At 65.0% G+C, this 114,702-nt stretch carries 102 protein-coding genes and 2 tRNA genes (2 of these 104 running past the window's edge); 67 read left to right on the forward strand and 37 right to left on the reverse strand.

The annotated features are described in order from the left end of the window. From E4634_RS10560 to E4634_RS10585, 6 genes are all read right to left on the reverse strand, one after another. Positions 1-441, reverse strand: partial view of a YciK family oxidoreductase gene (locus E4634_RS10560; RefSeq protein ID WP_135443649.1) — the 5' portion only. The gene continues 318 nt to the left of window position 1, outside the view; the window shows 441 of its 759 coding nt (coding positions 1-441); the start codon lies at positions 439-441; the stop codon falls past the left edge of the window. Between the two features lie 16 nt (positions 442-457). After that, complete coding sequence (locus tag E4634_RS10565; protein ID WP_167854851.1) at positions 458-1,135, reverse strand: HAD family hydrolase; 678 nt, start codon at positions 1,133-1,135, stop codon at positions 458-460. Continuing rightward, the gene (gene ubiG, locus E4634_RS10570; RefSeq protein WP_135443651.1) at positions 1,132-1,842 is read right to left on the reverse strand and encodes a bifunctional 2-polyprenyl-6-hydroxyphenol methylase/3-demethylubiquinol 3-O-methyltransferase UbiG; all 711 of its coding nucleotides are present in this window, start codon (positions 1,840-1,842) and stop codon (positions 1,132-1,134) included. Before ubiG ends, E4634_RS10565 begins: the two co-directional genes overlap by 4 nt. 4 nt (positions 1,843-1,846) lie before the next feature. Then, positions 1,847-3,166 carry a TRZ/ATZ family hydrolase gene (locus E4634_RS10575; RefSeq protein WP_135443653.1) on the reverse strand — a complete coding sequence of 440 codons (1,320 nt, stop codon included), beginning with the start codon at positions 3,164-3,166 and terminating at the stop codon, positions 1,847-1,849. A gap of 93 nt (positions 3,167-3,259) precedes the next feature. After that, a complete protein-coding gene (locus E4634_RS10580; RefSeq protein ID WP_135443655.1) occupies positions 3,260-4,426 on the reverse strand; it encodes a choice-of-anchor U domain-containing protein in 1,167 nt (388 codons plus the stop codon). A 3-nt stretch (positions 4,427-4,429) separates the two neighbouring features. Continuing rightward, positions 4,430-5,044 (reverse strand): hypothetical protein, encoded by a 615-nt coding sequence (locus E4634_RS10585; protein ID WP_135443657.1) that lies wholly within the window; start codon positions 5,042-5,044, stop codon positions 4,430-4,432. A 381-nt stretch (positions 5,045-5,425) separates the two neighbouring features. Between E4634_RS10585 and gyrA the strand changes: the two genes are divergently transcribed. The 14 genes from gyrA (at position 5,426) to E4634_RS10655 (ending at position 22,015) form a co-directional block, all read left to right on the forward strand. Then, on the forward strand, positions 5,426-8,023 hold the full coding sequence (gene gyrA / locus E4634_RS10590) for a DNA gyrase subunit A (protein WP_135443659.1): 2,598 nt from the start codon (positions 5,426-5,428) through the stop codon (positions 8,021-8,023). Then, complete coding sequence (gene serC / locus E4634_RS10595) at positions 8,020-9,099, forward strand: 3-phosphoserine/phosphohydroxythreonine transaminase (RefSeq protein WP_135443661.1); 1,080 nt, start codon at positions 8,020-8,022, stop codon at positions 9,097-9,099. The genes gyrA and serC overlap by 4 nt, the downstream gene beginning before the upstream one ends. A gap of 4 nt (positions 9,100-9,103) precedes the next feature. After that, the gene (pheA, locus tag E4634_RS10600; RefSeq protein ID WP_135443663.1) at positions 9,104-10,231 is read left to right on the forward strand and encodes a prephenate dehydratase; all 1,128 of its coding nucleotides are present in this window, start codon (positions 9,104-9,106) and stop codon (positions 10,229-10,231) included. Between the two features lie 3 nt (positions 10,232-10,234). Further along, positions 10,235-11,203 carry a prephenate dehydrogenase/arogenate dehydrogenase family protein gene (locus E4634_RS10605; protein WP_135443665.1) on the forward strand — a complete coding sequence of 323 codons (969 nt, stop codon included), beginning with the start codon at positions 10,235-10,237 and terminating at the stop codon, positions 11,201-11,203. A 4-nt stretch (positions 11,204-11,207) separates the two neighbouring features. Continuing rightward, a complete protein-coding gene (aroA, locus tag E4634_RS10610) occupies positions 11,208-12,518 on the forward strand; it encodes a 3-phosphoshikimate 1-carboxyvinyltransferase (RefSeq protein WP_135443666.1) in 1,311 nt (436 codons plus the stop codon). Beyond that, complete coding sequence (gene cmk / locus E4634_RS10615; RefSeq protein ID WP_135443668.1) at positions 12,515-13,195, forward strand: (d)CMP kinase; 681 nt, start codon at positions 12,515-12,517, stop codon at positions 13,193-13,195. Before aroA ends, cmk begins: the two co-directional genes overlap by 4 nt. 135 nt (positions 13,196-13,330) lie before the next feature. Beyond that, entirely contained in the window at positions 13,331-15,004 is a 1,674-nt protein-coding gene (rpsA, locus tag E4634_RS10620) for a 30S ribosomal protein S1 (RefSeq protein WP_135443670.1), read from the forward strand. Between the two features lie 967 nt (positions 15,005-15,971). After that, positions 15,972-16,268 carry an integration host factor subunit beta gene (gene ihfB / locus E4634_RS10625; protein ID WP_135443672.1) on the forward strand — a complete coding sequence of 99 codons (297 nt, stop codon included), beginning with the start codon at positions 15,972-15,974 and terminating at the stop codon, positions 16,266-16,268. Positions 16,269-16,344: 76 nt separating this feature from the next. Next, positions 16,345-16,650 (forward strand): lipopolysaccharide assembly protein LapA domain-containing protein, encoded by a 306-nt coding sequence (locus E4634_RS10630; protein ID WP_135443674.1) that lies wholly within the window; start codon positions 16,345-16,347, stop codon positions 16,648-16,650. Between the two features lie 111 nt (positions 16,651-16,761). Continuing rightward, positions 16,762-17,463 (forward strand): orotidine-5'-phosphate decarboxylase, encoded by a 702-nt coding sequence (pyrF, locus tag E4634_RS10635; protein WP_135443676.1) that lies wholly within the window; start codon positions 16,762-16,764, stop codon positions 17,461-17,463. Between the two features lie 105 nt (positions 17,464-17,568). Further along, positions 17,569-17,919 carry a ComEA family DNA-binding protein gene (locus E4634_RS22035; RefSeq protein ID WP_135443678.1) on the forward strand — a complete coding sequence of 117 codons (351 nt, stop codon included), beginning with the start codon at positions 17,569-17,571 and terminating at the stop codon, positions 17,917-17,919. Positions 17,920-17,975: 56 nt separating this feature from the next. Then, positions 17,976-18,914, forward strand: coding sequence for an NAD-dependent epimerase/dehydratase family protein (locus E4634_RS10645; protein WP_167854852.1), 939 nt, complete (start codon positions 17,976-17,978; stop codon positions 18,912-18,914). Beyond that, entirely contained in the window at positions 18,911-19,903 is a 993-nt protein-coding gene (locus E4634_RS10650; RefSeq protein WP_135443682.1) for an MraY family glycosyltransferase, read from the forward strand. Before E4634_RS10645 ends, E4634_RS10650 begins: the two co-directional genes overlap by 4 nt. A gap of 87 nt (positions 19,904-19,990) precedes the next feature. Beyond that, positions 19,991-22,015, forward strand: coding sequence for a polysaccharide biosynthesis protein (locus tag E4634_RS10655; protein WP_135443684.1), 2,025 nt, complete (start codon positions 19,991-19,993; stop codon positions 22,013-22,015). Positions 22,016-22,030: 15 nt separating this feature from the next. On the opposite strand, the gene E4634_RS10660 is transcribed toward E4634_RS10655, so the two are convergent. Further along, positions 22,031-22,447 carry a DUF6524 family protein gene (locus E4634_RS10660; RefSeq protein ID WP_135443686.1) on the reverse strand — a complete coding sequence of 139 codons (417 nt, stop codon included), beginning with the start codon at positions 22,445-22,447 and terminating at the stop codon, positions 22,031-22,033. Between the two features lie 46 nt (positions 22,448-22,493). Further along, complete coding sequence (locus tag E4634_RS10665) at positions 22,494-23,696, reverse strand: iron-containing alcohol dehydrogenase (RefSeq protein ID WP_135443688.1); 1,203 nt, start codon at positions 23,694-23,696, stop codon at positions 22,494-22,496. A gap of 107 nt (positions 23,697-23,803) precedes the next feature. Here E4634_RS10665 and E4634_RS10670 point away from each other — a divergent pair, with 107 nt between their 5' ends. The 3 genes from E4634_RS10670 (at position 23,804) to E4634_RS10680 (ending at position 27,909) form a co-directional block, all read left to right on the forward strand. Next, positions 23,804-25,384: an EAL domain-containing protein gene (locus E4634_RS10670; RefSeq protein ID WP_135443690.1), complete on the forward strand. Its 1,581-nt coding sequence runs from the start codon at positions 23,804-23,806 to the stop codon at positions 25,382-25,384. Positions 25,385-25,504: 120 nt separating this feature from the next. Next, positions 25,505-27,340 carry a C1 family peptidase gene (locus tag E4634_RS10675; protein WP_135443692.1) on the forward strand — a complete coding sequence of 612 codons (1,836 nt, stop codon included), beginning with the start codon at positions 25,505-25,507 and terminating at the stop codon, positions 27,338-27,340. After that, on the forward strand, positions 27,340-27,909 hold the full coding sequence (locus tag E4634_RS10680; protein ID WP_135443694.1) for a glycoside hydrolase family 108 protein: 570 nt from the start codon (positions 27,340-27,342) through the stop codon (positions 27,907-27,909). Before E4634_RS10675 ends, E4634_RS10680 begins: the two co-directional genes overlap by 1 nt. A 71-nt stretch (positions 27,910-27,980) precedes the next feature. On the opposite strand, the gene E4634_RS10685 is transcribed toward E4634_RS10680, so the two are convergent. After that, positions 27,981-28,493, reverse strand: coding sequence for a gamma-glutamylcyclotransferase (locus tag E4634_RS10685; RefSeq protein WP_240725152.1), 513 nt, complete (start codon positions 28,491-28,493; stop codon positions 27,981-27,983). Positions 28,494-28,821: 328 nt separating this feature from the next. On the opposite strand from E4634_RS10685, the gene E4634_RS10690 reads away from it, so the two are divergent. Further along, positions 28,822-29,127: an SET domain-containing protein-lysine N-methyltransferase gene (locus tag E4634_RS10690; protein ID WP_135443698.1), complete on the forward strand. Its 306-nt coding sequence runs from the start codon at positions 28,822-28,824 to the stop codon at positions 29,125-29,127. Here the strand turns inward: E4634_RS10690 and E4634_RS10695 are convergent. After that, the gene (locus E4634_RS10695; protein WP_167854853.1) at positions 29,124-29,855 is read right to left on the reverse strand and encodes a FadR/GntR family transcriptional regulator; all 732 of its coding nucleotides are present in this window, start codon (positions 29,853-29,855) and stop codon (positions 29,124-29,126) included. The two genes, E4634_RS10690 and E4634_RS10695, sit on opposite strands and share 4 nt — an antisense overlap. Positions 29,856-30,081: 226 nt before the next feature. On the opposite strand from E4634_RS10695, the gene E4634_RS10700 reads away from it, so the two are divergent. Genes E4634_RS10700 through E4634_RS10720 form a run of 5 tightly spaced genes read left to right on the forward strand, consistent with a single transcriptional unit; the run spans position 30,082 to position 34,830 of the window. After that, positions 30,082-31,563, forward strand: coding sequence for an aldehyde dehydrogenase family protein (locus E4634_RS10700; protein ID WP_135443702.1), 1,482 nt, complete (start codon positions 30,082-30,084; stop codon positions 31,561-31,563). 26 nt (positions 31,564-31,589) lie between these two features. Next, entirely contained in the window at positions 31,590-32,372 is a 783-nt protein-coding gene (locus E4634_RS10705; protein WP_135443704.1) for a carboxymuconolactone decarboxylase family protein, read from the forward strand. A gap of 54 nt (positions 32,373-32,426) precedes the next feature. Beyond that, positions 32,427-33,188: an SDR family NAD(P)-dependent oxidoreductase gene (locus tag E4634_RS10710; protein ID WP_135443706.1), complete on the forward strand. Its 762-nt coding sequence runs from the start codon at positions 32,427-32,429 to the stop codon at positions 33,186-33,188. Between the two features lie 12 nt (positions 33,189-33,200). Continuing rightward, on the forward strand, positions 33,201-33,998 hold the full coding sequence (locus E4634_RS10715) for an NAD(P)-dependent oxidoreductase (RefSeq protein WP_135443708.1): 798 nt from the start codon (positions 33,201-33,203) through the stop codon (positions 33,996-33,998). A 46-nt stretch (positions 33,999-34,044) separates the two neighbouring features. After that, positions 34,045-34,830, forward strand: coding sequence for an SDR family oxidoreductase (locus E4634_RS10720; RefSeq protein ID WP_135443710.1), 786 nt, complete (start codon positions 34,045-34,047; stop codon positions 34,828-34,830). Positions 34,831-34,925: 95 nt separating this feature from the next. Here the strand turns inward: E4634_RS10720 and E4634_RS10725 are convergent, their stop codons facing one another. Genes E4634_RS10725 through E4634_RS10735 form a run of 3 tightly spaced genes read right to left on the reverse strand, consistent with a single transcriptional unit; the run spans position 34,926 to position 39,001 of the window. After that, complete coding sequence (locus E4634_RS10725; protein WP_167854854.1) at positions 34,926-36,242, reverse strand: acyltransferase family protein; 1,317 nt, start codon at positions 36,240-36,242, stop codon at positions 34,926-34,928. Then, on the reverse strand, positions 36,239-36,835 hold the full coding sequence (gene rrtA, locus E4634_RS10730) for a rhombosortase (protein WP_135443714.1): 597 nt from the start codon (positions 36,833-36,835) through the stop codon (positions 36,239-36,241). Before rrtA ends, E4634_RS10725 begins: the two co-directional genes overlap by 4 nt. A 54-nt stretch (positions 36,836-36,889) precedes the next feature. Continuing rightward, the gene (locus E4634_RS10735; RefSeq protein WP_135443715.1) at positions 36,890-39,001 is read right to left on the reverse strand and encodes a VIT and vWA domain-containing protein; all 2,112 of its coding nucleotides are present in this window, start codon (positions 38,999-39,001) and stop codon (positions 36,890-36,892) included. Positions 39,002-39,155: 154 nt separating this feature from the next. On the opposite strand from E4634_RS10735, the gene E4634_RS10740 reads away from it, so the two are divergent. Continuing rightward, positions 39,156-39,908 (forward strand): helix-turn-helix domain-containing protein, encoded by a 753-nt coding sequence (locus tag E4634_RS10740; protein ID WP_167854855.1) that lies wholly within the window; start codon positions 39,156-39,158, stop codon positions 39,906-39,908. 55 nt (positions 39,909-39,963) lie between these two features. Here E4634_RS10740 and E4634_RS10745 read toward each other — a convergent pair whose 3' ends face one another. Beyond that, positions 39,964-40,875 carry an LLM class F420-dependent oxidoreductase gene (locus E4634_RS10745; RefSeq protein WP_135443719.1) on the reverse strand — a complete coding sequence of 304 codons (912 nt, stop codon included), beginning with the start codon at positions 40,873-40,875 and terminating at the stop codon, positions 39,964-39,966. Positions 40,876-41,231: 356 nt separating this feature from the next. Between E4634_RS10745 and E4634_RS10750 the strand changes: the two genes are divergently transcribed. The 10 genes from E4634_RS10750 (at position 41,232) to E4634_RS21465 (ending at position 53,420) form a co-directional block, all read left to right on the forward strand. Further along, positions 41,232-43,478 (forward strand): glycosyltransferase, encoded by a 2,247-nt coding sequence (locus E4634_RS10750; protein ID WP_135443721.1) that lies wholly within the window; start codon positions 41,232-41,234, stop codon positions 43,476-43,478. After that, entirely contained in the window at positions 43,471-44,562 is a 1,092-nt protein-coding gene (locus E4634_RS10755) for a hypothetical protein (protein ID WP_135443723.1), read from the forward strand. The genes E4634_RS10750 and E4634_RS10755 overlap by 8 nt, the downstream gene beginning before the upstream one ends. Then, positions 44,555-45,562 carry a sulfotransferase gene (locus E4634_RS10760; protein WP_135443725.1) on the forward strand — a complete coding sequence of 336 codons (1,008 nt, stop codon included), beginning with the start codon at positions 44,555-44,557 and terminating at the stop codon, positions 45,560-45,562. Before E4634_RS10755 ends, E4634_RS10760 begins: the two co-directional genes overlap by 8 nt. Further along, complete coding sequence (locus tag E4634_RS10765; RefSeq protein ID WP_135443727.1) at positions 45,559-46,524, forward strand: hypothetical protein; 966 nt, start codon at positions 45,559-45,561, stop codon at positions 46,522-46,524. The genes E4634_RS10760 and E4634_RS10765 overlap by 4 nt, the downstream gene beginning before the upstream one ends. A 30-nt stretch (positions 46,525-46,554) precedes the next feature. Next, entirely contained in the window at positions 46,555-47,715 is a 1,161-nt protein-coding gene (locus E4634_RS10770; RefSeq protein WP_135443729.1) for a glycosyltransferase family 4 protein, read from the forward strand. Positions 47,716-47,850: 135 nt separating this feature from the next. After that, positions 47,851-48,456 carry a hypothetical protein gene (locus E4634_RS10775; RefSeq protein ID WP_135443731.1) on the forward strand — a complete coding sequence of 202 codons (606 nt, stop codon included), beginning with the start codon at positions 47,851-47,853 and terminating at the stop codon, positions 48,454-48,456. Then, positions 48,453-49,622: a glycosyltransferase gene (locus E4634_RS10780; protein WP_135443732.1), complete on the forward strand. Its 1,170-nt coding sequence runs from the start codon at positions 48,453-48,455 to the stop codon at positions 49,620-49,622. The genes E4634_RS10775 and E4634_RS10780 overlap by 4 nt, the downstream gene beginning before the upstream one ends. Further along, positions 49,619-50,386 carry a glycosyltransferase family 2 protein gene (locus tag E4634_RS10785; RefSeq protein ID WP_206046857.1) on the forward strand — a complete coding sequence of 256 codons (768 nt, stop codon included), beginning with the start codon at positions 49,619-49,621 and terminating at the stop codon, positions 50,384-50,386. Before E4634_RS10780 ends, E4634_RS10785 begins: the two co-directional genes overlap by 4 nt. 1 nt (position 50,387) lies before the next feature. Continuing rightward, positions 50,388-50,768, forward strand: coding sequence for a DUF2304 domain-containing protein (locus E4634_RS10790; protein ID WP_135443734.1), 381 nt, complete (start codon positions 50,388-50,390; stop codon positions 50,766-50,768). Between the two features lie 21 nt (positions 50,769-50,789). Then, the gene (locus tag E4634_RS21465) at positions 50,790-53,420 is read left to right on the forward strand and encodes a hypothetical protein (protein ID WP_167854856.1); all 2,631 of its coding nucleotides are present in this window, start codon (positions 50,790-50,792) and stop codon (positions 53,418-53,420) included. A gap of 66 nt (positions 53,421-53,486) precedes the next feature. Here the strand turns inward: E4634_RS21465 and E4634_RS10795 are convergent, their stop codons facing one another. After that, entirely contained in the window at positions 53,487-54,596 is a 1,110-nt protein-coding gene (locus tag E4634_RS10795) for a trypsin-like serine peptidase (RefSeq protein WP_135443736.1), read from the reverse strand. A 346-nt stretch (positions 54,597-54,942) separates the two neighbouring features. Here E4634_RS10795 and arfB point away from each other — a divergent pair, with 346 nt between their 5' ends. The 3 genes from arfB (at position 54,943) to E4634_RS10810 (ending at position 57,782) form a co-directional block, all read left to right on the forward strand. Next, positions 54,943-55,362, forward strand: a complete 420-nt coding sequence (gene arfB / locus E4634_RS10800; RefSeq protein WP_135443738.1) for an alternative ribosome rescue aminoacyl-tRNA hydrolase ArfB — start codon at positions 54,943-54,945, stop codon at positions 55,360-55,362. Between the two features lie 171 nt (positions 55,363-55,533). Further along, a complete protein-coding gene (locus tag E4634_RS10805) occupies positions 55,534-55,929 on the forward strand; it encodes a PH domain-containing protein (RefSeq protein ID WP_240725161.1) in 396 nt (131 codons plus the stop codon). Between the two features lie 191 nt (positions 55,930-56,120). Then, the gene (locus E4634_RS10810; RefSeq protein WP_135443742.1) at positions 56,121-57,782 is read left to right on the forward strand and encodes a phospholipase D-like domain-containing protein; all 1,662 of its coding nucleotides are present in this window, start codon (positions 56,121-56,123) and stop codon (positions 57,780-57,782) included. 34 nt (positions 57,783-57,816) lie between these two features. Here E4634_RS10810 and E4634_RS10815 read toward each other — a convergent pair whose 3' ends face one another. From E4634_RS10815 to E4634_RS10825, 3 genes are all read right to left on the reverse strand, one after another. After that, positions 57,817-58,275: a hypothetical protein gene (locus tag E4634_RS10815; protein WP_135443744.1), complete on the reverse strand. Its 459-nt coding sequence runs from the start codon at positions 58,273-58,275 to the stop codon at positions 57,817-57,819. A gap of 83 nt (positions 58,276-58,358) precedes the next feature. Further along, positions 58,359-59,015, reverse strand: coding sequence for a hypothetical protein (locus tag E4634_RS10820; RefSeq protein WP_135443746.1), 657 nt, complete (start codon positions 59,013-59,015; stop codon positions 58,359-58,361). 138 nt (positions 59,016-59,153) lie between these two features. Then, positions 59,154-59,477 (reverse strand): DUF6156 family protein, encoded by a 324-nt coding sequence (locus tag E4634_RS10825; RefSeq protein ID WP_135443748.1) that lies wholly within the window; start codon positions 59,475-59,477, stop codon positions 59,154-59,156. Positions 59,478-59,717: 240 nt separating this feature from the next. Here E4634_RS10825 and E4634_RS10830 point away from each other — a divergent pair, with 240 nt between their 5' ends. The 3 genes from E4634_RS10830 to E4634_RS10840 all read left to right on the forward strand — a co-directional run bounded on the left by E4634_RS10830 (position 59,718) and on the right by E4634_RS10840 (position 61,052). Further along, the gene (locus E4634_RS10830; protein ID WP_135443750.1) at positions 59,718-60,050 is read left to right on the forward strand and encodes a DUF1508 domain-containing protein; all 333 of its coding nucleotides are present in this window, start codon (positions 59,718-59,720) and stop codon (positions 60,048-60,050) included. A gap of 109 nt (positions 60,051-60,159) precedes the next feature. Continuing rightward, on the forward strand, positions 60,160-60,378 hold the full coding sequence (locus E4634_RS10835; protein ID WP_135443752.1) for a Nif11-like leader peptide family natural product precursor: 219 nt from the start codon (positions 60,160-60,162) through the stop codon (positions 60,376-60,378). Positions 60,379-60,401: 23 nt separating this feature from the next. Then, positions 60,402-61,052: an alpha-ketoglutarate-dependent dioxygenase AlkB family protein gene (locus E4634_RS10840; RefSeq protein WP_206046858.1), complete on the forward strand. Its 651-nt coding sequence runs from the start codon at positions 60,402-60,404 to the stop codon at positions 61,050-61,052. A 39-nt stretch (positions 61,053-61,091) separates the two neighbouring features. Here E4634_RS10840 and E4634_RS10845 read toward each other — a convergent pair whose 3' ends face one another. The 7 genes from E4634_RS10845 to E4634_RS10875 all read right to left on the reverse strand — a co-directional run bounded on the left by E4634_RS10845 (position 61,092) and on the right by E4634_RS10875 (position 68,754). Then, the gene (locus E4634_RS10845) at positions 61,092-62,786 is read right to left on the reverse strand and encodes an AAA family ATPase (protein ID WP_135443753.1); all 1,695 of its coding nucleotides are present in this window, start codon (positions 62,784-62,786) and stop codon (positions 61,092-61,094) included. A 308-nt stretch (positions 62,787-63,094) separates the two neighbouring features. Next, positions 63,095-64,537: a coniferyl aldehyde dehydrogenase gene (locus tag E4634_RS10850; protein WP_135443755.1), complete on the reverse strand. Its 1,443-nt coding sequence runs from the start codon at positions 64,535-64,537 to the stop codon at positions 63,095-63,097. Between the two features lie 137 nt (positions 64,538-64,674). Further along, positions 64,675-65,829 carry a phage tail protein gene (locus E4634_RS10855; protein WP_135443757.1) on the reverse strand — a complete coding sequence of 385 codons (1,155 nt, stop codon included), beginning with the start codon at positions 65,827-65,829 and terminating at the stop codon, positions 64,675-64,677. Between the two features lie 15 nt (positions 65,830-65,844). Then, positions 65,845-66,438, reverse strand: coding sequence for a tail fiber protein (locus E4634_RS10860; RefSeq protein WP_135443759.1), 594 nt, complete (start codon positions 66,436-66,438; stop codon positions 65,845-65,847). A gap of 148 nt (positions 66,439-66,586) precedes the next feature. Then, positions 66,587-67,597: an MBL fold metallo-hydrolase gene (locus E4634_RS10865; RefSeq protein ID WP_167854857.1), complete on the reverse strand. Its 1,011-nt coding sequence runs from the start codon at positions 67,595-67,597 to the stop codon at positions 66,587-66,589. Positions 67,598-67,660: 63 nt separating this feature from the next. After that, positions 67,661-68,335: an SEL1-like repeat protein gene (locus E4634_RS10870; RefSeq protein ID WP_135443763.1), complete on the reverse strand. Its 675-nt coding sequence runs from the start codon at positions 68,333-68,335 to the stop codon at positions 67,661-67,663. A gap of 343 nt (positions 68,336-68,678) precedes the next feature. Next, positions 68,679-68,754, reverse strand: a tRNA-Asn gene (locus E4634_RS10875). A gap of 168 nt (positions 68,755-68,922) precedes the next feature. Between E4634_RS10875 and uvrB the strand changes: the two genes are divergently transcribed. The 3 genes from uvrB (at position 68,923) to E4634_RS10890 (ending at position 72,962) form a co-directional block, all read left to right on the forward strand. After that, entirely contained in the window at positions 68,923-70,941 is a 2,019-nt protein-coding gene (uvrB, locus tag E4634_RS10880; RefSeq protein WP_135443765.1) for an excinuclease ABC subunit UvrB, read from the forward strand. 72 nt (positions 70,942-71,013) lie between these two features. Then, positions 71,014-71,307 (forward strand): hypothetical protein, encoded by a 294-nt coding sequence (locus E4634_RS10885; RefSeq protein WP_135443767.1) that lies wholly within the window; start codon positions 71,014-71,016, stop codon positions 71,305-71,307. A gap of 104 nt (positions 71,308-71,411) precedes the next feature. After that, entirely contained in the window at positions 71,412-72,962 is a 1,551-nt protein-coding gene (locus E4634_RS10890) for an arylsulfatase (protein ID WP_135443769.1), read from the forward strand. Between the two features lie 82 nt (positions 72,963-73,044). Here E4634_RS10890 and E4634_RS10895 read toward each other — a convergent pair whose 3' ends face one another. After that, positions 73,045-75,111: an ATP-binding protein gene (locus tag E4634_RS10895; RefSeq protein WP_135443771.1), complete on the reverse strand. Its 2,067-nt coding sequence runs from the start codon at positions 75,109-75,111 to the stop codon at positions 73,045-73,047. A gap of 10 nt (positions 75,112-75,121) precedes the next feature. After that, entirely contained in the window at positions 75,122-75,832 is a 711-nt protein-coding gene (pdsR, locus tag E4634_RS10900) for a proteobacterial dedicated sortase system response regulator (RefSeq protein WP_135443773.1), read from the reverse strand. Positions 75,833-75,999: 167 nt separating this feature from the next. Here pdsR and E4634_RS10905 point away from each other — a divergent pair, with 167 nt between their 5' ends. Together E4634_RS10905 and E4634_RS10910 are read left to right on the forward strand one after the other, a co-directional pair. Continuing rightward, positions 76,000-78,159: a marine proteobacterial sortase target protein gene (locus tag E4634_RS10905; RefSeq protein WP_135443775.1), complete on the forward strand. Its 2,160-nt coding sequence runs from the start codon at positions 76,000-76,002 to the stop codon at positions 78,157-78,159. Beyond that, positions 78,146-78,748 carry a class GN sortase gene (locus E4634_RS10910; protein WP_135443777.1) on the forward strand — a complete coding sequence of 201 codons (603 nt, stop codon included), beginning with the start codon at positions 78,146-78,148 and terminating at the stop codon, positions 78,746-78,748. Before E4634_RS10905 ends, E4634_RS10910 begins: the two co-directional genes overlap by 14 nt. Positions 78,749-78,780: 32 nt before the next feature. On the opposite strand, the gene E4634_RS10915 is transcribed toward E4634_RS10910, so the two are convergent. Next, positions 78,781-79,683, reverse strand: coding sequence for an acyltransferase domain-containing protein (locus E4634_RS10915; RefSeq protein ID WP_135443779.1), 903 nt, complete (start codon positions 79,681-79,683; stop codon positions 78,781-78,783). 309 nt (positions 79,684-79,992) lie between these two features. Here E4634_RS10915 and thrS point away from each other — a divergent pair, with 309 nt between their 5' ends. The 10 genes from thrS (at position 79,993) to E4634_RS10965 (ending at position 88,947) form a co-directional block, all read left to right on the forward strand. Further along, the gene (gene thrS / locus E4634_RS10920) at positions 79,993-81,915 is read left to right on the forward strand and encodes a threonine--tRNA ligase (RefSeq protein WP_135443781.1); all 1,923 of its coding nucleotides are present in this window, start codon (positions 79,993-79,995) and stop codon (positions 81,913-81,915) included. Between the two features lie 48 nt (positions 81,916-81,963). After that, on the forward strand, positions 81,964-82,461 hold the full coding sequence (infC, locus tag E4634_RS10925) for a translation initiation factor IF-3 (RefSeq protein ID WP_434783503.1): 498 nt from the start codon (positions 81,964-81,966) through the stop codon (positions 82,459-82,461). Positions 82,462-82,521: 60 nt separating this feature from the next. Then, positions 82,522-82,716: a 50S ribosomal protein L35 gene (gene rpmI, locus E4634_RS10930; protein ID WP_135443785.1), complete on the forward strand. Its 195-nt coding sequence runs from the start codon at positions 82,522-82,524 to the stop codon at positions 82,714-82,716. Between the two features lie 25 nt (positions 82,717-82,741). Continuing rightward, positions 82,742-83,101, forward strand: a complete 360-nt coding sequence (rplT, locus tag E4634_RS10935; RefSeq protein WP_135443787.1) for a 50S ribosomal protein L20 — start codon at positions 82,742-82,744, stop codon at positions 83,099-83,101. Positions 83,102-83,338: 237 nt separating this feature from the next. Continuing rightward, positions 83,339-84,352 (forward strand): phenylalanine--tRNA ligase subunit alpha, encoded by a 1,014-nt coding sequence (pheS, locus tag E4634_RS10940; protein WP_135443789.1) that lies wholly within the window; start codon positions 83,339-83,341, stop codon positions 84,350-84,352. Between the two features lie 19 nt (positions 84,353-84,371). After that, positions 84,372-86,747: a phenylalanine--tRNA ligase subunit beta gene (gene pheT, locus E4634_RS10945; RefSeq protein WP_135443791.1), complete on the forward strand. Its 2,376-nt coding sequence runs from the start codon at positions 84,372-84,374 to the stop codon at positions 86,745-86,747. A gap of 10 nt (positions 86,748-86,757) precedes the next feature. Continuing rightward, complete coding sequence (gene ihfA, locus E4634_RS10950) at positions 86,758-87,063, forward strand: integration host factor subunit alpha (RefSeq protein ID WP_135443793.1); 306 nt, start codon at positions 86,758-86,760, stop codon at positions 87,061-87,063. Further along, positions 87,041-87,403 (forward strand): MerR family transcriptional regulator, encoded by a 363-nt coding sequence (locus E4634_RS10955; RefSeq protein WP_135443795.1) that lies wholly within the window; start codon positions 87,041-87,043, stop codon positions 87,401-87,403. The genes ihfA and E4634_RS10955 overlap by 23 nt, the downstream gene beginning before the upstream one ends. A 57-nt stretch (positions 87,404-87,460) precedes the next feature. Next, positions 87,461-87,537 (forward strand) — tRNA-Pro (locus E4634_RS10960). A gap of 336 nt (positions 87,538-87,873) precedes the next feature. Continuing rightward, entirely contained in the window at positions 87,874-88,947 is a 1,074-nt protein-coding gene (locus tag E4634_RS10965) for a hypothetical protein (RefSeq protein WP_135443797.1), read from the forward strand. A 103-nt stretch (positions 88,948-89,050) separates the two neighbouring features. On the opposite strand, the gene E4634_RS10970 is transcribed toward E4634_RS10965, so the two are convergent. Continuing rightward, complete coding sequence (locus tag E4634_RS10970; protein WP_167854858.1) at positions 89,051-90,025, reverse strand: diguanylate cyclase; 975 nt, start codon at positions 90,023-90,025, stop codon at positions 89,051-89,053. Positions 90,026-90,394: 369 nt separating this feature from the next. Here E4634_RS10970 and E4634_RS10975 point away from each other — a divergent pair, with 369 nt between their 5' ends. Together E4634_RS10975 and E4634_RS21470 are read left to right on the forward strand one after the other, a co-directional pair. Then, a complete protein-coding gene (locus E4634_RS10975; protein ID WP_135443801.1) occupies positions 90,395-93,943 on the forward strand; it encodes an ATP-binding protein in 3,549 nt (1,182 codons plus the stop codon). Positions 93,944-94,312: 369 nt separating this feature from the next. Next, the gene (locus tag E4634_RS21470) at positions 94,313-94,462 is read left to right on the forward strand and encodes a hypothetical protein (RefSeq protein WP_167854859.1); all 150 of its coding nucleotides are present in this window, start codon (positions 94,313-94,315) and stop codon (positions 94,460-94,462) included. 60 nt (positions 94,463-94,522) lie between these two features. On the opposite strand, the gene E4634_RS10980 is transcribed toward E4634_RS21470, so the two are convergent. Then, positions 94,523-94,963: an endoglucanase gene (locus E4634_RS10980; RefSeq protein ID WP_135443803.1), complete on the reverse strand. Its 441-nt coding sequence runs from the start codon at positions 94,961-94,963 to the stop codon at positions 94,523-94,525. 439 nt (positions 94,964-95,402) lie between these two features. On the opposite strand from E4634_RS10980, the gene E4634_RS10985 reads away from it, so the two are divergent. Together E4634_RS10985 and E4634_RS10990 are read left to right on the forward strand one after the other, a co-directional pair. Next, positions 95,403-95,687, forward strand: coding sequence for a 2Fe-2S iron-sulfur cluster-binding protein (locus E4634_RS10985; RefSeq protein ID WP_135443804.1), 285 nt, complete (start codon positions 95,403-95,405; stop codon positions 95,685-95,687). Positions 95,688-95,717: 30 nt separating this feature from the next. Further along, positions 95,718-96,074 (forward strand): 2Fe-2S iron-sulfur cluster-binding protein, encoded by a 357-nt coding sequence (locus E4634_RS10990; protein ID WP_135443806.1) that lies wholly within the window; start codon positions 95,718-95,720, stop codon positions 96,072-96,074. A gap of 24 nt (positions 96,075-96,098) precedes the next feature. Here E4634_RS10990 and E4634_RS10995 read toward each other — a convergent pair whose 3' ends face one another. After that, positions 96,099-96,497: a Rieske (2Fe-2S) protein gene (locus tag E4634_RS10995; RefSeq protein WP_135443808.1), complete on the reverse strand. Its 399-nt coding sequence runs from the start codon at positions 96,495-96,497 to the stop codon at positions 96,099-96,101. A gap of 111 nt (positions 96,498-96,608) precedes the next feature. After that, positions 96,609-97,649 carry an aldo/keto reductase gene (locus E4634_RS11000; RefSeq protein WP_135443810.1) on the reverse strand — a complete coding sequence of 347 codons (1,041 nt, stop codon included), beginning with the start codon at positions 97,647-97,649 and terminating at the stop codon, positions 96,609-96,611. A gap of 406 nt (positions 97,650-98,055) precedes the next feature. On the opposite strand from E4634_RS11000, the gene E4634_RS11005 reads away from it, so the two are divergent. Together E4634_RS11005 and E4634_RS11010 are read left to right on the forward strand one after the other, a co-directional pair. Further along, positions 98,056-100,461 (forward strand): TonB-dependent receptor, encoded by a 2,406-nt coding sequence (locus E4634_RS11005; RefSeq protein ID WP_135443812.1) that lies wholly within the window; start codon positions 98,056-98,058, stop codon positions 100,459-100,461. A gap of 460 nt (positions 100,462-100,921) precedes the next feature. Continuing rightward, positions 100,922-101,482: a VPLPA-CTERM sorting domain-containing protein gene (locus E4634_RS11010; RefSeq protein WP_135443814.1), complete on the forward strand. Its 561-nt coding sequence runs from the start codon at positions 100,922-100,924 to the stop codon at positions 101,480-101,482. Positions 101,483-101,584: 102 nt separating this feature from the next. On the opposite strand, the gene E4634_RS11015 is transcribed toward E4634_RS11010, so the two are convergent. From E4634_RS11015 to E4634_RS11035, 5 genes are all read right to left on the reverse strand, one after another. Then, positions 101,585-102,142 (reverse strand): aromatic-ring-hydroxylating dioxygenase subunit beta, encoded by a 558-nt coding sequence (locus E4634_RS11015; protein ID WP_135443816.1) that lies wholly within the window; start codon positions 102,140-102,142, stop codon positions 101,585-101,587. Then, entirely contained in the window at positions 102,139-103,446 is a 1,308-nt protein-coding gene (locus tag E4634_RS11020) for an aromatic ring-hydroxylating oxygenase subunit alpha (protein ID WP_135443818.1), read from the reverse strand. The genes E4634_RS11015 and E4634_RS11020 overlap by 4 nt, the downstream gene beginning before the upstream one ends. Positions 103,447-103,610: 164 nt before the next feature. Then, a complete protein-coding gene (locus tag E4634_RS11025) occupies positions 103,611-105,152 on the reverse strand; it encodes an AbgT family transporter (RefSeq protein WP_240725154.1) in 1,542 nt (513 codons plus the stop codon). Positions 105,153-105,285: 133 nt separating this feature from the next. Further along, positions 105,286-106,413, reverse strand: a complete 1,128-nt coding sequence (locus E4634_RS11030; protein ID WP_206046859.1) for a DUF7064 domain-containing protein — start codon at positions 106,411-106,413, stop codon at positions 105,286-105,288. Positions 106,414-106,468: 55 nt separating this feature from the next. Further along, the gene (locus E4634_RS11035) at positions 106,469-108,943 is read right to left on the reverse strand and encodes a TonB-dependent receptor (protein ID WP_167854860.1); all 2,475 of its coding nucleotides are present in this window, start codon (positions 108,941-108,943) and stop codon (positions 106,469-106,471) included. A gap of 454 nt (positions 108,944-109,397) precedes the next feature. Between E4634_RS11035 and E4634_RS11040 the strand changes: the two genes are divergently transcribed. From E4634_RS11040 to E4634_RS11060, 6 genes are all read left to right on the forward strand, one after another. Then, a complete protein-coding gene (locus tag E4634_RS11040) occupies positions 109,398-110,258 on the forward strand; it encodes an AraC family transcriptional regulator (protein WP_135443822.1) in 861 nt (286 codons plus the stop codon). A 323-nt stretch (positions 110,259-110,581) separates the two neighbouring features. Beyond that, positions 110,582-110,740 (forward strand): hypothetical protein, encoded by a 159-nt coding sequence (locus E4634_RS21475; protein ID WP_167854861.1) that lies wholly within the window; start codon positions 110,582-110,584, stop codon positions 110,738-110,740. A 4-nt stretch (positions 110,741-110,744) separates the two neighbouring features. Then, a complete protein-coding gene (locus tag E4634_RS11045) occupies positions 110,745-112,007 on the forward strand; it encodes an efflux RND transporter periplasmic adaptor subunit (protein WP_167854862.1) in 1,263 nt (420 codons plus the stop codon). A 42-nt stretch (positions 112,008-112,049) separates the two neighbouring features. Next, the gene (locus tag E4634_RS11050; RefSeq protein ID WP_135443826.1) at positions 112,050-112,763 is read left to right on the forward strand and encodes an ABC transporter ATP-binding protein; all 714 of its coding nucleotides are present in this window, start codon (positions 112,050-112,052) and stop codon (positions 112,761-112,763) included. A 13-nt stretch (positions 112,764-112,776) separates the two neighbouring features. Continuing rightward, positions 112,777-114,090 (forward strand): ABC transporter permease, encoded by a 1,314-nt coding sequence (locus E4634_RS11055; RefSeq protein ID WP_135443828.1) that lies wholly within the window; start codon positions 112,777-112,779, stop codon positions 114,088-114,090. 10 nt (positions 114,091-114,100) lie between these two features. Continuing rightward, positions 114,101-114,702: the beginning of an FtsX-like permease family protein gene (locus E4634_RS11060; protein WP_135443830.1), read on the forward strand. Its footprint extends 637 nt past the window's final position; the window shows 602 of its 1,239 coding nt (coding positions 1-602); its start codon is at positions 114,101-114,103; the stop codon falls past the right edge of the window.

Genomic DNA, 114,702 nt, shown 5'->3' on the forward strand with positions numbered 1-114,702 from the left:
CTCCAGCAGCGGCAGCAACTGGCGGGTGAGCAGGAAGCCGGCGTTGACGTTGACCTGCATCACCTGCTGCCAGGTGTCCCAGCTGGCCTGGGCCATGGGCTTGCGCTCGCCGAGCAGGCTGGCGTTATGCAGCACGCCGTCGAGGTGGCCGAACTCGCCGGCCAGGCTCTGCGCCAGCTGGGTCGCCTGTTCCTCGCCGAGGGTGGCCAGGTCCAGCGGGATCAGTGCGGGTTTCGCGCCGCCCGCGGCCTCGATGGCGTCGTAGACCGCCTCCAGTTTCGATTCGGTGCGTCCCAGCAACAGCACGGTGGCGCCGTGGGCGGCGTAGGCCAGGGCGGCGGCGCGGCCGATGCCGTCACCGGCGCCGGTGACCAGCACGGTCTTGCCGCGCAGCAGTTGCGGGTCGGGGCGGTAGCCTGCGGGGGCCTGGGCGATCTGCATGGGGAAACTCCGTGAATCAGCAATCGAGCAGGAGCGCGGCGAGGTCGGTACTGTGTTCGACCAGGGCGTCCGCACCCCAGCTGTGGGGGTCGTCGTGGGGTTCGATATAACCGTAAGCGGCGGCGATGGTAAACATACCGGCGCGCCGTCCCGCCTCGATGTCGCGCAGGTGGTCGCCGACGTAAATCGCCTCGTGGGGGGCGCAGCCCAGGTCGCGGCAATTGCGGTACAGGGATTCCGGGTGCGGCTTGCGCTCGCGCACGTCGTCGGGGCACACCAGGCTGGGGCAGGGCGGCAGGTCGATGCGCTGCAACAGCGGTTCGGCATAGGCGCGCGGCTTGTTGGTGGACACGCCCCAGGCGATGCCGCGTTCGGCGAGTGCCGCCAGCAGGTCCAGCAGCCCGGGATAGGGTCGGGCGGCGCTGCCCAGCACCTCGCCGTACAACTCGAGCAGGCGCAGGCGCTTGCCCTCGAATTCCGGGGCGCTCTCCTCGATACCCAGTCCCAGCGCCACCAGCGCGCGGGCGCCGTTGGAGACCGAGGCGCGAATGCGCTGCGGGTCCATGGCGTCCATGCCGTGCTCTGCGCGCAGGGCCTGTACCACGCCGACGAATTCCTCGGCGGTATCTACCAGGGTGCCGTCGAGGTCGAATAACACGGCTTTGAGCGGCGAGCGCCGCGCGGCGCTGTTCATGCCGGCTTCACCGCGTGCACCAGGTAGTTCACGCTGACGTCGCGCGGGTCCAGGCGATAGGTTTTGGTGAGTGGGTTGTAGGTCATGCCGGTCATGTCCTGCAGCTGCAGGCCGGCATCGCGCAGCCAGCCGGCCAGCTCCGAGGGCTTGATGAACTTGTCGTATTCATGGGTGCCCGCGGGCAGCAGGCGCAGCAGGTGCTCGGCGCCGACGATGGCGAACAGGAAGGCCTTGGGGTTGCGGTTGATGGTCGAGAAATACAGGTTGCCGCCGGGCCTGGCCATGGCGGCGCAGGCGGCCACCACGGCGCCCGGGTCGGGCACGTGCTCGAGCATCTCCAGGCAGCACACCACGTCGTACTCGCCGGCGCGCTCCGCGGCCAGCGCCTCGGCGGTGGACTGCAGGTACTCCACCTCGACGCCGGACTCCAGCTGGTGCAGCTTCGCCACCGACAGCGGCGCCTCACCCATGTCGATGCCGGTGACCTCGGCGCCGCGCTGGGCCATGGACTCGGCGAGAATGCCGCCGCCGCAGCCGACGTCTACCAGCCGCCTGCCGGCCACCGGCGAGTGGCGGTCGATGTAGTTCGCGCGCAGCGGGTTGATGTCGTGCAGCGGCTTGAACTCGCTGTTGCGATCCCACCAGCGCGAGGCCAGGGCTTCGAATTTGGCGATCTCCGCCGGGTCGACGTTGTGTTCGGTACTCATGGGGTTACTTGCCTTCGATGATGCGTCTGCGCCAGGCCTGTGCCCGCGCCAGGATGTCGTCCAGGTCCACCTGCAGCAGGCGGCGCTGTGCCAGCAGTGGTTTGCCGGCGACCCAGGCGTGGCTCACCTGGCTGCCGTTGCAGGCGTAAACCAGCTGCGAGGGGACGTTGTACAGCGGCTGGCATTCCGGGCCTGAGAGGTCGACGGCGATGACATCCGCGAGTTTGCCCGGCTCCAGGCTGCCGATGGCGTCTTCCATGCCCAGGGCGCGGGCGCCGCCCATGGTTGCCATATACAGCACGTCGCTGGCGGGCAGGGCGCTGGCGTCCTCGCTGCGCAGCTTGCCGAGCAGCGCCGCGCTGTGCATTTCGCCGAACAGGTTGAGGTCGTTGTTACTGGCGGCGCCGTCGGTACCCAGCGCCACGTTCACGCCCTTGCCGCGCAGGCGCCCGACCGGGCAGGCGCCGGAGGCCAGTTTCATGTTCGACTGCGGGCAGTGCACCACGTGGCTGCCGGTGGCGGCGAGCAGGGCGATGTCCTGTTCGCCGAGGTCGGTCATGTGCACGCACTGGGTGCGTGGGCCGAGCAACCCGACGGCGTTGAGGGTATCGATCGGCCGTTCGCCGTGCGCCTCCACGTGGCTGAGCACTTCGCCGCGGGTCTCGTGCAGGTGGATCTGTACCGCCACGTCCAGCTCCGCGGCGAGGGTGGCGACCTTCTCCAGGTTGGCGCGGGAGACGGTGTACGGCGCGTGCGGGCCGAAGGCGACACTCAGCAGTTCGCGGTGCTTGAGGTCGTCGCGCAGGCGCAGGCCCTTGTTGATGTAGTCGTCGGGTCCGCTGCCCCAGGCGGTGGGAAAATCAAATACGGGGAAGGCCAGTTGGCAGCGCAGTCCGGCCTGCTGCGCGGCCTGGGCCGCCGCCTCGGGGAAGAAGTACATGTCGCTGAAGGTGGTGTTGCCGGCGCGCAGCATCTCGGCGCAGGCCAGGGCGGTGCCGTCGCGCACGAAATCGGCGCTCACATGGCGCCCCTCGGCCGGCCAGATGTGGTCCTCCAGCCAGGGCATCAGCGGCAGGTCGTCAGCGTAGCCGCGTAGCAGCGACATGGCGGCGTGGCCGTGCAGGTTGACCAGGCCCGGCAGCAGGGCGTGGCCGGCGAGGTCCAGCTCCTGCCCGGCGCTGTACTCCAGCGCCTGCGCGCGCGGCAAGACCGCCTCGAGGCGCCCGCCGTTGACCACCAGGGAGTGGTCCTCCAGCACCACGCCACGCGGCACGACGGGCACGACCCAACTGGCGTGGATCACGGTATCGACTGTGGCGGACATCGGCTGGCGGCTCTCCGGTACAAATGCAACGAGCCCCCGTCGCAGTGCAGCGGCGGGGGCCCGCAGTATACCGTTAATCGCCGGCGAAGGCGCTCAGCGCGCGCCCCGGCGCCCCCTGCGGCGCAGTGCACCGCTGCCCAGCAGCGACAGGGCGAGGGACAGCAGGGCGTAGCCCACGGGTGTGCCGGCGGGAATCGCCAGCGCGGCTTCGCTCATGGCCACCGCCACCGGATCGTGGATTTCGCCGTCCGCCGGGTCGGTGTCCAGCGGGCCGTTGTCGACCAGCGTGTAGCGAACTTTCGAACCGCTGACCCGGGCGCCCGGGATCGGTGTCCAGTTGCCCTCCACGACCTTGTAGGCGACCGCCAGGCCGGGGAATGCCTCGCCGAAATCGAGTTCCACCTCGACGCTTTCGCCGGGGGCGCAGCCGGTCAGGGTGAAGTCGATCTCGCGGCTGGAGACGTAGGGCAGCGGCCGGTTCTCCTCGGTGGTGGGCGAGGGTGCGAGACTGGCGACCGAGCAGGTCGAGGACTCCGTCGCCGGCACCACGTCCACCGCCACGCCGCCGCGGCGCCGGTGGGTGTCGGCCAGCGGGTGATCGTCGTCGATGTTCGGCGTGCCGTCACCGTCCGCATCACCGGTTTCCAGGGCAGTCACGCGTTCGCGCAGCAGCGCCAGCAGGGCCTGCAGCTGGTCCAGTTGCGCGCGGCGCTCCTGCAGCAGGGAGAAGTCCTGCATGGCGCCGACAGTGAGCACGTCGCTCGCCTCCTCGGGGGTGGCCACATGGATGACCCGGCGCTGCAGCGAATCGCTGCCCACCGAGATCTGGCCGCTCTCGGTAGCGCTGTAGCTGCTGTAGCGGCCGAGGGCGGCACCGCCGGAGGCCCCGGGGCGCAGGTGCAGCGCGTGGTTGCCGTAGGTGTCCACGGCGATGGAAAAATGGTTGTTGCCGCCGTTGGCCGTGTCATTGGCGACGAGGTACCAGCGTTTGCCGATGCTGCCGGTGGTCGCGCTGTTGACGAATGCCGCCCGCGTGTTGTTTTCCTGCAGGCGCAGCTCGGCGTCGGCGAAGGTTTCTCCAGGGCTTTCGCAATCGACACCGACGCAGGCGCTGCCGGTGACGATGATGTCGTCAGCTACTTCTACGGCGGCATTGGCGCTCGCCGCGGCCAGCGTCAGGCCCAGGCTTACGCACAGGGCGGACAGCGGGGCGACAGGGGTCCCGGGCCGTATTGGACGGCGTTGCATGATGACTGGCACGGTTCAGATCCCCAACGTGGTTTCGAGGGCGTCGAGGCGTGCGGTGAGCGCGTCGATCTCATCCTGTGTCGCGCTGATCTGGGCGTCGATCTCCGCGCGGTCCGCGGCCAGTTCGGCGGCCACGTCCGCCCGCAGTACATCGACTGCCGCGTCCATCTGGCCCAGGGTGGCGGCGTCGCTGGGATCGACACCGTCAGCCACGTGCATGATGCGGCGCTCGCTGCCGCTGTCGCCCACCGAGACGGCGCCGCTCTCCAGCGCAGCGCCCTCACCGATGGCGACGCCGGCGTCGCTGCCGCTTTCGAGAATCAGCAGGGGCGCACCGGTGTCGTCGCGGCGGATGAACAGTTGCGGCAGGGTGAGCGCGTCGTTGGTCACGCCCATCAGCCAGTCCTGGGCGGGGAAACTGCCGGTGTCGCTGGTGTCCTCGAAGCGCAGCACTGGGTCGTCACCCTTCAGGCGCAGTACGTCGAAGGCGAAGGTCTCGGGATCGGCGCAGTCGTTGCCGGCGCAGAGCGAGCCCTGCACGATCAGGTCCTCGGTGTAGACCACGTCGGCCTGGGAATGGGCGTGCAACAGGAGCAGTGCCACCGAAGTGGCCAGCATTGGGCGGTTCATAGTGTGTCCCCGGAAGAATTGTAGTTCTGTCCACGCGCACCGGGTTGGCCGGTGGGTGGTGGGGAAAGGCTAGTCTGCGTGCGGCGGATTGGACAGGCGCAGTCGCGGGTTTCGGGCACAACTGTGAACCGGCTCACAGCCCTGCCGCCGCGCGCCGGCCGCGATGGTCTCGCCGACGGCGCCGCCACCGGCGTGGAAACCCGCTGGTGTGCAGGGTCTTTCCCCGGTCCGCGCCGGGGTCGGTGGGCGGCAAAAGCATGGCGGGCCAAGGGGCAATTCCGGTATAATGCGCTGTTTGGGTCGGGCGCGTCTGATCACCTTCCGGGGAGGGTGTCGGACGGGGGAGCCGATCCGCAAAACGTCTTTCAGGAATAGCAATAAATGGGTGATCTAGCCAAAGAAATCCTTCCCGTCAACATCGAAGACGAAATGCGCCAGTCCTACCTCGATTACGCCATGAGCGTGATCGTGGGGCGTGCGCTGCCCGACGTGCGCGACGGGCTGAAGCCGGTGCACCGGCGCGTGCTGTTCGCCATGAACGAGCTGAACAACGACTGGAACAAGGCGTACAAGAAGTCCGCCCGCGTGGTCGGCGACGTCATCGGTAAGTACCACCCGCACGGCGATTCCGCGGTGTATGACACCATCGTGCGCCTGGCCCAGCCGTTCTCCATGCGCTACATGCTGGTGGACGGGCAGGGCAACTTCGGCTCCATCGACGGCGACAACGCCGCGGCCATGCGCTACACCGAAATCCGCATGCGCAAGATCGCCCACGCCATGCTCGCCGACCTCGACAAGGAAACGGTGGACTTCGTCGACAACTACGACGGCACCGAGCGCATCCCCGAGGTGTTGCCGACCCGGGTGCCCAACCTGCTGGTCAACGGCTCCTCTGGTATCGCCGTGGGCATGGCCACCAACATCCCGCCGCACAACCTACGCGAGGTGATCAACGGCTGCCTGGCGCTGCTCGCCAACCCGGAGCTGACCGTCGACGACCTGATGGAATACATTCCCGGCCCGGATTTCCCCACCGGCGCGATCATCAACGGCCGCGCGGGTATCATCCAGGCCTACCGCACCGGCCGCGGCCGCATCTACGTGCGCGCCCGGGCCGAGGTGATCCACGACGACAAGCGCGGCCGCGATGTCATCGTGGTGCACGAGATCCCCTACCAGCTGAACAAGGCGCGCCTGATCGAGCGCATTGCCGAGCTGGTCAAGGAAAAGAAAATCGAGGGTATTTCCGAGCTGCGCGACGAGTCCGACAAGGACGGCCTGCGCGTGGTCATCGAGCTGCGCCGCGGCGAGGTGGGCGACGTGGTGCTCAACAACCTGTACGCGCAGACCTCCCTGCAGCAGGTGTTCGGCATCAACATGGTGGCCCTGGTCGACGGCCAGCCGAAGATCCTCAACCTCAAGGAAATCATCGAGTGCTTTATCCGCCACCGCCGCGAGGTAGTGACCCGGCGCTCGGTGTACCTGCTGCGCAAGGCGCGCGAGCGCGGCCACATCCTCGAGGGCCTGGCCATCGCCCTGGCCAACATCGACCCGGTGATCGAGCTGATCAAGGCCTCGCCCAGCCCGGCGGACGCCAAGGAGCAGCTGATCGCGCGCCCCTGGTCCCCCGGCGACGTCACCGGCATGCTCGAGCGCGCCGGCGAGAACGCCTGCCGCCCGGACGACCTCGAACCGCAGTTCGGCCTGCACGACGGGCTGTACCACCTGTCGCCGGCCCAGGCCCAGGCCATCCTCGAGTTGCGCCTGCACCGCCTGACCGGCCTTGAGCACGAGAAACTGCTGCAGGAATACGAGGAAAAACTGCGCGAGATCGGCGGCTACCTGGAGATCCTCTCCGACCCCGAGCGCCTCAAGGCAGTGATCCGCGAGGAACTGGAAGAGATCGCTACCGAGTACGGCGACGAGCGCCTCACCGAGATCAGCGCCTCGCAGCACGACCTCACGGTGGAGGACCTGATCACCGAGGAAGACCGCGTGGTGACCATCTCCCACGGCGGCTACGCCAAGACCCAGCCGCTGTCCGACTACCAGGCCCAGCGCCGCGGCGGCACCGGCAAGAGCGCGACGGCGGTGAAGGACGAGGACTTCGTCGAGCACCTGCTGATCGCCAGCACCCACGCCACCATCCTGTGCTTTTCCAACCTGGGCAAGGTGTACTGGCTCAAGGTCTACCAGATTCCGCTGGCCGGGCGTGGCTCTCGCGGGCGGCCCATGGTCAACCTGCTGCCGCTGGAAGAGGGCGAGCGGGTCACTTCCATCCTGCCGGTCGAGGAGTACACCGAGGGCTGGTACATCTTCATGGCCACCGCCAACGGCACCGTGAAGAAGACCGCGCTCACCGACTTCTCGCGCCAGCGCAGCGTCGGTTTGCGCGCGCTGGAACTGGACGAGGACGACGTGCTGATCGGCACCGCCATCACCGACGGCGAGCGCGACGTGATGCTGCTTTCCAGCGAGGGCAAGGCGGTGCGTTTCCGCGAGGAAGACGTGCGCCCGATGGGCCGCACCGCGCGCGGCGTGCGCGGCATCAAACTGGGCGCCGGTCACCGCATGATCAGCCTGATCGTCCCCCGCGAGGGCGGCCGCGTGCTGACCGTCTCCGAGCGCGGCTACGGCAAGCGCACCGAGGTGGACGAGTTCCCGACCAAGGGGCGCGGCACCATGGGCGTGATCGCCATGGCCAGCAGCGAGCGCAACGGCAACCTGGTGGGGGCAGTGCAGGTGTTCGACGGTGACGAACTGATGCTGATCTCCAACCAGGGCACCCTGGTGCGTACGCGCGCCGACGAGGTATCCATTCTCGGCCGCAACACCCAGGGCGTGCGCGTGATCCGCACCCGCGACGGCGAGGCGCTGGTGAGCGTGGCGCGCATCGAGGAACCCGAGGAAGACGATGCGGCGGTCGCAGGGGACACGCCGGTCGCAAGCGACGATAACGAGGAAAACCCGCAATGAGCCGTGTGTACAACTTCTGCGCCGGTCCGGCTGCGCTGCCGGAGCCGGTGCTGGCAACCGCCCGTGACGAGATGCTCGACTGGCATGGCAAGGGCCTGTCGGTGATGGAAATGAGCCATCGCAGCGCCGAGTTCGTGGGCATCGCCGAGGCCGCCGAGGCTGGCCTGCGCGAGCTGTTGGGCGTATCCGACGACTACGCGGTGCTGTTCCTGCAGGGCGGCGCCAGCAGCCAGTTCGCCGCGATTCCGCTGAACCTGATGTACGGCACGGGCGCCGCGGACTACGTCAACACCGGGCAGTGGTCGAAGAAAGCCATCGCCGAGGCGAAGCGCTACGGCGAGGTCAATGTCGTGGCCAGCTCCGAGGGCGACAACTTCAGCTCGGTGCCGCCGCAGGACACCTGGCAACTGGGCGAGAACGCCGCCTACCTGCACTACACCCCCAACGAGACCATCGGCGGGGTGGAGTTCAACTGGGTGCCGCAGGTGAGCGCGCCGCTGGTTGTCGACATGTCCTCGGACATCCTGTCGCGGCAGATCGACGTCAATGCCTTCGGCGTGATCTACGCCGGCGCGCAGAAAAACATCGGCCCGGCGGGCCTGACCCTGGTGATCGTGCGCCGCGACCTGCTGGGCAAGGCCAACCCCAAGTGCCCGGCGATGCTCGACTGGAAGATCGCCGCGGACAACGACTCCATGTACAACACGCCGCCGACTTTCGCCGTATACCTGGCCGGCCTGGTGTTCGACTGGCTGAAGGCGCAGGGCGGCCTGGCGGCGATGGAAACCATCAACCGGCGCAAGGCGGGCAAGCTCTACGATTTCATCGACGCTTCGGCGTTCTACGCCAACCCGGTGGAAGTGGCCAGCCGGTCACTCATGAACGTGCCGTTCACCCTGGCCGACGATGCCCTGGACAAGACCTTCCTGGCCGAGGCGGACGCCGCCGGCCTGCTCAACCTCAAGGGCCACCGCTCGGTGGGCGGCATGCGCGCGAGCATCTACAACGCGGTGCCCGAGGCCGCGGTCGACGCGCTGATCGACTTCATGCGCGATTTCGAGACGCGCAACGCCTAAGCCCATGGCCGAACACGAAGACAAGCGCACCCTGGACGAGGTGCGCGCGGATATCGACGCCATCGACCGCGAGGTGCAGGAACTGATCAGCCGCCGCGCCGAGTGCGCGCAGCGGGTGGCCGCGATCAAGCTGGCCGAGGTGCAGGCGGCACTGGAGGCGGGCGAGGGCGAGACCGAGGTGGTCTACTACCGCCCGGAGCGCGAGGCCCAGGTGCTGCGCCGCATCATCGAGCGCAACCGCGGGCCGCTGGCCGGTGAGACAGTCGCGCATATTTTCCGCGAGGTCATGTCCGCCTGCCTGGCGCTGGAAAAGCCCCTGCAGGTGGCCTACTTAGGCCCTGAGGGTACGTTCACGCAGACCGCGGCCATCAAGCACTTCGGTCACGCGGCGATCTGCGTGCCGCGGGCGACTATCGACAGCGTGTTCGACCAGGTCGAGTCCGGCGAGTGCAATTACGGCGTGGTGCCGGTGGAGAACTCCACCGAGGGCATGGTCAGTCACACGCTGGACAACTTCATGGACTCCGGCCTGAAGATCGCCGGCGAGGTGGAACTGGCCATCGCCCACCACCTGCTGGCGGCGGCGCACACGCCGCGCGAAAAAATCACTCGCATCTGTGCCCACCAGCAGGCCCTGGCCCAGTGCCGCAACTGGCTCGACCGGCACTGGCCGGATATCGAGCGGGTGGCGGTGAGCAGCAACGGCGAGGCGGCGCGCATGGCGGCGCAGACCCCCGGCGTGGCGGCCATCGCCGGGGAGACCGCGGCGGAGCTGTACGGCCTGGAAACCCTTGCCGAGCACATCGAGGACTACGCCGACAACACCACGCGCTTCCTGATTATCGGCCGCGACGAGGTGCCGCCCTCGGGCCGCGACAAGACCTCTATTATCGTCTCCAGCCGCAACAAGCCCGGTGCGCTGTTCCTGCTGCTGGACCCGTTCCGCAAGGCCGGGGTCAGCCTCACGCGCATCGACACCCGTCCCTCGCGCACCGAGAAGTGGGCCTACGTGTTCTTCATCGAGTTCGAGGGGCACCTGCAGGACCCGAATATCGCGGCGATCATCGCCGAGCTCGAGGAACAGTCCATCCTGCTCAAGCCGCTGGGGTCGTATCCCCGGGCCGTGTTGTAGGACATGCCCGGCACGCAAGCCAGGGTCGCCACTGTCGCCATCGCCGGACTCGGCCTGATCGGCGGTTCGCTGGCGGCCGCCCTGCGCGAGAGCGGCTTTGCCGCGCGCATCGTCGGCTGGGGGCGCCGCGACACTTCCCTGCGGCGCGGCGTTGAGCTCGGCGTGATCGACGCCTACACGCTGTCCCTGGAAGAGGCGCTGGCGGCGGACATCTTTGTTATTTGCACGCCGACCCTGGTTGCCGCGGACCTGCTGCAGGACGTACTGCGGCTCACCCTCGACAGCGACCGGCCGCCGGTCATCACCGACGCCGCCAGCGTCAAGGGCAATCTGCAGCGCGCGGCGCTGGATGCCTGTGACGGGAGCTTCCCCGCACACCTGGTGCTCGGCCATCCGATCGCCGGCTCCGAGCGCAGCGGCGTGGACGCGGCCCAGGCCGACCTCTACCGCGACCACCGTGTCATCCTCACCCCGCAGGCGGAAACCGACGCGGCGGCCCTGGCCCTGGTGCGCGACATGTGGCTGGCTACCGGTGCCGAGGTGGTGGAGATGGACGTGGCGCGCCACGACGCGGTACTGGCGGCCACCAGCCACCTGCCGCATGTACTCGCCTATGCTTTGGTCGATGCCCTGGCACGCAGCGACGCCAGCGAGGAAATCTTCCGCTTTGCCGCCGGCGGCTTTCGCGACTTCACCCGCATCGCCTCCTCGGACCCGGTGATGTGGCGGGACATCGCCATCGCCAACCGGCCGGCGCTGCTCGAAGCCATCGACCAGTTCAGCGCCCACCTCGGTGAGTTGCGCGCGGCGGTGGAAACCGGCGATGCCGACGGCCTGCACAGCACTTTTACCCGCGCCAAGGCGGCGCGCGACCGCTTCGCCGCCAGCCTCGCCGAACGCGGCAAGGGGTCTTCGGACGCGGCGGCCGTCGGGCAGCCCGAGACCGCGAAACGCATACAGAGCCAAGAGTAGAGTTATGGAATTCAGATTACTGCCTGGCGGCACGGTCACCGGCGAGGCCCGGGTCCCGGGGGACAAGTCCATGTCCCACCGCTCGATCATGCTCGGCGCCCTGGCCGAGGGCACCACGCGGGTGACCGGCTTCCTCGAGGGCGAGGACGCGCTGGCCACCCTGGGCGCGTTTCGCGCCATGGGCGTGGAGATCGAGCGCCATGGCGCGGGCGAGGTGGTGGTGCACGGGGTTGGCCTGCACGGCCTCAAGCCGCCGTCGCAAGCGCTGGACCTGGGCAATGCCGGTACCGGCATGCGCCTGATGGCCGGTCTGCTCGCCGGCCAGCCCTTCGACGCGGAACTCACCGGCGACGCCTCCCTGTGCTCGCGCCCCATGGGCCGGGTGATCACGCCGCTGGAGAGCATGGGCGCAAAGATCGACGCCAGCGAGGGCGGCCGTCCCCCGCTGCGTATCCACGGCGGGCGCCAACTGCAGGGCATCCACTACGACCTGCCGATGGCCAGCGCCCAGGTGAAATCCTGCGTATTGCTGGCCGGCCTCTACGCCCAGGGCCGTACCTCGGTCACCGAGCCGGCGCCGACCCGCGACCATACCGAGCGCATGCTGCGCGGCTTTGGCTACCAGGTCAGCAACCACGACGGCGTTATCGGCCTCGAGGGCGGCGGCCGCCTGCTGGCGTGCAACATCGACGTGCCCGGGGATATCTCCTCGGCGGCGTTCTTCCTGGTGGCGGCCTCCATCGCCCCGGGCTCGGACCTGCTGCTCAACCACGTGGGCATCAACCCGACGCGCATCGGCGTGCTCAATATCCTGCGCGAGATGGGTGCCGACATCACCCTGAAAAACCAGCGCGAGGTGGGCGGCGAGCCGGTGGCGGACATCCGCGTGCGCTACGCGCCCCTGCACGGCATTGAGATTCCCGAGGACCAGGTGCCGCTGGCGATCGACGAGTTCCCGGCACTGTTCATCGCCGCCGCCTGCGCCGAGGGGCGCACGGTGCTGCGCGGCGCAGAGGAACTGCGGGTGAAGGAGAGCGACCGCATCGCCGCCATGGCCGAGGGCCTCACCACCCTGGGCATCGCCAACGAGATCCTGCCCGACGGCATCATCATCGATGGCGGCACCCTGGGCGGCGGGGAGATCCGCACCTTCATGGACCATCGCATCGCCATGGCCTTCGCCATTGCCGCCTTGCGTGCCCAGGGCGAGATCCTGGTGCATGACTGCGACCACGTGGCCACGTCCTTCCCCGGCTTCGACGCCCTGGCCCGCGGCCTGGGCCTGCAGATCTCGGTGCAGCGGGAGGAGGCGTGACGCCGGTCCCGGTCATTACTGTCGACGGGCCCAGCGGGGCGGGCAAGGGCACCATCAGCCACATGCTGGCCGAACACCTGGGCTGGCACCTGCTGGACAGCGGCGCGCTGTACCGGGTGACCGGCCAGGCCTGCCTGATCGAAGGGGTGAGCTGGGATGACCACCCGGCGGTGACCGAGGTCGCCCGCCACCTGGATGTGCGCTTCCAGGTCGATGAGCACGGCGAAGTGCGCGTTGCCTATAAAGGACAGGATGTCTCGGCGGCGATCCGCACCGAGGAGGGCGGCCGCGGCGCCTCCACCGTGGCGGCGATCCCCAGCGTGCGCGACGCATTGCTCGCCCGCCAGCGCGACTTCCTGCAGCCACCGGGCCTGGTGGCCGACGGCCGCGACATGGGCACCGTGGTTTTCCCCGCCGCGCCGCTCAAGTTCTTCCTCACCGCGAGCGCCGCCGAGCGCGCCGAGCGCCGGTATAAGCAGTTGATTTCAAAGGGTGGAAGTGTTAGTCTCGCGCGCCTTCTTAAGGACATCGAGGAAAGAGACGAGCGCGATTCGACCCGCACGGTTTCGCCCCTGGTGCCCGCGAAGGATGCCATTGTCATCGACAGCACGGCCACGCCCATCGAGGAAGTCTTCGGGCAGGTCCTGCAGGCGGTGACAGAATCGGGGCTTGCTTGACTCGCAAGTTATTGATTTTCCGGCAATACATCGCAACGACGGCGGTAGCCAGCCAGGGCCGTCGCGGCGGTGGAATGTAAACGAACCCCGTTCCCGGCTGGGGGCACGGACAGACTATCCAACAGGTAATGTGTAATGAGCGAATCGTTCGCCGAACTTTTTGAAGAAAGCCTCAAGACCGTCGACATGCAGCCGGGTGCCATCGTCACCGGCGTGGTCATCGACATCGACAACGACTGGGTTACCGTGCACGCGGGCCTGAAGTCCGAAGGTGTTATCCCCCGTTCCCAGTTCACCGACGCCGCGGGCAACTGTGCCCTGAGCATCGGCGACGAAGTGCAGGTAGCCCTGGAATCCGTCGAAGACGGTTTCGGCGAAACCCGCCTGTCGCGCGAGAAAGCCAAGCGCGCCGAAGCCTGGAAAGAACTCGAGGCCGCCTACGAAGCGGACGAGGTCGTCAAGGGCATGATCAACGGCAAGGTCAAGGGCGGTTTCACCGTCGACCTGAACTCCATCCGCGCGTTCCTGCCCGGTTCGCTGGTGGATGTCCGTCCGGTGCGCGAAACCACGCACCTGGAAGGCAAGGAACTCGAATTCAAGGTCATCAAGCTGGACCAGCGCCGCAACAACGTCGTGGTCTCGCGCCGTGCCGTGATGGAAGCGGCCAACAGCGAAGAGCGCGAAGCGCTGCTGGAAACCCTGCAGGAAGGCATGACCGTCAAGGGTATCGTCAAGAACCTCACCGACTACGGCGCGTTCGTCGACCTCGGTGGCGTCGACGGCCTGCTGCACATTACCGACATGGCCTGGAAGCGCATCAAGCATCCGTCCGAGATCGTGGAAGTCGGCCAGGAGATCGAAGTCAAGATCCTCAAGTTCGACCGCGAGCGCAACCGTGTCTCCCTGGGCCTCAAGCAACTGGGCGAAGACCCCTGGGTGGAAATCACCCGTCGCTACCCGGAAGGCAGCCGCGTCAAGGCGCGCATCACCAACCTCACCGACTACGGCTGCTTCGCGGAGCTGGAAGAGGGTGTGGAAGGCCTGGTGCACGTGTCCGAAATGGACTGGACCAACAAGAACGTCCACCCCTCCAAGATCGTCCAGCTGGGCGACGAGGTGGAAGTCATGGTCCTGGACATCGACGAAGAGCGTCGCCGCATCTCCCTGGGCATCAAGCAGTGCCAGCAGAACCCGTGGGATGCCTTCGCTTCCCAGTTTGCCAAGGGCGACAAGGTGGCAGGCGCGATCAAGTCGATCACCGACTTTGGTATCTTCATCGGCCTGGAAGGCAACATCGACGGCCTGGTTCACCTGTCCGACATCAGCTGGAACGAAGCTGGCGAGGAAGCGGTGCGCAACTACAAGAAAGGCGATGAGATCGAGACTGTGATCCTGTCCATCGACCCGGAGCGCGAGCGCATCTCCCTGGGCATCAAGCAGCTGGAAGACGACCCCTTCGGCAACTACGTCACCGAGAACGACCGCGGCGCGATCGTCACCGGCGAAGTTGTAGAAGTGGAAGCCAAGGCGGTGATCATCAAGCTGGCGGACGAGGTCGAGGGTGTCCTCAAGGCCTCCGACATCTCCCGCGATCGCGTGGAAGATGCCCGCAACACCTTCAAGGTGGGCGACAGCGTGGAAGCGAAGATCATCTCCGTGGACCGCAAGAACCGTTCCCTGGGCCTGTCCATCAAGGCGAAGGAGCACGACGACGAGCAGGAAGCGGTCAAGTCTCTGCGCGAGCAGGACGAAGCAGCTTCACCGGGTACTATCGGCGACCTGATCAAGGCGCAGATGGGCGAGAAATAAGCCCGGTTCACTGCCTAGCGAAAGAGGCCCACTTCGGTGGGCCTTTTTTTTGGCTCGGCTTCCTGGTGTGCTGGTGTGTCGCTAGTGGAGTTCTGGTGTCGCTGGACGGTAGTCGTGCGTTTGGTTCCGGCGCTGCTGGTCGGCAGACGTGAGCGCGGCAGGCCCCCACTCGCTCCAAAAGCACAGTCGCGGTGGGGGCCTGCCGCGCTCGCGTCTGCCTGTTGTCCGTGCTACATCGCTGGTGATCGTCTGCCGAGTCCGGGGGATGCGAGGGTTGCCGGGAGACCCGCGGGCGGAGCGCTCTTAAGATCGCGCCCCTCCGGGCTGCCCTCGGTTGGTCGGGAGCCTTAAAGCGCTGCGCTGTCTCCCTCCACGCCCTCGGCGCGTCTTTTGCGAGCGCTCCGCCCGCCCGTCTCCCGGCACTTGCAGCTCGAAACTCTGAGTTTGGTGGCTTATGCAATGCGAGGACCGGCGGCGGAGGTGTTGGCCGCGGAAATCACGTCTGGCGCCGAGGGCGTGGAGGGAGACCGCTTGCGGGCTCACGACCAACTGAGGGTACCCCGGAGGGGCGCCAGACTGGAGCGGCCAACACCTCCGCTGCCGGGCCGTCTGTAGCGAACGGACCTCATAGTTCTCTCGCAGCTAGTACGCTGTCAATCGGCCAGAGGCGCCAGCTCTTCCAGGGTGAGTTTGCTTTTCGAACCCTGGAAGGGCTGGCGTCTCCGGCCTGGAATGAACCACCCAGCGTGAGATTCCCGCCCGACAGACACACAGCGGGACCAGGCAACGGAGGAGGGGATTTACCGAGCCTGCCTCAGTGGAATGGCCCCCCGAGCAGGACAGGCACACGAGCTATCCCACCCGCAGCCGCCTGGCGAATAATTTTTCCTTTATAAAATAACGACTTGCGCAACCCAAATTCTTGGGCAACAATTGAGACAGTCAAACACACAAGCGACCCGAACCGATGACCAAGAGTGAACTGATCGAGACCATCTCTGCCCGCCAGAGCCAGCTGTCCTCCAAGGATGTCGAACTCGCGGTAAAGACCATCCTGGAGCACATGTCGCAGGCGCTGTCGAACGGCGAGCGTATCGAGATACGCGGCTTCGGCAGTTTCTCGCTGCACTATCGCGAGCCGCGCCGCGGTCGCAACCCCAAGACCGGGGATGCCGTGCAGCTCAGTGGCAAGTATGTGCCGCACTTCAAGCCGGGCAAGGAATTGCGCGAGCGTGTTAACATGGGTTTGCAAATGGGGCTGTAGGCCTCGCCAGCGCCCCGTAGTGGCGGTGTGATCGCGCGGTCATGCCGCTTTTTACTTTCAGGCTCCGGACATTCGCATGAAGTTGTTACGCAAGCTCCTTATCGTTGCCATCGCGCTGCTGATGGTGGCTATCGGTGTGCTGTTCGCGGTGCAAAACGAGATCGCCGTACCCCTTGATTTGTTGCTGTTCAGCTTCGAGCCACACAGCCTGGCGCTGTGGTTGTTGCTCGCCTTCGCGCTGGGGGGCGTGCTCGGTCTGCTCATGTCCAGCGCCATCCTGCTGCAGATGCGCGCCCGCCTCGGTGCGGCGCGCCGCCAACTTGTCCGCGCCCAGTCCGAGGCGGAGGCCCTGCGCAGCGCGCCGCCCGCGGCCGGCGAGTAGCAAGTCATTCCCGTCAGCCGTCCGGCTGGCGCTGGCGTATCCAGGAGCGTAAATCAGGCGCGCATCGCGCGGCTGTGGAATAATACGCGCGCGCTGAACCGGAGTACCCCAATGCCCGACAACCCTGTCATAGTCGCCCTCGACTACCCCACCGCCGACGCCGCCCTGGCCCTGGCCGGGCGCCTCGACCCGCAACTGTGCCGGGTCAAGGTCGGCAAGGAATTGTTCACCGCCGCCGGGCCGGCGCTGGTGGAAGCGCTGCAGGCGCGCGGCTTCGAAGTGTTCCTCGACCTCAAGTTCCACGACATTCCCAATACCGTGGCCGGCGCGGTGCGCGCCGCGGCGGGCCTGGGCGTGTGGATGGTCAACGTGCACGCCGGAGGCGGCCGGCGCATGCTCGAGGCGGCGGTCGGGGCGCTGGCAGGGAGTTCGCGTCCGCCGTTGCTGATCGCGGTCACCGTGCTCACCAGCATGTCTGAGGAGGACCTGCGCGAGACCGGCTGCGAGGAGCCTATCGTCGAGCGCGTCAGTCGTTACGCGGCGCTCACCGCAGACTGCGGGCTCGACGGCGTGGTATGTTCCGCCCAGGAAGCGCCGCGCCTGCGCCTGGAGCGGGGCGATGATTTCTGCCTGGTCACACCGGGCATTCGTCTGGCGGGTGACAGCGCCGGTGACCAGCGCCGGGTGCTGACTCCCGCCGATGCCATCGCCGCGGGTTCCAGCTACCTGGTCATCGGCCGCTCGATCACTGGCGCCGACGATCCGCTGGCGGCCCTGGAGCGCGTGCATCGCGAGCTGGGTACGCCCGCGTAACATCATATCGGGGCCTGGCGCTTCGCCGCCGCGGGCCCTTTGCTAGACTCTCTCGTGGTACGGATGCCTGCACGGACGCAGACACAGGATCAGGGAGATCACATCATGCCTATATCGCAAAACCACCGGCGCGCCGCGGCGTGCACCCATGCAGTTTTCGCGCTCGCGCTGTGCGCGCTGCTGACCCTGGCAGGCGGCGGTTCACCGCTGCACGCCGCCAATAAAGTGGCGGAGGCGCCGGCAGCGACGGCCACTGCTTCCACCGTAAACATCAATACCGCCGATGCCCGCACACTGGCGGTGGCGCTAAACGGCATTGGCCTGAGTCGCGCGGAGGACATCGTGCGCTACCGCGAGCAGTTCGGTCCGTTCACCACGGTGGACCAACTGACCGAGGTTAAAGGCGTGGGCACGGCGACGGTGGAAAAAAACCGCGCGCGGATAACGCTGGATTAAGCGCATGGCATCCGTATCATGTGGGGGCTTATGCCCCCTCAGCCCCAAAATTACTCGTGAAATGCCTGGTCACCGGGGCTACCGGTTTTATCGGCCGCGAGTTGTGCCCGGCGTTGCAGCGGGCCGGTCACGAGGTCGTCGCCTGGAGTGGTAGCGGTGCGGCCCTGCCCGGACTGCCGACCGTCGCCGTAGACCTCACGAACTGGCAGGCCGAACCCGAGGCGATGGCCGGTGTGGACACGGTCTTTCACCTCGCCGCGATCGCTCACCGCGAAGCCCCAGCGGAGGAACACCAGCGCCTGAATTGCGATGCGGTACTGGCCCTGGCACGCGCGGCGAGCCACGCCGGCGTTCGTCGTTTCGTGTTTGTCAGCAGCGTCAAGGCGATGGGGGCGGCGAGCACGAGCGCGCCGCGCACAGAAGAGGACACCTGCGAGCCGCAGGATGCCTACGGCGCGGCCAAGTGGGGCGCGGAGCAGGGGTTGCGGGAACTGGCGGCCGCCTCCGGGATGAGCGTCGTCATCCTGCGACCGGCACTGGTGTATGCGCCCGGGGCTGCCGGTAACCTGGCATTGCTGCAGCGTGCCATCGCCCTCGGCGTGCCGCGTCCCCCGAACGAGGGGGCGCGCTCGATGATATCGCGCAGCGACCTGGTGGATCTCGCGCTGTGCGCAGCGCAGGCTGATCTTCGCAGCCAGCCTGGCATGACAGCGACCTGGATTGCCGCCGACGGCGAAGCCTACAGCACGCAGCGACTCTACGACGTCTTGCGCGCCGCCGCCGGCAAGTCGCCGGCGCGGGCCTGGTTGCCGCGCTTTGCCTGGCGTATCGGCGCGGCGGCGCAGGACCTTGTCGCTCCGGGCGTGGAACCCATCTGGCAGAAGCTGTTCGGCACCGAGCTCTACGACAGCAGCCGCGCACAGCGCGAAGCCGATTGGCGGCCAAAACAGCGTTTCGAGAGCGTTTTTCCTCCGGCCTTTGAGGCGCGCTCGTGAGCTTCGCAATCGGCGCCTGTTTCCTGCTGTCCGCCCTCGGTTGCGGCGCCTACCTGCGCCTGGCACGTCGCTGGCAGATTCTCGACCTGCCCAACGAGCGCAGCTCCCATGTGCTGCCCACACCCCATGGCGGCGGTATCCCGGCACTGCTGGCCATGATGGTGGTGGCTGTCGCGGCGGGTGTGGTGGATGCCGTATGGCCGGCGCCCCTGGCCCTGTTGCTCGGGCTTGCGCTGTCGCTGCTGGTGGTCGGTGTCCTGGATGATCTGCGCGGCCTGCCGGTGGCGGCGCGTTTCGGTGTGTATGCCCTGTGCTGCGCGCTCGCGGTTTACGCGCTGTACGCGGCGCGCGCCGCGGACGCGGGAGTCGCCAACGCGGCCTGGTTTGCCCTGCTCGCGGTGCCGGGCCTGCTCTGGCTGGTCAATCTCTACAACTTCATGGACGGCATCGATGGCATTGCCGCGAGCCAGTGCATCGCCGCGGCCGGGGTGGCCGGGGCGCTCGCCCTGCGCGTGCCGGGAGCTGCGGATTACGCGCTGCTGTGTTTCCTGCTGGCAGCGGCTCACGCGGGCTTCCTGCTCTGGAACTGGTCGCCGGCACGCCTGTTCATGGGCGATGCCGGCAGCGTGCCCACAGGCTTCCTGCTCGGCGGCTTGGCGCTCTACGGCATGTGGCAGCAGATCCTGCCGCTGGCCTGCTGGCTGATCCTGCTCGCCGCGTTTATCACCGACGCAACGGTGACCCTGTTGTGGCGCGCAGCAAAGGGCGAGCGGGTCTGGCAGGCGCATCGTTCGCACGCCTACCAGCGCCTGAGCCGCGCCTGGGGCGGGCACCGGCCTGTGGTGCTGGCACTGCTCGCAGCTATCCTTCTGTGGTTGGCGCCACTGGCGACTTGTGCCGCATTTTTTCCGGAGTACGCGGTGAGTTTGGTAATTTTGGCATATTTTCCCCTGCTGCTCGGCATGGCTAAAGCCCTGAAAGTGGGCTAGTATCAAACGCGGGCTACAACATCAAAAAAGCACACAATCAGTAGCCGTCTAAACACCAGACCAGACCATTAAGAGTGAGGAAGGGGCTTGCTGAACTTTTGTGGCCGTGTAGTTGCGCGCTCGGTTTCCGGCTTGGTCGGAGGCCTGCGGGACGGTCTGGAAAAGCTCATCGAACTTCCCCGCAACATCAAACAGGCCTGCCTGCTCGCCATCGACATGGGTTTTGTCAGCCTGGCGATCTGGGCGGCGGTGGCCTTCCGCTGGGGCAGCCTGGATTTCCCCTTCGGTCCGGTCGAAATTTTCTGTGCGGCGTTCACCGTCGTAGTCAGCGCCTTCATCTTCCTGCGCCTCGGCCTGTACCGGGCGGTCATCCGCTTCATGGGCCAGCAGGCCATCTGGGCGGTTATCACCGCGGTCAGCTATTCCACGCTGGTACTGGGTGCCACTATCTTCTTCACTCAGGCCCAGGTGCCGCGCTCCATGCCCTTCATCTACTGGGGTCTGGCCATGCTCGGTATCGGCGGCATGCGCCTGTCCGTGCGCGCCTACTACCAGGCCAAGCTGCGCTCGCTGTCGGAAAACGTACTGATCTATGGCGCCGGCGAGTCCGGACGCCAGTTGCTGACGGCGCTCAACCACGGCGACCAGTACCGCGCGGTGGCCTTCGTCGACGACGACGCCCGCCTGCAGCACTCGGTGATCAACGGCCTGCAGGTGGTGCCGCCGGAAGAAATCGAACAACTGATCGCCCAGCACGATATCACCCAGGTGCTGCTGGCGATTCCCTCCGCGTCGCCGGAGCGACGCAAGGAAATCATCAACTCGCTGGTCGGCCTGCCGGTGTACGTGCGCACCGTGCCGCGCATCACCGAACTGGTGGCCGGCGAGGCGAGCGTCAACCAGATCCAGGATATCGACCTCGACGACCTGCTCGGCCGCGACCCGGTACCGCCGCACCCGGAACTGATCGACCGCTGCATCACCGACAAGGTGGTCATGGTCACCGGCGCGGGCGGCTCCATCGGCTCTGAGTTGTGCCGGCAGATCATGCTTTCCGGTCCGCGCGAACTGGTCCTGCTCGATAACTGCGAGTACGCCCTGTACAACGTCGAGCGCGAACTGCGCGACATGATGCTGGCCGCCAACCTCGACTTCAACATGGTGGCGCTGCTCGGTTCAGTGCAGGACGGCCGCCGGCTGGAGAGCGTTTTCCGCACCTTCAAGGTCGACACTGTCTACCACGCGGCGGCCTACAAGCACGTGCCGATGGTCGAATACAACGTCGCCGAAGGGGTGGCCAACAACGTGTTCGGCACCTGGTACGCGGCGCAGGCGGCGCGCAAGGCCGGCGTGGATACCTTCGTGCTGGTCTCCACCGACAAGGCGGTGCGCCCGACCAACATCATGGGCGCTTCCAAGCGTTTCGCCGAGATGATCCTGCAGGGCCTGGCCCAGCGCGAAAACAACACGCGCTTCTGCATGGTGCGCTTCGGCAACGTACTGGGTTCCTCGGGCTCCGTGGTGCCGCTGTTCCGCGAGCAGATCGAAAACGGCGGGCCGGTGACGGTCACCCACCCGGAAGTCACCCGCTATTTCATGAGCATCAAGGAAGCGGCTCAACTGGTGGTGCAGGCCAGTGCGATGGGCACCGGCGGCGACGTCTTCGTGCTCGACATGGGCGAGCCGGTGCGGATTGTCGACCTGGCGCGGCGCATGATCCGCCTGAGCGGCTACGAGACCGACCACGACACCCACGTCGGCGAACACATCGACATCGAGTTCATCGGCCTGCGCCCCGGCGAGAAGCTCTACGAGGAGTTACTGCTGGGTAGCAACGTCACCGGCACCGGTCACCCGATGATCATGCGTGCGGAGGAGGAGTGTCTCTCCTACGGCCAGATACACAGCTACGTGACCGAACTCATGCACTACTGCGATGCGCTGGACTGCGACGGCATTACCTCGGTGCTGCGCAAGGCGGTCAGCGGCTTCGGTGAACACGAAGTGCGCCACGACCATATCTGGAATCGCCAGGCCACCCTCGGCACCCAGCCACGGGCTCCGGCCATCACCTCGAACGTCAAGGAACTGTTCCCGGAAAAGTCCTCCTGATTCCGCGCTGTTCGTTCAATCCTCGATATCGTCGACGTCGAACTGGCCGGTGAGCCGGCGACGGATGTGCGACCAGGACATCCCCACGGCGAGGATCAGGGCAATCAGGATCAGGGCCACCCAGGTGACGGCGCTGCCGGAATCCAGGCTCAGCCAGCCGAGGTCTACCAGCAGCCAGACCACGCAGCCGAACAGCGCTGCGCCGAGAATAATCCCCAGCCAGCCCAGCGACAGGAAGGTCGCGCGCAGGAAGATGATCCAGCCGATGAGCAGGACGACGCCGACCAGCGCCGGCACCGGACCGAAGGTGGTGTCCTCGGCGAGCACCCAGCTGACGTAGGAGTAGTCGGTCGGGTTGTAGGTGCCGCACACCAGCGCCAGGGCGAAGACACAGCGACCCAGGAAGCTGACGGCGTTGAACTGATTGGACATCGGAAGGCCTCGTTGTTGTGTTTTGTGCTTAAGCGAGAATAGGAAGTCAGTCGGCGGGAAGCAAGCCGCGCACCAGCGATCGCAATTCGTCGGCATCGAGGTAGCGCGGCACCGGGTAGAGATTGCCGGTTTCCGCCTGCGCCTCGCGCACGATGTCATCGACGTCCGCTGCGGACAGACTCTCCGCCTGTCGCGGCAGCTGCAGTTCGTCGCGCAATTGCACCACCGCATCGATGAAGCGCTGTGCCAGTGTCGCGTTGTCCTCGTTGGCGGCGCCGCGGTCCAGGGTGCGCGCCAGTTCCGCCAGGCGCGGATGCACGCAGTCGCCGTAGGCGGCGAGCACCTCGGGCAGGATCATCGCGTTGGCGACGCCATGGGGCAGGTGGCAGACCCGCCCGAGCTGGTGGCCGATGCCGTGGGTGTAGCCCAGCGATGCCTGGCTGAAGGCGGCACCGGCGAAGAACGCGGCGCTGGCCATTGCCTCGCGGGCTTCGAGGTCCTCGCCGTTGCGCCAGGCGCGCGCCAGGTGCTTGAAAATCAGGTACACCGCGGCGCGCGACTGGCGCTCGGTAGCCGGCGTGGCGGCGCGGGACAGGTAGGCTTCGATGGCGTGGGACAGGGCGTCCATGCCGGTGGCGGCGGTGACCCCGGGCGGCATGCCGCGCATCAGGCTGGCGTCCAGGGCGACGTAGTCGGGGATCATGCGGCTGTCGACCACCGGGACCTTGCGATGGCTGCGCTTGTCGGTGATTACCGCCGCCAGGGTTATCTCGGAACCGGTGCCGGCGGTGGTGGGAACGGCGAACAGCGGCAGTCCGGGCCGGCGTGCCTTCTGCACGCCATCGAAGGCGGCCAGTTCACCGGGGTTGTTGTGCAGCAGGGCGATCATCTTCGCCGCATCCAGCACCGAGCCGCCGCCCACCGCAAACACGCCGTCACACTGGTGCTCCGTGAGAATGGCCTCACCGGCGCGGACCTGGTCGAAATCCGGGTCCGGGTCGATGCCATCGAACAGCACATGCTCGACGCCGGCCTCGGTGAAGGCGGCGCGGATCGGTTCGAGCAGCCCGGTCGCCACCAGGTGCCGGTCGGAGACCAGCAACAGGCGCTGGAATCCGAGCATTGCCGATTGTCGCGCAAGCGCCTGTGCCGAACCGCTGCCCTGCAGTACCAGCGGCGCCTTGCGCGGCAGCAGGCGCAGCAGCCAGGTGACGATGAAAGCGCGCAGCTTGTAGTAAATTATGCTCATCGACTGGTTATCGACAACGTGTCCCGGGGCAGGCAATCATGCACGCATGATACGCTGGCACGCCTGCGGCGCAAGCGCGGTCGCGGTCAAGCGGGGACGCCAACAGCATGGTTAAACTGAGTTCTATTGTAGTAACGCTGCTCATCGCTGCGATCGGCATTGCTGCGCCTATCGTGTTCGTACTCGGGCTGGCGCGACAGCAGGGCCTGGAGGCGGAACAGACGCGTGCCCTGGAGTTCGCCGGCGAGGCGCTGGCCAAGACCGAGGCCACCTTCGACAGTTTTCTCGGTGTGGTCACGCAACTGGCGCCGATGATCGTCGGCGAACCCTGCGAGGTGGAGAACCTCAACCTGATGGAATACGCAGCCCTGCGTACCCGGGACGTGAAGGCGCTCGGCTATGTCAGCGGCAACCAGCTCGTGTGTTCCTCGATGAACATCGACGATCGCGTCTTCGATCTCGGCGAGCCGCTGGTGAGCGGGCTTCCCGACACGCAGATGAGCGTGCGCAACGATGTGTACATACCACGGCTTGGCGAGCTCGAATTCCTGGTCCTGCAGAAAGGGAATATTGCCGGTGTGGTACAGGCGCAGGCCACCCTGGAGAACGTCACCCGCGGCGCGCAGGTGAACCTGGCGGTATTCAGCGCGGACAGCAGCGCGCCACTATTGAAGAACGGCGATGTGTCCGCCGACTGGCTGCAGGCCCCGCCGGATGCCGGCGATACTCGCGCATTCCTCAGCGACGGTTACATTGTCGGCGTGGCGCGCGCGGCGCGCTCCGGCCTGACCGCGGTAGCCGCTATCCCGCGGGCGGCACTGGACCGGCGCACCCGCGAGCTAACCGGCTATCTGCTGCCGGTGGGTGCGGTGGCCGGCGCTGTGCTGATCTGGGCGATCCTGTTTCTCTCCCGCCACCAGATGGCCCTGCCGCAGGCGATTCGCGCGGCCCTGCGCGCAAAACAGTTCTTTCTCGTCTACCAGCCGATTGTCGATCTCGAGACCGGCCGCTGGACTGGCGCCGAGGCGCTGATTCGCTGGCGCCGGCCCAACGGCGAAGTCATCAGTCCGGAAGTGTTTATGCCGGCGGCGGAGGAGTCGGGCCTGATTCACGATGTCACCGAGCGCCTGTTCCAGCTCGCCGCGCGCGACGCGCGAGACCTGTTCCGCGACTTCCCGGATTTCCATATTTCGCTCAATGTCTCCGCCCGTGACATTCACGACGCGGGTATCGTCGAGCGGCTGGTGGCGCTCAAGCAGCAGATGCACGCCGGTGACGGCAACCTGTTCGTGGAGATTACCGAGCGCGGCCTGACCCGTCCGGAGCAGGCGATCAGCATCATCCACGCCCTGCGCGAGAGCGGCATACCGGTCGCGGTGGATGACTTCGGCACCGGCTATTCCAGCCTCTCGTACCTGGAGAGCTTCGATCTCGATTACCTGAAAATCGACAAATTCTTCGTCGACTGTATCGACAGTGAGGACGAGGCGGTCACCGGCAAAGTGCTTACACACATTATCGAACTGGCGCGCAGCCTCGACCTGCGCATGATCGCCGAGGGTGTCGAGACCACCCACCAGCGCGACCAGTTGCGCCGTTACGGCGTGCAGTTCGCCCAGGGCTGGCTGTATGCCAAACCCCTGCGCATGGCCGAACTTCGCGAGCGCCTCGGGGAGGAGGCTGGCTGATCGCGACTGGCCGGCTCCCGCGCTTGACCTATACTTGCCGTTGATCGCTGCGGCGGTCGCCACCATTGCAAGCCACGATAACAACAGGCGCGAGGCGCGCTCGCGCAGGGAAGCGACACCATGGACCCAGACAAGCTGCCAATGCTGGGCGGCTATGCCCTCAATGCCACCAGCGATGAGCCCGATTCGCGCGACTGGATGTACCTGCCGCCGCCAACCCCGATGGCCCGCTACATCGCCAAGCCCAGCGGGCTGTACATCATGGACCAGAAAAGCGAGGGTGCCTGTACCGGATTCGGCCTGGCCGCCGTCATCAACATGCTCAACCAGCAGCGCAGCCTGAAGGTCAACGTGAGTCCGCGCATGCTCTACGAAATGGCGCGCAAGTACGACGAGTGGCCGGGGGAGGAGTATTCCGGTTCGTCCTGCCGCGGGGCCATCAAGGGCTTCGCCAGCATGGGCGTATGCCGCGAAAGCCTCTGGCCCTACCGCGATGGCAAGCCGGGCGAGCTCAGCGTCGACGCGGCCAAGGATGCGCGCGGCAATACTATCGGTGCGTACTATCGCCTGCGCCCGAGAATCAGCGATTTCCATGCCGCGCTCAACGAAGCCGGCGCGATTTTCTGCTCCGCACAGGTTCACAATGGCTGGGGTAAGTCTGCGGTGCAGGACGGTACCATCGACCTGCGGCCCGGCATTACCGGTGGCCATGCCTTCGCCATCGTCGGCTACACCAACAAGGGTTTCTGGGTGCAGAACTCCTGGGGAAAGACCTGGGGCAAGGGCGGGCTGGCCCTGTGGAGCTACGAGGACTGGTACCAGAATTTGCAGGACGCGTGGGTGCTGAATGTGGCGCTGCCCACGCCGCAGATCTGGCACATGGAGGCCACCGCGGGGTCGCGGCGTACCGCAATGCTGACCGAGGGTCTCGGCGCCACGCCGCGTGGACGTATCGCCGGCCACTTCGTGCACATGGACGACGGCCAGTTTCACGACGCCGGCCGCTACTGGAGCAATCGCCAGGATGTCGCCACTACTGCCGCGAACCTGGCGCAGAACCGCAAGTACGATCACCTGCTGCTCTACGCCCACGGCGGCCTGAATTCCCCGAAAGCTTCCGCCCAGCGCATTGCGGCGATGCGCGAGGTGTTCAAGGAAAACCGCATCTACCCCTATCACATCATGTATGACACCGGAGTGCTGGAAGAACTGAAAGACGTGATCAGCAGCCGCGGCAAGCGTACCGACGAGCGCGTGGGGGGCGACCTCGACTGGTGGGACAAGATGCTGGAGCGGCTGGCGCGGCGGCCGGGAAGGGCGCTGTGGCGCGAGATGAAGTACGGCGCCCGCGAGGGCTTCCGCCTCAACAACGCGGGCGTGGAAAGCCTGCAGATCCTGGTCGATGCGCTGCGCGATGCAAAGGGCATGAAGGTCGACCTGCACCTAGCCGGGCACAGCACCGGCGGTATCGTCATGGCTTACCTGCTCGAAGCGCTGGAGCAACTGGCGCCCAGCCTGCGGGTGAAGACCTGCTCGCTGATGGCGCCCGCGGGCACGGTGGACCTGTACCGCAGCCATTACCACCCGCGGCTGGTGGACGACGCCACGCCCTTCGGTATCGAGCAGATGACGGTGTACAACCTCAGCGACAAACTGGAACTCGATGACAGCGTCGGCCCCTACCGCAAGTCGCTGCTGTATTTCGTGTCCCATGCCTTCGAGGAGGACACGCCGGCGCCGATCCTCGGTATGCAACTGCACAGTAAGTCGCTGGAAGCGCTCACCCCGCGGCTCGAATTCGTCTACAGCGAGGGCGACAGCGGCCGCCAGCCGCGTAGCCTGAGCACCTCCCACGGCGGCTTCGACAACGACCCGGCGACTATGAACGATATCCTGTTCCGGGTGCTGGGCAAGAAACCGCGGCGCCCGTTTACCGCGAAGGACCTGGACTACTGATGGCTTCTTTCGATGAAGCACTGGCGCTGGTGCTGCGCCACGAGGGCGGTTACGCCGACGACCCGGCGGACCGCGGCGGCGAAACCTATCGCGGCGTGGCGCGCAAGATTCACCCGCAATGGCCGGGGTGGCGGCGTATCGACGCGAAGAAGGGCAAGTCCGGCTTTCCCGGCTCGCTGGACAGCGACGCGACCCTGCAAAAAGCGGTGGCGGAGTTCTATCGCGAGAACTACTGGGCACCGATACGCGGCGACCAGTTGCCGGATAACGCGCTGGCCCAGGAGATGTTCGATACAGGGGTAAACATGGGCGTACGCCGCGCCGTGCGGTTTTTCCAGTCCGCCCTCAACCTGCTCAACCGCAACCAGAAGAACTACGAGGACCTGGTGGTGGATGGCTGGCTGGGCGAAAAGAGCCTGGCCGCGCTGGCCAAGCTAATGCGCGGCGATGACAGCCCGCGCTTCCTGCTCAAGCTGCTCAACGCCATGCAGGCGGAAGCCTACATGGACATCATGCGCAACGACCCGACCCAGGAGCGTTTCGCACGGGGCTGGTTGGAGCGGGCCTAGGCCGAAAATAACCGGTGGCGCGGAAGATGTGCCATAGGACCTTGCCGGCGCACTGCGCCGACTGCAACAGGTCAGCTGTCCGGCGTGTGCCGTTGCGATAACAACCGCTCCAGCTCAGCGACGTGTTCGTCGTCATCACCCAACTCGCGCAACGCGACCGCGAGTTGCAGCAGGTAGTCGCGATTGCTGCCGCTGGGCCCGTGCGAGTCGGCTATGTGCGCGGCGATCTCCTCGATCGGCGCGTCGCCGAGGAAGGCGGGATTGTCCGGGACCGCGATATAAAACACGCCGTCCACGATTTCCGCTGATTCGCCGAGGCTGATGGCGGTCGCAATGCGCTGGTAGCCGTTCTTCTCGCGGTGGTCCAGGTGTTCGAAGACGTCGTGCTCTACCAGGTAGGCGACGCCGCGGCAGATATTCCCCGGCGCGGGGATCAGCGTCACCACGCGCCCGGGTTGCTCGGGTGTGCCGCGGTGATCGTGAGAACCCTGCCAGAAGCGCCGTTGCCAACCCTCGATACTCGCCACTTCCCGCCGCAAAAACGGAAAATCGACCTTGTAGATGAGAGAGCCGTAGCCGAACACCCAGGTAGCCGATGGTCTGTCCTGGCATGCGTGCGTGTCGGTGGGTCGCTGGGAATGCTGGGTCAATGGAGAAGCAGGGTAAGAAAAAACACTGGTACCCAGATTACCTCAGGACCAGCGATGTTGTCCCTTGGTGAATGCGCTATTTCCATGGCTTTTTTCGACGCCGCCAGAGAAGCGTTTCGGTTTCCCGATCCCGTAGCGTTGCCTCTCCCGTAAAAAATATCCGGTCGCGTTTTACGCGAACGCTGTGCGTGAGTGGTGCAGTCGTCTAAGATATTTTCTTTTGTCTGCGCGCAAGCGCATAAGTGGTCCGGGGAGTTGCGGTGTGGGGTTGAAGAAAAAACTGGTCGTCAAAAAAAGCAAGATTCATGGGAAGGGGTTGTACACGGGCATAGCGCTGAAAAAGGGGACATTGCTTGGTCGCTGCGACAGCAAACTGGTGAAGAAGCCGACGCCCTACACGCTGTGGCTGACCGACGACAAGCTCGCGGACGTCACCTGCAAGCTAAAGTACATCAATCATCACAAATCGCCGAATGTCGCCTACTATGACGATCTGTCGGTGGTGGCGCTGCGCGATATCAAGGCGGGCGAGGAACTCACCCACGACTACGGCGAAGACTGGGCCTAGCGTTCGCCGCTGGCCTGCGCAGGGAGCGTGTCGCGCAGCCAGCCGTCGACCATCTGCCGGTAGCGCCGCGCCTCGAAACTCGCCAGCGCCGGGTCCTGGGCGAGGATAGCCTGCAGGATACGCCGCCGGCCCGCGCGCCAGTCGTCGATGGCCACGGCGTCGCCGAAGAACGGCGTTTGGTGCTCTTCCCGGTACATCTGCATGGCCACCCGGGCGAGCAGTTCCAGCAGGGGTTTCTGGAACACCGCAAGTAACGTCTCCCGAAAACGGATCTCGAACTCGATGCAGTCCTGGGCGGATACCTGTGTTTCCAGGTCCGCCGCCAGGGCGGCGATCCCTTCGAGGTCTTCCGGAGAAAGTCCGCTCGCCACAGCCTCGATGATTTCACAATCCAGCATCACCGCCAGGCCGAAGGCCTCGCGGTAGTCGATAGCGTGCACCCGCATGTAGGTGGCGAAGGCGCGGTCGAGCGCGGCGTCGTCCGGGCGTGCCACGTAGTAGCCGCCACCCGGGCCGCGGCGCACGGACAACAGGCCCTCGTGTTCCAGCACGCGGGCCGCCTGCTGCACTGTCACGATGCCCACTCCGAGGGATTGCGCGACCGCCGACAGTGAACCGAGCAGGGTGCCCTCGGCGCTGTCCAGGCACAATTCCCGCAGGCGCTGGGTGGCGTCGATTACCAGTGGCTGCCGACGGGTGTCGCTGCGCTGGGCCTGTCCCTTGCTCATATCCATTTCCTGTTGTTGTGTGTCGTGCTCCCGGGCGACTGTACGCGAGAAAGCTTGACCGTCCTAATAAAACGTATATTATTACGATCAGTTCCGTTTGTAACGCCGTAAAGGTGCTTTAGACGGATAAATATAAGCATATAAATACGCAAAAGAGAGTGGTGGCGTGACTTCGGCGGAATCCCGCCCGTGCGCGTCACCACCCCCGGATACGGAGCTACCCGCCATGGCCTTTGCACTGCCCGATACCTCGGCCCTCCCGCGCTATCCCCTGATCATCGGCGACAGCCTGGTGGAGCGGGGCAGCGGTGAGGCCTTTGCGCATATCTATCCCGGCAACGGCCAGTGCGTGGCCGAGGTCGCCGGTGCCGGTGCCGCGGACGTCGATGCCGCAGTCAGCGCCGCGCGCGCTGCACAGCCGGCGTGGGCTGCGCTGCCGGGCGACGCCCGCCGCGACCTGCTGTTGCAGCTGGCAGCGTCGCTCAAACAACACGCCGGGGAACTGGCGCTGCTGGAGACGTTGGGCAACGGCTCGCCGGTGATGATGGCCGGTTACGCACCGATAGTCGCGGCGCAGCGCTTCGAGTACTACGCGGGCTGGGCGGACAAGATCCGCGGGCAGACCCTGCAGGCGTGGAACGGTCCCGCCCACAACTACGTCGACTACGCCCCCTACGGCGTGGTCGGTGCGGTGATTCCCTGGAACGGTCCCCTGTTCGCCGCTGCCATGGTCATGGGGCCGGTGCTTGCCGCCGGTAACTGCATCGTCATCAAGGCGCCCGAACTGGCGCCGTACTCGGTGATGCGCCTGGGTGAGCTGTTCCTCGAAGCCGGCTTTCCCCCGGGCGTGGTCAACGTGCTCGCCGGCGGCCCTGAAGTGGGCGCGGCGATCGTCGGTCACGCGGACGTCGACAAGGTGCAGTTCGTCGGCAGCGGCGCCACCGCGCGCAAGGTGCTGGCATCCGCCGCGGCAAACCTCACGCCCTGCTGCCTGGAACTGGGCGGCAAGTCCGCGGTGATCGTGTTCGACGACGCCGATCTCGCCCGGGCGGGGCAGATGGGCCTGAGCGGCGCGATCAGCGTCAGCGGGCAGGGCTGCGTCAACGGCACGCGATTGCTGGTGCAGCGCGGCATTTACGAGCAATACCTCGGCGTCATGCAGCAGATCGCCGCGCGCATCACGGTGGGCGACCCGCTGGATGCGGGCACCGTGATGGGGCCGGTGATCAGCGAAGCGGCGGTGCAGCGCATCCTCGGTAGTGTCGAGCAGGCGCGCGACGCCGGGGCGCGGGTACTGACCGGGGGTACCCGTCTCGACGGTGACTATGCCGAAGGCTTCTTCCTGCCGCTGACGGTGATTGCCGACGTGGCCCACGACAGCGACCTGGCGCAGCACGAGGTGTTCGGCCCGGTGCTGTCGGTCACGCCCTTCGATACCGAGGAGGAAGCCATCCACCTGGCCAACGACTGCGACTACGGCCTCGGTGCCTACATCCACACCAGCGATCTGCGCCGCGCGCACCATGTCGCCGGACACATGCAGGCGGGCATGGTGCACGTCAACGCCTCGGGGGAGGGCATGCAGCCCTTCGCACCCTTCGGCGGCATGAAACAAAGCGGCTTCGGCCGCCTCGGCGGCGAGCAGGGACTGCTGGAGTTCCTGCAAGCGCGCAACGTGTGGATGAACCTGAAACCGGCCCAGGCCTGAGCATCGCGGCCAGCAAGGAGAAGACCATGAGCCCGATCGAACCCGCGGAGCGCTCACGCTGTGGCGCGGAACTACAGGTGCAGCGCCTCGGCGCGCCCGGCGCCACGGACACCCTGTTGCAGCAGTCCTGGCGCGACTACATCTTCGCCGAAATCTGGCAGCGCCCCGGGCTGGCGACCCGCGCCCGTTATTGGATCGCCATGGCTGGCGCCGCCTGTGAACCGGGCGGCGGGGCACTCGCCGAAAACTATATCCGCGGGGCGCTGGCCAGTGGCGAGGTGACCCTGCCGGAAGTGCGCGAGGCGGCGCTGCACCTGGCCGTTTACGCGGGCTTCTCGCGCGGTACCGCGCTCGACGAGGCCGCCACCCGGGCCGCACAGGCGCTGGGTATTGAGGAGGCGCCGGCGGTGCCGATCCGCGAGGTGGCCTGGGACCCGCAGGTGCGGCTCGCCGAGGGCGCGCAGAGCTTCGAGGACGCGATGCTGTTCCCCGCGCCGCCGCCGGCCACCCCGTATTTCGAGGCCGGCATTCTCAATTTCGTGTTCGGCGAGATGTGGCTGCGGCCGGGGCTGGACCAGCGCTCGCGGCGCTGGATCACCCTGGTCGGCGTCGCCGACTCCTCCTCGCGCACACCCATTCGCACGCATGTCTACGCTGCCATTAAGAGCGGTAACGCGAGCATGGAGGAGATCCAGGAGTTCGTCCTGCAATACGCGGTGCACGGCGGCTGGCCGAAAGCCTCGGTGTTGCAGGGCGCGGTGATCGACATGGCCAAACTGGTGGCGGCGAATAAACCCTACGAGGACTGAGCGCGCGCTGAATCGGCGCTGCTTTAAATTCACTGATCGGAAAACGAAAAAACAATGGCACAGACAATCGACATGCAGGGCAAGGTCGCCCTGGTGACCGGGGCAGCTTCCGGTCTGGGCCTCGCAACTGCGCAACGCCTGGCCGAGGCGGGCGCCACACTGGGCCTTTTGGACATCGACGCCGACGGTCTCGAGAGCGTAGCGGCTGCGTTGCGCGAGCGGGGCACCAGCGTCAGGAGCGAAGTGGTGGACCTGGCGGACCCGGCGCAGTGCGCGGCAGCAGTCGCCGGCACTGTGGAGGCCTTCGGCAGGCTGGATGCCCTGTGTAACGTCGCCGGCATCATCATCATGTGCAACGCCCACGAGATGCCGCCGGAGCAGTGGCAGCGGGTGATCGCGGTCAACCTCAACGGCCCGTTCTACCTCATGCAGGCGGCCATCCCGCACCTGCTCGTCAGCGACGGCGCGGTGGTCAATGTTTCTTCTTCTGCCGCGTTTATCGGTGAGGCCTATGCCGGCGCCTACTGCGCGAGCAAGGCCGGGCTCACCAACCTGACCAAGGCGCTGGCCATGGAATACATGCACCAGCCGATACGCTTCAACGCCGTCGCCCCCGGCGGCATGCTGACCAACATCGCGAACAACATGCAGATGCCCGAGGGCGTCGACTACGACCTGGTCAAGCGCTACACGGGCATGCGCGGTCTCGTCGAGGTGAGCGAAGTCGCCGAGATGGTGGCCATGCTCGCTTCGGATGCGGGACGCGGTTTCCACGGTGCCTGTATCAACATCGATAAGGGTATTACCGCCGGCTAGGGAGGCTCACGCATGGCAATCAGGGCAGGCTTTATCGGTCTCGGCAGCCAGGGCGCACCCATGGCCCGGCGCATGCTCGATGCCGGTTACGATCTCGTGCTGTGGGCACGGCGACCGCAGACATTGGAACCCTTCCAGTCAACAGCGGCACGTTTCGCCGGCTCTGTAGCTGAACTGGGCGAGCAGGTCGATTACTGCGCGATTTGCGTGGTGGACGACGCCGGCGTGCGCCAGATTGTCGATGAACTCCTCCCGGCGATGGCGCCCGGCTCCTTGCTGGTGATCCACTCGACCATCAGCCCGGCACTTTGCGCGACCCTGGCGCAGGAGGCCGCCGTGCGGTCCGTGCATCTCATCGATGCGCCGGTCAGCGGCGGCGGGGAGGGCGCGGCGGCGGGAACGCTCACCGTCATGCTCGGCGGCGCTGCGCGCGATGTGGAACGTGCGCGGCCGCTGCTGGAGACCTTTGCCGGGCAGATCACCCACCTCGGCGGTGTCGGCTCCGGGCAACTGGCGAAGCTGGTCAACAATACCCTGATGGCGGCCAACCTGGCCCTTGCGCACCACGCTCTGGAATGCGCAGTGGCGGCGGGTATCGACCGCGCGGCCTTCGCGCAACTGGTCGGTGTCTCCAGCGGGCGCAGTTTCGCCTTCGACGTCTGTGCGCGTATGCCGGAGCCCGCCGCCTTTGCTCACGGCGCAAAACTACTGGCGAAGGACGTGGGCCTGCTCGGCGAGGCGCTCGGCGATGAGGCCAATTACCAGCAGCTGCGCGATACCGCAATGCGCTTCCTGCAACTCGCGCAATAGGCGAGCGGCGCGCACGCACTCAACCGGATAAGACAAAGGAAACCCCATGAGCTTTTCACTGCAGCAGTTTCAATTACACGACAAGGTGGCGGTAGTGACCGGCGCCGGCGGGCGCGGCAACAGCATCGGCCGTGCCTACGCGATGGGTCTGGCGGCGGCGGGTGCCGCGGTCGTGGTCGCCGATCTCAATGCCGGCGGGGCGCAGGCTGTCGCCGGGGAAATCGAACAGGCCGGAGGGCGCGCGATCGCCCTCGAAGTGGATATCACCAAACCGGAATCCACCCGGGCGATGGCGGCACAGGCGAAGGCCGCTTTCGGCGGCGTCGACATCCTGGTCAACAACGCCGCGCTGATGGTGGAACTGGGTTCAGCGAGCGCGGCGGACATTCCGATCGAGGAGTGGAACCGCATCATGGACGTGAACGTCACCGGCGCGCTCAACTGCGTGCAGGCGATCGTGCCGTTGATGCGCGAGCGCGGCGGCGGCAAGATCGTCAACCAGACTTCCGGGGGGGCCTTCCCCGCGCAGTCCATCTACGGCATCAGCAAGCTCGCCCTGGTGGGACTGACGACTACCCTGGCGCGCCAGCTCGGCCCGCAGAACATCAACGTGAACGCGATCGCCCCGGGCAATACGACCAGCGACGCCGGGCGCCAGCTGACGCCGGACGACTCGCCGTTCATCAAGTTCCTCGAGGCGAGCGTCGCCATGCGGGTGCGCGGCGCGCCGGATGAGTTGGTCGGAGCTTTGCTGTTGTTGTGCTCAAGCGCCGGCGACTGGATCACCGGGCAGGTCATGCATGTCGACGGCGGCTGGGTGCTGCGGCCCTGAGTCGAGGCTGTTGCGACTGGCGTCGCGCAGCCGGTCCCGTCCAGGTCGAGGCGAGCTGAGCAAGGAAAGTAAGGCTTGCGCGCCTCAGCCGCGCCTCAGCCGCGCTTCGGCAGCGGCGGCGCCAGCCCCGCGAGCCATCCCCCACCGAGAATCAGCGCAATCGTCCCCGTGGTCTTCAGCGAGGCCACGGCGCCATCGAAGCCGAGCAGCGTGGCCAGCGTGATACCCGCACCGGCGAGGATCGCGCCACCCACCAGGCGCCAGGCGGCGGGCAGCGGCGCGTCCGCCGGCCGCGATACCCGCTCCAGGGGCGACAGCAACAGCGCCAGCGGCACCAGCAGCACGGTGAGCAGCGCCAGCCATACTGGCCTTGTTGCCCACCAGTCGGCGCCGCCGGGCGCGGTGTGAAAACCGAAGCCGTCGAGGAACCAGCCGGCGGCGAGCACCACCAGCAACACCGTCATGTGCCACAGGTAGATGGTCATGATCATGCTGTTTACCAGCACGCAGGCGGTCCACACGCGCAGGCGCGAGAGCCAGCGCTGCAGCGGCTTTTCTATGGCCATCAGCAGGCCGAACTGGAACAGTCCCAGCGCGACCAGGGTCACCTTGGGCGGCAGGGTATTGCTCACCGCCTCGCCGGGGGAGCCGGCCATCGCCAGCGGGTAGGGGCCGATGAAGATTAAAGCGACCAACGCGGCCAGGCCCAGCGCTGCCAGGCCGAGCATGGCGAGGGTGCCACCAAGGCGGCCGTCGCGCCAGGCAAAACCCAGGTGGTGCATGGCCAGCCACACCCAGAAGTAATTGGTCCATCCCGCCCAGCGCCAGTCCAGCACGAAGAAGGCGATGTCGGTGAGTGCGGCCAGTGCGATAAACCCGAACAGTGAGGGCATGCCCCAGCGCCGCCACAGGCGGTGGGCCGCGGGTGCGAGCAACACGATCATGGTGTAGATGGCGAGGAACCAGGTGGGCACCAGCGCGGCGCGCGAGAGAAAGCGGATGGTCTCGGGTTTCGCGCTGCTCATACCGAGGCCGAAGGATAGCAGGACCCAGAACAGCACCAGCAGTAACAGCGGCGTGAGCAGGCGGTGCAGGCGTGTCGCCAGCCACTGGGCGTAGCTGAGTTGCTTGCGTTGCGCGCTCTCCAGGGAAATGGCGTTGGAGTAGCCGCCGACGATGAAGAAGATCGGCATGACCTGGAAGCCCCAGGTCAGCCACTGGGTCCAGGGCATGACTTCCAGCGCGAGTATCGGCTGGATGTCGCCGCTCGCCGGCAGGTAGTGGCCGGTGGTAATCAGCCAGTGCCCGCTGATCACGAACATGATCGACAGCGCGCGCAGGAAGTCGACGTAGCGGTTGCGGTTCTCCGGTGTCTGCGCGGCGAGTTGGCTCGCCTGTGACCAGATGCTCATAGTGTTGTTCTCCATCCCCCCGGGCAGTCACCGCTGCGCTTATCACTGTTGCGCAACAGGCTGCCGATCACAGCCAGTCCGCCCAGGGCGCCCGCCAGGTGGGCCGGGGCGTAGGGCGGCCAGCTAATATGTGTGAGCAGAGAGTGCCCGGAATTCATCTCGATGACAATTTTCAATGCGCAGGCCACGGCCAGCAGCGGCAGCCAGGCGGCGCGGGTCTCGCGCCAACGCAGGAACAGGGCCACCGCCAGCAGGCTGTTGAGTACACCCGAGAGGCCGCAGTAGCGCTGCAGGTCACACCAGTGCGAGAGCAGCAGCAGGTCCACGACCAGCGTGCCGGCGAGCAGGCTGAGCAGCAGCAGGCGCCGCGAGTGCGCTTCGATGATGGCGCCGAGCACCGTAAACGCCAGCAGGTTCCAGCCCAGGTGTGCGAAGTCGGCGTGCAGCCAGTGGCCGGTGACCAAGCCGATGGGTGAGCCGGCAGCGAGTGCGCTGCGGTCGAAGTAGCCGGCAGCGATCCATTCGCCTGGCAGCAAGGCGGCGAGGCCGCTGAGGGCGGCCAGCGCGAGGGTGAGCAGCGGTAGTTGACGCATGGTCTCGTCCTGCGGAAAAAAGGGTGTCCCGAGGGACACCCCTGTGCCGGTGGGTTACTGGGCCCGTCGCGTACGACGCTTGAACAGCAGGGGCAGCAACAGCAGCAGACCCCAGGGACCGACAGCGCCGCCGCCGCTACCGCCACCACCGGGCGTTGCGCGCGGTGCATTGAAGGCGGGCGCGCCGCCATCCTGGCGGTGATCGCGCACCGGCGCCGCCTCGCGGGCTGCGCGGGCCGCCTGCTCGGTGGCGACCCGTGCCGCGTTGTCGCGGTCGATGCCGTGCTCGGCGAACACCTCATCGCGCACCACGACCATCGAGGTGTAGTCAGTCACCAGGCCGTATTCCAGGGCGAGGTCGACGATCGCCTGGCGGCTGTCGCTGTCCTCTCCGAGGTAGTCGATGCGACGGTCCAGGGCCTCGATACTGGCGAAGGCCCACAGCCGCTCCAGTTCGGGGTTAAGCGTGTCCTGTGCCGGGAAGGACAGCGGCGTGCGGTACTCCACCTCGCGCCCGGAGACCTTGCCGCTGATCTTCGCACTGGCTTCGCCCTCACCCCAGTAGTGGCCGAACACCACCAGCTGTTGTCCGCGATACAGGGAGCCGATATGCGCTGGCGTAAGGTCGGCGACCTTGACCCCGTCGATGTCGATGCTGATATCGCGGTAGGCCTCGTGGGTGAGTTTCTCCGCGGTCTGCAGCAGGCGGCCGGCGATGTCGTCGGCATTGGAAATATTCATGGCGAAGCCGTGGGAGACTTCCGCCATGCCTTCGAGCAAAGGCCGGTTGGCGCTGTTGCCCATGACGAAGCTGAACAGGCGCACGTCGTGCTTCTGCAGTAGCTCCAGGAACGCTTTTTTCTCCGTGGTGCCGACATTGGCCACGCCGTCGGTGACCAGGATGATGGCGCTGGGCCGGTCCGCGTCGAGGCCGCGGTAGCCGGTTTCCAGGCCGGCGTAGAGGTTGGTCCCGCCGCTCGGGCTGATCGACTCCAGTTCGCGGATGTAGCGCTCGATGTTGGCCGCGGTCACCGGCACGTAGTTGCGGGTGAGGGCGCGGGTCCCGTTGTTGAACAGCACGATGCGAAAACGGTCCTGCGGGTTGAGTTTGTGCAGGCCCTGGGAGACGCCCTCGATCAGGCTCTGGTACTTGCCCTGCATCGAGCCGGAGTAGTCGAGCACAAACACCCAGTCGCGCCCGCCGGTCACCGGGCCGAGGTCGTCGCCGGGCGTGACCGTGAGCATGAAGCTGCCGCGTTTACTGTCCGGCGCGCGGTGGGTGACCATGTCGACGCTGCCGGGCAGGCCCTGCTGGTGACGCCAGTAGACGACGATGTCCTGGTCCAGGCGGTAGGGTGTATGCGATGCCGTGCCGGCGGTTTGCGGTACCGCGCTTGCGCCGGCAGTGATGTCATCGTCCGCGAGCGCGCCGTTTGCCCCTGCGGCGGCGATACCTGGCGTTCCGCCATTGTCCATGGCCACCTGCCAGTGATTGGCGTCGGTCCGGGTTACCAGCGCCTGCGGGTGTTGCGGCAACCGGAAGGTGTCGACGGGGTAGGAGGAGCGCATGCGCAGGTCGAAACTGAAGTTTTCCTCGACCGTGTCGTTGTAGGTCCAGAACGCCATCTTCTGCTCGTCGACGCCGCCTTCCTCCAGCGGGTAGACGTAGCGCCCGATGCCGAGATCGACATGGGTGGGCTGGATGTAGACCAGTTGGATATGCACCTCGTCGTTGGCCCGAACCGGGTACACGCGGCTGTCGAAGCTGCGGTACTCATCCTGCTCGGTTAGCGCGGTCTCCCGGCCCTGGGCTTTTTCCTGTTCGTACACCTCGCGGGCGCGGGCCTTTTCCAGCACCTCACCGACCACCGGTTTGCCGTCGATCCAGTAGGTGAATTCACCGACTGCCGCCTCTTCGGGCACCGGGAAGGAATACACCGCCTCGAGCGCCTGGTCGTGGGGGTTGAAGAACACCTGGTCGACGGTGGTGATGGCGTAGCCGTCCTCGATCACCACCGCGACATGGTGGTCGCGCAACTGCAGTTCCGGCAGGCTGCCGCCGGCGGGTGTCATCAGGCCCGCCGCCTGGCTGGCGGGGGCGATCAGGGCTGCCGCCAGCAGTCCGGCGGCGGTGTATTCCAGTTGCTTGCATCGTTTGGCCGTCATGGTTGTTCCCTCTTGTGGTCCGCTTGACGCTTGGCCGCCGCAATGGCGGCCGCGGAGCAAGTAGGCCGCAGAGGTCTGTTATTTGCACCATTAATCCCTAAAGTGGCATAGAATGGCGCCTCAGGTATTAAATATTGATACTTCAGGAGGGCGTATGAGTCAGGTTGCCGCGTTGTTGGAGACGCTCAAGCGCGAGATGAAGGCCGCCGGGATCACCTACGCGATGGCGGGAGCGCAGCTCGGTCTGTCCGAGAGCAGCATCAAGCGCCTGTTCTCGGACCAGCACCTGTCGCTGGAGCGGCTCGAGCAATTGTGCGCGCTGGTCGGCCTGGACATCACTACCCTGGTGCGCAAGATGGGCGAGGAACGCAAGCGCATCGCCATGCTCAGCCGCGAGCAGGAGCGCGAGGTGGCGGCCCACCCCAAGCTGCTGCTGGTGGCTATCTGCGTGCTCAACCGCCTGAGCTTCGACGAAATCGTCGCCACCTACACGATAGGCGAACACGAGTGCATCCAGTTACTGGCGCGCCTGGACCGCCTGAAGATCATCGACCTGCTGCCCAACAACCGCTTCCGCCTGGTAGTCGACGAGGATTTCCGCTGGATTCCGGACGGCCCCATCCAGCGTTTCTTCCGCCGCGAGGTGCAGCCGGCCTTCCTCGATTCCAACTTCACCGGCAGCGGTGAAAAGCTGTTGTTCCAGAGCGGCATGCTCTCGCGCGCTGCCATGGATACGCTGCAGCGGCGCATGGAGAAATTGCTGGCGGAATTCAACGAGCAGCACCAGGCGGATATCGAACTGCCGCTGGAGCAGCGCTTCGGCTGCAGCATCCTGGTGGCGATGCGCGCCTGGGAGTTCGCCTATTTTTCGCAGTTCCGGCGCCAGCCCAGCGCCAAGCAGGTCTAGGCCGCCCGGCGCCACGCAGTTCCGGACCGCCCGGCGCAAGTGCAAGGAGGCTTGCTCAGTGCAGGCCCAGTGCCCGCGCCGCGTCCTCGATACGGCCGAAGGCCGCCTCGTCGGTCATATCGTCGAGGCCGACGATCAGGCGCCCGACACCGGCCTGCGCGTACTGCGGCAGCAGTTCGCTGGCGTCACCCAGTTCCACCTCAAGGGCCCAGGGCGGTCGCTCGCCGATATTCATGTAGGCCGCGGGTACCAGCAGGGTGATGTCCATGCTGTCGAAATCGCGCCCGGCCTCGTCACAGAACTCACGCAACTGCGCAATCTGCTCGCGCGCCTGTTGCGGGCTCAGCATGGAGGGCAGCCAGCCGTCGGCGATGGCGGCGACCCGGCGCAGCGCACGCGTGTTGTCGGTCTTGTCGTTGCCCGAGCCGAGCAGCACCGGCGGGTGCGGCTGTTGCAGCGGTTTCGGGTTGCTGTACACCGGCGGGAACTGGATGTACTCGCCGTCGAAGGAGGGCGTGTCCTCGGTCCACAGGGCCTTCAGCGCCTGCACCGTTTCCGTGGCGATCTTGACCCGCTGGCGGAACGGGGCGCCCATGATCTCCGACTCCTCCTCGATCCAGCCGTGGCCGACGCCGAACACGAAGCGGCCGCCGGCGATACGGTCCAGGGTGGCCACTTCCTTGGCCAGGATCAGCGGGTTGCGCTGGCTGATCAGGCAGATGTCCATGCCGAACACCAGCGTGCTGGTCACCGTTGCCGCCGCGGCCATGGACACGAAGGGGTCGGTCATGTGGCGGTAGTTGTCCGGCAATGGTACGCCGTAGCGCTGGGCGTCGGCGATTTGCGCCGGAATGATGATGTGCTCGCCGGTCCACATCGACTCGAAACCCACCGCTTCGGTGTGGCGGGCGAGGTCGGTGAAAGCAGGGCCGAACCAGGGATAGTTGGCGGAGGTGCCGATTTTCATGCGGCGGGCCTCGCAGCGCGCCCGGCGCCGGGCAGTGGGATTCGTTGCATGGTGTTGCTCCTGTGGGTCTTATTGTTTGCACGGCTGGTAAGCACGTGTTTACCACTGGGCCGACTCTAAACCAGCCGCCGGGGAGGGTAAATGACTGTGGGCGCAATGCCCGCGCACGGCGGCAACGGTGCGGCATTCGATGGTGCAGCTATCCTGCAGTTCGATGTTCTGCCAGGGGGGAAGCGGCGGAAGATACAGAAAAACTCGGGGTTCTGGCGGGCTCGCGGCCATGCCGCGAGCCAAATGCTGTATCATTGGCGCCAGCCCTTCCACCGGACTGAGCAAGAAATAACCAGAAGTCCCCTATGATCTGGATCGCGTCTTTTCCGCGCTCGGGAAACACCTTCCTGCGCAATGTGTTGTTTGAAGTTTACGGACTCGCATCCAGCACCTACCACCTGGAAATCTCCTACGCCCTGGACGAGGATTTCGAGTCCTACCCGTTCGTCAAAACCCACCTGCGCCCGGGGGAACTGGACGCCGCGGGCTTCGACCCGGCCATCCCGGTGGTCTACCTGGTGCGCGACGGGCGCGACGCAATCTGCTCCAGTGCCCACCATCGCTCCAACCTGATCGCCCCTGGCTCGGACCTCTACCAGAACATGGTCGAGGCGATCGTCGCCGACCGCGGCAGCCACTTCGGCGGCTGGTCGGTGAACGTGGAGGAGTGGGTGGAACGCGCGGACCTGGTGATCCGCTACGAGGACCTGGTCGCCGACCCGATCGGCCAGAGCCAGCGCATCGGCCAGTTGATCGACCTGCCGCCGCCGCGGGTCGAGCGCCTGCCGACCTTCGAGTCGATGAAATTCGGTGTTCCGGAGTACGGCGCCGGCAAGCACCAGGACCTTGATGAAGAGGAAAAACACCGCCGCGCCGAAAAGTTCTTCCGCCGCGGTAAGGCCGGTGCCTGGCGCGACGAGATGCCCGCGGAACTGCAGGAGCTGTTCTGGAGTTACCACGGCGAGAGCATGGAGCGCCTCGGCTACACCCGCGATGGCGCGATTGCCCGCCCGCACCCGGACCTGGATATCGAACTCAGCCTGAAACTCGGCCATGAGCGCGATGCGCCCGAGCGCCCGTTCCGGGTGTTGATGGAAGCGGAAAAACTGATCACTGCCGACAACGACGGCGTCAAGCGCTACCAGGTGGAATTGCTCGAGGCCATGTACGCGGGTGTTACCCACCCGCTGTCGCGCTGGAAAATCGACCTCTACCACCATGGCAACATCACCCCGCTGGAGCATTTCCGCGTCGACAGCTTCGCTCGACTGGCGGAGGAACGCGCGCGCAAGCGCCGGCTGCATCGCGAGAAACGCCGCCGCGGGCGCCGCGCGGAACAGGAGGTGCTGGAGCCGGACCAGGAGGAGAGCAGCGCGAAGGATTTTTACCCGACGGCGCCTCGTGTCGGGCTTTTTCTGCGCCTGGAGCGAGCGCTCATGGCCAGTGTGCCGCGCTCCTTTGTGCGCTACCTGGAGCGCAACGGCATCACTGCGCTGCACGACAGCTACGAGTTTTTCCGAGCCGGCCTGTTGCGCGCCGGCGCACTGGCGACGGGGAGTGCACTGCGTTTGCAGGCCTGGTACAGCGGGCAGGGTGCAGCTGACGAGTCGGAGTCCGCTGCTGAACCCGGGCCGGAAGCTGCGCAGACCAACGACATTGCAGCGAAGCACGACATCGTGCACATTCCGCTGAAACAACACTTCCGCGCGTTTGCCGATTCGCCGGCGCGCAAGGTGATCACGATTCACGACCTCACCCACCTGCATTTTCCGGACATGCACACGCGCGCGAATGTGCGCAATGCGCAGGAAGGTATGGCCTTCGCGCAGGACAGCGGCGCCGAGTTGATCGCCGTGTCCGAGGCCACGCGCCAGGATGTGCTCGAGCACACCAGCGTGCCGCCCTCGCGAGTACACGTTGTCTACGAGGCCGCCGACCCGGCCAAATTCAGTCGCAAGGTCAACAAGGATGATTGTCGCCGGGTGCGCCGCAAGTATGAAATCGATTTCGACGCACCCTATATCATCTGCCTGTCGACACTGGAACCGCGCAAGAACCTGATCAACACCATTCGCGCCTTCCTCGACCTGGTCAAGCGCGAGCGCGAGTGCAAGGTAAACCTGGTGATCGCCGGCAAGCGCGGCTGGGACGCGGGCGAGATATACACCCTGGCGAAGTCGCAGCCGCGGCGTATTTTCCTTACCGGCTTTATCGACGACGAGGACCTCGCCTACCTGTACTCCGATGCCCTGTGCCTGAGTTACCTCTCACTCTACGAGGGTTTCGGCTTGCCGCCGCTGGAGGCCATGCGCTGCGGAACGCCGGTGGTCTACGGCGACAACAGCTCGATACGCGAGGTGGTCGCCCAGGGTGGCCTGCCTGCGGACCCCTACGACATCGCCGCGATCCGCCAGCAGTACTCGCGCCTGCTCAACGAACCGCACCTGCGCGAGACCCTCAGCCGCGCCGCCCTACAGCGGGCCAACCAGTTCTCCTGGCGGCGGGCGGCCATTGAAACCCTGGCCCTGTACGAGCAGGTCATCGATGCCTGATTTCGGGCCGCATAAACTGCTCGCCTATATCACGCCGGCGTTTACCGCCGCGCGCAGCTGCCTGCCCGCCTACCGCGGCGATGTGCCGGGCATTTTCGCCGTGGCCGGCCTCGCGGTGACACTCGAGGCCGCCGGCCTCGGCCTTATCTATTTCCTGGTGCGCCTGTTCACGGATGAGCCACTGCAGTTGCACGGCTGGCAGCTGTGGTTCGAAGGCGTGCTGCACTCGCCGCTGGGGCTGACGCTGCTGTGTGTCGGTCTGCTCAGCGCCGGCCTGCGCCTGAAGTACCGGCTGGTGCGCAGCGCCAATGATGTCGCCTACAAGGCTGGTCTTTATGCCTCGCGGTCTGCACTCATGCGCACCCACGTGCTGCTGGACGAGAGCCACGACCACTACGGCTCCCGCGAACAGCGCAACGCGGTGTCCGCCCTGCTCAAGGAAATTCCCTTCGCCTGCGGGTTCGCCTCCGGCAGTTTCGTGCTGATGGGAATTCACGTCATCCAGGCCGTGGTGCTGTCCGCCTTCCTGCTGTTCCTCAGCCCGTTGTTGAGCCTCGCGGTGTTGCTGGTCGCGCTGCTCGCGTTTTCCCTGCTGGCCGCCTCATTCGAGTCGGTGGTCGGTGTCGCCCGCGAGCGCCGTGACCAGGCCGCGAACCAGCGCGAGGAGGCCAGTCGCATTACCGACAGCCTGTTCGACCCGGCGGTGGATGCGGACGCCTTTGCCGTCGAGGTCGAACACGCCCTGGACGCCGGCAGTACCGAACAGTGGCTGCGCTCGCGCATGGCGCAGCGCGTCAAGTTGCGCGCCGGCGCCATGATCATCGGCTTCATCTATCCGGTGGCCATTGTGTTTATCGCGATGCTGTACATCTACACCGGCAACCTTGCGCCGAGTATCTCGGACGTCGCCCTGTATTTCCTGGTGCTGCGCCAGGCCATCAGTTCCCTCAGTGCCATCGGGAGCACATTCATGTCGTTCAGTCGTTTCCAACACCCCCTGTCCAATTTTTACTGCCTGCTGGTGAGCGGGGATATTCCGGACGAGTTGTTCACGGGCGGCAGGGATACCAGCGACGATGAATGACACCCAGGCGGTGAGTGCGCGTACGCCGCTGATTCATATCGGCATGCCGAAAACGGCGACCAAGACCTTGCAGTGGCGCCTGTTCGCCCTGCACAGCGAGGTCTACTACCTCGGCCGTTTCGACGGTGGCTCGTTCCGGGCCGAGCACCGGCAGCACCGCGCCTGCCGCGACGCCGAGGTGCTGGAGGTCATGGCGCGTATCGCCTACGACAATATCTTCGAACCGGACATGGACGCCTGTCGTAATCGGATGCGCGACTACCTGCGTGAGCACAACCCGGAGGCGAAACTCCCGGTATGGTCCTGGGAGTCCTATTGCACGGACAGCTATACGATGCGCGCACAGCGGGTGAAAAACCTGCAGCAGTTGTTCGGCGAGGCGCGCATCCTGGTCACCATCCGCCAGCCGGTCAAACTGCTGGAGTCCGCCTACCTGCAGCAGCTCAAGCGGGATAACATCGGTGCCCGCTACCGCCGCGGCAAGTCTGCATTTTATTGCGAGATCGATGACTGGGTGGAGCGTGATGCCCACGGCGATATCGACGATCATCTCGACTACGCGCGCACTATTCGCTGCTACACGGAGGCATTCGGTGTCGACAACGTCTGCGTGACCACTTTCGAGCAGCTGTTGGAAGACCCGGAGGCCTTCTGGGGAGAAATCTGCCAGTTCATGGGTGTGGATACGGCGCAGGCGCTCGAACTGGTGGCCGAGAACGAAGACAATACGCGCTGGAGCGAAATCCAGCTGCAGCGGCTGCAGGCGATCAAGCGTTCGCCGGTGAAGTCGCTGGTCTACCGTTTTGCGCAGCGCTCACAGCGCAAGCAGATGCTGGACCTGACGCGCAAGGGCACGCCGAAGACAGCGGCGGCGAAGGCACGGCCGGGCATATCGCCGCGCCTGCAGCGGGAAATCTGCGAGCGGACACGCGAGGGCAATCTCTGGTTACAGGAGACCTTCGGGCTCGATCTTGAAAATAAAGGGTATATGGGGACATGAAACGACTGGTTCTGCACACGGGCATGCCGAAAACCGCCACCTCCACCTTGCAGGAAGCGGTGTTCCGTCAGCACCCGGACGTCTTTTACCTGGGCAAGAGCACCAAGAACGGCGTCACCAAGGGCACGCGATCGCAGGAGATCTACGATGTGCTCAAGCCGGTCCTGTGGTCGCCCAAGGGCAATACGGACTACGCCGCACTGGCCGCACGCTTCAAGGAACTGGCCATCGATCCGGCCGGGGAAGAGCAGGTGGTGATCGCCTCCTGGGAGGGGCTGGGCGGCATCCGTGAACGCCGTTTTCGCTCCCTGCTCGAACGGGTGCAGCAGATCTACCCGGAATACCGCCTGTTGAAGTGCCTGCGCAATCCGGTCAACTGGGTGACCTCGCAGTACCTGCAGAACGTGCAGGGCCAGTTCCTGAAGAAGAACCGCGACGCGTATTTTCACGGCCGGCCCTGGGTACCCTTTGAAACCTGGTTGAAGCGACGTTACACCAAGCATGGCGACATGTCGCTGTGGTTGTCTGCGGCGGACAACATCAAGGTGGCGGTGGACGTGCTGGGGCGGGAAAACGTCGGCGTGTTCCTGTTCGAGGACATGATCGCGGACGCCGATGCCTACTACCGGGGTATTTCGGAATTCATCGGCATCGACGGCGAGAAAACCCTGGAGCTGGTGGCCGGTGCGCACGCCAACCCGCGCCTGACCCAGGCCGAGTACGACCATATCCGAGAGGTGGACAGCAGCCTGGTGGCGCGCACCCGCTGGCGCTTTTCCCCGGACGCCGAGCGTCGCCGGCAGATGCGCAAGATCTCCCGCGCCCAGCCGGATTCCCCCGGGGTCAAGATCGCGCTCACCGACGAGGTGCGCCAGCGTGTCATCGACAGCACCTGCGAGGGCAACCGTTGGCTGCGCGACGAACTGGGCCTGGACGTCGAGCGCCACGGTTACCCGCTGTAACGGCGGCCGCAGCGCGTTGGCCTGCACATCGTGAAAGTCATTCTCGGCAGCGACAGCCTGCAACAGCCGCTGACCGGCATCGGCCGCTACGCGCTGGAGATCGCGCGTGGTCTGCTGGCCGCACCGCGCATCGAAGCGCTGCTCGGCTACGACCTGGGACGGGTGCACTCGCTCGAGGAAAAACTCGCGCGGCTGGACGCCCCACCGGGCGAGGCGCCCGCGCAGGGCTCGGCGCTGCGCAGGCGTGCTGCCCAGTCGCCGCTGGTGACGACGCTCTACCAGCACTACGTCAAGTTGCTCAGCGCGCGCTTGCTGCGCGGTTACGGCGACTACCTGTTCCATTCGCCCAACTTCCACCTGCCGAGGCATCCGGGCCCGTCCGTGGTCACCGTGCACGACCTGTCCTACCGCCTGTTTCCCGAGTACCACCCGGCGGCCAGGGTGCGCTGGATGAACAGCATGGTGCCGGAGTCGCTACAGGCCGCCGACCGCATTATCTGTGTGTCCGCCGCGACCCGTGCCGACGTCCTGCGCGAATACGGGGTGTCAGCGGAGAAGACCGTGGTGATCCCGCTGGGCGTGGACCCGGACTTCCGGCCGCGAGCGGCACAGGAAGTCGAAGCGGTGCTGGCGCGCCACGGCCTGGATTACGGCAGCTATTTCCTGTGTGTGGCGACCCTGGAGCCGCGCAAGAATATCGAGGGGCTGCTCGACGCCTACCTGGCGCTGCCGTCGGCGCTGCGCCAGCGCTTCCCGCTGATGTTGGGCGGCGGCGTCGGCTGGCACAGCGAGGCACTGTTGGCGCGCCTGGCCGCGGAAGAGGGCAGCGGGCAGGTGCGGCGCCTCGGTTACCTGCCGGAGGCCGAACTGATGGCCCTGTACAGCGGGGCCATGTGCTTCGTGTACCCCAGTCACTACGAGGGCTTCGGCCTGCCGGTGCTGGAGGCGCAGGCCAGCGGCATCCCGGTCATCACCAGCGATGTCTCCTCCCTGCCGGAGGTGGCCTGCGAGGCCAGCCTGCTGCTGCAGCCGGGGGACGTGGACGCATTGCGCGAAGCGCTGCAGCGCGCTGCGGAGGACGCCAGCTGGCGCGCGGAGTGCGTCGCGTCGGGGCTGGCCAGGGCCGCCGGTTTTACCTGGCAACAATGTGTGGACCAAACCATTGAACTGTATCACCATGTGCACCGCTGACGCGGTGCCCGCGCCGCAGCCTTGCTGTGTGCGATGTCATTCGGCGCGCTGTCATTCCGCGCGTTGCAACTCGGCGCGCTACAGATTGGCGCGTTCTAACACGCTATCGCCCGGACATAAAAGAGGAGTCTTATCGTGACATTCAGAGCCCTATCGATCGCGCTGCTGGTATCCCTGGCCGCCTGCGGGCAGGACGACAACAAGAGCGCCGCACCCAGTGCGGACCCGGGCGCCGCGCCGGCCAGCACCTCCCCGGCGCTGGTTGATAGCGGGCCTGCGAATGCCGCCCCCGCCGGCTATCCGCCGAAAAGTGCGGCGCAACCGACCAAGGATCGCCGCTCCAAGGAGCAGCGGCGCCTGCAGCGCATGGATGAAGTGGTGCAGCTGAGCGAGGCTCAGAAAGTCCAACTCGCAGACCTGATGGCAGCGGGCGCGAGCAAGAAGGAACTGATGACCGTGCTGAGCGAGGAACAGGTCGCCGCCTGGCAGGCCCACTCGGCGACCCGCGAGCGCAAGCATGACAAGGAGCGCGCTTCCAAGCAGCGCCAGACCCAGGTAGAGAAATGGCAGGCCTTCCTCGACCTGGACGAGGCCCAGGTGGCCGAGATGAACGCAATTCTCGCCGAGGGTGGCGACACCAAGGCCCTGCGCGAGGTCCTGATGCCGGAGCAGGTCGAGCAGCTCAAGCAGCACCGCCAGGCCCAGAAGAATGCCGCCGGCACGGATAGCGCCGGCGGGTGAGGGTACTCCACCTCGGCAAGTACTACCCGCCGGACCCGGGCGGTATGGAAACCTTCCTGCGCGACCTGTTGCACGCCTCGCTGCGCGCGGGGCTCGAGGTCGCCGCGCTGGTGCACGCCTGGCGACCCGGGTTGCGCAGCAGCAGCGAGACCCGGCACACCGCGGACGGTGACCTGCAACTGACCCGCGCGGCGATCTGGGGGCGGTTGCTGTTCACGCCGATCAGCCCCGCTTTCCCGCTGCAGTTGCGGCGTCTGTTGCGGCAGTTCCAGCCAGGCATCGTGCATGTGCACCTGCCCGCTCCCTCGGCGTTCTGGTTGTTGCTCTCACCCGCGGCACGTCGCGTGCCCTGGGTGGCGCACTGGCACGCGGATGCCATCGACGAGCGCGCCGGCACGTTGTTGCGCGGTGTTTACCGCTGGCTCTACCGACCGCTGCAGTCGGCTCTATTGCGGCGTACGCGTGCCATTATTGTCACCTCGCCACCGTACCTGGAATCCAGCCCGGCACTGCGCGAATTTCACGACAGGTGCGTGGTCGTGCCGCTGGGCCTGGATGCGCAAACCCTGCACGCCGCCGCGCCGACAGCGCTGCCTGCCGATAACGTACCGGGCGAGATACGCCTGCTCGCCGTCGGCCGCCTGACCTACTACAAGGGCCTCGATGTGCTGCTGCGTGCGGTGGCCGCTGTGCCCGAGGCGCGGCTGCGTATCGTCGGTGTGGGCGAGGACGGCGAGCGCCTGCGGCACCTGGCCGACGAGCTGGGTCTTGCCGGGCGCGTTGCGTTTCTCGGTGGTCTCGACGACGCCGCACTGGCGCGGGAATACCAGGCCTGCGACTGCCTGTGCCTGGCCTCCACCGAGCGCTCCGAGGCCTTTGGCCTGGTGCTGCTGGAGGCGATGTCATTCGCACGTCCGCTGATTGCCTCCGAGATTCCCGGCTCCGGTGTGGGCTGGGTGGTCGAGGAGGGCGTGAACGGACTCAAGGTACCGCCAGGCGACGTACCCGCCTGGAGCGCTGCAATCCGCAGGCTCGCCGGCGACACAGCGCTGCGCCAGCGCCTGGGTGCGACGGGCTGTGCCCGTTTCGAGGAGCGCTTTGCCATCGACGCCTGTATGCGCGGCGTCGGCGACGTCTACCGCCAGGTCCTGGAGGTCGCCGCGTGACGGCCCTGCAGGACACTGCAACAGCGGATGCCCTCGCGGGTGTCGCGGGACTGGTCGTGATCCCTGCGTTCAACGAGGAGGACAGCATCGCCGAGGTAGTGCGCTCGATCATCCTCGCCAGCGGCTTTCCGGTACTGGTGGTCAGCGACCACAGCACCGACGACACCGTGGCCCAGGCCCGTTCCGCCGGCGCGGAAGTGATCACGCTGCCGGTGCAACTGGGGCCCTGGGGTGCCACCCAGACCGGGCTGCGCTACGCCAGTCAGCGCGGTTACGACGTGGTCCTGAGCATGGACGCGGACGGCCAGCACCTGGCCTCGGATATCGCCGCCGTGGTGCGCCCGCTGGCCGAGGGCGAGGCGGATGTCGCCATCGGCGCATTCACCGAGCGCGGCTCGGCGCTGCGCAAGTTTGCCTGGGTATTGCTGCGCTGGACCTCGAGCCTGCGCCTGGACGACATTACCTCCGGCTTTCGTGCCTATGGCCGCGCCGCGGTGGAGTGCCTGGCCAGCGAGGAGGCGACCCTGCTGGCCTACCCGGACGTGGGCGTGTTGCTGTTGCTGCAGTCGCGCGGCCTGCGCGTGGTCGATGTACCGGTCACCATGCGCGAGCGCCACAACGGCGCCTCGCGGGTGTTCAGCTCGTGGTTCACGGTCATGTTGTACATGTTACAGACGTTGCTGCTGGGGCTGAGCAAGCGCCCGCTGCAGAAAATTACGCCGCAGGATTCGCGCCAGGGCGCGCGACGCAAGGGGGATAGCTGACATGATTCCAGTAATTACCGGGATAATGGGCGTTGCCATTTCGCTGGTCATGTTGCTGTTTCTGCGCCGCGACAAGCTGCATGCGCACCACGGCGTGTTCTGGTTCGTGATCGCCCTGGGCTTCGCGCTGCTCGGCTTTGCGCCGGGTATTGTCGACCAGCTGGCGAGCCTGCTCGGCGTGGCCTACCCGCCGGTGCTCGCCTTCGCCGCAGCCATCGGCCTGGTGGTGATCAAGTTGCTGCTGCTGGATCTCGAGCACTCCTCGCTGAAGCAGCGCAACGAGCGCCTGATCCAGCAGGTCGGTATCCTCGAGGTCGAGCTGCGACAATTGCGCGAGCAGGTCGCCGCCACCACCGCCGCGACCGGGCAGTCCACCGACTAAAATGCCAGGCAGCTCGCCATCGTGAGTGTGTTCGCCTTCGCAATGGCCCTGCTGCTGCCCTGGGCTGCGGGCTTTGCCGTACTGCGTTGCCTGGTGCATTGCGTCGGTGGGGGGCAGCGGGCGCCGCTTTCCCTCACCGTCGGCTACGGGTTCTTTCTCGGCAATGCGCTGCTGGTGGCCGTGCTCTATCTCGTGGGTATGTTCACGGAGCAGCTCCTGCGCTGGCCCGTTCACCTGTCGCTGGCGGTGATCGCAGTGATTGCCCTGTGGCTGGCGCAGCGCGCGCCGCGCACGCCGCCGTCGCATCACCCGCCACAGGCGGTGGCGAGCCGGGGCCAACGATTGTTGTTCGCGGCGCTGCTCTTGCTGTGCCTGCTGCACCTGGGCTTCGCGCTGGTGGAGCAGCTGCAATTGCCGACCTACCCCTGGGATGCCTGGCTGGCCTGGTTCTACCGCGCCAAGGCCTGGTTTTTCAGTGGCAACCTGGCGCCCATGGTGTCGCGGGCGCAGTGGTTGTCCGGGGTGTCCGGTGCGGATTACAGCATCGAGGCATTCGCCTACCCGCCGCTGGTCTCCGCTATTCCTTTCTGGAGTGCCTACAACCTCGGGCTGTGGTCGGACACGCTGGTACACCTGCCGTATTTTGGTTGCGGCGTGGCTGTCGCGCTCGGCCTCTACGGCCAGTGCAGGGAGCGGGGCCTGTCGCCGTTGCTCGCCGTGAGCGCGGCCTACCTGTGGTTGTCGCTGCCGCTGGTGGACACCCACCTCTCCCTGGCCGGGTATGCGGATATCTGGATGGCAGGGTTCGCCGGCCTGGGCTTTGTCGCGCTGGTGCGCGCCCTGGCGGGGGCGGGCAGGGCGCAGCTGCTGCTGGGCGCGCTCATGCTGGGTATCAGCGCGGCGGCCAAGGTGGAGGGGCTGATGTGGACCCTGCTGGCATTGCTCCTGGTACTCGCCTGTCGCCTGCCGCTGCGCTGGAGCATGGCGCTGGCAGGTGTGGCATTGCTGGCGGTGCTCACCGCCTGGCTGACGGGTTACACCTATGTCGAGCTGCCCCTGCTCGGCGGTACCGGCTACCTTGCCGGAGAACTGGTGCTTCCCGGCATGGGCGCCCACCGCCTGGAACTGCACAACCCCTTGCCCGCCTACCTGCGCGGCTTCCTGCTCGGCGGCAGCTGGCACCTGTTGTGGGTGTTCCTGCTGCTGGCCGCTGGACTGTTGCTGGGCGCGCGTGGCGGCGCCCTGCGCCGGCCGCTGCTTTTGTTCCTGCTCCTGTTTATCGCCAGCCAGGCGCTGATCTTCGCCGGCACCGAGCAGGCCGTATGGGCGAGCAGCCTGACCGCCGCCAACCGGTTACCACTGCAGATGTCGCCGGTGCTGGTCTTCGCCTGCGTGGCGTTGTTCGCCAGCCTGCGGCCGGTGCCGCCAACGGGTCCGGATGCGGTTGCCTGGCTGGGCCTGGCCGCTCGCCTGGCAGTGTGGTTGCCGCCGCTGGTTGCAGCGGTGGTAGTGGCCGCGGGCCTGTGGTGGCAGGCGCCGCGGGCGGCTGACCCCGCTGACGCCGGCCGCGAGCATACGGTGGCGCCGGCACAGTGGCGGGTCGTGGTCGGTAGCGGACAGGTGCAGGGTGATCGACTGGGGATAAACGGTTTCGACGCCGGCGCCGCGGTGCTCAGTCGCAGCGGCATCCACCTGGATAGCGCGCGCTATGCCTACCTGCGCTACGACGTGCAGGCGAGCATCTACACCAACCCGCAACTGTTCTGGCGCACTACGCGCGACCCGGGCAAGACCTACACCGCGGCGCTGCACGGCACCGGGGCCAACGTGCTGGCCCTGCACCAACTCAAAGGCTGGAAGGGCAATATCGTCGAGCTCGGTATCGTGTTGTTCGAGGACCCGAGTCGGCCCAGCAGCGTGGGCGGCCTCACCCTGAACACCGCCTCCACAGGCAGCTACCTGCGCAACGCGGCGGCGCACTGGCTCGCCTTCGACAGCTGGAGCGCAAGTTCCATCAATGGTGTGGTGCCTGCCGGCAAGAGTACGTTTCCCGCGCTACCGGCGGTGGTTGCCCTGTGGTTGCTGGTAACCCTGGTGCTGTACCTCGGTGTGGGTCTCGCCAGCCGTGGGGGAACCCAGCCCGGGGCGCGTTCGGGGAGACTGGTAGGCGCTATGGCGCTCAGCGCGCTGGGCGCCTGGCTGGTATTGGACCTGCGCTGGAGCGCCAACCTGCTGTACCTCGACGGCCGCGCCATCGAGGCGCGACGCGCCAGCGCGGGCAGGGATTTCCTGCCCGTCTCCAACGATGCACAGATCTACGCACTGGCAGGGCAGGTACGCCAGGCCCTGGCCGGGCAGCCGCCCGAGCGGGCCCGGGTGCTGGTGCTGGCGCGCAACCGCGAGGATTACCCGGCGCTGCGCGCCAAGTACCACCTGTTGCCCGTACCCGCTGTGATCGGGGATATCGACGTGCTTACCCGGCCGCGCAATCGCGGGGTGGGGTATCTCTTGCAGCTGACCAGCCCGGACCGGGAATCGCCCGGCATCGAGGCACTCGAACGGCAGATGGTCGCCGCACGCGAACGCCATGCGCCGCGGCTGCGCGAAGTGTTGCGCGCCGAAGCCGGGGTGCTCTACGAACTGGTGAAGTAGGCGGGCAGGCAAGCTGCCCGTGGGGGGAATCGCGCGCCGGTCGGCGCGCGTTTCAGTAGCCCTTACTCAGTAGCATTTGCTCGGGAATTCTGAGCAGGCGCCATTGTGCAGGCTGTCGATGTTGGTGGTGGTCGGGTAGGCAGTGTTGTTGCCGAAGCGCGACGCACCGCCGATCTTGATAGAGCCATCCAGATAGCCCCAGCTGGTCGTGCCTATCACGACGTTGTCCTGGTTGTCGCTGGGCTCGGGGTTCTCGGTCGCGTCCCGGTTGGTAATGGATGAGCCGAAGTTGGCCAGCCAGGGGCCGCCGCTGGAGCCGCCGGTCTGGTCGGTGCCGATGATCACGTTGTTGTAGTCGTCCTGCTCACCGAGGGAATCCGTGCGAATCATCTGCTTGCCGGCGTGCAGCGATACCGGGTAGCCGAGCTGGGTGATCTGGGTTGCTGTGCGGCCGGTAGCCGGGAAGTTGGAGACGTAGCTGTAGTTGTTCACTGCGGTGCCATAGTAGCCGCCCACCACGTCGGCGACTTCGCCGCCATTGCTGTCGGTGACCAGCACAGCCAGGTCGTTCTCGCATACGATGCCCACGGCACCGGGATTACAAACATCGGTCCCGTCGAGGTAGGTCGGTGGTACGAAGATGGCGGAAACCGTGAAGGTGCCGTAGAAGGTCGCGCCTTTATGCCGGTTGGGCTCGAACCAGACGGCATCCGGGGAATTGCCCTCACCGAAATCGGTAATGCAGTGTGCGGCGGTGACCAGCAAGCCCTTGTCGATGATCGATGCCGTGCAAACGAAGTAGGACACGCCGAACTGCATCCACAATTTGCCGGTGGGCGCGTAGGGCATGAAACGAATGGTTTTATGGGAGCCGGTTTCCGTCGATGCCTTGCGCGTGGTGAACGGGATACCGCCGGTGCCGAATGCAAGCGAGGCGACCTCGCCATTGCCCTGGCCAAGACGAGCGCGCACACCCTCCGGCAATTGCGCGGCGGTGACCATCGGCAGGCGCGTCTGTTCTGCAATCAGGCCCAGCTGTTCCGTCAGCAGCGACTGGCGGGCGGGAATATCCATCCGCACATAGCCATCGGCACTTGCGAGGGGCGCGGCGGTGGCCGCGGCGGCCAGGCCGAGGGCAGCGGCGGAGCGCGCCAGCGGGTTGTGAATCGGTTTCATCGTCGACTCCTGGAGTCCAATTGGCGGGCGACAGCGGCCCGTGTCTGGGTTTAGGCCCGCACAGACTAGTCACCCGCTATTCAGCTCACAAGCAAATAGCGTGGAAAACAGCGGTTGGATCCGGAGTTCTGTGACCCGGTTCTCACCCGTGAAAACCCGTAGTGAACAGCTGTTCTCCAGCCTAAAGTTGGCGACCGTGTTCTCTGCCTTCGGCGCCGCGAGGGCAGGGTGCGGTTTACCTCGTCTTATGGTTCGTGAAACACTTCCCCGCAGAGCGGCGTCTATGACACCGGCACAGGCAGCAATCGCTGTTATATTTCCGTCTTGCAAAGCGCACAGTGAACCCATGCCCGACCTGCAGATATCGACCCGCGTCGTCATCCCCGAGGACGAGATCGAATTGAGCGCCATCCGCGCCCAGGGCGCTGGCGGCCAGAACGTCAACAAGGTCTCCTCGGCGATTCACCTGCGCTTCGACGTGGGCGCCTCGTCCCTGCCCGACTTCTATAAGGAGCGTCTGCTGGCCAGCCGTGACCAGCGCATGACCAAGGAGGGCGTGCTGGTGATCAAGGCGCAGCGCTTTCGCACCCAGGAAAAGAACCGGGAAGATGCCCTGTCACGCCTGGCGGAGATTGTGCGCGCTGCGGGCGTGACGCAAAAGGCGCGACAGGCGACGCGCCCGAGCCGCGCGGCCAAGGCCAGGCGCATGGACAGCAAGACCCGGCGCGGTGCGATCAAGGCCCTGCGTGGCAAGATCGTGGACTGATCGGCCTGCCGGCGATGCGGAGCAGTGCTGGTCGCGGCTCCCTGTCCTTCTGCCCCCTTTCATCCCGGATACTTAGGTTTTACGATAGTGACTGCGCGACCGGGCAGGTCACTGCCAGGCAGTCCCGCCGCAGTTGCAGTCGCGCCTACGCATCGGGGAGGTAGTCGAGTGATGAAGGTATTTCAGTCGAGAGTCGATACGTGGCTGGTCGCGATTATCGTCGGGGCCGAGCTGTTCTGCCTGTGGATGTGCACCCAGCTGTTCGCCGCGGGTGCCTATCCGGCGGCCCTGGGCCTGCTGTTGTTCGGTGTCGGGCTGCCGCTGTGGATGCTCCTGTCTACCCGGTATGTTGTCGATGATGACACGCTGGCCGTTCGTTGTGGCCCGTTCCGGTGGCGGGTGCCGCTGGGCTCGATCGAGGCAGTACGAGAAACACACAATCCGGTCTCCAGTCCTGCCCTGTCACTGGACCGCCTTGAAATCAGCTACATGAATGGCAAGTCGGTTATCGTATCCCCCGCCGACAAGCGCGGCTTCTGCGCAGCGATTCACTGCCCGGTAGCTTGAAGCCCTGCCGGCCGTATTTCGCTTACAGCCTCTACCACCTGGAAGACTAGCCTCACTTAGCCTGCCCGCCAGCCAGCTGGCGACCCTGCTCCAGTGGGTGTTCGTTCGGGGGGACATGGCCCTATCCCACCGCGTGGTCTATACAGAGACGGTCAGGCGGTTTTATCGGTGTCAGCAGGGAGGGCGGACGCATGCGGGTAACCGGAATCTCGGACGGCTTCAAGGTACACGCGGTGGCGGGCACCTACGTGGTCATGCTCGGCTTTGACCTGCCGGAGTGCGACTGCGACGGCTTGCTCGGGTTTTCCATTCACCGCACCGATCACACGGAGAACGAGGCCTGGTACCTCGAGGCGATGAAGGTCTTCACCGCCACCGACCCCGGGTTTCCCGCCGGTTCCCTGTACTCGACTCGCGACCATCCGATCCAGAGCTTCCAGTGGGCGGACTATTCGGCCAAGCCCGGCCACCGCTACACCTACACGGTGATCGCCAACAAGGGGACGCCCCAGGCCCTGCTGCCGTTCCGGGTGCTGCAACTGGATATCGAGACTGAGTCACCTGAAAGCGGTGACCACGATGTCTACTTCAACCGGGGTGTGGCGGCCTCCCAGGCTTACACGCGACGTTTTGGTGACCGGCGTCCGGAAGAGGTGCCCAATCGCAAGGCGTATGAGTGGCTGTCGCGCGGACTCAACGAAGCGCTGGAGGACTATATTGGCGGTTGTGAGTCCGGCCGCGATGCGCTGCGTATCGCTGCCTACGAGTGCAACTACGACCGCTTCCTGCAGTTGCTCAAGGATACGCTGGCGCGGGGTGTGGACATCCAGGTGGTCTACGATGCGCGCAAGGACTACCCGAAGACAGACAACGTGCGGGAGATGCAGCGTTTCGGCCTCGATGCGGCAGGCGTTGCGTTCCAGCGCACCCAGCCCAAGTCCTACATCTCCCACAACAAGTTCATCGTCAAGTTGCGCGACGGGCAGCCGGTATCGGTGTGGACCGGCGGCACGAACTTCTCCGAGGGCGGCATTTACGGGCACTCAAACGTTGCGCACGTGGTGGAGGAGGCGGCGGTTGCGCAGCAATTCCTGGACTACTGGCTGGCCCTGCAGGCAGACCCACCCAGTTCACCGCTGAAAGACGCGGTGGAGGTGATTTCACCGCTGCCGGCAGGGCAGCCGGCGAATGGCACGACCGTGTTGTTCAGCCCGCGCAATTCCATCGCAGCCCTGGACTGGTATGCGACGCTGGCGCGCGGTGCGCGCGAAGGCCTGTTCATGACCTTCGCCTTCGGCATGAACGACGTGTTCAAGGAGGTCTATCGCAATTGCGAGGCACCGTTCCGGCTGGCGCTGCTGGAGAAGAAAACCCGCTCGATGAAAGCCGGGCCGGAGAAGACCGCGGAAGAGCAACGCATCCAGCAACTGCGCAACATGCCGGAGAATGTATTCGCTATCGGGGATTTCATCCGCACCAACGAGGTGGACGGCTGGGTCAAGGAGACCCTGAGCGGCCTGAACTCCCATGTGCGCTTCGTACACAACAAGTTCATGCTGGTAGACCCGCTGGGGAGCGACCCCATCGTGGTGGGGGGCTCGGCAAATTTCAGCGACGCCTCCACGCGCAGGAACGACGAGAACATGCTGGTGGTGCGCGGCAACACGCGTGTCGCCGATATTTACCTGGGCGAATTCATGCGCCTGTATAGCCACCACGCGTTTCGCGAATCACTGCAATGGCGCGACCCGGACGACCCGCCCAGGCCGCTGCGCACGGACGACTGGTGGCGCGACTACTTCGGCAACACACCGCGCTCCACGCGCCGCCGGTTCTTTGCCCGCAGCGAGTGAACCCCGGCTCCAGCATCCGCCGCAGCAGCGCAGCTCAGTTGTAGTACTGCTGGCGCAGCGCGATCAGTTGCGGGCCGCGTAATTCCTGTTCATCGCTCTTGCGCGTGACCACGTAGTCGCTGCCATCGAACACCACGGCCTCGCCCTGTTCGGCATAGGCCACAATGTTGTTGGCCGGGTCCAACTGGCGGTGATAGGCGCCGCCGATGTACTTGTTGAAGTCGGCGACAATACCGCCGTGGGGCGGGTGGCCGACCACGCTCCACCACGGGCTGCCGGCGCTGTCGTGGGGCCAGGCCTCGCCGGTCGCTTCCGAGGGAAGGTAGCGCTCCACCAGCACCTCACCGACCACGCCAAACTGGGTGCGGCAGGCCTTGTCGACGGGCTGGCCGTTTTTCGGTTCGCGAATTTCCAGGACTTCCGGTTGCAGGTAGTCGCTTTGCGTGGCCAGGACCCGGTGCTTTTCGCCGTCCAGTTGCGTGTGTTCGAACATGCTGTTTCTCCTGTCTATTTGCAGTGTTTGTTGTGCCCCTGGTGAAGGGCTCTGTTGCATGAGGCGTAGCCTGGCTGGCAGGTTCAGACCGCCAGCGCAGTGCGCCCGGCGACTGCCGTGGTGTCCGTATTGGCGGCAATCGCCATGTCCCGCTCCAGGGCGTTGATAGCGTCGCCGATGATCGCCAGCAGCGGCGGCAGGCCGCCCATGCACGACACGTAGAGCTGGAAGGCGGCGTCGCGGTCACCCTTGTTGACCTCGGCGACCTCACCGAGAAAACGAAAGGTGTGCTTGAACAGGGTGTCGATGGTCATCGCCAGCCAGATGTCGTTGTCTATCCACTTGTCGATGTACTCGTGCAGCCGGGCGAAGGCACGCTGCAGCGGCGGGTAGCCGGTGCCGACCTCGCGGCGCTTGCGAAACTGCAGGTATTTCTCGTAGGTGAATTCCGCGTTGATACGCGCCTTGCTGAGGGCCGGCTGGTAGTGCTGGCTGTACTCCTGGCTCAGCGTGTCGAAGTGTTCGCTGAAAGCGGCAGCGGTGGTCAGCTGGGCCAGCGGTTGCAGGGTGTCCACGACCACGCGGTAAGTGTTTAGAATATCCTGCAGCAGGCTGTCGTAGTCGCGGTGAAAATCCTCGGCGCCGATTTCCTCGAAAATAATGGCGTCCAGCGCGGCCAGTTCAGTGATCGTGGCGCAGATACAGGCGGTATCTTTCGCAATATTGAATTCCAGCCCCATTGGCGGCGTCCTCCGGTGGTTGTTCAATCGTCCGATGAGGGCTGTTGCAAAATCTGTGCAACATCCGCGCAAAATCTTCACGCGCTTCGCTCGCAGCCTGCCACGGGCGCGTTCCGGGCAGGGTGGGGCTACGCCTCGCTAACCGTCCGGCTCGAACTCCTCGTCGCTGATGATGCTGCCGTCGCTGCCGAATTCGAGCCTGCGGCCATCCTCGTCGGCACCGATGATTTCCGCCCCCGCGAGCCTGCCCGCGGCGTCGTAGCTGTAGCTGTGCGAGAGCTCGATGGCGCCGTAAACACGCTTGTGAATCAGCACTATGCGTCCGTCCTCGTCGCGATTGACGCCAAAAAACGTGTTGCGGTTGTGGATGTCTTCCGCGGTCAGGCGGTTGACCATGTTCAAGGGTAACCGGGCCCCGCTGTAGCTGAGGTAGTAGTCGTCGTAGCTGTATTTATCGTCCATCCGTGTACTCCTGTGGCCGTGCCGGATGTTCCGGCCTGTTCATCGTCGAACCCGTCCGCGTGGGGCAGCCAGGCGGCGGCGAATTTCCGACAATCCCGCTGCGCTTGTTGGATTTCGTACAACAAAATGTCGCGAAGCTTGTCGCCAAGCCTTGAATTTGGCGGGATTCCCGCTGGCCTGCAATTTGCAATCCATGTGGCGAACATTGCCAGGTCGAGGTATCGGCCGAGGAGACCAGCCATGTCCGCCGTATTCCGGGTTGCCCCCGTCGAAGAGGGTTTCTTCCAGTTCCAGCTGCTCGACGCCAACGGCGAGATGCTGCTGGTAAGCCCCGAGTTCGAAAACCGCGAGTTTGCCGAGAGCGCCATCCAGGATGTGCGGGTGGGCTCGCTGATGAGCCAGAACATCGCCAAGGCAAAAACTCCGCAGGGTGAATTCTTTTTCCTGATCAAGGACAGCCACGGGGCGATCGTCGCCAAGAGCGAGTTGTTCGACAATGAGATGCGTTTTGACAACGCCCTGCACAGCGTGCGGGAGAACGCCTGTGTCGCGGAAATTGCCTATGTGAATTGATTGCGCCGGCGCTGGCCGTTGCAGTTATGAACACCCGCAGCGGGGTTGGGGAAATATTCTCCGGCTGGCGTAGCGGGACTAACAACAACTTTCCAAACAGGAAACACCAATGTCTATACAGAATATCTCCGCATTTTCCGCCAAGGCCAAGGCCGACCCGGCGCTGGGTGCCCAGCTCAAGTCCTGCGAAAAACTCAAGGAAATGTTCACCCTGGCGCGTGATCACGGCTTCGACTTCGACGAGGACAGCCTGTACCCGCCGAACGAGCCGCAGTTCACCGAGGACCAGTTGTCTGCACGCCTGGCCAAGGCGTTGCTGCGCGCGTAGCACATGTCGCCGGGAGGTGCGCGGTGACGGGCCCGGCACTACCGGCGATCGCTGTGCAGCAGCAGTCGGGATCCCGGATCACCGCGACACGTATTCCCGGCTGCCCCGCACTATCCCTGTTGCGCGGCTTTCTCGACGACGCCACCAGCGATTCACTCTATCGCCGCCTGCGGCAGGAACAGGCCTGGCCGGACAACCACTACGAGGTGTTCGGCCGGCGCTTCACCCTGCCGCGCCTCCAGACCTGGCACGCCGACGCGGGAATCGTCTACAGCTACAGCGACAACCTGCTGGTGACGCGTCCCTGGTCAGCGTTGCTCAGCGACCTGCGCCAGCGTGTGCAGGGACGCCTGGGCGCTGCGTTCAACGCGGTACTGGTCAACTACTATCGTGACGGCGACGATTACGTCGGCTGGCACAGCGACGACGAGCGCGAACTCGGCGCGCAACCACTCATCGCTTCCCTGTCGCTGGGTGCGCCGCGCGAGTTCCAGTTCCGGCGCAAGGGCGAGGGCGCCGCGGCCGGTTCGGTGCTACTTGAATCCGGCAGCCTGCTGGTCATGGAGCCGGCGTTCCAGCACGACTGGCAGCACTGCGTACCGCGCGTCGCCGCCGGCGAAGGCCGCATCAACCTTACCTTCCGCCTGGTGCTGCCACCGCTAGTGCAGGGCTGAGTCTCGCGCCCGGCAAACCGTCTTCCCGCCGATCCACCCTCAGTGTTTTTCCAGCCCGCGGAAGATACTGCAGCGCTCGAACACTTCCAGCGACGGCTCGACGTTCTTGTGGTGACAGTACTTGGCCACCAGCTTGGTCAGGCCCTTGATGTCGCGTCCGCTGGCCTGGGGGAACAGGTCGGCCAGCAGGGCCAGTAGCTCGTCGCTGGTGGCGAGGTTGAACTGCTCGGTCATCACCTGCCAGATGCGCAGGCGGTCCGCGCGGTCCGGCGGCGAGTAGCGAATCACCGCGATACAGCGCGAGACGATGGCTTCGTCGATGTCGTCGGTACGGTTGGTGGTCAGGAACAGCAGACCGTTGAAGTACTCCAGTACCCGCAGGAATACGCCGACCACCGCGTTGGCGGCGAGGTTGTCGTCGCGGCGCTTGATGTACACGTCCGCCTCGTCGATCAGCATCACCGCGCCCCAGCGCTGGGCGCGGGTCAGGGTCTCTTTCAGCGCCTTTTCCATCTCGGCGACGTTGAGCCCGAGCTGGCCGGAGTGCACGCGGTACAGGGGGCGCTGGATGATCTCCGCATACACTTCGGCGGTGAGCGTCTTGCCGACACCGGCGGGACCGCAGCACAGTACCGTGGTGCCGCCCGACTTGCCCTCGACGATATCGTCCATGAGCATGTCCATTTCAGCGGTGAGGATGTCGATCAGGTCGGTCTGCTCGGCGGGCAGGATCAGCTTCTGTTTCAGCGCCGGCTGGTAGTCGTAGGGCGCCATATCGTCCACGTGCACCCACAGGTGGTGGTGCAACTCCAGGTGGAACATGAGGATGTAGCCGTGCACCGGCAGGCGGGTGAACAGGCCGTCGGGGATGTCGTCGGAGAGTTTCTCCGCGGCGCGCTCCACCGCGTCGTCGTAGTTGGTGCTGCGGCCGGCCTTGCGCAGGTACTTGGCGAGGATATTCCCTGTGGCGTCCAGCGACAGCGCGCGTTCGCTCAGGATCTCCTCGTCGTTGACCAGGCGGGCCAGCGCGCCGCTGGAGGAGAGGATGACGCGGCTCTTGCGCGACCAGTCCGTATTGCGATGGGATGCGGTGGGGTCATCGGCGTAGATGCCGGTGCCGCGGCCGGCGAATTGCCGCCCGTAGTCCGCGCGCCACTGGAAAAAGCGTTCCGTCGAGCGCTCGTAGCCGTCCATCAGTTCGGCGGTTTCCTTGAAGTAGCCGCGGTCCGCAAACAGCTGCGCGACGGTCTTGCCGGCGATGTCCCGCTCGCGAATGGTCAGCGTCTGGCTGGTGATCTTGCCCATGGCGTTGGCCTGCAGTTCGATCAGTACGCGGCCGGTTTCCTCCTCGCCGGCCGGCGTGTAGTCGATGCGCGCCACCAGGTAGGCGATGGGCTTGCCCGTGGTGTTGGCCTGGAACAGCCAGCCGCAGATGGCGTCCTGCAGCAGGTACTCGGTGATGCCGGCGACCAGGTGCTCGAGTTCACCTTCCTGGAATACACGCAGTTCGGCGCGCAGGGCCGACTGCAAGGTGGCGATCTGTGCCGCCCGGCCGCGCATGCCGGTGCCGGCCTGGCGGTAGAGTTCCGCCAGGAAGCCGAGCTGCGGGTCGGACAGCTGGTGGCTGGGAATCTCGGCGCGGTTGCCGAACTTCAGTTGTTCGGTGTAGGGCGCGATCTCCGGGTAGCGTTCGGCCATGGCTTCGACGAAATTGCGCTCGACCAGCAGTTTCATTGCGCTTTGCTCCTGTGCGGGTGATAGCGGGTCACCACGGGAGTGGAGCAAGATTCAGGCCGCGACGTTCCGGGCCAGGCGCTTTTCAGGAAAATCCCGCAAAAACAGGTGGATAGATATGTCTGTGGCGAAAGCCTGCAGCAGCCGGCTTGTCGGCTTGGTGACAAGCCCGGCGGGAACCGGCAGGGACGCGACAATGCAGGTAGCGCCCGGGGTCCTGGCAAGCGAACGCGCCTGCGTCTTTATTAGCCGGTTGCCTGAGCGGCGCGAGGGCAGGTCGCTCGCGCACTACAGGTCGCGCGACCGCGCTAGAAAAAGCGCAGTTTCAACATCAACCGGTACAGCCAGTTGAAGGTCCGGCCGTAGGGGGGATAGAGCAGCGGCAGGGCGGTGGCCCGCGCCTGCCTGAAGATCGGGCGCAACTTGCTGAATTCCGCAAACCCCTCGTAGCCGTGGTAGTGGCCCATGCCGCTGGCACCGATACCGCCGAAGGGCATGTCGTGCTGGGCCACGTGGAAGGAGCAGTCGTTGATGCTCACGCCGCCGGACAGCGTGTGCTTGATAACGTGGTCCTGCAGCGCCTTGTCCGAGGTGAACAGGTACAGCCCCAGCGGCCGGTCGCGGCCGTTGATGTACGCCAGCACCTCATCGATATCGCGATAGGTGCGCACCGGCAGCAGCGGGCCGAAGATCTCTTCTTCCATGATTTTCATCTCATCGGTCACGCCCAGCACCAGGTGCGGCGGCAGCAGCCTGCGCTCGGGATCCGGCGCGTACTGCGGTGTGAGATTGATGACCTGTGCACCCCTGGCCGCGGCATCGTCCAGGGTGGCGGTGAGCCGGGTGTAGGAGCTGTCATCGATGATTGCGGTGAACTGGCCATTGCCCGGGTCCGGGTAGCGGCCCGCCACGATTTTTTTTGCGGCTGTGACGAAGTCCTCGAGCCTGTGTTCGGGCAGGCAGACATAGTCCGGGGCGACGCAGGTCTGCCCGGCATTCATGTACTTGGTGAACAGGATACGGCTTGCGGCCGTTTGCAGGTCGAAGTCCTCAGCGATGATGGTGGGCGACTTGCCGCCGAGTTCCAGTGTCACCGGCGTCAGGTGCTCGGCCGCGGACTTCATCACCGTGCGGCCGCTCTGTGCGGAGCCGGTAAAAATCAGGTGGTCGAAGGGCAGGGTGGTGAAGTCGGCACCCTTCACACCGGGGAGGATCGCCAGCGTGCTCTCATCGAATTCGCCGGCGACCAGTTCGTGCAGCAACTGGCACAGGTTGGCCGAGTTGGCCGCCATCTTCACCATGCAGCGGTTGCCCGCCGCCATGGCGCTGGCCAGCGGACCCATGACCAGGAACAGCGGGTAGTTCCACGGGGCGACCACGCCGACCACGCCCTTGGGCTGCGGCAACACCCGGTTGCTGGCCCCAGCGAACCAGACGGACACATGGCGCCGTCGCGGTTTCATCCAGCCTTTGAGGTGTTTGCGGCAGTAGCGCAGGCCGTCCACCGAGGTGAACAACTCGAGCAGCTTGCTCTCCTGCACGGCGCGGTTGCCGAAGTCCTCGGAAATGGCCGCAGTGATCCTGTCCTGGTTGTCGATCAGCAGGCGTTCGAGCTTGAGCAGGTTCTCGCGGCGTTGCTCGTAGCCCGGGTAGGGGTCTTGCAGGTAGGCCTTGCGCTGCAACTGCAGGATGCGCTGCGCTTCATTCGCGGGTTGTTCGGGGAATTGGAACGACTGTGCCGATTGGGCCATGGTCCAGGCTGCTCCCGGTTGCTGAGGGGGACGGCGTGTATGGTAGCAAGAAAAATGAAAAAGCCCCGGTGAATATCACCGGGGCTTTCATCGCAGCTCGTGCGGTCATTGAGCCTTCGCATACGCGCGTCGCGGCGCTACACCTGCTTCACCTTGATGATGTGATCGACGTAGACGTTGATTGGGCGCGTCTCGTCGTCGCCGCCACCAGTGACGTTGTGGGTGTGACTGCCGGCGCTCGAGGTGGTCGCAGTGAGCGGGCCGAATTTGGTCACGGAGTGGCCGGCGCAGGCGTTCTCGATGTAGGTGGAGACTGGCAGGTGCGGGGCGTTGTGGTCGTGCAGGCCCGTGGAAACCAGGGTGAATTCCCGGGTCACCGGCAACGCAGTAGCGAAGGACTGCAGCGAACCGACCGAGGACTGCGGGAAGCCGGTGTCCTGCCGGAAGCGCCGGTGCTCGTCCGGGTCGCGAGCCCCGCCCTCGGCATGGGTGGCGCCGTCGGCGACGCCGCGAATGAACAGGCCGCGCAGGTCCGGCAGGTCGAAGTTGCTGGAATCGCCGCCGTAGAGCGTACCGATCGCGGCGAACAACTCGGGAAAATCCGTCGCCGCAACCGTTCGCCCGCGGCAGGCCTGCCAGCCCTGTGCGGCGAGCGCGACGGCGTTGCTACCGGCATCGGCACCGTAGGCCACGATGCTGCCGATGGGTGTCGTCGAATCGTCGGCGGCCAGCGAGAAGCGGATGATCCAGTTCATGTAGACATTGCCGGGCCTGGATTCGGTGTCGCCACCGAGAATATTGTGCTCGTGAGCGCCGTCGGTGCTGGTGTTGTTCGAACCGCTTTTCCAGGCGGCGCCCTTGTTGCCGGTGATCGCTGCGGCGCAATCGTATTCCTCGTCCGGTAGTCCCGGTACCAGGTGGTCGTGGTCACCCTGCGAGTCAGTGGTGAAAGCGATCGACGGGCCGGCTGTCGCGCTGTCCTGGACTGAGCCGACGTTGTCGCCGGAAGCGCCGCCGGAAGCGGCGGCCTGGCGTTTCGCCGCGTCCGGGTCGCGTTGCGCGAGGCCGTCGAGCGTGCGCACGAACTGGCCGCGCAGGTCGGGCAGCAGGAAGTCCGGATTGCCATTGCCGCCGTTGCTGGTGCCGATCACATTGAACAGTGCGATGTACTGGGTATCGGTGCGGTCGAGTTCGCGCCCGTCACAGGGCAGGTAGCCAGCGGCGGCGAGGGCGGTTTCGTCGATGTCGCCGGCGAAGGGCAGGATGGTGCCTACAGGTACGTTCAAAGCCATGGTGGAGTCTCCCGCTTACGACAGCGTCTTGAATTTGATGAGGAAGTACTGGGCCATGTTGGCCGGCCGTGTCTCGCTGTCGCCGCCACCGGTGATGGTGTGCGAGTGCAGCCCGGCCTGCTTGGTCTTGACCGAACTGCTGGAGTTCCACTTGGCACCGACGCGGCCCACGCTGCCGGCGTAGGCCTTGTGGTTGCTGTCGGGCAGGTGATCCGCGGAATGGGCGTGATCCCCGGCGCTGTCCGAGTCATAGTCGGCGTTCGGTTTGGCCGTGGCGTAGGCCTGCACCGATCCCACCGCGTTGCCGCTGTTGCCGCCTGCTGCGGGTGCGGTGCGCGAATCGGTATCCGGGTCCACCGGCCGCCCGAGTTTGCGCGCATCGCCGTTGACCCCGCGCACGAACATGCCGCGCAGGTCAGGGACGTTGAACAAAGCGCCGGAGCCGCCGTGTGCATAGCCGATGGCGGCGAACAGTTCGGCGAAGTCGGTGGTCGAGTACTGGCTGCCGTCGCAGATCAGCCAGCCCTGTGTATCCAGGGTGATAGTAGTGCTGGACGTGATCGGTCCGGCGTAGTTGATAATGCTGCCAACGGGCATGTTGTCTGCCATTTACTGCTCCTTGTTGTTATTGGCCGGCCCCTGGCCGGGGCCGGGTGGGGTGTTGCTGGAGCAAGTATAGGTAGGGCAGGTGACCCCGTTTGGAAATGTGGAGATTTTTAAGTGTGGGGAATGCGCGGACTTGGCCGCGCCGAAATTTTCAGTAGCGCCCCAGGTCTTGCGCCACGGTGACCTTGCCGCTGTAGTGCCGTTTTACGCCCTCCGTGTAGGCATCGTCCGGGTCTTCCTCCCGGCCGGGCATGATGTGGGTGAGTACAACTTCGCCGACACCTGCGGCGGCCGCCAGCTTGCCGACTTCCTCCGGGGTGGTGTGGTACTGCTCGGATTTCTCCAGCATCTTGTTCAGCAAAAAATCAGGCAGGGCGGACATGAAGCCCTTGGCGCGGATGTTCTCGGCCATCAGCCCGCTGTTGAATACCTCGTGTACCAGCAGGTCCGCGCCTTTGGCAAACTCGACCAGTTGCGGGCAGGGCCCTGTGTCGCCGCTGAATACAATGGTGCGATCTGCGGCCTCGAAGCGAAAGGCGTAGCTGCGCTCAATACCCGTCTCGGTTTGCAGTGGCTTGTCGTGATGGTAGTGGCAGTTCTCGATGGCATAGACCTTCACATTGGCGTCCTTGAAGATCCTGACCGGCTTGCTCGCTTCGCCGATGTTGTGCACATTCACGTCGCCCTCGAAGCTGCCCATGCGCGGCAGTGGCGAATCTTCCGTGCGGATGTCGGCGTTCACCTTGTAGGATTGCAGGAAGCCGTCGACAACCTGCTGCGTGCCCGCCGGTCCGAAGATCGCATAGTCGTCGCGATTGTTCAGCGACCAGCTCAGGCCCATCAGGGTGCCGAGGTCCGCGTTGTGGTCGTCGTGGTTGTGGGAGATGAACACCTTCTTCACGTCCACCAGTTCGATGCCGGCGGACTGCAGTTGGCGGGCGACTCCGTTCCCGGCATCGATCAGGTAGGTTTCCCCGCCGACCTGCAGTGCGTGGGCGGGTTGTGCGCGATAGGCGTTGGGCTGCGGGCCGCCCTGGGTGCCGAGGGCGATAAACACGGCGGAGTCGGCATCTGCTGCCGAAGTTGTCGAGGTGATGGCGGCGAGGAGGATTGCTCCCACCAGGTGTCGCGGCTTTGAATTGAGATTGAACGCGAGCTTCATTGGCTGCCTGTTCCTGTTATATGGTTGGGGCATGGTTTCGGTATTTTTCTTCGGGGGATGATTCTACAGACGCTCCCATTCCGCACCAAATTCATCGACATATGCGCGCAACTTCGGGAAGAGCTTTTCCAGATCCGCTGCACTTTTTAGCGTTGGACTGGTTGCACCAATTTCATCTTTGATCTGTCCGGCTTTTTTTGGATTTATTTCAATGTTGTAGTCGCCAGTTGTGTACAAGTAATACGAGATAAGCACACAGGTCGCAAAGTCTTTCCGGCGCGCCGTTGAGAGATACTCCTCAGCCAGTTCAAGGTTTTGAGCGACTACTCGCCCTGTCAGGTTGAGCAGTCCCAGATAGCAATTGGCTTTGCCCAATACGTCGCCTTTCTCGACGGCCAGATTTAGCCAGGAAGTCGCTTCGATATATTGGTTCGGGTCTTTTATTTCATGGAATACCACGCCCGCCGCATCAGCGTAGTTCCAGGGCCGTTGCTTCGCCCTCGAAAGAAAAATCTCCTTGGCTTTTTCCAGATCAACTTTCCTGTGCAAACCGTACATGTAGCAAAGTGGCAATGCGTCCATGTTGTCATGCTTCTCGGCTTCCACATCCGATGTGTATGTAGAACACAGGTTTTTTGAATATTCATCCAGGGACTCAAGCCCGGTGATGCTTTCGCTGGCGTAGCCGGGTGCGGATAGAAGTAACGCTGGAAGGAGCGAATACAGTGTTTTCGACATGTTTGATGACACAATTTGTTGGCAAAATCAGGATTGAAGTTCGCCATATTGAGATTGTACAGATCAATCGTCCTAGCCAGGGTGACTTGGCTGCTTCCTTTTTGAAGTTCACTTGATCTTATTGTCGTGCTCAAGGCAACCCGCGCCGTAGAACAATTTCGTGGTCACTGGCAGTTTATCTGGCGTGAGCAGTGTCGCTGAAGGTGCTATAGATTTTTTGAAGGGCAAATAAAAAGGGGCTGCATCGCTGCAGCCCCTTGGTACTCTTGATGTCAGACCTACTGTTGATGTCAGACCTACTGTTGATGTCAGACCTGATGCCAGGCCGATATCACTTCATGTATGGCTCCGCCTGCTGGGCTCGAACCAGCGACCCAATGATTAACAGTCATTTGCTCTACCAACTGAGCTAAGGCGGAATGGCATTAACCAGAGGCCGCGTATAATAATGATCGAAGTGGGTGGGGTCAACAGCTATTTGGCCGCGAAACACGGGAAATCGACAATTCCCCCTCGAGGCTGCATTTGTTACCTAACTATATGATAATGAAGGGCTAATTTTTAACCACCGCAGAGGTATCGCCGCCGTGACGCGCCCTTTCAAGGTCGAATCCAGCTACCAGCCCGCCGGCGACCAGCCGCAGGCGATCCGCGAGCTGGTGGAGGGCCTGCAGGCCGGCCTGGCCTCGCAGATCCTGCTCGGGGTGACCGGTTCCGGCAAGACCTTCACCATGGCCCACGTAGTGCAGGAACTGCAACGGCCCACCCTGGTGATGGCCCACAACAAGACCCTGGCCGCCCAGCTGTACGGCGAGTTTCGCGATTTCTTCCCCAACAACGCGGTGGAGTACTTCGTCTCCTACTACGACTACTACCAGCCTGAGGCCTACGTGCCTTCCTCGGACACCTATATAGAGAAGGACTCCTCGGTCAACGAGCACATCGAGCAGATGCGCCTTTCCGCCACCAAGGCGCTGATGGAGCGCGAAGACTGCCTGGTGGTCGCCACCGTATCGGCCATCTACGGCCTGGGCGACCCGAAGTCCTACTTCCGCATGGTGCTGCATTTGTCGCGCGGCGAGATGATCGACCAGCGCGGCATCCTGCGCCAGCTCGCCGAATTGCAGTACACCCGCAACGACGTGAACTTCACCCGCGGCACCTACCGCGTGCGCGGCGACGTGATCGACATCTTCCCCGCGGACTCGGAGCGCGAGGCGGTGCGCGTTTCGCTGTTCGACGAGGAGATCGAGGACATCCTGATCTTCGACCCGCTCACCGGTGCGATCGAGCGCAAGGTGCCGCGGGTGACCATCTTCCCCAAGAGCCACTACGTCACCACCCGCGACGTGATGCTCGACGCGGTGGAGCAGATCGAGATCGAGCTGGACCAGCGCCTCAAGCAACTCAACGAGGCGGGCAAGCTGGTGGAGGCCCAGCGCCTGCAGCAGCGCACCCGCTACGACCTGGAGATGATCCGCGAGCTCGGCTACTGCCAGGGTGTGGAGAACTACTCGCGGTATCTCTCCGGCCGCGCGGCGGGGGAGCCGCCGCCGACCCTGTTCGAATACCTGCCGGAAAACTCGCTGGTGATCATCGACGAATCCCACGTGACGATTCCGCAGATCGGCGCCATGTTCAAGGGCGACCGTTCGCGCAAGGAAACCCTGGTGGAGTACGGTTTCCGCCTGCCCTCGGCGCTGGACAACCGGCCGCTGCGTTTTGAGGAGTGGGAGCGGCTGTGTCCGCAGTCGCTGTACGTGTCCGCCACCCCCGGCCCCTACGAACTGGAGCACGCCGGGCGCACCGTGGAGCAGGTGGTGCGCCCCACCGGCCTGGTGGACCCGCAACTGGAAATCCGCCCGGCCACCACCCAGGTGGACGACCTGCTCGGGCAGATCAACACCACCGTGGCGCGCGGCGAGCGCGTGCTGGTCACCACCCTGACCAAGCGCATGGCGGAGGACCTCACCGAGTACCTGGACGACAACGGCATCCGCGTGCGCTACCTGCACTCGGACATCGACACAGTGGAGCGGGTGGAGATCATCCGCGACCTGCGCCTGGGCAAGTTCGACGTGCTGGTGGGCATCAACCTGCTGCGCGAGGGCCTGGACATGCCCGAGGTGTCGCTGGTGGCGATCCTCGACGCGGACAAGGAGGGCTTCCTGCGCTCGGAGCGTTCGCTGATCCAGACCATCGGCCGCGCCGCGCGCAACCTCAACGGCCGCGCCATCCTCTACGCGGACAACATCACCGGCTCCATGCAGCGCGCCATGGCGGAGACCGAGCGCCGCCGCGAGAAGCAGCTGGCCTACAACGCCGAGCACGGCATCACCCCGCGCGGCGTGGAAAAGGCGATCGCGGACATCATGGAGGGCGCGCGGCGGGCGCCTGCAAAAGGCAAGGGCAAAGGTCGCAAGGTGGCGGAGCAGCGCGTTGCCTTCGCCGCGGATATCGCCGACCTCACCCCGGAGGCGCTGGCGCGCAAGCTCAAGCAGATGGAAGCGCAGATGCAGGAGCATGCCAAGAACCTCGAGTTCGAGGAGGCCGCGGCCCTGCGCGACCAGCTGGCGGAGCTCAAGCAGCAGGCCTTCGTCAACTGAGCCTGCGCGGGACGCAATCTGCACTATAGTTACCGGCGCAGGTTCCCTCGTTCAACGCAGGAGAGCGCAGGCATGAAACCATCAGTCACTATCCTGGCAGGCGCCGGGTTGTTCCTCCTGGCCAGCGTCACGCGGGCCGACCTCAAGCCGGACATCCTGGAATGCGACGCGGAGAAAGCCGCGCGCAATGCCGCCATGGAAGCCACCGTCGGTGTGCACGGGCGCTGCGACCCGAAGCGCCTCGCCGACAAGAAAAAAGAGGCGGGTAAGGATCATTTGGACGACGCCCGCGACAAGGCCGGTGACAAGCTGGACAACGCCAAAGACGATCTGGACGACAAGGCCCATTCGCTGAAGCGCGACTGAGCCCTCCCGGGGGACAGGCCGGGGCGGCTTTTGCTGGCAATCTCGCCGCTATCGCCTATGCTGTAGCGGGTACTAATTTTCCTCCCCCGCAAGAGGCCTACTCGATGCCAATACTAAAACGTCTAATCACCGCAGCTGCGCTGGCCATTATCGCCGCCGGCGCGCAGGCCGCCGACAAACCCAACATCCTCGTGGTGTGGGGCGACGATGTCGGCCAGTCCAATATCAGCGCCTACACCATGGGCATGATGGGCTACCGCACCCCGAACATCGACCGCATCGCCAACGAGGGCATGATCTTCACCGACTACTACGGTGAGCAGAGCTGCACCGCCGGCCGCTCTTCCTTCATCATGGGCCAATCGGTGTTCCGTACCGGCCTGTCCAAGGTCGGCCTGCCCGGCGCCGACCTCGGCATGCGCGAGGAGGACCCGACCATCGCCGGCCTGCTCAAGAACCAGGGTTACGTCACCGGCCAGTTCGGCAAGAACCACCTCGGCGACAAGGACGAGCACCTGCCCACCAACCACGGCTTCGACGAGTTCTACGGCAACCTCTACCACCTGAACGCAGAGGAAGAGCCGGAGAACGAGGACTACCCGAAAGATCCTGAATTCCGCAAGAAATTCGGCCCGCGCGGGGTGATCAGTTCCACCGCGGACGGCAAGATCACCGATACCGGCCCGCTGACCAAGAAGCGCATGGAGACCGTGGATGACGACACCGCGGCCCGCGCGCTGGACTTCATCGACCGCGCAGTGAAAGCCGACAAGCCCTTCTTCGTCTGGTGGAGCGGTACGCGTATGCACTTCCGCACCCACGTCAGCGAGGCCAAGATGGCCCAGTGCAAGGCCCAGTACCCGCGCGCGGACGAATACACCTGCGGCATGCTGGAGCACGACGCCCACATCGGCCTGTTCCTGAAGAAGCTGGATGACCTGGGCATCGCCGACAACACCATCGTGTTCTACTCCACCGACAACGGCCCGCACTACAACACCTGGCCGGACGCGGCGTCTACGCCGTTCCGCGGCGAGAAGAACACTAACTGGGAAGGCGGCTGGCGCGTGCCGGCCATGGTGCGCTGGCCCGGCAAGATCGAGTCGGGTTCCGTGTCCAACGAGATCATGCACCACATGGACTGGCTGCCCACCTTCCTCGCCGCCGCAGGCGAGCCCAACGTGAAAGAGGAACTCCTGGATGGCTACCGTGCCATCGGCCGCAAGTACAAGGTGCACCTGGACGGCTACAACTTCCTGCCGCTGCTCACCGGGCAGACCAGCGAGGGGCCGCGCCACGAAATCTTTTATTTCTCTGACGACGGCGACCTGACGGCCCTGCGCTACAACGACTGGAAGGCGATCTTCATGGAGCAGAAGGCCACCGGTACCCTGCGCGTGTGGATGGAGCCTTTTGTCCCGCTACGCGTGCCGCTGATCTTCAACCTGCGCCGCGACCCCTACGAGCGCGCCGAGATCACGTCCAACACCTACTATGACTGGGTGATCGACCGCGCCTACCTGCTGGTGCCGGCACAGGCCTACGTGGCCAGCTTCCTGGAGACCTTCAAGAAGTACCCGCCGCGGCAGAAAGCGGCGAGCTTCAGCCTGGACCAGGTGATGGAGCAATTGTCCACACCGCCCGGCGCACCCTGATAACACAGTGCTGAGACGAGCCCGCGCACCCACAAGTGCGCGGGTTTTTTTTTGGTGGGTAACGCCGAGAGAGGGGTCAGAGTCACGACTCTGACCCCGGAGACTCCAGCCGCGGCAACAGCAGCCGAACGATAACCCCGCTGCCATCGGTGCGATTCAGTGCCTGCGCTTCCCCGCCCAGGTACTCGACAATCAGCTTCACGATGTACAACCCCAGGCCCAGGTGAACCTGCTCCTGCGGCTGCTCCCCGCGCACCGACACCATCGCCTCGAACACCCGTCCGCGCAGTGCCTCGGGCAGCACTGGCCCCTGGTTCTCCACCGCCAGCGCCCAGTAGCGCCCCATCGGCCGCAGGGAAAAGGCGATAACACTGCCTTCGGGCGAGAAGGTCACGGCGTTTTCAACCAGTTTGTCCAGCGCCTGTACCACCAGGTCTGCGCAGGCCTGGACCAGCGCCGGTTGTTCCGCCTCCAGGGTGAACTGGCGGGAAGGGCAGATGTCGCGGTAGGTCTGCAGCATCTGTTCCAGCAACTCGCGCAGGTCCAGTGGCGCCAGCGCGCTGCCGCGCACGCTGTCTTCCACGCGGCTGGCCTCGGTCATCGCGGCGAGAATCCGCGTCAGCCGCTGCAGGCCCTCGCGGCTGCGCTGCACGTAGACCAGCCGTTCGCCGACATCCTCCGCCTGTTCCAGGTTGTCGAGGGAGGACTGGATCACCGCCACCGGCGTGCGCAATTCATGGGAGAGCTTGCGCGAGAGCGTGCGCAGGTATTCGTTGTAGGTGTCGAGTTCCGCGAGCAGGCCGGCGTAGCTGCGCGACAGCTCGCCGATCTCGTCGCGCGCGTCGCTGCGCGGAAACTCCGCCAGGTTGATGCGCCCGCGTTCGCTGACCTGTCGCGCGGCGCGGCCCAGCCGGCCGATGCGCCAGGACAGCACGCTGGCGTAACCGAGCAGGCCCAGCGCGGCGATGGCGATGGCCAGCAGGCTGTAGCCGAGCAGGCGGCTGAAGGCGCGGTCGGTCAGTGACAGGTACTGCTCCAATCCCTGGCGCACGACGATGGCGCCTACCGCGCGCCCCTCGACCATTACCGGCGCCGCCGCGGCTAGCACGGTGTGCCGGCCGCCGTCGGTGCGGTACCAGCGGCTGCCGGGCTGTCCGTGCAGGGCCTGTACCAGTTCCGCTGCCTCCAGCCGACCGTGGGCCGATGTCGCTGGCAGGGGCGGATAGTCCTCGCTGTCGAGAATGCGGCGATAGATCCACTGCAACAGCCAGAACGTGTGCTGCTCCCGGGTGGTGACGTTATCAGGGGCGTTGGCTGCGGCGAGTTCCCATTGCCAGGCGTCGTAGGCAAGCAGGGTCTGCCCGGGACCGGCGAAGGCGCGCAGGGCGGCGTCCAGCCCCGGCGGGGGATACAGCAGCCAGGGCGGTGCGCTGGTGTCCAGCGGGTCGATATTGCCCGCGGTGCGGCGCTCACCGTTGCCGACATCGATCACCTCGATGCCCAGACGTCCGCCGGTCATGGCCAGCGGCAGCGCCAGTTCCAGGGTGTAGCCGGATTCGGTGTCCTGCCAGTAACCGGCGATGCGGCTGGCGGCGGCGAAGCGCTGGTGGGCGCCGGCGTGGCGCCCGCGCACATTGCCCGGCGCCGCGGTGGCAATCACGTATTCCTGGCGGCGCCCGTTTTCCCAGGTGCGCAGCAGCACGCGGTCGCCGTTGGCCTCGGGCGAAAGCCCCGGATTGTTATAGACGACCTGGGCGTCGTCTATGGCCAGCAGCAGGTAGAGCTGGCCGTTGCGGGTCATGGCCTGGTAGCGCAGGCGGGTGGGCGGCGTGCCGCTGGCGCTGCTGAAACTACCGCTCCAGCCTTCCGGCCAGCCGTCGGCGTAGCCGTCGACCTGTACCGGGCCCTCGGCTGGCCGTACGTAGAGAGACGTTTCCGGGCTCGCCGGTTCGCGCGTGCGTTGCGGCCAGGGGTAGAGCAGCTCAGGACGCTCACCAAAGCTGGCTGCAACCGCCCGCGCCGTAGCCTCCAGCGCCTGCGCCTGGCCCTTGCGCAGGGTGTGCTCGATCTCCTGCACGAAGCGCACGCCGGCCCAGGGAATGGCCAGCAGCAACAGGCTGACCAGCAGCAGTTGTCGCCGCAGGCTCAAGGGCGAGGTCTCACGTCGCCTGCCCCGTGTCCTGCTCCAGCCAGCGGTAGCCCATGCCGTAGGCGGTCTCGATGGCCTCGAAGCGCTCGTCCACGGCGAGGAACTTGCGGCGGATGCGCTTGATGTGGGAGGTGATGCTGCTGTCGTCGAGCACCACGTTGGCGGCATCCATCAACTGCTGGCGGCTGCGCACGTGGCCGGGGTGGCGGGCCAGGGCGTGGACCATCCAGAACTCGGTCACCGTCAGAGCTACGGCCTGCCCGCTCCAACTCGCGGTCATGCGCTCGGTATTCAGCGCCAGCGCGCCGCGGCTGAACTGGTGCTCGCCGGACTCCGGCGCACGCAGGGCGCGCACCCGGCGCAGCAGGGCGTTGATGCGCGCCAGCATGTGCGCCTGGCTGATGTCCTTGGTCAGGTAGTCGTCGGCGCCCAGGCGCAAGCCGGAGATGATGTCGAGCTCGGAGTCGCGCGCGGTGAGGAAGACGATAGGCAGTTCCGGGGCGCGGCTGCGCAGTTCCCGGCACAGCTCGAAGCCGCCCTCGGCGTCCTCGCCCAGGCCGACATCGATGATCGCGAGATCCGGCAGCTGTTCGCGCAGCGCCGTCGCGGCACTGTCGCGCGCGGCGAAGAGGGAAACGCGAAACCCCTGGCGTTGCAGGGCGTCGCGGTAGTTCTCGGCGAGCGCAGGCTCATCCTCGACGATGGCAATGTGTTGCGGCATTGGGCTGTCTGCGCCGACCGGGTGCGCCCATGGTTCCAGAAACCCCCGGCCGGCTCAAGCGGCTGCCACAATTCGCCACAATTGATCAGCGCTTTGCCCGAATCGTGACGCGGCGATGCCCGATTGTGGCGCTGTAATGCTCCCGACCACAGCCTGGGAGCCAGATCATGTCTTTTGTTTTTCGTACTGCCGGCGCGCGCCGGCCGCGCACCGGGTTAGTCGCCCGGCTTTTCATCGTGTTGTTCTGTTGCGCGTCGGCGGGCTTTGCCGCCGCGCAGGCCGAGGTCGAGGAGGGCGGCGGCGCCATGCGCTGGCGCGATCCCTCCAGCGGCACCTACGCCCCGGCACTCACCCAGTCCTCGCGGGTCGAGCTGGGTATCGCCGGCATGCTCGCCCGGGTGCGCCTGGAGCAGACCTTCCACAACCAGACCGACCAGTGGCAGGAGGGCGTCTACAGCTTCCCGCTGCCGCCGGATGCGGCGGTGCGGCACCTGGAGATGCGCGCCGGTGAACGGGTAATCATCGGCGAGGTGCGCGAGCGCGAGGAGGCGGCGAACGTCTACCGTGAAGCGCGCGCCGCCGGCAAGAAGGCCGCGCTGGTGGAACAGCAGCGGCCCAACCTGTTCACCACGCGCATCGCCAACGTCGCGCCGGGCGAGCAGGTCAGCGTGCGGCTCGAGTACGTGCAACAGGCGCAGTACGCGGGGGGCGAGTTTTCCCTGCGCGTGCCGACGACGCTGACCCCGCGCTACATTCCCGGCGTGCCGTTGGCCGAGATTGCGGCGGAGGAAGAGCTGGCCGAGACAGTACCACTGTCCGTGGATGAGTACTTCGGCTGGGCACGCGCGACCACTGAAGTGCCCGACGCCGCGGCGATCACCCCCCTGCAGTACCGGCAGCCGGGCTCGGACAGCGCCCCCCTCAACCCGGTCAGCTTCGACGTAGACCTCGACGCCGGCATGCCCCTGGCCCGGGTGGAAGCGCTGTACCACCGCATGAACCTGTCACGCGATGGCGAGCGCTACCACCTGGTGCTGGCCGATGGTGTGGCCGAGATGGACCGCGACTTCGAACTGCGCTGGCGCCCGGTCACCGGCGCGACACCGCGCGCGGCCCTGTTCACCGAGGCGGTGGACGGCGAGTACTACGGCCTGCTCATGGTACTGCCGCCGGCACTGGCGGCGGATCAGCAGGTGTTGCCGCGGGAGATGATCTTCGTGGTCGACACCTCCGGCTCTATGGGCGGCGAGCCCATCCGCCAGGCCCAGGCCAGCCTGCAATATGGCCTGGCCCAGCTGCGCCCGGGCGACAGCTTCAACATCATCGCCTTCGAGTCTACCACCCGCGCGCTGTTCAACCGCGCCCAACCGGTGAGCGAAACCTCGACCGCGCGTGCCCGGGCCTTCGTGCAGCGCCTGCAGGCGGGCGGCGGTACCGAGATGTTGCCCGCCCTGCAGCGCGCGCTGTCCCCACAGGGCGTCGCGCGGGCAGAGCCGGAGGAGCGCGGGCAGCGGCTGCGCCAGGTGGTGTTCATCACCGACGGCGCAGTGGGCAACGAGCAGGCATTGTTCGCCGCTATCCAGCGCGAGCTTGGCGACAGCCGCCTGTTTACGGTCGGTATCGGCTCCGCGCCTAACCAATGGTTCATGCAGCGCGCGGCGGATGCCGGTCGCGGGTTCAGCGTGCAGGTGGGGCGTATCGAGGAGGTTGGCGAACGCATGGCATCGCTGTTCGAGCGTATCAGCGCACCGCTGGCCCGCGAGTTGCGCGTGCAGTGGCCGGTGGCGGTAGAGGCCTGGCCGGCACGTGTGCCGGACCTGTACCGCGGTGAGCCGCTGGTGCAGGCGGTGCATTTCGGAAGCACGCCGCCGGCGGGTGAGATCGAGGTGCACGGCAGGCTTGCGGGCCAGGCCTGGCGACAGTCAGTTTCAGTACCGGCCCTGCCCGGGGCGCAGCCGCACAGTGGTGTCGCCAGTGTCTGGGCGCGGCGCAAGATCGCCAACCTGATGGCGCAGCCGGGCGATACGACCTCGGCGCAGGAGACCCGCGCGGCGGTGCTCGAAGTGGCGCTGGCGCACCAGTTGCTGAGTCCCTACACGAGTTTCGTTGCAGTGGAGCAGCAGCTGTCGCGCGACCCGCAGGTGCCATTGCGCGCCGGCGCCGTGCCCAACACCCGGCCGCAGGGCCAGTCCGCCCAGCCGTACGCCTACCCGAACACCGCGACCTCCGCCCGCGCGAAGGTCCTCCTGGCCAGTCTGTTGTTACTGCTCGGCCTGCTGGTCCACGTCATGCGTCAACCGGAGCCGCTGCCCCATGCGGCTGCCTGAGCGCGCCCGGCGCTGGCTGGTCTCCGGCCTGGTGGTGCTCGCCGCGCAGCAGCTGGCCGCGGCGAGCTGGATTCACGTAAAAGCGGCGCTGGCCCAGGTGTTGGTGCGCCATGCCTGGAGTGCCGCGCTGGCGGACGGGCAGCGGCACAAGCCCTGGCCCTGGGCGGATACCTGGCCGGTGGCGCGCCTGCGGGTGCCGCAGTTGGGCATCGACCAGATCGTGCTCGCCGGGGCCAGCGGCAATGCGCTCGCGTTCGGCCCGGGCCTGGACGAGGGTGGCGCGGTGCCGGGCAGTGCCGGTACCGCGGTGATTGGTGGCCACCGCGATACCCACTTCGCCTTCCTGCGCGAGTTGCGCGCCGGCGGTCCGGTACTGCTGCAAACGCCTGATGGGCGCTGGCGCTACTATCGGGTGGCCGAAGCCGCGGTCGTGGATTCCCGGAGCGTCACCGCGGCGCCGCGTCGCGAGGGAGCGCCGGTACTGGAGCTGGTCACCTGTTATCCCTTTGAGGCGTGGCTGCCGGGCGGGCCGCTGCGTTACGTGGTTACCGCGATGCCGCAGCCGGCGCCGCAGCGTGTACATTTATAGCTTGCGATAGTGGGGTGGGGTAGCGGCCGGGATCAGGCGGCGCGCAGCAGCCGGGCGGGGGCTTTCTCCACCCGCGGCATGTCCTGCGAGTCCCGGCTCAACAGGGCCAGCGACTGGCAGGGGCCGATATTGATAAAGCGCTCGACACCGTGCTCGCGCTGCAACTGCGTCATGGCCTGGGTCCAGCGCACCGGCCGCGTGTAGCAGTGGCGCATATCGGCGAGCAGGTCCTCGCAGGTATTCAGGAAGCGCAGTTGTACCGCGGAATAGACCGGACGGTCCGGGTCGCGGCCCGAACTCGCCCACTGGTCCAGGGCGAGGTCGTTCAGGGTGGGTTCGATCAGCGGGGAATGTACCGGGAACGGCACATGCGGACCCTCGCAGGCCCAGCCGCGGCGGCGACAGGCGTCTTCCACCACGCGCAGCGCCAGTTCGGTGCCGCTGATAATGGCGTGGCGTCTCGACATCACCGAGATCGCCAGTCCCATCAATTCGCAATCGCGCTCGAAATCCCGGTCGATGACCCTGCCCGCGGGTGCGCGTACGCTGCAGGTCTGGCCCAGGTGGTGCGGAAAATTAACGGCGTTGTCGTCAAAGTGCCGGCACAGGCGCACTACCTCGGCGAAGGGCAGGGCGCCGGTACAGACATTGCGTGCGAGGTCGCCCAGCGAGCAGCCGACCATCACGTCCGGTTGCATCCCCGCGCTCATCAGGTGGTGGGCGATACCGCACTGGTAGGCACAGGTGATCGCCGCCACTGCGCCATAGGCACCCGCGTCGGCAAGGGTGGCGCAATCCTCCTGCCACTGTCCGGCGAAGCCGCCCTCGCGCAACTGCGCCAGGCGCGCCTGCACCGACGGCAGTTCGGCGTAGCGTTCGCGGTCGCGGCGCCGCAGCGCGCTGTGCAGGCCGGGGAAGAGAAAAGCGGTGCGCATCAGGGGTGGGCCGTGGTCGCCTTGCCGCAGGCGGAACTGCTGGGGGAGGGAGCCACCGCGCAGTAGCGCCCGGTGTTGCAACGCGGCATGTCGATTCTCCGTCGGCGTTTATAGTGTCTTATCGAGGTCCCAGCCTACCACCGCGGGATGCCGCGGGCAGAAAAACCTGCCGGTTTTACGCACTGCGTCACGGTTGTGCTAGAATGCGCGCCCTTTTCACGATCCGGACCCGGGAACGAGCCCCGGAGTTCGATGGAAGCTGACTCACGTGGCCTTTAGTAGGGGTCACCACTGACACAAGGAAAGCTCATGCCCGTCATTACCTTGCCCGACGGCAGCCAGCGCAGTTTCGACCAACCCGTCAGCGTGCACGAGGTTGCCGCGGATATCGGCCCGGGCCTGGCCAAGGCCGCCCTGGGCGGTGTGGTGGACGGCCGCGAGGTCGATACCAGCCACGTCATTGAGGCCGATGCAGCGCTGGCCATTATCACCGAGCGCGACGACGCCGGCCTGGAAATCATCCGCCACTCTACCGCCCACCTGCTGGCCCAGGCCACCCAGCAGTTGTTCCCCGGCGTGCAGGTGACCATCGGCCCGGTCATTGAAGACGGCTTTTATTACGATTTCGCCACCGGCCACAACTTCACTCCGGAGGACCTCGAGAAGATCGAGGAGCGCATGCGCGAGATCGCGCAGCAGGACCTGCCGGTGGAGCGCATCGTCTATTCGCGGGAGAAGGCCATCGAGCTGTTCCGCAACATGGGCGAGCACTACAAGGTACAGATCATCGAGGACCTGCCGGCGGGCGAGGAAATCTCCGTCTACCAGCAGGGCGAGTGGATGGACCTGTGCCGCGGCCCGCACGTGCCCAGCACCGGTAAATTGAAGGCGTTCAAGCTGACCAAGGTGGCCGGCGCCTACTGGCGCGGCGATGCGAAGAACGAGATGCTGCAGCGCGTCTACGGCACCGCCTGGGCCAACCCCAAGGAACTGAAGGCCTACCTGCACCGTATCGCCGAGGCCGAGAAGCGCGACCACCGCAAGATCGGCAAGCACCTGGACCTGTTCCATACCCAGGAAGAGGCCCCGGGCATGGTGTTCTGGCACCCGGCGGGCTGGAGCATCTGGCAGACCATCGAGCAGTACATGCGCGAGCGCCAGCGCGAGCACGGTTACGACGAGATCAAGACGCCGCAGTTGGTGGATCTCTCGCTGTGGGAGCGCTCCGGTCACGCCTCCAAGTTCGGCGACGACATGTTCGCGCTGAAGGCCGAGGACCGCGATTTCGCCATCAAGCCGATGAACTGTCCCTGTCACGTGCAGGTGTTCAACCAGGGCCTGAAGTCCTACCGCGACCTGCCGCTGCGCCTGGCGGAGTTCGGCTCCTGCCACCGCAACGAGCCCTCCGGCTCGCTGCACGGCATCATGCGCGTGCGCGGGTTTACCCAGGACGACGCGCACATCTTCTGCACCGAGGAGCAGATCCAGCCGGAGGTGTCGGCATTTATCGACTTCCTGCACGCGGTCTACGCGGATTTCGGTTTCGATGAGGTCATCTACCGGCTCTCCACCCGCCCCGAGCAGCGCGTCGGCTCCGACGCGGACTGGGACCGGGCGGAGAAGGCCCTGGCGGACGCCCTCGATGCCCAGGACCTGCCCTGGGAAGAGCTGCCCGGGGAGGGCGCCTTCTACGGGCCGAAGATCGAATTCTCGCTGAAAGACTGCATCGGGCGGGTGTGGCAACTGGGCACGATCCAGGTGGATTTCTCCATGCCGGGGCGCCTGGACGCCCAGTATGTGGCGGAGGACGGCTCGCGCCAGGTGCCGGTCATGCTGCACCGCGCGATCCTCGGATCCTTCGAGCGATTCATCGGGATTCTCATCGAGCATTACGAGGGAATCTTCCCCACCTGGCTGGCCCCGACCCAGGCCGTGGTGATGAATATTACGGACAAGCAGGCGGATTACGCCAAAAGTGTGGAAGATTCCTTAAAAAACAAGGGCTTTCGGGTCATTTCGGACTTGAGAAACGAAAAGATCGGCTTTAAAATCCGCGAGCACACTTTACAGAAGGTCCCCTACCTCCTGGTAGTGGGCGATAAAGAGGTGGAATCACAGACACTGGCCGTGCGCGCACGTCGCGGCGAGGACCTGGGCAGCATGGATCTCGAAGCCTTTACCCGGGTGCTCAGCGAGGACGTAGCGCGGCGCGGTCGTATTGCATTGAGTTAACGGAGAATCAGCATTAAGAAAGACACCAAGGGCGCGGCGAAGAAAGCGCTGACCAACGACCAGATCACGTCGGACCCCGTGCGTCTCATTGACGCCGAAGGCCAACAAGTGGGGATCGTGCCCCTTAGCGAGGCCAAGGCGGCGGCGGAAGCCGTCTCGCTGGATCTCGTACTGATTGCTGATTCAGATCCCGCAGTCTGCAAGATCATGGACTACGGGAAACACATCTTTGAGGCGAAGAAGCAGAAGGCTGCTCAGAAGAAGAAGCAGAAGCGGACTCAAGTCAAGGAGATGAAGTTTCGTCCAGGGACGGAAGAGGGAGACTACCAGGTCAAGCTACGCAACCTGACCCGTTTCCTTGAACACGGCGACAAGGCCAAGGTCACCCTGCGTTTTCGCGGGCGTGAAATGGCCCACCAGGAAATCGGCATGGAGCTGCTCAAGCGAGTAGAAGCCGACCTGGCCGAGCTGGGTTCTGTCGAGCAACATCCGAAGATGGAAGGTCGACAGCTCACTATGGTTATCGCCCCCAAGAAGAAGCAATAACGGCACTGTGACGCCTTATTCGCTTCATTGTTATGACTGCTAAATGCGGAGTATTGAGAAATGCCTAAAGCAAAAGTTCACAGCGGCGCAGCCAAGCGGTTCAAGAAGACCGCCGGCGGCTACAAGCGCAAAAGCGCCTACAAGAGTCACATCCTGACCAAGATGACCACCAAGCGGAAGCGTCAGCTGCGTGGAACCTCCATGATTCACAAGAGTGATGAGGTTCTGATCGATCGCATGCTGCGCGCCAAGTAACGGTTAACCGGAAAGGAGAAGACTTATGCCTCGCGTAAAACGTGGTGTGGTTGCACACCGCCGCCACAAGAAAATCATGAAACAGGCCAAGGGCTACTACGGTGCCCGCAGCCGAGTGTTTCGCGTTGCCAAGCAGGCCGTTACCAAGGCCGGGCAGTATGCATACCGTGACCGCCGCCAGCGCAAGCGTCAGTTCCGCTCGCTGTGGATCACCCGTATCAACGCCCAGTCGCGTGCCAACGGCCTGAGCTACAGCCGCCTGATCGACGGCCTGAAGAAGGCCGAGATCGGTCTGGACCGCCGCGTGCTGGCGGACCTGGCCGTACACGACAAGCCGGCTTTTGCCACGATCGTGGAGCAAGCGAAAGCCGCCCTCGCGGCTTAAGCCCAAACCCGCGCTTCGGCCTGTAGTGCGAAGCGGATCGCTGGCGACATGTGAAAAATCGAAAGGGAAAGGGCTCCGCTCTTTCCCTTTTTTTATGGACAGGACGTCCGGTATGCCGCGGAAGCCATGGATGGCGATAGCGGCGAATGTGCAGGATGTACGGTACGTCGCGGAAGCCATAGATGGCGTTAGCGGCGTGGTTGGGGATACGCCCCAGACTGTGAGGAATAGATCTGTATGGAAAACCTCGACGCACTGGCCAGCGAGGCCAGGGCAGCAATCGAAGCCGCGGCCGACGCCGCCGCGCTGGAACAACTGCGCGTGGATTACCTGGGCAAGAAGGGCCAGATCACGGCTCTGCTCAAGGGGCTGGGTAAGCTCTCCCCGGAGGAGCGGCCGGAGGCCGGTGCGCGCATCAACGTGGTCAAGCAGGACCTGCAGGACCTGATCGGCGAGCGCAAGGCGGCCATGGAAAATGCCGCGGTGGCGGAGAAACTGGCGGCCGAGACCATCGACGTGACCCTGCCCGGGCGCGGCCAGTCCACCGGCGGTATCCACCCGGTGACGCGCACCATGGAGCGCATGGAAGACTTCTTCGGCGCCATTGGCTTCGAGGTGGTGGAAGGCCCGGAAATCGAGGACGACTACCACAACTTCGAGGCGCTCAATATTCCGGCGCACCACCCGGCGCGGGCCATGCACGACACCTTCTACGTGGACGAGCACACCGTGCTGCGCACGCACACCTCGCCAGTGCAGGTGCGGGTGATGGAGTCCCGCGAGCCGCCGCTCAAGGTGATCGCCCCCGGTCGCGTCTACCGCTGCGACTCGGACCTGACCCACACGCCCATGTTCCACCAGGTGGAGGGGCTGCTGATCGACGAGCACTCCAGCTTCGCCGACCTCAAGGGCATCATCGCGCAGTTCCTGCGCGTGTTCTTCGAGAAGGAACTGGACGTGCGCTTCCGCCCGTCCTACTTCCCCTTTACCGAACCCTCGGCAGAGGTGGATATCCAGTGCGTGAACTGCGGCGGCTCCGGCTGCCGCGTGTGCAGCCACACCGGCTGGATCGAGGTGCTCGGCTGCGGCATGGTGCACCCGAAAGTCTTCGAGTCCTCGAACATCGACCCGGAGAAATACTCCGGCTTCGCCTTCGGCATGGGCGTCGAGCGCCTTGCCATGCTGCGCTATGGCGTGAACGACCTGCGCCTGTTTTTCGACAACGACCTGCGCTTCCTCGAGCAGTTCTGACCACAGCGAGACCGACACAGTGATTATCAGCGAACAGTGGTTGCGCGAGTGGGTTAACCCCGCGCTTTCAACCGAAGAACTGGCCCACCAGATCACCATGGCGGGCCTGGAAGTGGACGCCCTCGACCCGGTGGCGGGCGAATTCAGCGGCGTCGTCGTGGCCGAGATCATCAGCGCCGAGCAACACCCGGACGCGGACAAGCTGCGCGTGTGCGAAGTGGATGCCGGCGGCGAGCGCGTGCAGATCGTGTGCGGCGCGCCCAATGCCCGCGCCGGCCTGAAAGCACCGCTGGCGACGGTCGGCGGCGTGCTGCCCGGTGACTTCAAGATCAAGAAGGCCAAGCTGCGCGGCGTGGAATCCTTCGGCATGCTCTGCGCCGAAAAAGAACTCGGCCTGTCCGAGGCGGACGCCGGCCTCATGGAGTTGCCGGCGGACGCCCCGGTGGGCGCCGACCTGCGCGAGTACCTGCGCCTGGATGACAACATGATCGAGATCGGCCTCACACCGAACCGGGCGGATTGCCTCGGTGTGTGCGGCATCGCGCGAGAGGTTGGCCTGCTCAACAACATCCACGTGCATGCGCCGGCAATGGAGCCGGTCCCCGCCAGCATCGAAGACAGCTTCCCGGTGGAACTGGTGAACCCCGAGCGCTGCCCGCGGTTTGTCAGCCGCGTGATCCGCGGTATCGACATCACCCGGCCCAGCCCTGCCTGGCTGCAGGAGCGGCTGCGCCGTGTGGGCCTGCGCTCCATCGACGCGGTAGTCGACGTGACCAACTACGTGATGATGGAACTCGGCCAGCCCATGCATGCCTTCGACCTTGGCAAGTTGAGCGGCGGCATCCGCGTGCGCACCGCTATCGCCGGCGAGTCACTGGAGTTGCTGGACGGGCAGACCCTGGAACTGGACGAGCAGACCCTGGTCATCGCCGACCACGACAAGGCCCTGGCCATGGCCGGGATCATGGGCGGGGAGGGCAGTTCGGTCACCGACGCCACCCGCGACCTGTTCCTCGAAGTGGCATTCTTTGCACCCGAGCTGATGGCCGGCCGCGCGCGCAGCTATGGCCTGCACACGGATGCCTCGCACCGCTTCGAGCGCGGCGTGGACAGCACGCTGCAGGTTGCCGCCATGGAGCGCGCCACCGCGTTGCTGCTGGACATCGTCGGCGGCCAGGCCGGCCCGCTGTGCGAGACCGTCTCCCAGAAGCACCTGCCGCAGACCGCGGACGTGTGCCTGCGCGAGGCGCGCATCGAGAAACTGCTGGGCTTTTCCCTCGCTCCCGCCGAGGTCGAGCGTATTCTCGGCGGCCTGGGCATGGGTGTCAGCCGCACCGACGAGGGCTGGCTTTGCAGCGTGCCGAGCTGGCGTTTCGATATCGCCATCGAGGCGGACCTGCTTGAGGAACTGGCCCGTGTGTACGGTTACAACCGCCTGCCGGTGACTACCATCCATGCCGGACTCACGATTCCCGCCCGCGACGAAGCGCGCCTGCCATTGCGCCAGGTGCGCGACCATCTCGCCGCGCGCGGCTACCGCGAGGCGATCACCTACAGCTTCGTCGACCCTAGGCTGCAGCGCCTGTTCGACCCGGGCGTGGAGCCCGTGGCCCTGAACAACCCGATCTCCGCCGACATGTCGGTGATGCGCACCAGCCTGCTGCCGGGCCTGGTGGCGTCGATGCTACGCAATACCAACCGCCAGCAATCGCGGGTGCGGCTGTTCGAGACCGGTCTGCGCTTCCTGCCGGGCGAGGACTGCCTGAAACAGGTGCCGACCCTGGCCATGCTCATCACCGGTCCGCGCCTCGCCGAGGGCTGGACCCACGACACCGACGCGGTCGATTTCTTCGACCTCAAGGGCGACCTCGAGAGCCTGCTGGCGCTGACCCGCGCCGCCGGCAACGTGACTTTTGAGTCCGCCCATCGCGATGCCCTGCACCCCGGGCAGACCGCATTGATCCGCCGCGACCAGGAAGTCGTCGGTTATATCGGCGCGCTGCACCCCGCGGTCTGCCGCGAATTGGACCTGCCCGCCAACGTGCTGGCCTGCGAAATAACGCTGTCTGCTGTCACCCAGGCCGAGTTGCCGGCATTTGCAGAACTCTCGAAATTCCCCGAGGTTCGCCGGGATCTTTCCTTCACTGTCGAAAGGGTGATCCCCGTCACAGAATTGCTCGAAAATGTTCGAGCTTCTGCGGGAACTTACCTCAAGGACTTAACGCTCTTTGATGTCTATGAGGGGAAAGGCATTGATCCTAAACGAAAAAGTGTAGCTTTAGGTTTGACATTCCGGGATTTGTCACGCACTCTTAGCGAACAGGATGTCAATGTGGCCGTGAATCAAGTGATTGATTCGTTGGAGAAAAACTACAAGGCCGAGCTGAGGAACTAGGTGAGGGGACATGCCCGCGCTGACCAAATCCGAAATGGCCGAGCGCCTGTTTGAGGAACTCGGACTCAACAAGCGGGAAGCCAAGGAAATCGTCGAACTCTTCTTTGAGGAGATTCGCTCGTGCCTGGAAAACAACGAACAGGTGAAGCTGTCCGGTTTCGGCAACTTCGACCTGCGCGACAAAAGCCAGCGCCCGGGCCGCAACCCCAAGACCGGGGAGGAAATCCCCATTTCCGCACGCCGGGTGGTGACCTTCCGCCCGGGCCAGAAGCTCAAGGCCAGAGTAGAGGAATATGCTGGAACCGAGCAACAATAACGAACTGCCCGCGATTCCGGGCAAGCGCTACTTCACCATCGGTGAGGTCAGCGAGCTGTGTGCGGTCAAGCCCCACGTACTGCGTTACTGGGAGCAGGAATTCCCCCAGCTGAAACCCGTCAAGCGCCGCGGCAACCGCCGTTACTACCAGCGCGAAGACGTGCTCACCATCCGCCAGATCCGCAGCCTGCTTTACGACCAGGGCTACACCATCGGCGGCGCCCGCCAGCGCATGACGGATGCCGGCAGCAGCGAGGGTGTCACCGAGGTGCAGGCAGTGATTCGCGAGACCATCGAAGAACTCGAAGAACTGCTGAAAACCCTCACTCCCACCAAATAGAGTTTGTCCGCGAGACGGTTTTGAGTATAATGCCGGCCTCGCGAAAGCACGCGTTTTCGGGGCGTAGCGCAGTCTGGTAGCGCACCACACTGGGGGTGTGGTGGTCGTAGGTTCAAATCCTGCCGTCCCGACCAAATCCCAATATCACAAAGCCGCCGTGGCCAAGCCCCGGCGGCTTTTTTGTTGTCGTGAACACCGGGGTCAGAGCCCTTTTTGGTGTTTATTGATGGCTCACGCTTGACGTCAAAAAACGCCAAAAAGGGCTCTGACCCCGACGTTTCCAGTTGTGACGCTCGCGCTCCCTGCTGCATCCAGTCGGGACAACCTGCAGGCATGTTCCGTCGGGAGATACGGGTAGCGCCTGGTAACACATGCTGATCGACCAATTTGCGGATTTTTCCAGTTTTTTGCTTTTCACGTTACTCGCAAGTGCCAGAATAGTGCTCGAAATTTTCGGGTAGGAGCCCCACATGAGCAATGACGTTCTTGATGCGTGTATCGAACAGGTATTGGATCACCCGTCCTTCGCTGAGGTAACGCGAGAATCGCTACTGTCCTGTGAGAGGTTCTGTGACGTACTCCGGGAAGCCAGGCACGAGGACATTCTCGAGTTACAGGAAGCACTCGAGGAAATCGCCCTCGAAACCGACGATCACAACGAGGCAAGCGGCTTCCTGATGATGCTGATCACCCTCGGTGGCGCGGGCGAGGTTGCGACAGGTGGAACCCCGGATTGCACATCGCATGCTGACCCGATGAACACCGCCGCGGCCGCAGCCAAAGGCGAGATTCCGGTCGCCGATGTGGAGCAGTTTCGCGCCTGGGCGTTTACCGTTCCCAGGGAACAGCGAAGTGAAGCCTATCTGGCGGCATTGAACGCACTGACCCGGCGGGTGGGGAAGATCGAAGAGGACGACTATCAGGCTCGCCTCGCGCATCACCAGATCAACGTACTGCTGCACTACATACTGCGTGATGCCCGCGAGATGCTTGAATTCGGCAACTACGCTTTCGACAACGTGAACAGCGACTTTCCCATGCGCGAGCAAATACCCGACCAACTGTGGGAGGCATTCAACCATCGCGACGCCAGTGAAGTCGAGTCGCTGGTCGCTCACTGGTGGGGGCCTGGTTCGGTTCTACCCCAGGATCTGCCGATTGCTCTCGAGTGGCAGCGCGGGGGGCTTATCTCAATTCACAAGGGCAAGAAATACCTGCAGGCCATTGCCGAGTACCTGCTACATTACTGCACGCCGGGCGAAGACGAGGACGACATCCCGCCGCGTCCCAGCCATGGCATAGAGGCGATTGCGCTGGATCCCTTTCTTGCGGATGAACTCTACGAAGCCCTGGCTACACAGGGAGGTTATCGCTGGTTGATCAGCGAGGAAACCGCCCAACGTGTTGCGTATCTCAACGCGATGTTTGAAGCCGGAGCGTTAAATCGCGATCGCATTGTTGCAGCCCTGGATCACGGCATCTCGAAGAAGTGGGACAAGCCTTTACTACCGCGCTACCAGGCACTTCGCGCAGCCCTGGATTGAGGTGCCAGACAAGCACTCCTCACGCTTGCGACGATACGACACCGGGAGGTCGCGCTACAGATTACTGCATGCCGCTGTGCTGGGTACCCCTCACCCATCGCGCTCACACACCCATAAGCGCAGGATGATCCGGGTAGACTTCAGCGACACAGAAGCAATCCCGGCCACTCTGTTTTGCCTGGTACAGCGCCTGGTCGGCGCGACAGATCAGGCTCTTCACCCCTTCGCTGGGAAGCCTGCATGCCACGCCGATGCTGACGGTGAGGCCGGGAAGTCCCTCTTCGTCGACACCACCACTCGGAATTTCTGCCAGACGATCACGGAAGCGCTTGTTGATCTTTCCCGCGATCCAGGTCGCGCCGGTGAGGTCGGTCTCGGGCAGCAGGATGGCGAACTCTTCCCCGCCGTAGCGACACACCTGGTCCATCGGCCGGCCCACCTCTTCGCGCAGCGCGCTGGCGACCAGTTCGAGACACTCGTCGCCAGTGGTGTGTCCATAGGTGTCGTTGACCCGCTTGAAGTTGTCGATGTCCAGCATCAGCAGGCTCATGGAGCGATGGTGGCGTGCGTTGTGCGCGACCTGCGCATTCAACTGTTCCTCGAAGTAGCGTCGGTTGAATGAACAGGTCAGCGGGTCGACGTAGGCCATTCTGGTGAGGTTTTCCGCCTGGCGCTTCAGGATCAACTGGTTGCGGATGCGGTTGAGCAGGGTCGTCTCGTTGATGGGCTTGCGGATAAAATCCTGGCCGCCGGCATTCCAGCACGCCTCCTCCGTGTCGTCACACTCGGCAGAGGTGAGGAATATGATGGGGATGTGCCGGGTGGCGGCTCGCGACTTGAGGTCCTTGCACAGTTCCAGTCCGCTCATGCCATCCTCGGCAAGATTAATGTCCAGCAGGATCAGGTCCGGTGTCTCTTCCAGGCTCTGGATTTGCGCCTGCTCCGCGCTATCCGCCGTAGCCACATGAAAGTGATCTTCCAGCAGTAGCTGGACCAGCAGCTGTGTCGGCACTGCGTCCTCGACAAGGAGAATCCTGCTGTCCCGCAGGTGGCTGTGATCTACTGTCAGTCTCTCCATTTGTTGAGTCGTCCCGGGTCTGGCAATTATCTGAGTTATGAAAATTCCGGGGCTCATGCGGCCGTGGTCCTGGTCTGTGGTCCTGGCCAGAGGTGCGCGCCGGATGTGCCTTCACGAAATTATCGGCCTGCACGCGGGCATCCTTAACGCGGCCTGCCAGCGGTGCAGGCAAATGTGCTGGAGATCACATTCCACGGCCATCTCGGGCCAGATAGAGGGTCCGCTGGCGACGCTGTGCCGGCGGCCGGCACGGGCGGTCCAGCCCCGCTCGGCAGAAAATCAGCGGTCCCGGACGGTCAGCAGGCTAAAGACTTTCCGGATTCGGCCGAAAGTGTCGATTGACGATAAGTAAAAATTCCGGAGAGACTCGTGACGAAGCTGATTTCAGGCCTCCACTGGAAAACGTTTTTCGGATATGCCGTGGTGTGCCTCACCATTTTCCTGATGCTTTCGGCGTTTCTGTACGACCAACAGTACAAGCTGCTGAAAGCAAACCGGCTGCAGCGGGAAGGCAGCACCCTGGAACAGAAAATGAGGAGCCTGCAGACGCGGCTCGATGCGGACCGCAAATCCATCGATTTCCTGTTTGACGTCCCGCCCATCTCGGGGATTGTGCGCGCCACGCAGGGGAGCGGCTACGACGCCTTCGATGAGACCGGCCTGGCGCAGTGGAAAAGCCGGCTGGAGCAAATATTTGCCGCTTACCTGACGACCAATCACGATGTCCGGCAGGTGCGCTATATCGGTGTGGCGGACAACGGCCGCGAGTTGGTGCGTGTCCAGTGGGAGGGCGGCAAGCCGGTGGCGGTTGGCGCTCCCCGGTTGCAGCAGAAGTCCGATCGCCCGTATTTCCAGGAGATGCTGAATCTTGAGCCCGGGGCGTACTACATCAGCGATATCGAGTTGAACCGCGAACATGGCGTGATTGATTTTCCGCAGTGGGCCACCTATCGCATCGGCAAGGGGGTATTCGACGCAAAAGGTGAACTGTTCGGGCTGCTGATCCTGAATATCGATGCGGACTCCGTGATTTCACTGCTTGAATACAGCTCAGAGGGGGCGTACACCTACCTCCTGAACGACGATCGGCAGTTCCTGCGTCACCCGCGGCCGGGCGTTGCGTTCTCCTTCGACCTCGGGACCCCGGTTCGCTGGGAGGATGAGTTTTCCAGGGAAATTCCCTCGGAATCGGCTTCCTGGACACAGGTGACCGACAAACTGGGTGAGCAATTCCATGCGTTCGCTCACACCGTCCAGTACTCCGGAGGTATTCATCCCAAGTACGTGACCGCGATCAAGACAGTGAACGATGCCGGAATAGTCGCGGAGGCCCAGCGGGAGACGGCGAAGCTGGCAGCCATTCTCGGCGTTATCCTGTTTGTGCTCACCGGGATCATCTTCCTGTTGCGGCAGGCCAACCTGGCGCTGGGCTCCACCAGTGCATTGCAGGCGCGCTTCCGCTCCGCCCTGCAAAATGCGCCGCTGGCCATCCTGGTCCTGGACCAGCAACGCCGCGTCGAGTATCGCAATGAATCCGCGCAACAGCTGATGCCCGATTTCGGTGAACAATCCTTCAATATGTCCTCCATCAAGTCAGCAGAGGCGCGCACATGGTTGACACGTGCATTCGATGAAGTGCTGGAGACAGGTGAGGTGTTGTCCCGCGAGTTGTGGCTGGATAACGGCACCACACTGGACGGTTTTTACCAGGTGCTCATCGGACCTATCTGGGAAAACGACGCGAGACCCTCCGGCGCGATCCTCATGGCCATGGACATGACGCAGCAGAAATACTACGAACAGGAACTCCAGGAGCTCAACAAGTCGCTGGAAGCCCGTATCAGGAGTCGTACCAATGCGCTCGAGGATGCATTGACCCGTGCCGAGGCCGCGACGCAGGCCCAGGGAGAGTTCCTGGCCACCATGAGTCACGAGATTCGCACGCCGCTGAACGCGGTGTTCGGCATGCTGGCGCTGGTGCGGCGGGGCCACATTGACGGCAAGCAGGCGAGCCAGCTGGACATGGCCGAGTCCAACCTGACTGCGCTGTCGACCCTGCTGAACGACATCCTGGACGTGTCGAAAATCGAGGAGGGCGAGTTGCAGATCGACCCGGTGGAGTACGAGCCGGAGCGCCTGCTGCAGGCCTGTGGTGTTTCGCATTCCGCTGTGGCCAGGTCCAAGGGTATAGACCTCGTCTTGGACCTGGCCGAGATCGACGGGTATGTCGTTCTGGGTGACCAGAACCGGATCCGGCAGATCGTCAACAACCTGCTCAACAACGCGATCAAGTTTACCCAGGCCGGTGGCGTGACGCTGCGCGCCGAACTGCGCCCCGGCCAGAATCGGGAAGAGGGTGATGCGGACCTGGTTATCACCGTCGAGGATTCCGGTATCGGCATTGAAAACAGCAAGCTGGATATGATTTTCAGCCGCTTCGCCCAGGCCGAGGCCAGCACCACACGACGCTTCGGCGGCGTAGGCCTCGGCCTGTCGATCTGCCGGCAGCTGTGTGAATTGATGCACGGTGAGATCACCGTCGAGAGCGAGGCGGGCAAGGGCACTGCGTTTCGCGTCAGGCTTCCCCAACGCATGCTGGCACCGCGCGCGGCAGCAGATTCCGCGCCGGACATGGATGAGGAGGCGGTGCTGGTGATGACACAGAGCCCGGCGCTGGCTGGCGTCGTGTCGCGAACCCTGACCCGCTGGGGCGCGCGCTGTGAGCAACTGCCCGAAGCTGAAGCACTCGCCGCACTCGCCGCCCCTGACCACCCACTGCACTACAGCCTCGTGGTCATGGATGAAGCCTGCTGGACGGCCAACCATGAGTGCCTGGCACTCTACCTGGCGCGAGAAAATGGCTGCGACGCCGGCCGCATCCTGCTGCTGGAACGTTTCGTCGACGGTACGCAGCTGGAAGCGGACCAACTGCATGAACGTGTCCAGCGCGTGGAGGCACCGGTATCGTCGCGGGAGCTGGATCTCGCCCTGCGCTCGCTGGACCCGCAGCGCTACGGCGCAGTCGAACTGCGCATGGCGGATTACTGCGAGTCGCAGGGCCTGCATATCCCCGGTGCCAGCCTGCTGATGGTGGATGACCATCATGCGAACCTGGAGGTGCTCAGCGGGCTTCTCGAGGATTCCGGCGCCACCCTGCACCGCGCCTGCAACGGGGTAGAGGCCCTGTCCGTCCTGCAAAGCGCCCCGGAATCCCGGCCGATCGACCTGGTCCTGATGGATTGCCACATGCCGGTCATGGACGGCTACGAGGCGACCGAGGCTATTCGGGCGGGCGCAGCGGGCGCCAGGTATCTCGAGGTGCCGATTCTGGCGTTGACCGCGGCGGCCTTGAAAGGCGAGCGCGAACACTGCCTGGATATGGGTATGGATGACTACCTGAGCAAACCCTTCCAGGTCAGTGAACTCGAGAATCTGTTGCGACACTGGTTGGCCGACTACGTCGTGGAACCTGAATCGGAGCCGGCGCCCGGGTCGGTCCAGCCGAACCCCGAGACGCCTGCCGACGCTGTGGTGATGCCAGCGGGCACCGCGGAAACCGCCGACCCGCCGGCTGACCTGGAATCCGCATGGGACTGCGCCGGGGCCCTGTGCCGACTTGGTGGGCGGAGCCACGTCCTGGACAAGGTGCTCGCCGCCTATCGGCAGGCGGCACCGGACATGTGGACACAAATTCACAGCTACATGGCTGACGGGAGTCCGGGCAAGGTCGCCAGGGCCGCCCACGGCCTGAAGGGCGTGGCGCTGAATGTGGGCGCAGTGCGTGTTGCTGCCCTGGCACGCGTGCTGGAATTGTCTGCCGAAAGCATGCCGGACGCAGAACTGCTCGGTACCGTCGAGGAATTACACGCGGCGATCATCGAATTCGATAGCATTTCCCGCAGTGGTGTGTCTGTGTAGCCTCTGCGCCGGCCGGTTCGCCGCAACTGTGAGGTCGATCACATCCTTCGCACACTCCACCCGCCCGGGCTGTCCCGATAGCTGCTGCCGGCAGGCTTTCTGTGTGAGCCAGTTACCACTCTCGCACAGTGCTGATTGTAAACCGTACCGTGCAGGTCAATAGTGATACTCAAGGGCAGTCGCCCGCGATTTGAACAATAACTGCGGTAAAGACACGATACGAGAGGGGGACCTATGAAATCCACGATATCTGTCTTGGCGGTACTGACTTTCTCAACCCAACTTGCTTTCGCCGATGCGAACAGCGAACCCGGCTCGGCTGTTGCGAGTCGAGCGGCGTCCAACAACTCCACGATGGAAGTGGTTGCCGTGCGAGCCGAGGCCATAGCCACGGACAAGCAGGTCAAGTCCTTGGAGCGCGATCTCAGCCCGGCGCTGCAGAACCGGCTGGACGAGTTGATGAACTACGAGCTGGAATCCAGGCTCAGCGATCGCGAGGCGATAGCCAGCGCGAACTGACGAGGGGGAGAGCGCGAGGCCGTGGTACCGGCCTCGCGCGACCGGCCCGGTTACGGCGGGCTATTCTTCCGCGCCCACCGCTTCCTTGGTGGCGTCCCAGGCTTTTTCGCTACCTTCCTTGGTGGCCTCCCAGGCTTCGCTGGAGGTTTCCTTGGTAGCGTCCCAGGCCTTCTCGCTGCCTTCCTTGGTCGCTTCCCAGGCTTCGCTGGACGTCTCCTTGGTAGCATCCCAGGCCTTTTTGCTGCCTTCCTTGGTCGCGTCCCAGGCGTCGCTGGAAGTTTCCTTGGTAGCGTCCCAGGCCTTCTCCGTACCTTCCTTGGTAGCCTCCCAGGCTTCCCCGGAGGTTTCCTTGGTGGCATCCCAGGCATCGCCGGAGGCTTCCTTGGTCTTCTCCCACGCCTCGCCTGAGGATTCCTTCGCCTTGTCCCAACTGTCTTTTTCCTCCGCGTGAACGCCGAGGGAAACACCGATAACAATCAATGCCAGCGCAACTCTTTTCATTGGATTCACCGTCCGTCGCAGATTGGGGTGGGTGTGACGGTAGTGAGTATAGACGTCGCCAAAAGCCTTGTCCGGCAACCGCCAGCCCGGATTGTGGGAAACACGACATGCCCGATTAATTCCATAGCGAATGCCTTTGCATCCCTCAAACCCTTGTTGGCTATGCGACAAAGCGCGAAGAGCAACAGCGCCACGCCTTGCGCTAGCTGCGCATTTAAGTCGGAAAAACAACGGCTTAATGCCTGGCCCTGGAATGGCATAGCAATTGCTATGCGGTAGACGAAGGCTGAGAAAACAGTTTAGGCACGTAGTTCGCGCAAGCGTTCGTGCGTTCGCCGCGTACTTCGCACGGCAATGCCCCGCTGTATCTCCGTCCCCTTGCTGGGTAGGCCTACTCAGCTTTACACCGTTTGTAAGCGCGTAACTTGAGGAGGTACCTATGGCGAAGGCAAAACTGAATTTCAAGGATATCGATGTCACCGTAACCGTTCCCGTGGGCGTACGGGTTATCGAGATTTCCGACAAGATTGGCTCGGGCATCGTGTACGGCTGTCGCGAGGGCGATTGCGGCACCTGCCTGATGAAAGTGGAGGACGGCTGGGAAAACCTCTCATCGACCTCCGTCATCGAAGACAAGGTGCTGCGCGAAAACGCAGCCGGCAGGCACTACCGCCTCGCGTGCCAGGCACAGGTCCTGGGCGACGTGAGCGTGAGTCCCGCCTGACCCCCAACAGATTATCGAGGAGGCTTTATCATGGCCGATATCACTTTTAGCAGTCCCAACTACAAGAACAAGACCGTTTACGCGGTCGCTGGCAGCCACACGGAAACCGTCCTGCAGATCGCCAAGGAATTCAAGATTCCCATCGGCTTCAACTGCCAGGATGGCGAATGCGGCACCTGCCTGGTCAAGGTCACGTCACTAGAAACCAAGGAGCGCATGGCCGGTCCGCTGACCGACAAGGAGCGGACCGTACTGCTGGAACTGGGCAAGCTCAGCAAGGACCAGGTCGACAAGATGCTGGTGGACGACTTCCCCTGCGAGTGGCGGCTGGCCTGCCAGATGATCGTGCGCGATGAGGACCTGCTGGTCGAGTACGACGTCGAGTAGGCGCGTTCCAGCGACGGCCGGGGCTTACTCCCCGGCCTGGGTCACCGCGGGCTTTCTGATGCGGCGATCCCTGAAATAGATGCCACTGTCTGTTTCGAACACGCGAACCGCGGTCAGTTGCTTGCCCAGGCAGATCTCGCTGAGGGATTCCCCGGTCTCGGCGCAGTAGGCGATGCCGTGCATGGAACAACGCAGGTGACCGCTGCGCCTGTCGAATACCCGGCCATGCTCGCAATCGAGTGTGCGCGGCATGTGCACGCACAGGTTGCGGTAGGCCCTGACTTCGCCGAGATGGCGCAGGACGATCACCGAGTCGGGCTGTTGGCGGAACAGCACTTCGACACGGCGGGAATCTCCCTCCGCGAGTTCGGTGCGTTCGCAGATGTAGACAAGGCCGGATTTGTCGCTGTCGGTGGAAAGCATTTGCGTTTGTACCGCTGTATCACTTGTGAAGGTCGGGTTCTAAACAGCATAGGAGATTCCGCCAGGGCCGGGAACTACCTCGCTGGCAGTTCCTGCAGATAAACCAGGCCGTCACCTGGCGGGCGGTTCGCTGTCGCATACCGTCAGCTTGTAGTCATCGCTCAGGGGGAAATTCACCCCGGATACGGGGCGCGGCATGTAGTGAGCCTCAAGGGCGGCGATTTCCGCGCTATCCAGTTGCAGTTCGCTCGCCGCGATGGCCGCTTCGAGGTGCGCTGGTTTGGTCGCGCCGACAATCGGTGCGGTGATGCCCGGCTTGTGCAACACCCAGGCCAGTGCCACCTCGGCGTTACTGACGCCGCGTGATTGCGCGATACTCGCCACCGCATCGATGATACCGCGGTCGCTGGCCTCGTACTCCTTGGCGAAGGAACTGTAGCGGTTGGCCTGGGTGCGCGCGGTTTCAGTGCCGGCGGGGCGCACCAGTCGGCCACCGGCCAGCGGGCTCCAGGGAATCACCGCGACCCCGGAGGCCCGACACAGCGGCAGCATCTCGCGCTCTTCCTCGCGATACAGCAGGTTGACCTGGGGTTGCATGGACACGAAGCGGGTCCAGCCGTGGCTGTCTGCCACGTGCTGCATCTGCGCGAACTGCCAGGCCATCATCGAGGAGGCGCCCAGGTAGCGTGCCTTGCCCGCCTTCACGATGTCGTGCAGCGCTTCCATGGTCTCCTCGACCGGCGTGTTCACATCGAAGCGGTGAATCTGGAACAGGTCGATGTAGTCCATGCCCAGGCGCGTGAGGCTCGCGTCGACAGCGGCGAACAGCGCCTTGCGCGACAGGCCGCCGGTGTTCGGGGCGTTGCGCCAGGCGCCGTAGGCCTTGGTGGCGACCACCACCTCGTCGCGGCAGGCGAGGTCGCGCAGGGCGCGGCCGGTGAATTCCTCCGAGGTGCCCGCCGTGTAAATGTTGGCGGTGTCGAAAAAATTGATCCCGGCCTGTAGCGCGCGCCTGAAATATTCCCGGCTGTCGCGTTCATCCAGCACCCATGCCCAGAAGCTGCCGCCGGCGGCCGCATCGCCGAAACTCATACAACCCAGGCAGAGTCGGGAAACCTTGAGGCCGGTGTTTCCCAGGTTCACGTAATCCATACGCATTTCCTTTTTTATGGCGTTTACAGACCAGTGTAGACAGGCTGCTGGCGGGCGTCCCGTGCCGGCCTGACCCAGACACAGTGTCTCATATCTTTGCGAGCAGCCAGCGCGCTGCCCGGCGGGCGGATGGCGCTGCTCCGGGGATCCCTTTCAGGCGGTTCGGAATTCCGGGGGACGCCCTTCGGTGCAACCACATAAAATACTGCCAAGTACCTATTATTTGGTAGTTTTACACCTGATTTTACGTATTTTTCCCAAAACCCTTTGGCCAGTGGCGGAATTTCGTGAGCCACTTCCACTTATCGACACTTTCCGATTGTCCGTGACCCCGGTCGGCACTAAGGTAGAGTCCGCGAGCTACTCGCAAGTCCATAGTGAATTTTCTTATCAAGGGGATAGTGTCTTGAAAAACCTGTACTGCTCAACGGCGGTGCTGCTGGCGACTGCGGCACTGAACGTCAGCTACTCACCCGCTGTAAAGGCCCAGGAAGGGGGGGCGTCCGACGCCGGCTTTGGCGGTATGATGCTCGACGAGATCATCGTGACCGCCAACCGTCGCGAGGAAAACCTTCAGGACGTATCCGCGTCGCTGACGGTCTTCAACCAGCAACAGCTGAACGAAGCCAACATCACCAACCCCTCGGAACTGGCAACCTACACGCCGAACCTCGCCATCAACAACCGTTTCGGTAGCGACAACACGACTTTTGCCATCCGCGGCTTCTCGCAGGAACTGCGCACCACCGCTTCGGTGGGCGTGTACTTCGCGGAAGTGGTTGCATTGCGCGGGGCGAACGCCCAGCAGTCCGGTGACGGCGCCACCCCCGGTGACCTGTTCGACCTGGCCAACGTGCAGGTCCTGAAAGGCCCGCAGGGTACGCTGTTCGGCCGCAACACTACCGGTGGTGCCGTACTGCTGACGCCGCAGCGCCCGACCGATGAACTCGAGGGCTACGTCGAGGGTTCCGTCGGCAACTTCGACATGTACCGCGGCCAGGCCGTGGTCAACGTGCCGGTTACTGACAGCTTCAAAGTGCGCCTGGGTGTCGACCAGATCAAGCGCGACGGCTACATCGAGAATATCTCCGCGATCGGTCCGGAAGAGTTCGGCGACCAGGATTACGTGGCCTTCCGCGGCAGCGCGCTGTGGGAGATTACCAGCGAGCTGGAAAACTACACGATCTTCCGTTACTCGGATTCCTCCAACAACGGCTACCCGGGCGTGATCGTCGGTTGTAACCCGGCCATCCCGCTGATCAGCACCCTGTGCCAGACGGACCTCGATGCGCGCCGCGCCAGCGGCCAGGACGGTTTCTACGAGACGTACAACTTCGTCGACCAGCCGGTCAACGACCAGGAACTGTGGCAGGCGATCAACACCACCACCTGGGACATCACCGACGAGATCCTGATCAAGAACATCATCGCCTACGGCGGTATCGAGACCAAGCAGCGCAGCGCGATCTTCGGTACCAACTGGATGCTGGGCGGCGAACAGCTGATCTTCCAGCAGGTCGGCTACAACAGCGACGTGCTGACCACCGACCAGGAAACCTTCGTGGAGGAGATCCAGGTCCAGGGCATCAGCTTCGACGAGCGACTGGTGTGGCAGGTCGGCCTGTACTACGAGAGCAGCGAACCCGGCGGCGACTACGGCTCGGTATCCCCCGCGCTGATCGCCTGCGACCAGGGCAGCATCACCGGCACCAACCCGGCTGACTACCGCTGTAACAACCTTGTCGGTATCGGTGCGATCCAGTCGATCCCCGGCGGTGTCGAGTACACCAACCAGGCGGTCTACGCCCAGGCGAGCTACGAACTGTCCGACAGCTTCGGCGTGACCGCCGGCCTGCGCTACACCGACGACGAAACCAAGGGTGAGGTAACGGACACCATCTACCAGTTCGCCGCCGGCAGCTACGGTGCCCCGATCAACTCCCTGACCGAGGTGCGCAAGCCGGAAACCTCCAGCGATGAAGTCACCTGGCTGCTGGGTGTTGACTACACCCCGACCGACGACCTGCTGCTGTACGCCAAGTACAACCGCGGTTACCGTCAGGGCAGTGTCAACCTGGCCGGTTCCCCGGGCCTCGACTCGCACGACCCGGAGACCGTGGACACCTACGAGATCGGCAGCAAGTGGAGCTTCAACGGCGCAGTACCGGGCACCCTGAACGCGGCGCTGTTCTACAACGACTTCACCGACCAGCAGGTGCAGTACGGCTACCTCAAGGCGATCTCCAACGTCGGCACAACCGCCGTCGTCAACGCCGGCTCCTCGACCATCTGGGGCGCCGAGGTGGATGCCAACCTGTTCCTCACCGAGAGCCTGACGCTGACCGCGGCCTATGCCTACCTGAACTCCAACGTGGACTCGGTGGAGTTCCCGGAATTCCCGGACGGCAGCTTCGCGACGGAACCGTCGACCACCACCGCCGAGGGCGAGCCGCTGTCGTTCTCACCGGAACACTCGCTGGTCACCACCCTGGCCTGGGAACTGCCGGTGCCGATCGAGATTGGTGACATGCTGTTGTCCGCGACTTACGTCTACACCGGCGAGCAGCAGGCGGTCTCCGAGGAGTCTTCGGCTTACTACAAGATCGATGACTACAGCCTGTGGAACCTCAACTACATGTGGACCAGCGTGATGGGCAGCCCCATCGACCTGTCCGTGTTCGTGACCAACGTGACCGACGAGGAGTACTACACCTTCATCGCCGGCCTGTATTCGGTCAGCGGCCTCGAGGCGGGCCAGCCCGGTCTGCCGCGGATGTACGGCGCGCGGATCCGTTACAACTTCGGTCTATAGTAGAAGACTGCGGTACCTTGACGGCGCCTGTCCCGCAGGCGCCGTTTTTTTTTGCGCGCGAATCCGCCGCGACACCCACACTCCCCGCAGTGCCAAACGCAAGTTTTTTGCGAAACATCCCCGCTCGGCGTTCCCGCCAACCGCTATTTCATACCCTCTTGATAGCCAGCGCGAACCACTACCAATAGTACGATCGGGCTAATGCGTCTTCGCTCGCGCGGCAAAAAAGTAGGCTAGTATTTTAGTCTCTGCCTTCCCGGGAGGGACTCAGCGTCCCCGCCCATCGGCAGCTAACAAAACAACGCCGGCGACGCTGGCAAAAAACAAGGTTTTTGGCGCGCGCGGCAACGATCGTGCAGCAGCGGGGAGACCCGCGACGGGGAGGGCAGGTGTGCCGGCGTTGGCAAACGCGGTTCGCACCCCGGATCGCATCGCGCAGGCCGGAACAAGGAGACGTACCGTGAAGCTGTTTACCGCGATTTTGCTTTTCCTCCTTCCCTCGCTGAGCCAGGCGGCGATCATCAGTGGTAGCATGTTCGGCTGGGAGGAATCGACCACCATCGAGTCTATCGGCGACGGCTCGAACCAGGTCTCGATGTGGTGGTCCATCAACACCAGCGACCGCGGCTGGTTCTACGGCAGCGGGAACGCCCTGACCCGCAGTGACGTGGCACTCGCCACCGGCGTTACCGACATTTCCCAGATTACCGACGCCTCGGCGTTCAGCTTCACCAACACCTTCGTCGGCCCGGTGTGCGACGCCGACTGCAATGGCAACGGCGTGGGCGACTTCCTGGTCTGGCGCAACATCGACAGCGGGTTCTACGGCGTGCTGCGCGTGGACGACATCGACACTACTTACGGCGCGGACTACGCCACCCTGAGCGGTACCTGGTGGTTCCAGACCGACGGCAGCGCCAATTTCTCCGTGGTCCCCGTGCCCGCCGCGGCCTGGTTCATGGGTTCGGCACTCGCCGCGCTGGTCGGGGTAGGGCGCCGTCGCCGGCGCAAGTTGGTCTGAGACAACCGGCGGCAGCCAGCCCGAATTAGCCGGCGTCAGCCGGGCTGAGATTGCCGGCGTCAGCCGGCCCGGAAACCCAGCCGGCCTGAACTACCAGTTCCGCTAGAAAATCAGTGCCAGCGTCGGCACAGTCACCACGTCCATATCCAGTATCACCTCCCGCTTGCACAGCTTGAAACCCCCGTCCACCGGCATCAGCACATCCCGGCGGCCGCCGGTGTAGGTGTGGTTGTCCGCACCCCGGTGGCTGTAGAACATGTGGAAGTTGGAATAGGTGAGCAGGCGGCCGTCCTCCATAGCCTGCACCTCGACATTGCTGATGAACCGTCGCGTGCGCGGGGCGGGGCACTCGGACCAGGCATTGCTTTTGAACGGGCGGAAGGTGCGGGCGAAGGTCTCCAGGTAGCCGTCCTGGCGCAGTGGGGCACCCATGCCATCGTCCTCCCGCGACAGTTCGCGCTCGACGGATAGAAACGCCTCGGTGTCCTGCAGCGTAGGGTCCGGTTGCGGCACGAAGCGCGCGGGCATGCTGTATTCCAGCGATTCATCGACCAGCGCCATCCACTGTTGCAGGCAGCGCTCGTCGAGCAGGCGCGCCTCGCGGTAGTAGAACTGCTCGACACGGGAGATCGTCTCGAAATCGACTGCAGCCTCGCTCATGCTTCCATCTCCTGTGCCAGCACGTCCTCGCGCCAGCGCTGGTAGAAGCTGCGTGCATAGTGCTCGTTGTAGGTCCTGCCCACCTGGCCCGGCAGGTCGGGGTGTGCGCCTTCTTCGCCGACGCCCATGCCGTAGTAGTAGGGGGTGTCGTTGAGGTAGTCGATGCTCGAGCCGATGTACTGCTCGCTCCAGGCGTAGGAGTCTTCCTGCTCGATGATGCCGGACGGGCCGAAACCCACGGTGTAGCCGGCGCGTATCGCCTTTTTCACCGAGGCCGGGGCCTCGATCGGCGAGATCAGCCAGGACCAGTACTCGATCAGGCCCGGGGCGCGGGGATGGCTCACGCGCAGCGTGTGCTGGCCCCACAGCAGCGACAGGTTGGGGTACACGCCCAACGCCATACCCTTCATGCGCGCCTGCACCGGCGACAGGCGCTCGGCCACGGTGCGCTCGACCTCGGTCAGGTATTCCGCCAGCTCCGGGGTGCTCTGCGGGTTGTGCACCGCCCGCTGTTGCAGCGTGCTGTCCTCGGGCAGGTAGCGAAATGCCGCGGCGTGGCCGGGGCGGGCGACGGCGGTCACCGCGAGGTTTTCGATCTCCTGGTTGGCCTCGCCGTTGACGTCGACCAGGGTGCCGTGGAGGTAGGCGGCGTGGCCGATATCGCCGAGCATGTTCTCCACCGGCAGCTTCCAGTTGCACTTGATGTTCCACTTGTGCACCGGGCCGATCACTTCCAGTCCGCCCGGGAAGCGATCGAAGAAGGCCTCCATATAGAAGCGGTGGTCACCGAGATAGTCCGCCAGCGGCTCCACCTGCGCATCGAAGCTGGCGAAGATCAGGCCGAAGATGCTCTCGACCCGCGGCACTGCTTTCAGGCGGTAGCGGCTGCGGTCGATCTCCGGGCCCATCTTGCGTGCCTGGGGAATCCCCACCAGCTCACCCGTCGGCTTGAACGCCCAGGTGTGGTAGGGGCAGATGAAGCGCGCGGTGTTGCCCTGGTCGGTGCGGCACACCCGCAGGCCCCGGTGGGGGCAGCTGTTCACGCTTACCGCGATACTGCCATCGCGGTCGCGGGCGACGATCACCGGCACCTCGCCCATGTAGGCCGCGACGAAGTCGCCGGGGTTCTTCAACTGGCTCTCGTGGGCCACGTACAGCCAGTTGTTGCGAAACACGGTCTGTTGCTCGCGGCGGTAGATTGCCTCGCTGGTGAACACTTCGCGGCTCACCTCGGAGCAGTCGTGGTTGAGCCACTGCGCGGGGCTGCCGGTATCGCTGCCCGCGATGGGCGCCGGTCTGGACATGGTGAAATCCCTGTCGTTGTCGAGAATCGCTATAATGACACAAATGTGTCAAAAGGGAACATTAATGACAATTTAGGGTTCAGGCGAGGCAGGCCGGGGCGTCAAACAGCCGCCGTGTAGTGACCGGTTGGGTAGGTGATTGTGCGTAGCGGCCCGCGGCGCCGTTAGGGCGCCGGGTAGGCGTAGCTGGACTGCAGGCCCAGGGGCAGGCCCAGGCTCCAGTAGAGCAGCAGGTAGATGGTCCACAGCACGATAAACGTCGCGGAGTAGGGCAGCATCATCGCCGTGACCGTGCCGATCCCGGCCGCCTTGATATAGCGCTGGCAGTAGACCACTACGAGTGGGAAGTAGGGCATCAGCGGGGTGATGATATTGGTGGTGGAATCGCCGACCCGGTAGGCCGCCTGGGTCAGGTCCGGGGAGATGCCCAGGGCCATCAGCATGGGCACGAAGATTGGCGCCAGCAGCGCCCACTTGGCCGAGGCGGAGCCAACGAACAGGTTGAGCAGGCCGGTGAGCACGATGATGCCGGCCACGGTGAGCGACGCCGGCAGCCCCGCCGCCTGCAGCCAGGCGGCGCCCTCCAGGGCGAGCAGGATGCCGAGGTTGGACTGGCCGAAGGCGTAGATGAACTGGGCGATAAAAAACATGATGACCAGGTAGTAGGCCATGCTCTCCATCGAGCGGGTCATGCCGGCGATGATATCGCGCGAGCTGCTCACGGTGCCGGCAAAGATGCCGTAGACCACCCCGGGCAGCAGGAAAAACAGGAAGATCAGCGGCACGATGGACGCCATCAACGGCGCGCCGCGGCCGGTCAGGCTGCCGGTCTCGTCCCGCCACGCGGAACTCTCCGGCCAGGCCGAGGCCACCAGCAGCGCCGCGAACACCAGCATGGACCACAGGGCGATGCGCAGGCCGCGCCGCTCGCGTTCATCCAGGGCGTGCATGCCGGCGGCGGTCTCCACCTCCTCGTCGAGGGGCGTCTTCGCCAAGCGCGGTTCCACCACGCGTTCGGTGATGAACCAGCCGGCGAGGATGATCAGCAGCGCCGACGAGGCCGTGAAAAAGTAGTTGTTGAGCGGGTTCAGGCTGATCAGTGGGTCGACGATACGCGCCCCGCTTTGCGAGATGCCCTGCAGCATGGGGTCGATGGCGGAGGGGATGAACGCCGCGGAAAAGCCGCCGGAAACCCCTGCGAAGGCGGCGGCGATGCCCGCCAGCGGGTGGCGCCCGGCGGCGTGGAACAGGATGCCGCCGAGCGGGATGACCAGCACGTAGCCGGCGTCCGCCGCCGTATGGCTGGCGATACCCACCGCGATCAGCAGCGGCGTCAGCAGCCAGCGCGCGGTGGCGGCGAGCATGGCGCGCAGGGCGGCGTTGATGAAACCGGTGTGTTCCGCCACGCCGATACCAAGCATCGCCACCAGCACCACGCCGATGGGGTGGAAGTGGGCGAAGGTTTTCACCATGTCGGTACAGAACTGCACCAGCGCCGCTCCGGAGAGCTGGTTGACCACGCGCAGCGGTTCGCCGTTGCGCGGGTCGGTGAGGTCCCACGCGACGTAGGACAGCAGCCAGGAAAGTACCCAGACGATGCCGAGCAGGGCAATGAACAGGACCGCGGGGTCCGGCAGGCGGTTGCCGATGCGTTCCACCGCCGCCAACATCCGCTGCACCATGCCCCGCTCGACTGTATCCGTCACCGGCTATCCCCCCGTTTATTCCAGTCTGGCGTCGTTTACGCCTGACGCCAGTGTACTGGAAATCGACGCGGGAAATCGCGCGGCCGGTCGCTACAGCGCCACGCGTTACGCCGTGGCGCCGCAGGCCGCCGGGCTAGCCCTTGAAGTCCTTGATCAGGCTGGGCCGGGAGGAGCGCTCCACCATACCCACGGTTTCCTCGCCGTCCCAGCGGTAGCGGGCGTGTGCCTGCTGCACGATGGGAAAGTCCGCGGGCAACTGGCCGCGGTGGCGCGAGCGGGTGTTGATGAAGGTCTCGCCCTCGATGCGCACCTCGCCGTCGGCGGTTTCCAGCACGCAGCTGACGTTGTCGCCACGCGTGTTGAGGGCGTCCATCCAGGGAATGTGCACGGCGCGCGCTGGGCGCAGCACGCCGCTGCCGTCGAACACATAGCCCTCGTTGTAGGAGGGCTCGCCGTCCTCGCGCGGCGGGAAGGTGTTGAAGCCGAAGGCCTTGCCGCTGGGAAATACCGCGGACTGCCAGCAGTGTCCCCAGAAGCCCTCGAACTTGCGCAGGCCCTGGCGGCGGATGCGCAGGCCGTTGCCGCTGAACTCGCGGGATTTGCCGTCGATGACCAGGTTGCCGGCGCAGCGGAACAGCTGCTCGTAGCGCGGGCTGATGAACTCGCCCTGTTCGCCCTCGAAGGCCGCGCTGGCCGCGGTGGAGAGGGTGCCGGGCTGCCAGGGCGGCACCGCCATGTGCATCTGGATATCGAAGCTCACCGATTCGGTGGGCTCGTCGTCCTCCCACACACCGTCCGCCAGCACCTGCGCCGTGGTGCGCGGGACCGGGCCGTTAAAGCTGGCATCCCAGCGCTGGAACGGCTCGACACACTGGAAGCGCGCGCCGGCGGAGCCGCGGATGGTCGGCCGGCCGTCCTTGTCGATGGCCGGGTGCGTCGGTCCGTTCTCGTCGCGCAGGCAGTACACGCGGCCGTCGGCGAAGGCGATGTCCAGCCATACCAGTTGCTTGTCCCATTCCTCGGCCAGGGCTTCCACGCCCAGGCGCATGGCGAAGTCGCCGTTTTGCTCCTCGATCCAGACATTGACCGCGTCGCGAATGCCGGGAGTAGTCGGCGCTTCGGCGAGGACGAACTCCCGCTGCGGGTCAATACCGCCGCTCAGGTCCACGGGGCCACCTCCGAAGACGCTGCGGGGCAGGGCGAGGCCGCCGGCAAGTGCGGCCGAGTAGTGCAGTAGTGAGCGACGCGTGAGTTCATGCATCCCGGGTGTCTCCTGTGCGGTGTCGGGTGTGTGCCGGGCGCGATCCCGGTGTGGATCAGAAATTCCATTGCAGTGAGGCTCCGAAGGTGCGCGGGGCACCGTAGGTTTTCATGTTGAGGCCCAGGGAGTCGATCACCGGGGTGGAACCCACGGCGTACTCCTCGTCGAAAGCATTGTTGATGAAGGCGGCGGCGTCCAGTCCCGAGCCCATGATGTCCTGCCAGCTGAGGCGGAAGTTCCATACCGTGTACTCGTCGAGTTCCTGGTCCGCGCGTGCCTCGGCGGCCTCATCCGGGTCGGGCACCAGCACATCCAGGTGCTGCAGTTGCTGGAAGGTGTCGACCTCGGACTGGTAGTAGACACCGCCGGATACCGAGACCTCACCCAGCGCCGGGTCCAGCGGCAGGGTATACCTCGCGTTGCCGAAGAAGGAGTGGTCCGGGATGTACACGAAGGGCGAGTCCTCGTTGTCGAAGTCCGGCGTCTGCCACTCCTTGTAGTAGGCATCGATGTAGGCGTAGCCGAGGGAGAACACCAGGTTGTCGGTGGGCGCCACGGTGATGTCCAGGTCGATGCCGCGGATCACCGCCTTGCCCGCGTTCTGCACCACGGTGGCGATACCGTCCGGGGTGCTCAGGCCCTGGGTTTTCTGGATGTCGCCGTAGTCCTGGTAGTACACGGCGACGGCCGAGCGCACGGTGCCGAGGAAGCCCGCCTGCCAGTCCGCCTTGTGGCCGACCTCGTAGTTGAGCACTGTCTCTTCATCGAAGGGCTCGAAGGAGATGTTGTCCTTGGCCCGGGTCTGGAAACCGCCGCTGCGATAACCCGTGGCGATACTGCCGTAGAACAGCGAGGCGTAGTCGGGCGAGTAGTTCAGGGCCATGCGCCAGGTCGGTTTGGAGTAGGACTCGTCCTCGGTGCGCGAGCAGGACGGCCCCACCGGGTTGCCGTCGCGGTCCAGTACCACGCAGCGCGGCGGCTCGGCGGCATTGAAGAAGTCGGTGGCGATGTTCTTCGAGGTCAGCTCGCGGCGGTCCCAGGACTGGCGCAGGCCAAGGGTCAGGGACAACTCGTCGGTGAAACTCCAGGTGCCCTCGCCGAAGATCGCGTAGGCCTCGTTCTCCACGTCGGCGATGGACGAGGCGTTGTAGAAGCCGTAGCGGCCGATAGCGTAGATTGCCTCCACCTCTGGAATGGGCAGCGGCGAGGTGAGGTCGGCGAAGTCGGCGCTGGGGCCGCTGTTGTTGGCGAGGAATCGCTCCGAGCCTTTCATGGTGTAGTAGTAGACGCCGGCCAGCCACTCCAGGCGGTCGTCGAAGGCGTCACCGAATACCTGCAACTCGTTACTGAACTGCTCGCCGTCCAGGTCGCGGTAGCCGGGGATGCCGAAGCTCGCCGGCCAGGTCGGCGAGGCCGTGATGTTGGGGCCGGTCAGCGGCAGGGCGGTACCGTCCGAGTCCGGACCGTTGAGCACCTCCACCTTGCGGTAGCCGAAGATGTTCTTGATGGTCAGGCTGTCGCCGATATCGAACTCCGTGGCGTTGGCGAAAAACAGGTTGCTGACCTCGTCGCGGGATTTCAGGCTCGCCTCGACATCAGTGACGTCGCGCCCCTTGGCGCGCGCGATGGCATCGTCCACCAATGTGGCGGAAGGGCCGCCCAGCGCGGCCAGGCCGCCGTTGAAAATCGCGTTGTAGATGGCGCCGAGCCCGGCGTCCGGGTTGAAGTCGGTGGCGATGATGCCCTTGCCGATGGCGTCGTTCTCGTCGTAGGACACCGTGGTGAGGTTGCGGAAGTCGCCCAGTTCAATCGAGGCGACCACGCGCAGGCCCTGGGAGTCCTCGTCCCACAGGCAGTCGTCGCAGGCCAGTTCCGCCGTCGAGCCCACCTCGCCGGCGGGGATGCCGTTGTCGACGATACTCTGGTAGCCGTCGCGCACGGTCTTCTGCCCGGCGATGCGCAGGCTCAGCACATCGTTCACCGGCAGGTTGATGGCGCCCTCGATACTGTACAGGTCGTAGTCGCCCACCGTGCCCTTGAGGTAGCCGCCGAACTCGGCGTCCGGGGTCATCGGCGTGATGAGCACCGCGCCACCGGTGCTGTTGCGGCCGAACAGCGTGCCCTGCGGGCCCTTCACCACCTGCACGTTGGCGATGTCGTACAGGGCCAGGTTGCTGCCGTTGACCGGCGTGAGCACGATGTCGGCGTAATACAGGGGCACCGCCGGGTCCATGCTCAGCAGCACTTCCGAGGGGCGCTGGCCGCGCAGGGAAATCAGCGGCAGGTTGGCACCGTCGGTGCCCTGGGTGATGTTGAGGCCGGGCACCACCTCGTTGAGGTTGTCGATGGCGTTGATGTTCTGCTCGTCGAGGAAGCGGCTGTCCATCACCGTGATCGCCATCGGCACGTCTGTCGCCACTTCCGAGCGGCGGCGCACGGTAACCACGATCTCCTCCAGGGTGCCGCCGCGCGGGCGGGCCTCCTGGGCGGCGGCGGACTGCCCGCCCAGCAGCAGGGCGCTGGCCAGCACAACACCGCCCGGCAAGGCTGCGAGGGGGTAACCAAGACGGGGATGGAGACCGGCGGTCGGCCAATACGAAGGGCGCACTGGGTTCATACACAGCTCCTGATCTTGTTATTGATTGTCGTCGCCCTGGCCTGGCGGACGGGCGCTGGTACAGGGGTGCGGGCGTAACCCGGGCGGAAGCTTGGCTGGCCCGTTTATTGTTAGTCGTTTACACGGCCGCGCTGAGACTATATTTTCGGTCCCACTACATAACAATTGCTGCGGCTTATGCGAGCCAGCCAAGTTATGCGGTCAGGACACTAAATGCAGGTCGTCGGCTTGCAGGTAGCCTGGCCGCGGCGCGTCGGCAGGGCAGGTCGCAGCGCAGAGCGTCCGGCAACGGGCACGCGTCGGGCCGGCACCCACAGCAGTTGGCCCGCATGTCGCGCAGCGTGAGGCGGACGGACAGGGTTACCCTATGCGCTCTACCAGCACGGATTTCACGACCCAGCACGAGTACACCGGCGAACAGGCCAGCGTCAGCATCGCCACCTACCACTCGGACAAACCCTTCGATATGGAGGGCTGCCAGTCCTCCTACCTGCTGCAGCTGTGCTTCCTGCCCGCCAACGGGTTTTCCCACGCCTGTTTTACCGAGCGCTGGAGTCGCAAGCGCTATGCCCGCTTCGGCACCGTCTCCATGCTGCCACCGGACGAACCGGCGCACTGCGTGGCCAGTTTCAGCCGGCAGCGTTCGGTGCGCTGCACGCTCGAACCCGGGGCGGTACAGGCCTGGGTGGGTGATGAGCCCGACTGGCCCGGCTGCCCACTGGAAAAGCTGCTCGACATCCGCAGCCCGCGCGTGCGCCAGCTGATGCTCAACCTGGGGGAGGAGCTGCAGAACCCCGGCTTTGGCGGCGAGCAGATGCTGGAGATGATGACCGGGCAACTGGTGCTGGAAGTGTCCCGTTATCTCGGCGGCCTGCGCGAGGAGAAAATCCGCGGCGGCCTGTCGCCGCGCAACTGCCGGCTGATCGAGGAGCGTGTCGCTGGCGAGCCGCGCCCGCCGTCGCTGCAGGAGCTGGCCGAGCTGTGCAACCTCTCCGTGCGCCAGGTCTCACGCGCATTTCGCGCCAGCAAGGGCCTGTCGCTAGGCGAATACATCACCGAGTGGCGCATCGCCCACGCCAGGCGCCTGCTCGCCGCCGGTGACAGCGTCAAGTCGGTGGCCTTCGATGTCGGGTTCTCGGCGCCGTCCAACTTTTCCGCGGCGTTCCAGCGCGAGACCGGGGAATCCCCGCGGCAGTACCGCGCGCGCGTCATGCAGCGCGGCCGCTGAGCTACAACCCTTCCCGGAGGGCGCCCGGCTGCTTTCCCGGGGGTGGAGGGTGCCGGATCAGGGAATCCCCGGCCAGTGTCCGATGTGTCCGGCGGCTGTCCGGCGGGGCGGGTGGCGGACTGTCCGGTGCGCTTGCCGGGGTGGCATTTGGCGGCGTCTTAAAACATCTAAAATACATTAAAATAATAATTCAAACTATTGATATATAAAATTTAAATAGATAGAAAATGTTTTCCATTCAGGACGGGCGTGCACCCTGGCACGCCTCCTGCAATCCATCCTCGCAACGCCAACTGCAAACGCGAAAACGAGGACTGCCACCCATGCCCGAACTGGTCACCCGCGAGAACAACCTGCCCTGGCAGCGCGCGTTGCCGGTCTACCTGCTGCTGTTCGCGGCGACGGTACTGGGCCTGGCCGCCATCTCCTGCTGCGGTGGCGCGCTCGATACCTGTGTCCAATCCTGCACAACCACCTGGTAAGCCCGTGATCAAGGACACCTCAGCCCAGGACATCACGCTCGCCACCGGCGGCGGCCGCCGCAAACGCATCGCGCTGACCGCCATCGCCGCACTCGCTGGCCTGGTCCTCGCCGGGTCCGCCCTGGCCACCTGGCTGCGCGCCGAGGTCAGCGTGGATAGCGCGCGCCTGCGCCTGGCCGAGGTGCGCGCCGGCGACCTGGTGCGCGACGTTTCGGTCAACGGCCGCGTGGTGGCGGGGTTCAGCCCGGCCCTGTACGCCCCGGTGGCCGGCACCGTGAGCTTCGCGGTGCGCGCGGGCGACTACGTGGAACAGGACCAGGTGCTGGCGCAGATCGACAGCCCGCAACTGGCCAACGAACTGGCCCAGGAAAAGGCGCGGCTGCAGCGCCTGGACATCGACGTCAAGCGCCAGGCCATCCAGAACCGCATGAACGACCTCACCGCGCGCAAGGACCTGGCCCAGGCCGAGGTCGCCCTCAATGCCGCCAAGCGCGAGTACCAGCGCAACCAGCAGGCCTGGGACAAGGGCGCCATCAACGAGGTGGACCTGCTGCGCGCGAAGGACGAGTGGAGCAGCGCGCAGATCGCCTTCGACCACGCCGGCGAGGAGACCACGCTCAATCGCAGCGCCTGGGAGTTCGAGCAGCGCACCCGCGAGCTGGAACTGGAACAGCAGCGCCTGCTGGTCGCCGAACTGGAGCGCGTCTACGGCCGCCTGCAGGTGCGCGCGCCGATCGCCGGCATGGTCGGCAGCCTGCTGGTGGCGGACAAGACCTCGGTGGCCGACAACACCGCGCTGCTCAACGTGGTCGATCTCAGCCAACTGGAAGTCGAGGCGGACGTGCCGGAAATCTACGCCGATACCCTGGGGCCGGGCATGGCCGCCGTGGTGCGCGTGGGCACGGACGAGCTGCCCGGTACAGTCACTGCAATCTCCCCGGAGATCGTCGCCGGCCAGGTGGCAGCGCGTATCCGCTTCGACGGCGAGCTGCCCCAGGGCCTGCGCCAGAACCAGCGCCTGCGCACGCGCCTGTTGCTGGACGAGCACCGCGACACCCTGATGGTGACCCGCGGGCCGTTTGTCGATGAAGGCGCCGGACGTATCGCCTACGTAGTGGAGGACGACTATGCCCGGCGTGTGCAGATCACCACGGGACTGACCAGCGTCAGCGACGTCGAGGTGCTCGACGGCCTGGCCCCCGGCGACACCATCGTGATTTCCAGCATGGCGCAGTTCCGCAATGCCGAGCGCGTGCGCCTGCGCTGACCCGAATTCCCTATTTTTAGCGACTGACCGAAGGACCCGACCATGTTGACCATGAACAACCTGAGCAAGGTGTACCGCACGCACCTGGTGGAGACCCACGCGCTGCGCGAATTCAGCATCCACGTGGAGGAGGGCGAGTTCGTCGCCGTCACCGGGCCCTCCGGCTCGGGCAAGACCACCTTCATGAACATCGCGGGCCTGCTGGAAGAGCACACCGGCGGCAGCTACGAACTCGACGGCATCGAGGTCTCCGGACTCTCCGACCGCCGCCGCTCCGCCATCCGCAACGAAAAGCTGGGCTTTATCTTCCAGGGCTTCAACCTGATCCCGGACCTCAACCTGTTCGACAACGTGGACGTGCCGCTGCGCTACCGCGGTTTCAATGCCAGCGAGCGCCGCCGGCGCATCGAGTCGGCCCTGGAACAGGTAGGCCTGGCTTCGCGGCGCCGGCACTTCCCGGCGGAACTGTCCGGCGGCCAGCAGCAGCGCGTGGCCATCGCCCGGGCGCTGGCCGGCGAGCCGCGCATCCTGCTCGCCGACGAACCTACCGGCAACCTGGACAGCGCCATGGCCCGCGCGGTGATGGAAATCCTCGAGGGTATCAACGCCGCCGGCACCACCATCATCATGGTCACCCACGACCCGGAACTGGCCGCCCGCGCGCGCCGCAACGTGCACATCATCGACGGCCAGGTCACCGACCTGAGCAGCAGCTTTGCCGGCACCCCCGTGGGTGCCGCGGTAGCCAGCGCCTGAGGAGGGCACGCGCATGACCCGTTACTATCTCTGGCTGGCCGCGCGCAGCCTGCGCAGCAGCCCCTGGCTCAGTGGCCTGATGGTGATCGCCATCGCCCTGGGCATCGGCGCCTTCATGACCTGCTACGCCATCTTCCACGCCATGGCAGGCAACCCGATCCCGCACAAGAGCGATGCCCTGCATGCGGTGCGCCTGGACAACTGGAGCGCGGACCAGCCCTGGGAAGAGCCCAACGTGCCGCCCTCGCAGATGACCTACCGCGACGCGCGCTTTCTGGCCGAGGCGGGCAGGGCGCGCTACCAGACGGCGATGTTCCGCATCGGTGTGGCGGTGCAACCGGATAACCCGGATATCAAGCCGCTGTTCTCCGTCGGCCGCCTCACCTACAGCGATTTCTTCCCCATGTTCGAGCCGCCGTTTCTCTACGGAGGGCCGTGGACACGCGAGCAGGATGCCGCGCGCAGCCCGGTGATCGTGCTCTCCCGCGAGCTCAATGAGCAGGTGTTCGGCGGCGAGGACAGCGTCGGCCGCAAGCTGCGCCTGGACGGCGAGGAATACACGGTGGTCGGCGTGCTGGATACCTTTGACCCGCTGCCGCGCTATTACGACGTGATCAATGCCAGTGCCTTCGGCGACGCCGACGAATACTACCTGCCCTTCACTCTCAACGATCACCTGCAGAAGCGCCCGATGGGCAACAACAGCTGCTGGAAGAACCCGCCGGAGGATACCTACCAGGGCTACCTCGATTCCGAGTGTGTGTGGGTCGCGACCTGGGTGCAGCTCGACAGCCGCGCCGAGCGCGAGGCCTACCAGGACTTCCTCGACAACTACGTGCGCGAGCAAAAGACCCTGGGGCGTTTCGAACGGCCCCTCAACAACCGGCTGGACGATGTCATGAGCTGGCTCGAGGCGCAGCGGGTGGTGGCGGACGACGCCCACATCCAGCTCGGCCTGTCCTTCGCCTTCCTGGTGGTGTGCCTGCTCAACACCGTGGGCCTGATGCTGGCCAAGTTCCTGCGCCGCTCCGGCGAGGTCGGCGTGCGCCGCGCGCTGGGCGCGAGCCGCGCGCAGGTGTTCTGCCAGTACCTCGCCGAGTCAGGCCTGCTCGGTGTCGGCGGCGCGGTCGCCGGTGTGGGCCTGGCCTGGCTGGGCCTGGCGGTGGTGCGCAAGGTGTCCCCCGACATGGCGGTGCTGACGCAACTGGACGCCGGCCTGCTGCTGTTTGCGCTGCTGGTCTCGGTGCTCGCCGCGCTACTCGCCGGGCTGTATCCGGCCTGGCGCGCCTGCCGTGTCGCCCCCGCCACCCAGTTGAAAACCCAGTAGGAGCGCTGTCATGGAAATTCGCCCGATTCTCTCCACCGTGCTGCGCAACCCCGTCGGCCTGATCCTGATCGGCCTGCAGGTGGCCCTGACCCTGGCTATCGTGGTCAATGCGCTGTACATCATCGACGAGCGCCTGGCCAACCTGCGCATCGAGGCCGGCGTCGACGAGGAGCACATCCTCACCCTCAACAGCGCGGGTTTCGCCTCGGACTTCGAGACCACCCTGGCGACCATCCACCGCGACCTCGATTACCTGCGCAAGCGCCCGGGTGTGGTCTCGGCGATGGCCACCAATACGCTGCCCCTGACGCAGTCCGGCTGGTCCACCGAGGTCGAGGCCCAGGAGGCGCTGGACGGTCGCAGCATCGACACCGCGATCTACTTCGCCGACGAAACCCTGGTCGAGACCCTGGGCCTGGACCTGATCGCCGGGCGCGCCTTTCGCGAGGCGGAAGTGGAACCCTACAGCATGGACCAGGAGCTGCGCTCGACGGCGGTGATCGTCAGCGCCGCCGCGGCCCTGGCCCTGTATCCGGAGATCGACCGTCCGGAACAGGCCCTCGGGCGGCTGGTCTGGAATGGCGCGGAGAACGACCGCTTCTCCGCGGAGAT

The organism is Mangrovimicrobium sediminis (assembly GCF_004745945.1).
GTDB lineage: Bacteria > Pseudomonadota > Gammaproteobacteria > Pseudomonadales > Halieaceae > Mangrovimicrobium > Mangrovimicrobium sediminis.

What these genes read in the sequence shown, in the direction of transcription:
- E4634_RS10740 (WP_167854855.1), top strand. Translation starts at nt 39,156, where the DNA reads ATGAGTCAGGTTGCCGCGTTGTTGGAGACGCTCAAGCGCGAGATGAAG.
- E4634_RS10915 (WP_135443779.1), bottom strand. Translation starts at nt 79,683, where the DNA reads ATGCGCACCGCTTTTCTCTTCCCCGGCCTGCACAGCGCGCTGCGGCGC.
- E4634_RS10805 (WP_240725161.1), top strand. Translation starts at nt 55,534, where the DNA reads ATGAAGGTATTTCAGTCGAGAGTCGATACGTGGCTGGTCGCGATTATC.
- E4634_RS10790 (WP_135443734.1), top strand. Translation starts at nt 50,388, where the DNA reads ATGATTCCAGTAATTACCGGGATAATGGGCGTTGCCATTTCGCTGGTC.
- gyrA (WP_135443659.1), top strand. Translation starts at nt 5,426, where the DNA reads ATGGGTGATCTAGCCAAAGAAATCCTTCCCGTCAACATCGAAGACGAA.
- E4634_RS10890 (WP_135443769.1), top strand. Translation starts at nt 71,412, where the DNA reads ATGCCAATACTAAAACGTCTAATCACCGCAGCTGCGCTGGCCATTATC.
- arfB (WP_135443738.1), top strand. Translation starts at nt 54,943, where the DNA reads ATGCCCGACCTGCAGATATCGACCCGCGTCGTCATCCCCGAGGACGAG.
- E4634_RS10995 (WP_135443808.1), bottom strand. Translation starts at nt 96,497, where the DNA reads ATGCTTTCCACCGACAGCGACAAATCCGGCCTTGTCTACATCTGCGAA.
- E4634_RS10735 (WP_135443715.1), bottom strand. Translation starts at nt 39,001, where the DNA reads ATGACGGCCAAACGATGCAAGCAACTGGAATACACCGCCGCCGGACTG.
- E4634_RS10765 (WP_135443727.1), top strand. Translation starts at nt 45,559, where the DNA reads ATGAAACGACTGGTTCTGCACACGGGCATGCCGAAAACCGCCACCTCC.
- E4634_RS10795 (WP_135443736.1), bottom strand. Translation starts at nt 54,596, where the DNA reads ATGAAACCGATTCACAACCCGCTGGCGCGCTCCGCCGCTGCCCTCGGC.
- E4634_RS10760 (WP_135443725.1), top strand. Translation starts at nt 44,555, where the DNA reads ATGAATGACACCCAGGCGGTGAGTGCGCGTACGCCGCTGATTCATATC.
- rpsA (WP_135443670.1), top strand. Translation starts at nt 13,331, where the DNA reads ATGAGCGAATCGTTCGCCGAACTTTTTGAAGAAAGCCTCAAGACCGTC.
- E4634_RS10660 (WP_135443686.1), bottom strand. Translation starts at nt 22,447, where the DNA reads ATGTCCAATCAGTTCAACGCCGTCAGCTTCCTGGGTCGCTGTGTCTTC.
- E4634_RS10695 (WP_167854853.1), bottom strand. Translation starts at nt 29,855, where the DNA reads ATGAGCAAGGGACAGGCCCAGCGCAGCGACACCCGTCGGCAGCCACTG.
- E4634_RS11015 (WP_135443816.1), bottom strand. Translation starts at nt 102,142, where the DNA reads ATGAGCGAGGCTGCAGTCGATTTCGAGACGATCTCCCGTGTCGAGCAG.
- E4634_RS10755 (WP_135443723.1), top strand. Translation starts at nt 43,471, where the DNA reads ATGCCTGATTTCGGGCCGCATAAACTGCTCGCCTATATCACGCCGGCG.
- ihfA (WP_135443793.1), top strand. Translation starts at nt 86,758, where the DNA reads ATGCCCGCGCTGACCAAATCCGAAATGGCCGAGCGCCTGTTTGAGGAA.
- E4634_RS10850 (WP_135443755.1), bottom strand. Translation starts at nt 64,537, where the DNA reads ATGGCCCAATCGGCACAGTCGTTCCAATTCCCCGAACAACCCGCGAAT.
- E4634_RS10855 (WP_135443757.1), bottom strand. Translation starts at nt 65,829, where the DNA reads ATGGCTTTGAACGTACCTGTAGGCACCATCCTGCCCTTCGCCGGCGAC.
- E4634_RS10910 (WP_135443777.1), top strand. Translation starts at nt 78,146, where the DNA reads ATGCGGCTGCCTGAGCGCGCCCGGCGCTGGCTGGTCTCCGGCCTGGTG.
- rplT (WP_135443787.1), top strand. Translation starts at nt 82,742, where the DNA reads ATGCCTCGCGTAAAACGTGGTGTGGTTGCACACCGCCGCCACAAGAAA.
- ubiG (WP_135443651.1), bottom strand. Translation starts at nt 1,842, where the DNA reads ATGAGTACCGAACACAACGTCGACCCGGCGGAGATCGCCAAATTCGAA.
- ihfB (WP_135443672.1), top strand. Translation starts at nt 15,972, where the DNA reads ATGACCAAGAGTGAACTGATCGAGACCATCTCTGCCCGCCAGAGCCAG.
- E4634_RS10865 (WP_167854857.1), bottom strand. Translation starts at nt 67,597, where the DNA reads ATGAAGCTCGCGTTCAATCTCAATTCAAAGCCGCGACACCTGGTGGGA.
- E4634_RS10885 (WP_135443767.1), top strand. Translation starts at nt 71,014, where the DNA reads ATGAAACCATCAGTCACTATCCTGGCAGGCGCCGGGTTGTTCCTCCTG.
- E4634_RS10860 (WP_135443759.1), bottom strand. Translation starts at nt 66,438, where the DNA reads ATGGCAGACAACATGCCCGTTGGCAGCATTATCAACTACGCCGGACCG.
- pheA (WP_135443663.1), top strand. Translation starts at nt 9,104, where the DNA reads ATGGCCGAACACGAAGACAAGCGCACCCTGGACGAGGTGCGCGCGGAT.
- E4634_RS10670 (WP_135443690.1), top strand. Translation starts at nt 23,804, where the DNA reads ATGGTTAAACTGAGTTCTATTGTAGTAACGCTGCTCATCGCTGCGATC.
- E4634_RS10980 (WP_135443803.1), bottom strand. Translation starts at nt 94,963, where the DNA reads ATGAAAAGAGTTGCGCTGGCATTGATTGTTATCGGTGTTTCCCTCGGC.
- pdsR (WP_135443773.1), bottom strand. Translation starts at nt 75,832, where the DNA reads ATGCCGCAACACATTGCCATCGTCGAGGATGAGCCTGCGCTCGCCGAG.
- E4634_RS10710 (WP_135443706.1), top strand. Translation starts at nt 32,427, where the DNA reads ATGGCACAGACAATCGACATGCAGGGCAAGGTCGCCCTGGTGACCGGG.
- E4634_RS10985 (WP_135443804.1), top strand. Translation starts at nt 95,403, where the DNA reads ATGGCGAAGGCAAAACTGAATTTCAAGGATATCGATGTCACCGTAACC.
- E4634_RS11030 (WP_206046859.1), bottom strand. Translation starts at nt 106,413, where the DNA reads ATGCATGAACTCACGCGTCGCTCACTACTGCACTACTCGGCCGCACTT.
- E4634_RS10820 (WP_135443746.1), bottom strand. Translation starts at nt 59,015, where the DNA reads ATGGGGCTGGAATTCAATATTGCGAAAGATACCGCCTGTATCTGCGCC.
- E4634_RS10705 (WP_135443704.1), top strand. Translation starts at nt 31,590, where the DNA reads ATGAGCCCGATCGAACCCGCGGAGCGCTCACGCTGTGGCGCGGAACTA.
- E4634_RS10675 (WP_135443692.1), top strand. Translation starts at nt 25,505, where the DNA reads ATGGACCCAGACAAGCTGCCAATGCTGGGCGGCTATGCCCTCAATGCC.
- pyrF (WP_135443676.1), top strand. Translation starts at nt 16,762, where the DNA reads ATGCCCGACAACCCTGTCATAGTCGCCCTCGACTACCCCACCGCCGAC.
- E4634_RS10605 (WP_135443665.1), top strand. Translation starts at nt 10,235, where the DNA reads ATGCCCGGCACGCAAGCCAGGGTCGCCACTGTCGCCATCGCCGGACTC.
- thrS (WP_135443781.1), top strand. Translation starts at nt 79,993, where the DNA reads ATGCCCGTCATTACCTTGCCCGACGGCAGCCAGCGCAGTTTCGACCAA.
- E4634_RS10815 (WP_135443744.1), bottom strand. Translation starts at nt 58,275, where the DNA reads ATGTTCGAACACACGCAACTGGACGGCGAAAAGCACCGGGTCCTGGCC.
- E4634_RS10715 (WP_135443708.1), top strand. Translation starts at nt 33,201, where the DNA reads ATGGCAATCAGGGCAGGCTTTATCGGTCTCGGCAGCCAGGGCGCACCC.
- aroA (WP_135443666.1), top strand. Translation starts at nt 11,208, where the DNA reads ATGGAATTCAGATTACTGCCTGGCGGCACGGTCACCGGCGAGGCCCGG.
- E4634_RS10970 (WP_167854858.1), bottom strand. Translation starts at nt 90,025, where the DNA reads ATGGAGAGACTGACAGTAGATCACAGCCACCTGCGGGACAGCAGGATT.
- pheS (WP_135443789.1), top strand. Translation starts at nt 83,339, where the DNA reads ATGGAAAACCTCGACGCACTGGCCAGCGAGGCCAGGGCAGCAATCGAA.
- E4634_RS10745 (WP_135443719.1), bottom strand. Translation starts at nt 40,875, where the DNA reads ATGAAAATCGGCACCTCCGCCAACTATCCCTGGTTCGGCCCTGCTTTC.
- E4634_RS10990 (WP_135443806.1), top strand. Translation starts at nt 95,718, where the DNA reads ATGGCCGATATCACTTTTAGCAGTCCCAACTACAAGAACAAGACCGTT.
- E4634_RS10810 (WP_135443742.1), top strand. Translation starts at nt 56,121, where the DNA reads ATGCGGGTAACCGGAATCTCGGACGGCTTCAAGGTACACGCGGTGGCG.
- E4634_RS10750 (WP_135443721.1), top strand. Translation starts at nt 41,232, where the DNA reads ATGATCTGGATCGCGTCTTTTCCGCGCTCGGGAAACACCTTCCTGCGC.
- E4634_RS10905 (WP_135443775.1), top strand. Translation starts at nt 76,000, where the DNA reads ATGTCTTTTGTTTTTCGTACTGCCGGCGCGCGCCGGCCGCGCACCGGG.
- E4634_RS10955 (WP_135443795.1), top strand. Translation starts at nt 87,041, where the DNA reads ATGCTGGAACCGAGCAACAATAACGAACTGCCCGCGATTCCGGGCAAG.
- E4634_RS10700 (WP_135443702.1), top strand. Translation starts at nt 30,082, where the DNA reads ATGGCCTTTGCACTGCCCGATACCTCGGCCCTCCCGCGCTATCCCCTG.
- E4634_RS10630 (WP_135443674.1), top strand. Translation starts at nt 16,345, where the DNA reads ATGAAGTTGTTACGCAAGCTCCTTATCGTTGCCATCGCGCTGCTGATG.
- E4634_RS10825 (WP_135443748.1), bottom strand. Translation starts at nt 59,477, where the DNA reads ATGGACGATAAATACAGCTACGACGACTACTACCTCAGCTACAGCGGG.
- E4634_RS10665 (WP_135443688.1), bottom strand. Translation starts at nt 23,696, where the DNA reads ATGAGCATAATTTACTACAAGCTGCGCGCTTTCATCGTCACCTGGCTG.
- E4634_RS11000 (WP_135443810.1), bottom strand. Translation starts at nt 97,649, where the DNA reads ATGGATTACGTGAACCTGGGAAACACCGGCCTCAAGGTTTCCCGACTC.
- E4634_RS10965 (WP_135443797.1), top strand. Translation starts at nt 87,874, where the DNA reads ATGAGCAATGACGTTCTTGATGCGTGTATCGAACAGGTATTGGATCAC.
- E4634_RS10565 (WP_167854851.1), bottom strand. Translation starts at nt 1,135, where the DNA reads ATGAACAGCGCCGCGCGGCGCTCGCCGCTCAAAGCCGTGTTATTCGAC.
- E4634_RS10720 (WP_135443710.1), top strand. Translation starts at nt 34,045, where the DNA reads ATGAGCTTTTCACTGCAGCAGTTTCAATTACACGACAAGGTGGCGGTA.
- E4634_RS11055 (WP_135443828.1), top strand. Translation starts at nt 112,777, where the DNA reads ATGACCCGTTACTATCTCTGGCTGGCCGCGCGCAGCCTGCGCAGCAGC.
- E4634_RS10585 (WP_135443657.1), bottom strand. Translation starts at nt 5,044, where the DNA reads ATGAACCGCCCAATGCTGGCCACTTCGGTGGCACTGCTCCTGTTGCAC.
- E4634_RS10725 (WP_167854854.1), bottom strand. Translation starts at nt 36,242, where the DNA reads ATGAGCATCTGGTCACAGGCGAGCCAACTCGCCGCGCAGACACCGGAG.
- rrtA (WP_135443714.1), bottom strand. Translation starts at nt 36,835, where the DNA reads ATGCGTCAACTACCGCTGCTCACCCTCGCGCTGGCCGCCCTCAGCGGC.
- E4634_RS11020 (WP_135443818.1), bottom strand. Translation starts at nt 103,446, where the DNA reads ATGTCCAGACCGGCGCCCATCGCGGGCAGCGATACCGGCAGCCCCGCG.
- E4634_RS10575 (WP_135443653.1), bottom strand. Translation starts at nt 3,166, where the DNA reads ATGTCCGCCACAGTCGATACCGTGATCCACGCCAGTTGGGTCGTGCCC.
- E4634_RS11040 (WP_135443822.1), top strand. Translation starts at nt 109,398, where the DNA reads ATGCGCTCTACCAGCACGGATTTCACGACCCAGCACGAGTACACCGGC.
- E4634_RS21475 (WP_167854861.1), top strand. Translation starts at nt 110,582, where the DNA reads ATGCCCGAACTGGTCACCCGCGAGAACAACCTGCCCTGGCAGCGCGCG.
- E4634_RS10845 (WP_135443753.1), bottom strand. Translation starts at nt 62,786, where the DNA reads ATGAAACTGCTGGTCGAGCGCAATTTCGTCGAAGCCATGGCCGAACGC.
- rpmI (WP_135443785.1), top strand. Translation starts at nt 82,522, where the DNA reads ATGCCTAAAGCAAAAGTTCACAGCGGCGCAGCCAAGCGGTTCAAGAAG.
- E4634_RS10870 (WP_135443763.1), bottom strand. Translation starts at nt 68,335, where the DNA reads ATGTCGAAAACACTGTATTCGCTCCTTCCAGCGTTACTTCTATCCGCA.
- E4634_RS10835 (WP_135443752.1), top strand. Translation starts at nt 60,160, where the DNA reads ATGTCTATACAGAATATCTCCGCATTTTCCGCCAAGGCCAAGGCCGAC.
- E4634_RS10830 (WP_135443750.1), top strand. Translation starts at nt 59,718, where the DNA reads ATGTCCGCCGTATTCCGGGTTGCCCCCGTCGAAGAGGGTTTCTTCCAG.
- E4634_RS11050 (WP_135443826.1), top strand. Translation starts at nt 112,050, where the DNA reads ATGTTGACCATGAACAACCTGAGCAAGGTGTACCGCACGCACCTGGTG.
- serC (WP_135443661.1), top strand. Translation starts at nt 8,020, where the DNA reads ATGAGCCGTGTGTACAACTTCTGCGCCGGTCCGGCTGCGCTGCCGGAG.
- E4634_RS22035 (WP_135443678.1), top strand. Translation starts at nt 17,569, where the DNA reads ATGCCTATATCGCAAAACCACCGGCGCGCCGCGGCGTGCACCCATGCA.
- E4634_RS10680 (WP_135443694.1), top strand. Translation starts at nt 27,340, where the DNA reads ATGGCTTCTTTCGATGAAGCACTGGCGCTGGTGCTGCGCCACGAGGGC.